103 protein-coding genes and 6 pseudogenes (1 of these 109 cut by a window edge) are annotated in these 113,113 nt (G+C 72.1%); 59 read left to right on the top strand and 50 right to left on the bottom strand.

The window, feature by feature from the left end; translation table 11 throughout:
• Positions 1-1,200, bottom strand: the 5' portion of a protein-coding gene (locus OO68_RS31140; RefSeq protein ID WP_033312519.1) for a carbon starvation CstA family protein. 954 nt of this gene lie to the left of the window's left edge; only the first 1,200 of its 2,154 coding nucleotides appear in the window; it begins with the start codon at positions 1,198-1,200; its stop codon lies off the left edge, out of view.
• A 227-nt stretch (positions 1,201-1,427) separates the two neighbouring features.
• Here OO68_RS31140 and OO68_RS31135 point away from each other — a divergent pair, with 227 nt between their 5' ends.
• The 3 genes from OO68_RS31135 to OO68_RS31125 are packed head-to-tail and all read left to right on the top strand — an operon-like array spanning position 1,428 to position 3,816.
• Entirely contained in the window at positions 1,428-2,969 is a 1,542-nt protein-coding gene (locus tag OO68_RS31135) for a sodium:solute symporter family protein (RefSeq protein ID WP_033312518.1), read from the top strand.
• A 14-nt stretch (positions 2,970-2,983) separates the two neighbouring features.
• Entirely contained in the window at positions 2,984-3,532 is a 549-nt protein-coding gene (locus tag OO68_RS31130; RefSeq protein ID WP_209442638.1) for a sigma-70 family RNA polymerase sigma factor, read from the top strand.
• On the top strand, positions 3,529-3,816 hold the full coding sequence (locus tag OO68_RS31125) for a hypothetical protein (RefSeq protein WP_033312516.1): 288 nt from the start codon (positions 3,529-3,531) through the stop codon (positions 3,814-3,816). The genes OO68_RS31130 and OO68_RS31125 overlap by 4 nt, the downstream gene beginning before the upstream one ends.
• Here OO68_RS31125 and OO68_RS31120 read toward each other — a convergent pair.
• Positions 3,798-4,418, bottom strand: a complete 621-nt coding sequence (locus OO68_RS31120; RefSeq protein ID WP_033312515.1) for a dihydrofolate reductase family protein — start codon at positions 4,416-4,418, stop codon at positions 3,798-3,800. The genes OO68_RS31125 and OO68_RS31120 overlap by 19 nt on opposite strands.
• A 131-nt stretch (positions 4,419-4,549) precedes the next feature.
• Between OO68_RS31120 and OO68_RS31115 the strand changes: the two genes are divergently transcribed.
• On the top strand, positions 4,550-5,203 hold the full coding sequence (locus OO68_RS31115; protein ID WP_033312514.1) for a maltokinase N-terminal cap-like domain-containing protein: 654 nt from the start codon (positions 4,550-4,552) through the stop codon (positions 5,201-5,203).
• A gap of 9 nt (positions 5,204-5,212) precedes the next feature.
• Here the strand turns inward: OO68_RS31115 and OO68_RS31110 are convergent, their stop codons facing one another.
• Complete coding sequence (locus OO68_RS31110; RefSeq protein ID WP_033312513.1) at positions 5,213-6,157, bottom strand: helix-turn-helix domain-containing protein; 945 nt, start codon at positions 6,155-6,157, stop codon at positions 5,213-5,215.
• A gap of 101 nt (positions 6,158-6,258) precedes the next feature.
• On the opposite strand from OO68_RS31110, the gene OO68_RS31105 reads away from it, so the two are divergent.
• The 3 genes from OO68_RS31105 to OO68_RS31095 all read left to right on the top strand — a co-directional run bounded on the left by OO68_RS31105 (position 6,259) and on the right by OO68_RS31095 (position 11,447).
• Positions 6,259-7,290, top strand: a complete 1,032-nt coding sequence (locus OO68_RS31105; RefSeq protein ID WP_033312512.1) for a saccharopine dehydrogenase family protein — start codon at positions 6,259-6,261, stop codon at positions 7,288-7,290.
• 176 nt (positions 7,291-7,466) lie between these two features.
• Positions 7,467-8,555, top strand: a complete 1,089-nt coding sequence (locus tag OO68_RS31100) for an ABC transporter substrate-binding protein (RefSeq protein WP_033312511.1) — start codon at positions 7,467-7,469, stop codon at positions 8,553-8,555.
• Between the two features lie 252 nt (positions 8,556-8,807).
• A complete protein-coding gene (locus OO68_RS31095; RefSeq protein ID WP_063739347.1) occupies positions 8,808-11,447 on the top strand; it encodes a SpoIIE family protein phosphatase in 2,640 nt (879 codons plus the stop codon).
• Between the two features lie 73 nt (positions 11,448-11,520).
• Here the strand turns inward: OO68_RS31095 and OO68_RS31090 are convergent, their stop codons facing one another.
• Together OO68_RS31090 and OO68_RS31085 are read right to left on the bottom strand one after the other, a co-directional pair.
• A complete protein-coding gene (locus tag OO68_RS31090) occupies positions 11,521-12,228 on the bottom strand; it encodes a GNAT family N-acetyltransferase (RefSeq protein WP_033312509.1) in 708 nt (235 codons plus the stop codon).
• A 140-nt stretch (positions 12,229-12,368) separates the two neighbouring features.
• On the bottom strand, positions 12,369-12,920 hold the full coding sequence (locus OO68_RS31085; protein ID WP_106974466.1) for a DinB family protein: 552 nt from the start codon (positions 12,918-12,920) through the stop codon (positions 12,369-12,371).
• 340 nt (positions 12,921-13,260) lie between these two features.
• Between OO68_RS31085 and OO68_RS31080 the strand changes: the two genes are divergently transcribed.
• The gene (locus tag OO68_RS31080) at positions 13,261-15,063 is read left to right on the top strand and encodes a rhamnogalacturonan lyase (RefSeq protein WP_106974468.1); all 1,803 of its coding nucleotides are present in this window, start codon (positions 13,261-13,263) and stop codon (positions 15,061-15,063) included.
• Between the two features lie 21 nt (positions 15,064-15,084).
• Here OO68_RS31080 and OO68_RS31075 read toward each other — a convergent pair whose 3' ends face one another.
• A complete protein-coding gene (locus OO68_RS31075) occupies positions 15,085-15,567 on the bottom strand; it encodes a MarR family winged helix-turn-helix transcriptional regulator (protein WP_033312507.1) in 483 nt (160 codons plus the stop codon).
• 162 nt (positions 15,568-15,729) lie between these two features.
• On the opposite strand from OO68_RS31075, the gene OO68_RS31070 reads away from it, so the two are divergent.
• The gene (locus tag OO68_RS31070) at positions 15,730-17,091 is read left to right on the top strand and encodes a pyridoxal phosphate-dependent decarboxylase family protein (RefSeq protein ID WP_033312506.1); all 1,362 of its coding nucleotides are present in this window, start codon (positions 15,730-15,732) and stop codon (positions 17,089-17,091) included.
• 36 nt (positions 17,092-17,127) lie between these two features.
• Here the strand turns inward: OO68_RS31070 and folE are convergent, their stop codons facing one another.
• Both folE and OO68_RS31060 read right to left on the bottom strand, forming a co-directional pair.
• Positions 17,128-17,784, bottom strand: a complete 657-nt coding sequence (gene folE / locus OO68_RS31065; protein WP_078625557.1) for a GTP cyclohydrolase I FolE — start codon at positions 17,782-17,784, stop codon at positions 17,128-17,130.
• 79 nt (positions 17,785-17,863) lie between these two features.
• Positions 17,864-18,412 (bottom strand): DUF2231 domain-containing protein, encoded by a 549-nt coding sequence (locus OO68_RS31060; RefSeq protein ID WP_033312534.1) that lies wholly within the window; start codon positions 18,410-18,412, stop codon positions 17,864-17,866.
• 120 nt (positions 18,413-18,532) lie between these two features.
• Between OO68_RS31060 and OO68_RS31055 the strand changes: the two genes are divergently transcribed.
• The 5 genes and pseudogenes from OO68_RS31055 to OO68_RS31040 all read left to right on the top strand — a co-directional run bounded on the left by OO68_RS31055 (position 18,533) and on the right by OO68_RS31040 (position 22,448).
• Positions 18,533-19,288, top strand: coding sequence for a helix-turn-helix transcriptional regulator (locus OO68_RS31055; protein WP_033312505.1), 756 nt, complete (start codon positions 18,533-18,535; stop codon positions 19,286-19,288).
• Between the two features lie 21 nt (positions 19,289-19,309).
• Positions 19,310-19,456: pseudogene (locus OO68_RS44505) on the top strand (aquaporin); the annotation flags it as partial.
• A gap of 126 nt (positions 19,457-19,582) precedes the next feature.
• On the top strand, positions 19,583-19,981 hold the full coding sequence (locus tag OO68_RS31050) for a cupin domain-containing protein (protein ID WP_033312504.1): 399 nt from the start codon (positions 19,583-19,585) through the stop codon (positions 19,979-19,981).
• Between the two features lie 246 nt (positions 19,982-20,227).
• Positions 20,228-21,604, top strand: a complete 1,377-nt coding sequence (locus OO68_RS31045; protein WP_033312503.1) for a glycoside hydrolase family 43 protein — start codon at positions 20,228-20,230, stop codon at positions 21,602-21,604.
• Positions 21,605-21,707: 103 nt separating this feature from the next.
• Positions 21,708-22,448, top strand: coding sequence for an SDR family NAD(P)-dependent oxidoreductase (locus tag OO68_RS31040; RefSeq protein WP_033312502.1), 741 nt, complete (start codon positions 21,708-21,710; stop codon positions 22,446-22,448).
• A gap of 16 nt (positions 22,449-22,464) precedes the next feature.
• Here the strand turns inward: OO68_RS31040 and OO68_RS31035 are convergent, their stop codons facing one another.
• The gene (locus tag OO68_RS31035; protein WP_245237229.1) at positions 22,465-23,997 is read right to left on the bottom strand and encodes a glycoside hydrolase family 43 protein; all 1,533 of its coding nucleotides are present in this window, start codon (positions 23,995-23,997) and stop codon (positions 22,465-22,467) included.
• A gap of 229 nt (positions 23,998-24,226) precedes the next feature.
• On the opposite strand from OO68_RS31035, the gene ppk2 reads away from it, so the two are divergent.
• Positions 24,227-25,183, top strand: a complete 957-nt coding sequence (ppk2, locus tag OO68_RS31030) for a polyphosphate kinase 2 (protein WP_209442636.1) — start codon at positions 24,227-24,229, stop codon at positions 25,181-25,183.
• A 46-nt stretch (positions 25,184-25,229) separates the two neighbouring features.
• Here the strand turns inward: ppk2 and OO68_RS31025 are convergent, their stop codons facing one another.
• On the bottom strand, positions 25,230-25,592 hold the full coding sequence (locus OO68_RS31025) for a hypothetical protein (protein ID WP_051814870.1): 363 nt from the start codon (positions 25,590-25,592) through the stop codon (positions 25,230-25,232).
• 12 nt (positions 25,593-25,604) lie between these two features.
• Entirely contained in the window at positions 25,605-26,036 is a 432-nt protein-coding gene (locus OO68_RS31020; protein WP_033312500.1) for an ATP-binding protein, read from the bottom strand.
• A gap of 548 nt (positions 26,037-26,584) precedes the next feature.
• On the opposite strand from OO68_RS31020, the gene OO68_RS31015 reads away from it, so the two are divergent.
• The 4 genes from OO68_RS31015 (at position 26,585) to OO68_RS31000 (ending at position 31,475) form a co-directional block, all read left to right on the top strand.
• Entirely contained in the window at positions 26,585-27,730 is a 1,146-nt protein-coding gene (locus tag OO68_RS31015; RefSeq protein ID WP_051814869.1) for a hypothetical protein, read from the top strand.
• A gap of 111 nt (positions 27,731-27,841) precedes the next feature.
• Entirely contained in the window at positions 27,842-28,378 is a 537-nt protein-coding gene (locus tag OO68_RS31010; RefSeq protein WP_033312499.1) for a (2Fe-2S)-binding protein, read from the top strand.
• Positions 28,375-29,379: an FAD binding domain-containing protein gene (locus OO68_RS31005; protein WP_033312498.1), complete on the top strand. Its 1,005-nt coding sequence runs from the start codon at positions 28,375-28,377 to the stop codon at positions 29,377-29,379. Before OO68_RS31010 ends, OO68_RS31005 begins: the two co-directional genes overlap by 4 nt.
• Positions 29,376-31,475 (top strand): xanthine dehydrogenase family protein molybdopterin-binding subunit, encoded by a 2,100-nt coding sequence (locus OO68_RS31000; RefSeq protein WP_033312497.1) that lies wholly within the window; start codon positions 29,376-29,378, stop codon positions 31,473-31,475. The genes OO68_RS31005 and OO68_RS31000 overlap by 4 nt, the downstream gene beginning before the upstream one ends.
• A 32-nt stretch (positions 31,476-31,507) precedes the next feature.
• Here OO68_RS31000 and OO68_RS44500 read toward each other — a convergent pair whose 3' ends face one another.
• On the bottom strand, positions 31,508-33,211 hold the full coding sequence (locus OO68_RS44500) for a hypothetical protein (RefSeq protein ID WP_078625556.1): 1,704 nt from the start codon (positions 33,209-33,211) through the stop codon (positions 31,508-31,510).
• A gap of 256 nt (positions 33,212-33,467) precedes the next feature.
• Between OO68_RS44500 and OO68_RS30990 the strand changes: the two genes are divergently transcribed.
• The 3 genes from OO68_RS30990 (at position 33,468) to tgmB (ending at position 35,101) form a co-directional block, all read left to right on the top strand.
• Positions 33,468-33,791 (top strand): YkvA family protein, encoded by a 324-nt coding sequence (locus tag OO68_RS30990; protein WP_033312496.1) that lies wholly within the window; start codon positions 33,468-33,470, stop codon positions 33,789-33,791.
• A 118-nt stretch (positions 33,792-33,909) separates the two neighbouring features.
• Positions 33,910-34,101 (top strand): putative ATP-grasp-modified RiPP, encoded by a 192-nt coding sequence (gene tgmA, locus OO68_RS30985; protein WP_033312495.1) that lies wholly within the window; start codon positions 33,910-33,912, stop codon positions 34,099-34,101.
• A 16-nt stretch (positions 34,102-34,117) separates the two neighbouring features.
• Positions 34,118-35,101 (top strand): ATP-grasp ribosomal peptide maturase, encoded by a 984-nt coding sequence (tgmB, locus tag OO68_RS30980; RefSeq protein ID WP_033312494.1) that lies wholly within the window; start codon positions 34,118-34,120, stop codon positions 35,099-35,101.
• A gap of 43 nt (positions 35,102-35,144) precedes the next feature.
• Here tgmB and OO68_RS30975 read toward each other — a convergent pair whose 3' ends face one another.
• Both OO68_RS30975 and OO68_RS30970 read right to left on the bottom strand, forming a co-directional pair.
• Positions 35,145-35,348, bottom strand: coding sequence for a hypothetical protein (locus OO68_RS30975; protein WP_033312493.1), 204 nt, complete (start codon positions 35,346-35,348; stop codon positions 35,145-35,147).
• A gap of 140 nt (positions 35,349-35,488) precedes the next feature.
• On the bottom strand, positions 35,489-35,938 hold the full coding sequence (locus OO68_RS30970; protein ID WP_033312492.1) for a DUF2269 family protein: 450 nt from the start codon (positions 35,936-35,938) through the stop codon (positions 35,489-35,491).
• Between the two features lie 184 nt (positions 35,939-36,122).
• On the opposite strand from OO68_RS30970, the gene OO68_RS30965 reads away from it, so the two are divergent.
• Positions 36,123-37,094 (top strand): GlxA family transcriptional regulator, encoded by a 972-nt coding sequence (locus tag OO68_RS30965; RefSeq protein WP_033312529.1) that lies wholly within the window; start codon positions 36,123-36,125, stop codon positions 37,092-37,094.
• Positions 37,095-37,143: 49 nt separating this feature from the next.
• On the opposite strand, the gene OO68_RS30960 is transcribed toward OO68_RS30965, so the two are convergent.
• The 3 genes from OO68_RS30960 to OO68_RS30950 form a co-directional block, all read right to left on the bottom strand.
• A complete protein-coding gene (locus OO68_RS30960; protein ID WP_033312491.1) occupies positions 37,144-37,395 on the bottom strand; it encodes a DUF5133 domain-containing protein in 252 nt (83 codons plus the stop codon).
• Positions 37,396-37,506: 111 nt separating this feature from the next.
• The gene (locus OO68_RS30955) at positions 37,507-39,276 is read right to left on the bottom strand and encodes an ABC transporter ATP-binding protein (protein WP_033312490.1); all 1,770 of its coding nucleotides are present in this window, start codon (positions 39,274-39,276) and stop codon (positions 37,507-37,509) included.
• Positions 39,277-39,383: 107 nt separating this feature from the next.
• A complete protein-coding gene (locus OO68_RS30950; RefSeq protein WP_033312489.1) occupies positions 39,384-40,241 on the bottom strand; it encodes an aldo/keto reductase in 858 nt (285 codons plus the stop codon).
• 255 nt (positions 40,242-40,496) lie between these two features.
• Here OO68_RS30950 and OO68_RS30945 point away from each other — a divergent pair, with 255 nt between their 5' ends.
• The 3 genes and pseudogenes from OO68_RS30945 to OO68_RS47210 form a co-directional block, all read left to right on the top strand.
• On the top strand, positions 40,497-42,071 hold the full coding sequence (locus OO68_RS30945; RefSeq protein WP_209442635.1) for an acyl-CoA carboxylase subunit beta: 1,575 nt from the start codon (positions 40,497-40,499) through the stop codon (positions 42,069-42,071).
• Positions 42,072-42,133: 62 nt separating this feature from the next.
• Positions 42,134-42,973, top strand: a pseudogene (locus OO68_RS30940) (AMP-binding protein); the annotation flags it as partial.
• A pseudogene (locus OO68_RS47210) lies at positions 42,962-43,402 on the top strand (cutinase family protein); the annotation flags it as partial. The pseudogenes OO68_RS30940 and OO68_RS47210, both read left to right, overlap by 12 nt.
• A gap of 74 nt (positions 43,403-43,476) precedes the next feature.
• Here the strand turns inward: OO68_RS47210 and OO68_RS42525 are convergent.
• Positions 43,477-45,199: pseudogene (locus OO68_RS42525) on the bottom strand (hypothetical protein); the annotation flags it as partial.
• Positions 45,200-45,387: 188 nt separating this feature from the next.
• Here OO68_RS42525 and OO68_RS30930 point away from each other — a divergent pair.
• Positions 45,388-45,600: a hypothetical protein gene (locus OO68_RS30930; protein ID WP_033312487.1), complete on the top strand. Its 213-nt coding sequence runs from the start codon at positions 45,388-45,390 to the stop codon at positions 45,598-45,600.
• A 280-nt stretch (positions 45,601-45,880) separates the two neighbouring features.
• On the opposite strand, the gene OO68_RS30925 is transcribed toward OO68_RS30930, so the two are convergent.
• Positions 45,881-46,732, bottom strand: coding sequence for an aldo/keto reductase (locus OO68_RS30925; RefSeq protein WP_033312486.1), 852 nt, complete (start codon positions 46,730-46,732; stop codon positions 45,881-45,883).
• A gap of 174 nt (positions 46,733-46,906) precedes the next feature.
• Between OO68_RS30925 and OO68_RS30920 the strand changes: the two genes are divergently transcribed.
• Positions 46,907-47,317, top strand: a complete 411-nt coding sequence (locus OO68_RS30920; protein ID WP_033312485.1) for a VOC family protein — start codon at positions 46,907-46,909, stop codon at positions 47,315-47,317.
• Between the two features lie 306 nt (positions 47,318-47,623).
• Entirely contained in the window at positions 47,624-48,628 is a 1,005-nt protein-coding gene (locus tag OO68_RS30915; RefSeq protein WP_033312484.1) for a sugar ABC transporter substrate-binding protein, read from the top strand.
• Positions 48,629-48,655: 27 nt separating this feature from the next.
• On the opposite strand, the gene OO68_RS30910 is transcribed toward OO68_RS30915, so the two are convergent.
• Entirely contained in the window at positions 48,656-49,663 is a 1,008-nt protein-coding gene (locus tag OO68_RS30910; protein WP_033312483.1) for a LacI family DNA-binding transcriptional regulator, read from the bottom strand.
• Between the two features lie 209 nt (positions 49,664-49,872).
• Here OO68_RS30910 and OO68_RS30905 point away from each other — a divergent pair, with 209 nt between their 5' ends.
• The 4 genes from OO68_RS30905 to OO68_RS30890 are packed head-to-tail and all read left to right on the top strand — an operon-like array spanning position 49,873 to position 54,180.
• Positions 49,873-50,823, top strand: coding sequence for a TIM barrel protein (locus tag OO68_RS30905; protein WP_033312482.1), 951 nt, complete (start codon positions 49,873-49,875; stop codon positions 50,821-50,823).
• Positions 50,824-50,833: 10 nt separating this feature from the next.
• A complete protein-coding gene (locus OO68_RS30900; RefSeq protein WP_033312481.1) occupies positions 50,834-52,273 on the top strand; it encodes a sugar porter family MFS transporter in 1,440 nt (479 codons plus the stop codon).
• A 21-nt stretch (positions 52,274-52,294) separates the two neighbouring features.
• Positions 52,295-53,314 (top strand): Gfo/Idh/MocA family oxidoreductase, encoded by a 1,020-nt coding sequence (locus OO68_RS30895; RefSeq protein WP_033312480.1) that lies wholly within the window; start codon positions 52,295-52,297, stop codon positions 53,312-53,314.
• A complete protein-coding gene (locus OO68_RS30890; RefSeq protein WP_033312479.1) occupies positions 53,311-54,180 on the top strand; it encodes a sugar phosphate isomerase/epimerase family protein in 870 nt (289 codons plus the stop codon). The genes OO68_RS30895 and OO68_RS30890 overlap by 4 nt, the downstream gene beginning before the upstream one ends.
• A gap of 19 nt (positions 54,181-54,199) precedes the next feature.
• Here OO68_RS30890 and helR read toward each other — a convergent pair whose 3' ends face one another.
• Complete coding sequence (gene helR / locus OO68_RS30885) at positions 54,200-56,359, bottom strand: RNA polymerase recycling motor ATPase HelR (protein ID WP_033312478.1); 2,160 nt, start codon at positions 56,357-56,359, stop codon at positions 54,200-54,202.
• A 191-nt stretch (positions 56,360-56,550) separates the two neighbouring features.
• Between helR and OO68_RS30880 the strand changes: the two genes are divergently transcribed.
• A complete protein-coding gene (locus OO68_RS30880) occupies positions 56,551-57,432 on the top strand; it encodes a Gfo/Idh/MocA family protein (RefSeq protein ID WP_033312477.1) in 882 nt (293 codons plus the stop codon).
• Positions 57,433-57,466: 34 nt separating this feature from the next.
• Here the strand turns inward: OO68_RS30880 and OO68_RS30875 are convergent, their stop codons facing one another.
• The gene (locus tag OO68_RS30875; protein ID WP_033312476.1) at positions 57,467-58,357 is read right to left on the bottom strand and encodes a GNAT family N-acetyltransferase; all 891 of its coding nucleotides are present in this window, start codon (positions 58,355-58,357) and stop codon (positions 57,467-57,469) included.
• Positions 58,358-58,679: 322 nt separating this feature from the next.
• On the opposite strand from OO68_RS30875, the gene OO68_RS30870 reads away from it, so the two are divergent.
• Positions 58,680-59,807 (top strand): PP2C family protein-serine/threonine phosphatase, encoded by a 1,128-nt coding sequence (locus OO68_RS30870; protein WP_245237227.1) that lies wholly within the window; start codon positions 58,680-58,682, stop codon positions 59,805-59,807.
• A 70-nt stretch (positions 59,808-59,877) separates the two neighbouring features.
• Here OO68_RS30870 and OO68_RS30865 read toward each other — a convergent pair whose 3' ends face one another.
• A complete protein-coding gene (locus tag OO68_RS30865) occupies positions 59,878-60,114 on the bottom strand; it encodes a chaplin (RefSeq protein ID WP_033312474.1) in 237 nt (78 codons plus the stop codon).
• Between the two features lie 207 nt (positions 60,115-60,321).
• Here OO68_RS30865 and OO68_RS30860 point away from each other — a divergent pair, with 207 nt between their 5' ends.
• Entirely contained in the window at positions 60,322-60,528 is a 207-nt protein-coding gene (locus OO68_RS30860) for a hypothetical protein (RefSeq protein ID WP_033312473.1), read from the top strand.
• Between the two features lie 102 nt (positions 60,529-60,630).
• On the opposite strand, the gene OO68_RS30855 is transcribed toward OO68_RS30860, so the two are convergent.
• Positions 60,631-61,122, bottom strand: coding sequence for a DUF5709 domain-containing protein (locus tag OO68_RS30855; protein WP_033312527.1), 492 nt, complete (start codon positions 61,120-61,122; stop codon positions 60,631-60,633).
• 402 nt (positions 61,123-61,524) lie between these two features.
• Here OO68_RS30855 and OO68_RS30850 point away from each other — a divergent pair, with 402 nt between their 5' ends.
• The 3 genes from OO68_RS30850 to OO68_RS30840 all read left to right on the top strand — a co-directional run bounded on the left by OO68_RS30850 (position 61,525) and on the right by OO68_RS30840 (position 64,269).
• The gene (locus OO68_RS30850) at positions 61,525-62,994 is read left to right on the top strand and encodes an APC family permease (RefSeq protein ID WP_033312472.1); all 1,470 of its coding nucleotides are present in this window, start codon (positions 61,525-61,527) and stop codon (positions 62,992-62,994) included.
• 11 nt (positions 62,995-63,005) lie between these two features.
• Positions 63,006-63,977, top strand: a complete 972-nt coding sequence (locus OO68_RS30845; protein ID WP_033312471.1) for a hypothetical protein — start codon at positions 63,006-63,008, stop codon at positions 63,975-63,977.
• A 97-nt stretch (positions 63,978-64,074) separates the two neighbouring features.
• Positions 64,075-64,269: a hypothetical protein gene (locus tag OO68_RS30840; protein ID WP_033312470.1), complete on the top strand. Its 195-nt coding sequence runs from the start codon at positions 64,075-64,077 to the stop codon at positions 64,267-64,269.
• Here the strand turns inward: OO68_RS30840 and nicT are convergent.
• From nicT to OO68_RS30815, 5 genes are all read right to left on the bottom strand, one after another.
• A complete protein-coding gene (gene nicT / locus OO68_RS30835; RefSeq protein WP_033312469.1) occupies positions 64,259-65,425 on the bottom strand; it encodes a Nickel transporter NicT in 1,167 nt (388 codons plus the stop codon). The two genes, OO68_RS30840 and nicT, sit on opposite strands and share 11 nt — an antisense overlap.
• A gap of 150 nt (positions 65,426-65,575) precedes the next feature.
• Entirely contained in the window at positions 65,576-66,424 is an 849-nt protein-coding gene (gene prcB / locus OO68_RS30830; protein WP_033312468.1) for a proteasome subunit beta, read from the bottom strand.
• Positions 66,425-66,499: 75 nt separating this feature from the next.
• Positions 66,500-67,978 carry a hypothetical protein gene (locus OO68_RS30825; RefSeq protein WP_033312467.1) on the bottom strand — a complete coding sequence of 493 codons (1,479 nt, stop codon included), beginning with the start codon at positions 67,976-67,978 and terminating at the stop codon, positions 66,500-66,502.
• 103 nt (positions 67,979-68,081) lie between these two features.
• Positions 68,082-70,436: a glycoside hydrolase family 65 protein gene (locus tag OO68_RS30820; protein ID WP_033312466.1), complete on the bottom strand. Its 2,355-nt coding sequence runs from the start codon at positions 70,434-70,436 to the stop codon at positions 68,082-68,084.
• A complete protein-coding gene (locus tag OO68_RS30815; protein ID WP_033312465.1) occupies positions 70,433-71,170 on the bottom strand; it encodes a beta-phosphoglucomutase family hydrolase in 738 nt (245 codons plus the stop codon). The genes OO68_RS30820 and OO68_RS30815 overlap by 4 nt, the downstream gene beginning before the upstream one ends.
• A gap of 119 nt (positions 71,171-71,289) precedes the next feature.
• Here OO68_RS30815 and OO68_RS30810 point away from each other — a divergent pair, with 119 nt between their 5' ends.
• Positions 71,290-71,925 (top strand): nucleoside/nucleotide kinase family protein, encoded by a 636-nt coding sequence (locus tag OO68_RS30810; protein WP_033312464.1) that lies wholly within the window; start codon positions 71,290-71,292, stop codon positions 71,923-71,925.
• Positions 71,926-71,955: 30 nt separating this feature from the next.
• Here the strand turns inward: OO68_RS30810 and OO68_RS30805 are convergent, their stop codons facing one another.
• The 5 genes from OO68_RS30805 to OO68_RS30785 form a co-directional block, all read right to left on the bottom strand.
• Entirely contained in the window at positions 71,956-73,662 is a 1,707-nt protein-coding gene (locus OO68_RS30805; RefSeq protein ID WP_033312463.1) for a hypothetical protein, read from the bottom strand.
• 2 nt (positions 73,663-73,664) lie between these two features.
• Positions 73,665-74,567 carry a carbohydrate ABC transporter permease gene (locus OO68_RS30800; protein ID WP_033312462.1) on the bottom strand — a complete coding sequence of 301 codons (903 nt, stop codon included), beginning with the start codon at positions 74,565-74,567 and terminating at the stop codon, positions 73,665-73,667.
• Positions 74,564-75,475 carry a carbohydrate ABC transporter permease gene (locus OO68_RS30795; protein ID WP_033312461.1) on the bottom strand — a complete coding sequence of 304 codons (912 nt, stop codon included), beginning with the start codon at positions 75,473-75,475 and terminating at the stop codon, positions 74,564-74,566. Before OO68_RS30795 ends, OO68_RS30800 begins: the two co-directional genes overlap by 4 nt.
• Positions 75,476-75,593: 118 nt before the next feature.
• A complete protein-coding gene (locus OO68_RS30790) occupies positions 75,594-76,922 on the bottom strand; it encodes an extracellular solute-binding protein (RefSeq protein ID WP_033312460.1) in 1,329 nt (442 codons plus the stop codon).
• 274 nt (positions 76,923-77,196) lie between these two features.
• Positions 77,197-78,330, bottom strand: a complete 1,134-nt coding sequence (locus OO68_RS30785; RefSeq protein WP_245237225.1) for an ROK family protein — start codon at positions 78,328-78,330, stop codon at positions 77,197-77,199.
• A gap of 292 nt (positions 78,331-78,622) precedes the next feature.
• Between OO68_RS30785 and OO68_RS30780 the strand changes: the two genes are divergently transcribed.
• The 3 genes from OO68_RS30780 (at position 78,623) to OO68_RS30770 (ending at position 83,274) form a co-directional block, all read left to right on the top strand.
• Positions 78,623-79,522 carry a BadF/BadG/BcrA/BcrD ATPase family protein gene (locus tag OO68_RS30780; protein WP_033312459.1) on the top strand — a complete coding sequence of 300 codons (900 nt, stop codon included), beginning with the start codon at positions 78,623-78,625 and terminating at the stop codon, positions 79,520-79,522.
• Positions 79,523-79,661: 139 nt separating this feature from the next.
• Complete coding sequence (locus tag OO68_RS30775) at positions 79,662-81,572, top strand: phosphatase PAP2 family protein (RefSeq protein WP_033312458.1); 1,911 nt, start codon at positions 79,662-79,664, stop codon at positions 81,570-81,572.
• 37 nt (positions 81,573-81,609) lie between these two features.
• A complete protein-coding gene (locus OO68_RS30770) occupies positions 81,610-83,274 on the top strand; it encodes a phospholipid carrier-dependent glycosyltransferase (protein ID WP_078625553.1) in 1,665 nt (554 codons plus the stop codon).
• Between the two features lie 63 nt (positions 83,275-83,337).
• Here the strand turns inward: OO68_RS30770 and OO68_RS30765 are convergent, their stop codons facing one another.
• Both OO68_RS30765 and OO68_RS46975 read right to left on the bottom strand, forming a co-directional pair.
• Positions 83,338-83,739 (bottom strand): DUF3662 domain-containing protein, encoded by a 402-nt coding sequence (locus OO68_RS30765; RefSeq protein ID WP_033312457.1) that lies wholly within the window; start codon positions 83,737-83,739, stop codon positions 83,338-83,340.
• Positions 83,740-83,807: 68 nt separating this feature from the next.
• Entirely contained in the window at positions 83,808-83,969 is a 162-nt protein-coding gene (locus tag OO68_RS46975) for a hypothetical protein (protein WP_167345929.1), read from the bottom strand.
• A 154-nt stretch (positions 83,970-84,123) separates the two neighbouring features.
• Between OO68_RS46975 and OO68_RS30760 the strand changes: the two genes are divergently transcribed.
• From OO68_RS30760 to OO68_RS30745, 4 genes are all read left to right on the top strand, one after another.
• Positions 84,124-85,041 carry a MurR/RpiR family transcriptional regulator gene (locus OO68_RS30760; protein WP_033312456.1) on the top strand — a complete coding sequence of 306 codons (918 nt, stop codon included), beginning with the start codon at positions 84,124-84,126 and terminating at the stop codon, positions 85,039-85,041.
• A gap of 259 nt (positions 85,042-85,300) precedes the next feature.
• Positions 85,301-85,681 carry a hypothetical protein gene (locus OO68_RS30755; protein WP_181361526.1) on the top strand — a complete coding sequence of 127 codons (381 nt, stop codon included), beginning with the start codon at positions 85,301-85,303 and terminating at the stop codon, positions 85,679-85,681.
• Positions 85,682-85,724: 43 nt separating this feature from the next.
• Entirely contained in the window at positions 85,725-86,291 is a 567-nt protein-coding gene (locus OO68_RS30750) for an antibiotic biosynthesis monooxygenase (protein ID WP_033312455.1), read from the top strand.
• Between the two features lie 107 nt (positions 86,292-86,398).
• Positions 86,399-88,795 carry a SpoIIE family protein phosphatase gene (locus tag OO68_RS30745; RefSeq protein ID WP_033312454.1) on the top strand — a complete coding sequence of 799 codons (2,397 nt, stop codon included), beginning with the start codon at positions 86,399-86,401 and terminating at the stop codon, positions 88,793-88,795.
• A 244-nt stretch (positions 88,796-89,039) separates the two neighbouring features.
• On the opposite strand, the gene OO68_RS30740 is transcribed toward OO68_RS30745, so the two are convergent.
• A complete protein-coding gene (locus OO68_RS30740) occupies positions 89,040-89,528 on the bottom strand; it encodes a flavin reductase family protein (RefSeq protein WP_033312453.1) in 489 nt (162 codons plus the stop codon).
• 9 nt (positions 89,529-89,537) lie between these two features.
• A complete protein-coding gene (locus OO68_RS30735) occupies positions 89,538-90,260 on the bottom strand; it encodes a peptidoglycan-binding domain-containing protein (protein WP_033312452.1) in 723 nt (240 codons plus the stop codon).
• Positions 90,261-90,481: 221 nt separating this feature from the next.
• Here OO68_RS30735 and OO68_RS30730 point away from each other — a divergent pair, with 221 nt between their 5' ends.
• Both OO68_RS30730 and OO68_RS30725 read left to right on the top strand, forming a co-directional pair.
• Positions 90,482-91,150, top strand: a complete 669-nt coding sequence (locus OO68_RS30730; protein ID WP_033312451.1) for a TetR family transcriptional regulator — start codon at positions 90,482-90,484, stop codon at positions 91,148-91,150.
• A gap of 151 nt (positions 91,151-91,301) precedes the next feature.
• On the top strand, positions 91,302-91,712 hold the full coding sequence (locus OO68_RS30725; protein WP_033312450.1) for a Zn-ribbon domain-containing OB-fold protein: 411 nt from the start codon (positions 91,302-91,304) through the stop codon (positions 91,710-91,712).
• A gap of 7 nt (positions 91,713-91,719) precedes the next feature.
• Here the strand turns inward: OO68_RS30725 and OO68_RS30720 are convergent, their stop codons facing one another.
• The 3 genes from OO68_RS30720 to OO68_RS30710 form a co-directional block, all read right to left on the bottom strand.
• Positions 91,720-93,057, bottom strand: a complete 1,338-nt coding sequence (locus OO68_RS30720; RefSeq protein WP_033312449.1) for a Gfo/Idh/MocA family protein — start codon at positions 93,055-93,057, stop codon at positions 91,720-91,722.
• Positions 93,058-93,121: 64 nt separating this feature from the next.
• The gene (locus tag OO68_RS30715) at positions 93,122-93,502 is read right to left on the bottom strand and encodes a PPOX class F420-dependent oxidoreductase (RefSeq protein ID WP_033312448.1); all 381 of its coding nucleotides are present in this window, start codon (positions 93,500-93,502) and stop codon (positions 93,122-93,124) included.
• Positions 93,503-93,532: 30 nt separating this feature from the next.
• A complete protein-coding gene (locus OO68_RS30710) occupies positions 93,533-94,711 on the bottom strand; it encodes a MalY/PatB family protein (RefSeq protein WP_033312447.1) in 1,179 nt (392 codons plus the stop codon).
• Positions 94,712-94,735: 24 nt separating this feature from the next.
• On the opposite strand from OO68_RS30710, the gene OO68_RS30705 reads away from it, so the two are divergent.
• Positions 94,736-95,725, top strand: a complete 990-nt coding sequence (locus OO68_RS30705; protein ID WP_033312446.1) for a hypothetical protein — start codon at positions 94,736-94,738, stop codon at positions 95,723-95,725.
• Between the two features lie 122 nt (positions 95,726-95,847).
• Positions 95,848-97,194: a S1 family peptidase gene (locus tag OO68_RS30700; protein WP_033312445.1), complete on the top strand. Its 1,347-nt coding sequence runs from the start codon at positions 95,848-95,850 to the stop codon at positions 97,192-97,194.
• Positions 97,195-97,226: 32 nt separating this feature from the next.
• Here the strand turns inward: OO68_RS30700 and OO68_RS47850 are convergent, their stop codons facing one another.
• The 3 genes from OO68_RS47850 to OO68_RS30685 all read right to left on the bottom strand — a co-directional run bounded on the left by OO68_RS47850 (position 97,227) and on the right by OO68_RS30685 (position 99,682).
• Positions 97,227-97,784 carry an EamA family transporter gene (locus OO68_RS47850; protein WP_245237224.1) on the bottom strand — a complete coding sequence of 186 codons (558 nt, stop codon included), beginning with the start codon at positions 97,782-97,784 and terminating at the stop codon, positions 97,227-97,229.
• A gap of 400 nt (positions 97,785-98,184) precedes the next feature.
• Positions 98,185-98,370: a hypothetical protein gene (locus OO68_RS30690; RefSeq protein ID WP_033312444.1), complete on the bottom strand. Its 186-nt coding sequence runs from the start codon at positions 98,368-98,370 to the stop codon at positions 98,185-98,187.
• Between the two features lie 151 nt (positions 98,371-98,521).
• Complete coding sequence (locus tag OO68_RS30685; protein WP_033312443.1) at positions 98,522-99,682, bottom strand: ROK family transcriptional regulator; 1,161 nt, start codon at positions 99,680-99,682, stop codon at positions 98,522-98,524.
• A 170-nt stretch (positions 99,683-99,852) separates the two neighbouring features.
• On the opposite strand from OO68_RS30685, the gene OO68_RS30680 reads away from it, so the two are divergent.
• From OO68_RS30680 to OO68_RS30665, 4 genes are read left to right on the top strand one after another with little or no spacing between them, the layout of a single operon-like run.
• Entirely contained in the window at positions 99,853-100,818 is a 966-nt protein-coding gene (locus OO68_RS30680; protein WP_033312442.1) for a carbohydrate ABC transporter permease, read from the top strand.
• Positions 100,819-100,836: 18 nt separating this feature from the next.
• Complete coding sequence (locus OO68_RS30675) at positions 100,837-101,754, top strand: carbohydrate ABC transporter permease (protein WP_033312441.1); 918 nt, start codon at positions 100,837-100,839, stop codon at positions 101,752-101,754.
• 10 nt (positions 101,755-101,764) lie between these two features.
• A complete protein-coding gene (locus OO68_RS30670; RefSeq protein WP_033312440.1) occupies positions 101,765-103,114 on the top strand; it encodes an ABC transporter substrate-binding protein in 1,350 nt (449 codons plus the stop codon).
• Positions 103,115-103,128: 14 nt separating this feature from the next.
• Positions 103,129-104,328, top strand: a complete 1,200-nt coding sequence (locus OO68_RS30665) for a Gfo/Idh/MocA family protein (RefSeq protein WP_033312523.1) — start codon at positions 103,129-103,131, stop codon at positions 104,326-104,328.
• 35 nt (positions 104,329-104,363) lie between these two features.
• On the opposite strand, the gene OO68_RS30660 is transcribed toward OO68_RS30665, so the two are convergent.
• The 4 genes from OO68_RS30660 to OO68_RS30645 all read right to left on the bottom strand — a co-directional run bounded on the left by OO68_RS30660 (position 104,364) and on the right by OO68_RS30645 (position 107,965).
• The gene (locus OO68_RS30660; protein WP_033312439.1) at positions 104,364-105,059 is read right to left on the bottom strand and encodes a L,D-transpeptidase family protein; all 696 of its coding nucleotides are present in this window, start codon (positions 105,057-105,059) and stop codon (positions 104,364-104,366) included.
• Between the two features lie 184 nt (positions 105,060-105,243).
• Positions 105,244-106,158 carry an SDR family oxidoreductase gene (locus OO68_RS30655; protein ID WP_033312438.1) on the bottom strand — a complete coding sequence of 305 codons (915 nt, stop codon included), beginning with the start codon at positions 106,156-106,158 and terminating at the stop codon, positions 105,244-105,246.
• 89 nt (positions 106,159-106,247) lie between these two features.
• Entirely contained in the window at positions 106,248-106,877 is a 630-nt protein-coding gene (locus OO68_RS30650; protein ID WP_033312437.1) for an MBL fold metallo-hydrolase, read from the bottom strand.
• Entirely contained in the window at positions 106,877-107,965 is a 1,089-nt protein-coding gene (locus OO68_RS30645; RefSeq protein ID WP_033312436.1) for an S-(hydroxymethyl)mycothiol dehydrogenase, read from the bottom strand. The genes OO68_RS30650 and OO68_RS30645 overlap by 1 nt, the downstream gene beginning before the upstream one ends.
• A 171-nt stretch (positions 107,966-108,136) precedes the next feature.
• Here OO68_RS30645 and OO68_RS30640 point away from each other — a divergent pair, with 171 nt between their 5' ends.
• From OO68_RS30640 to OO68_RS42515, 3 genes and pseudogenes are all read left to right on the top strand, one after another.
• The gene (locus tag OO68_RS30640) at positions 108,137-109,891 is read left to right on the top strand and encodes an ABC transporter ATP-binding protein (RefSeq protein WP_033312435.1); all 1,755 of its coding nucleotides are present in this window, start codon (positions 108,137-108,139) and stop codon (positions 109,889-109,891) included.
• 341 nt (positions 109,892-110,232) lie between these two features.
• On the top strand, positions 110,233-110,595 hold the full coding sequence (locus tag OO68_RS43510) for a nuclear transport factor 2 family protein (protein WP_033312434.1): 363 nt from the start codon (positions 110,233-110,235) through the stop codon (positions 110,593-110,595).
• A 64-nt stretch (positions 110,596-110,659) separates the two neighbouring features.
• A pseudogene (locus OO68_RS42515) lies at positions 110,660-111,243 on the top strand (bifunctional 5,10-methylenetetrahydrofolate dehydrogenase/5,10-methenyltetrahydrofolate cyclohydrolase); the annotation flags it as partial.
• On the opposite strand, the gene OO68_RS30625 reads toward OO68_RS42515, so the two are convergent.
• Both OO68_RS30625 and OO68_RS30620 read right to left on the bottom strand, forming a co-directional pair.
• Positions 111,244-112,287 carry a CU044_5270 family protein gene (locus OO68_RS30625; RefSeq protein ID WP_033312433.1) on the bottom strand — a complete coding sequence of 348 codons (1,044 nt, stop codon included), beginning with the start codon at positions 112,285-112,287 and terminating at the stop codon, positions 111,244-111,246.
• Positions 112,280-112,840 carry an RNA polymerase sigma factor gene (locus OO68_RS30620; protein ID WP_033312432.1) on the bottom strand — a complete coding sequence of 187 codons (561 nt, stop codon included), beginning with the start codon at positions 112,838-112,840 and terminating at the stop codon, positions 112,280-112,282. The genes OO68_RS30625 and OO68_RS30620 overlap by 8 nt, the downstream gene beginning before the upstream one ends.
• 48 nt (positions 112,841-112,888) lie before the next feature.
• Between OO68_RS30620 and OO68_RS47845 the strand changes: the two are divergent.
• Positions 112,889-113,113, top strand: a pseudogene (locus OO68_RS47845) (aa3-type cytochrome oxidase subunit I); the annotation flags it as partial.

Raw genomic sequence — 113,113 nt, 5'->3', positions numbered from 1 at the left:
CGCCGCGGCGATCAGCGCCATGATCGCGACGAACGACTCCATCAGCATCGCGCCGTAGCCGATCAGCCGGACCTGGGACTCCTTCTGGATCAGCTTCGGGGTCGTTCCGGAGGAGACCAGGGCGTGGAAGCCGGACAGCGCGCCGCAGGCGATGGTGATGAAGAGGAAGGGGAACAGCGCCCCGGCGAAGACCGGGCCCGTTCCCGAAGTCGCGAAGTCGCTCACCGCGTCGGCCCGGAGCACGGGCGCGGCCACGATCACGCCCACCGCGAGCAGGGCGATGGTGCCGATCTTCATGAAGGTGGAGAGGTAGTCGCGCGGCGCGAGCAGCATCCACACCGGCAGCACGGAGGCGACGAAGCCGTAGCCGATCAGGCAGAAGACCAGGGTGGTGGGGCTGAGGGTGAACGTGCCGGCGAGGGAGGAGTTCTGCACCCAGCCGCCGCCGACGATCGCCAGGAGCAGCAGCGCCACGCCGATGAGGCTGGTCTCGACGACCCGGCCCGGACGGACGCGGTGCATCCAGAAGCCCATGAAGAGGGCGATGGGGATGGTCATCGCGACGGAGAACGTGCCCCACGGGGAGTGGGCCAGGGCGTTCACGACCACCAGGGCCAGCACACCGAGCAGGATGATCATGATGGCGAACACCGCGACCAGGGCGGCCACCCCGCCCGCCCGGCCGATCTCGTCACGGGCCATCTGGCCCAGTGACGTGCCGTCCCGGCGCATCGACAGGAACAGCACCACCATGTCCTGCACCGCTCCGGCGAAGATCACCCCGGCGACGATCCACAGCGTGCCCGGGAGATAGCCCATCTGGGCCGCGAGAACCGGTCCCACCAGGGGCCCGGCGCCGGCGATCGCGGCGAAGTGGTGGCCGAGCAGCACCCGGCGATCGGTCGGCTGGAAGTCGACGCCGTCCTCAAGGCGCTCGGCGGGCGTGGCCCGGCGGTCGTCCGGCCGGAGCACCCGGCGGGCGATGAAGCGGGCGTAGAAGCGGTAGGCGATGGCGTAGGAGCCGAGCGCGGCGACCACCAGCCAGACCGCGGAGATCTTCTCGCCCCGGGCGAGCGCGAGGACGCCCCAGGCGACGGCTCCGAGCAGGGCGACGCCGGTCCACAGCAGGGCGGATCGGAGTGATATACGCGACTTTTCGGGCGCGGGCAGGCCGGATTCGGGCAGGGTGGACGCAGGCATGGCGGCTCCTCACCAGGGCGGTGCGGGGCACCTCGTGACCCGAGGTGCCCGGGGATCAGCGAAGCGGCGGCTCTCCCGCTCGCTGGGGGTCTGTGCAAGAGTTGCCCACCCCCCGGAACCGGTTGACAGCGAATTTCCAGAGGATTTTCCGCCGGTTCCGTGTCCTCCGATCCGGGCCGCCGCGCAACTCTTGCGCGAGGGATCAGGCACACCAAGGACGGTGACCCATGGCCGACGGCACCATGACCGCGACGTTCCTCGCCGTGATCGGCGGTGCGTCGCTGCTCGCCGTCACCGCGCGGCGCCTACGGCCCAGCGGCCGGCTGCCGTCCCTGGAGGGGTGGGCGCTGGCGGACCGCAGCCTGGGCCCGCTGTGGACCTGGTTCCTGCTGGGCGGCACGATCTTCACCGCGTACACCTTCACCGCCGTGCCGGGGCTGGCGTACGGCAACGGCGCCGCGGCGTTCTTCGCCGTGCCGTACACGGTGATCGTCTGCCCGCTCGCTTTCGTGCTGCTCGGCCGGCTGTGGACCGTGGCCCGGGCCCATGGATACATCACCGTCGCCGATTTCGTCCGCGGACGGTACGGGTCACCGCCGCTCGCCCTGGTGGTCGCGTTGACCGGGATCCTCGCGACCATGCCCTATCTGGCGCTCCAGCTGCTCGGTATACGCGCCGTGCTGACGGCCGGCGGGGTGTATCCGCGCGGTGCCGCCGGGGATCTGGTGATGGTGGCGCTGTTCGCGGGACTCGCCGTGGCGACGTACCGGCACGGGCTGCGGGCACCCACCGTGATCGCGGCGCTGAAGGCGGTGGCCGTCTTCGTGTCGCTCACCGCGGTCACCTGGCTGGTCCTGGAGCGGCTCGGCGGTCCGGGTGCCGTCTTCGACGGAGCGGCCCGGCGGCTCGGCGGCGACGCGCTGGCGCTGACCCCGGCCCAGCAGCCCGCCTATGCCACCCTCGCGCTCGGTTCGGCGCTCGCCCTGCTGATGTACCCGCATGTGCTGACGGCGGGGTTCGCCGCCGACGGGCCGCGCACCCTGCGCAAGGTCGCGGTGGCGCTGCCCGCCTGGACGGGACTGCTCGCGCTCTTCGGCGTCCTCGGCTTCGCGGCGCTCGCGGCCGGGGTACGGGCACCGGAGGGCGGGGCGGAGGCGGCGGTGCCGATGCTGGTCGACCGGCTGATGCCGGGGCCGCTGGCCGGGCTGGTGTTCGGCGCGATCACCGTCGGGGCGCTGGTCCCGGCGGCGGTGATGTCGATCGCGGCCGCCACCAGCTTCGTGCGCAACGTGTACGTCGAGTACGTGCATCCGACGGCCACCCCCAAACGGCAGGTCCGCATCGCCAAGGCCGTCTCGCTCATCGCGAAGGCCGGGGCGGTCGCGTTCGTCTTCGGGCTGCGCGACCAGGACGCCATCAACCTCCAGCTGCTCGGCGGGGTCTGGATCCTGCAGATCTTCCCCGCCGTCGCCGTCGGCCTGTACACCGGCCGGCTGCATCCCCGGGCGCTGCTCGCCGGGTGGGCGGCGGGCATGGTGGCCGGGACGTACCTGGTCGTCCGCGAGGGCTTCTCGTCCATCGTGGGCTTCGGTTCCGGGCCGCCGGCGATCTACGCCGGACTCGCCGCCCTGCTGCTCAACCTGATCGTCGCGGTGGCCGGCACGGCCGTACTCGAACGTCTCGGCGTCCCGCGCGGCGCCGACCTGACCGACCTGCCGTCCCGCCTGACCGTCAGGCGGCGTCCGGAGACGGGAGCGAACCAGCAGTGAGACACAGACACCCGATACCGGTGCCGGAGCCCGACGTCGAGGCGCTGTCGCCCGCGCCGGCCGACCCGGCGGAACGGGAGCGCGAGGCCGGACTCGCTGGGCTCTTCGAGCTGCACTACGCGTCGATGCTGCGCCTGGCTGTGCTGCTGGGCGCTGACGACCCGGAGAACGTGGTGGCCGAGGCGTACTACCAGATCTACCGGAAGTGGCGGCGCCTGAGGGACACCGAGGCGGCGGAGGCGTATCTGCGCTCCACGGTGTGCAATCTGACCCGCATGCGGATCCGGCACCTCCAGGTCGCCCGCAAACACGTGGAGAGTCCGCCGGAGGAGACCGTCGTGTCCGCCGAGAGCGCGGCGCTGCTCCGCGACGACCAGCGCGTCCTGATCGACGCGTTGCAGCAGTTGCCCGCCCGGCAGCGCGAGGCGCTGGTGCTGCGGCACTGGCTCGGGCTGAAGGAGGGCGAGATCGCCGCCGCGATGGGCATCTCCTCCGGTTCGGTGAAGACACACACGGCGCGCGGTCTGGCCGCGCTGACCCAGGCGATGGAGGCCCGGCGATGAACCACACCGATCCGGACCGCACGGAGCGGGAGCTGACCGAGGCCCTGGCCGCCCTGGCCGGCGGGGTGCGCGCCGCCCCTGACGCCTACCGCACGGCACGCGGCGAGTGGCTGCGCCGCGAACGCCGTCGCCGGCTCGTCCTCGCGGTGCTCGTCACCGTCGTGTTCGCGCTTGCCACACTGATCGGTTTGTGGGTGCTGAACGAGGCTTCGTCCGACCCGGGAGTGATTTTCTCGGGTCTTCCGAACGCAGGCCTCCCGGACGTTCAGGCCGGCACGCGGTAGGTCAGGTGCGTGATCCCGCTCGCCGCCCGCGAGGTCACCTGCTCCAGTCTCAGCGGAGGGACGCCCTCGAACAGCCGCGTGCCGGCGCCGAGCGTGAGGGGCGCGATGTGCAGCCGCAGCTCCTCGATCAGGCCGGCGGCGAGATACTGGTTGACGGTGGTCGCGCCGCCGAGCACGGTGACGCCGCCGTCCCCGGCCGCCTCGCGTGCCCGGGCCAGCGCTGTGCCGATGCCGTCGGTGACAAAGTGGTACGTGGTGCCGCCCGCCATCGGCTGCGGCTCGCGCGGGTGGTGGGTGAGTACGAACACCGGCGCGTGGAACGGCGGATCGCCACCCCACCAGCCGTTCCACGGCCGGTCCCACGCGCCGCGCACCGGCCCGAACATGTTGCGTCCCATGATGAACGCCCCGGCTGTGTTCAGCCGGTCGATCTCGGCCCGGTTCTCGTCGGGTGTGCGGAACATCCAGGCGTGCAGCTGTTCACCCGAGCCGTCACCGCCGTCGTCCCCGAACGGTCGCTCCTCCGTCTGGCCGAGCCCGGCCGAGTAGCCGTCGGCCGAGATCGTGATGTCGCACACCACCCTGCCCGTCGATGTGGTCATGACCGTCCTCCTCGTGGCGTTCCGGTGTCAGAACCTACGCGCACGAACTCCCGTCCCTGGGAACCCCGCACGCGCCGCGCGGATGCGAAAGTGTGATCGCCCGTACGACGCATCGGAAGGGAACCCTCGGCATGGCCGTCATCCACCACACCACCCTGAAGCCGACCAAACTGGAACTGCTCACCGCCTGGCTGCCGTCCCGTCCGTGGTATCGCGGCACGGGGGAACCTCAGCTGGCCAAGGCGGGCGGCTTCCGGCTCGACGATCCGCAGGGCGAGGTGGGGATCGAGTTCATGGTGGTCACCGACGCCTTCGGCCCTGAGCCGGTCGCGTACCTGGTGCCTCTGGCCTATCGCGGTGCCCCGCTCGAAGGGGCGGAGCACGCCCTCGTCGGCACGATGGAGCACGGGGTGCTGGGGCAGCGCTGGGCCTACGACGGCTGTCATGATCCCGTGCTGGTCGCCCGGTTGACGGCCCTGATCGAGGGGCGGGCGCAGGCCCAGGACCAGGACGTCAGCGACACCCCCGCTCAGGAGGTCGTCGTCTCCCGCACCGAAGAAGGTCTCCTCACGGACCTCACCGTCACCGACGACCGGGAAGGCACCGCGCTGACCACGCCGCAGGGCCCGGTCCTCCGCTTGCGCCGGGCCCTTGAGCCCGTTGCGGACGGCCTGTTCGTGCCTCCGCAGGGGGCGATCGGCCACGTCACCGGCTCCTGGGCGGCGCCGGACGGCACCCGTGCGCAAGGGGCGTTCGCCGTCCTGCACGGCGGCGGCCGGGCGTAGCTCCCGGGATCAGCGGGTCCGCGAGCGGAACGTCCTGCGGTACGTGTCCGGGGGCACGCCGACCGTGCGGTTGAAGTGGCGCCGCAGCGTCGTGGCGGTCCCCATGCCGGTGGCCGCCGCGATGGTGTCGACGCTGTCGTCGGTCTTCTCCAGCAGTTCCTGGGCGTGCCGGATGCGCTGGGTCAGCAGCCACTGCAGAGGGGTCGTGCCGGTCACCGCCCTGAAGTGCCGGCCCAGGTGACGGGAGCTCATTCCGGCCCGGCGGGCCAGGTCCTCCACGGTCAGCGGCTGGTCGAGCCGCTCGATGATCCAGGGGAACAGGGCGGCGAGCGGATGGTCGTCCCGCTCGGGCACCGGGGCGGCGACGAACTGGGCCTGGCCGCCTGCCCGGTGCGGGGGTACGACCAGGCGGCGGGCGACGGCGTTGGCGACCGACGAGCCCAGGTCGAGACGGACGAGGTGCAGGCACAGGTCCAGCGCGGCGGCCTTGCCGGCGGAGGTGAGCACCCTGCCGTTGTCCACGTACAGCACGTCCGGGTCGACCTCCACCAGGGGGTGACGGGCGGCCAGTTCATCGGTGTGCGCCCAGTGCGTGGTGGCGCGCAGCCCGTCGAGAAGCCCTGCCGCGGCCAGTACGAACGCGCCCGTGCACAGGGAGACGACCCGGGCGCCCGCCTCGTGGGCCTCGCGCACCGCGTCGACCAGGTCGGCGGGCGGGTCCTCGTCGACGTCAGCCCAGCCGGGGACGATCACGGTGCCGGCGTGGCAAAGCCGTTCGAGGCCGGCGTCGGGTTCCAGCCGGAAGCGGCCGATGTGCACGGCGGCCGGACCGCAGACGGTGAGGTCGTACCAGGGGCCTGTCACCCCGGCCGGGGCTGCGGCGAACACCTCGTGTGCCAGGGCCAGTTCGAAGTGCAGCATCCCGTCGGTGGCGGCCAGCGCGACAGTGGTCATGTCCGTAATTGTACGGGGCATGTCGTTCCGGACACTCACGGTCGGATGCTCACCGCCGTCAGGATGGCGGCAGTTGATCAGTCGAGCACAGGGGAGAGCTCATGGGACCGGGTCAGACGGTGACGGTGTTCGGCGCGTACGGGCACACCGGGCGGTTCGTGGTGGCGGAACTGGTGGAGCGCGGGTTCGTCCCGGTCCTCTCGGGCCGCGACGAGGTGAAGCTGAAGGCGCTGGCGGCGTCGTACCCCGGGCTGGAGATCAGACCGGCGGCGGTCGACGATCCGGACGCGCTCGACCGCGCGCTGGCCGGGGCGGCGGCGGTGGTCAACTGCGCCGGGCCGTTCGCCACGACGGCCGCCCCGGTGATCGAGGCGGCGCTGCGCGCCGGCGTCCCGTACGTCGACGTGGCGGCCGAGATCGAGGCGAACGCGGACACGTTCGCACACTTCGCGGACCGCGCCCGCGCCGCGGGAGCGGTGGTCGTCCCGGCGATGGCCTTCTTCGGCGGACTCGGTGACCTGCTGGCCACCGCGGCGATGGGCGACTGGACGGGGGCCGACGAGGCGCACGTGGCGTACGCGCTGAGCGGTTGGCAGCCCACGGACGGGACACGCGCCGCCGGCGCGGTCTCCCGGGAGCGGCGGGGCGGTGCACGCGTGGTGTACCGGAACGGGCGGCTGGACTACCGCCGGGACGAGACGACGACCCTCCAGTGGCCGTTCCCCGAGCCCGTGGGCTCCCGGGAGGTCATCGGGGAGTTCACGATGGCCGACGTCGTCACCATCCCCAGCCACCTGGCCGTCCCCGACGTGCGCACCTACATGACGGCCGAGGCCGCCCGGGACGTGTCGGCGCCCGGCACTCCGACGCCGACCGCGGTCGACGGGCACGGGCGGTCCGCGCAGACCTTCCTCGTCGACGTCGTCGTGCGCTCCGGCGGCGCCGAACGGCGCGCCGTGGCGCGAGGGCGGGACATCTACGCGGTCACGGCGCCGCTCGCGGTGGAGGCGGTGGCCCGCATCCTCTCCGGGCGCACCCGGGCGGTCGGTGTCGTCTCCGCCGGCGAGATCTTCGACGCGGCCGGCTTCCTCCGCTCCCTGTCCTCGCACCTCTTGGTGGAGCTGCGCCGGTGAGGAGGCCTTCGGGGGTGCGGCGGCCGTGCGGGTTCGGATGATCGCCCGGGCTCCCGCCCTCAGACTCTGTGAGGAAGGTACTTTTCCTGGTAAACACTGACCAAAGATGCACGAGGCAGCAGGCCGACCAGGAGACACCCTCCGTCACGGATCACCCCTAGGGCAGGAGGCAGCCGGTGGGAGACGTCGCACCGAGCCGCAGAGCCTTCCTGACCGGAGTCGGAGGGCTCGCCGCCGGTGCGGCCGCGGCCTCGGTCACGGGCTGTGAGACCCGTACCGAGCGGAGTGCCGCCGCGAGCAGCAGGGTGCTCGTCGTGCGGAACTTCGGCGGTTCCTACGGCGAGGCGAACCGGAAGGCCGTCTACGACCCGTTCACCCGGGAGACCGGCATCCGGATCCGGGTGGTGGACTTCGGGCACGAGCAGATGCTCGCCCAGATCAAGGAAGGCCGTCCACGGTTCGACGTCATGGACATCGACATGTCCAATCTGGTGCTCTTCGAGCACGAGGGCGCGTCCGAGCCACTGGACTACGGTCGGTTGAAGAACACCCGGAACGCCGGCATCGCCCAGTCGCTGCTCACCCCCAATGGCGTGGGCAAGAGCTACTGGGCCAGCGTCCTCGCCTACCGCACCGACATGTTCGGCGGGAGGAGGCCTCAGTCGTGGGCGGACTTCTGGAGCCTCCGGAGCTTCCCGGGCAGCCGCGCGCTGCAGGGCGAGGTGGACTATCCGGAACTGGAGTTCGCGCTGCTCGCGGACGGTGTGCCGCTCGACCGGCTCTACCCCCTCGACGTGGACCGCGCCTTCAAGGTCATGGACGAGATCCGGGGTTCCGTGCGGACGTTCTGGGAGTATGGCGCGGAGCCCGGTGAGCTGCTGTCCCGCGGCAGTGCCGTGGCCTCCAGCACCTGGGCGGGCCGGCTCCAGAGCCTGCTCGGGCGCGGGGTGCCCCTCGCCTACGAGTGGAACGGCGCCCGCAGGCAGAGCAACGGCTTCGGCATCCCCCAGGGCTCCGCGAACCCGGACGCCGCCTACCGGCTGATCGATTTCGCGCTGCGGCCCGAGGTGCAGGCCCACATGGCCCGGCTCTATCCCGACGGTCCCGTGGTGCCCGCCGCCTATGGGCACCTCACCGAGTCCACCGCCGTGCATCTGGCGAGCACTCCCGGCCATTTGCTGTCGGGCTTCGATCTGGACATCGACTGGTGGCTCGAGAACCGGGACTCCGTGACCAGGCGCTGGCAGGGGTGGGCTCGCACCTGACCGACTGAATGCAGCCATATGGCTGAATATGAACGTGCATGGTAGAGAGTCCGTATGCTCCGGCACCTCGGTCGACTCCTGGCCTTCCGCTCCTCCCCGGACAGCGGCGGGCGCTTCCGGTCGGCCTCACGACGGAGAGGGCGCCACGGCGGGCAGCAGGAGCCCGGCGTCCGGCCGCCGGGAGCGCGATGGCGGGCCCTGCCGAGGGTGCGCAGCGTCGCCGGGCAGGTGTTCCTGCTGCAATCGGTGATCATGGTGCTGTTCGCCGCCGCCGCGGGAGGAGCCCTCGTCGTGCAGGCGCGGGAGTCGAGCACGCAGGAGGCGCGTCAGCTCTCGAAGGGCGTCGCCCAGTCCTTCGCGCGGGCCCCGGGAACGCTGGCCGCCATGAAGTCCGGCGACCCCACCGAGCTGCTCCAGCCGCGCGCGGAGGACGCCCGGAAGAACACCGGCGTCGACTACGTGGTGACCTTCGATCCCCAGGGGTTTCGCTGGACCCACCCCGACCCGAAGCTGATCGGCAAGCACATCTACGCCGTGCGCGAGGGCGGCGCCGCCGACCGGCCGTTCACCAAGACCTTCGAGGGCAGCCTCGGTCTGGCCGTGGACACGACGGTTCCGGTCTACGACACCAACGGGATCACCATCGTCGGCTTCGTGTCCGTCGGGGTCACGGTGGCCAGCGTGGACGACGTGGTGATGGATCAGCTGCCCCAGCTACTGGGCTTCGCCGGTGGCGCGCTCGCGGTGGCCGCGGGCGGGACGGCCCTGGTCTCGTGGCGGCTGCGGCGCCAGACCCGTGGCCTGGATCCGTCCGAGATGACGCGCATGTACGAGCATCACGACGCGGTGCTGCACGCGGTGCGGGAGGGCGTGCTGATCATCGGGAGCGACGGCCGGCTGCTGCTCGCGAACGACGAGGCGCGGCGGCTGCTGGACCTGCCCGCGGATGCCGAGGAGCGCCGGGTGACAGATCTCGGCCTGGAGGCGGGCACCGCCGAGCTGCTGGGTTCGGGCCGGCCGGCCACCGACGTGGTGCACCTGGCCGGTGACCGGCTGCTGGCAGTCAACGTGCGGCCGGTCGACCCGGACGACCGCACGGCGGGCAGCGTGGCGACCCTGCGCGACACGACGGAGCTGCGCGCGCTGGCGGGCCGGGCGGAGGTGGCCCGGGAGCGGCTGGGGCTGCTGTACGAGGCGGGCGTGCGGATCGGAACGACGCTGGACGTGGTGCGTACCGCGCAGGAACTGGCCGAGGTGGCGGTTCCCCGGTTCGCCGACACCGCCACGGTCGACCTGCTGGATCCGATCCTGCGCGGCGCGGTGTCGGCCGGGCCCGGTCCGCAGATGCGCCGGGTGGCGGTGCACGGCGTCGACGGTGTCCGGTCCCTCTATCCGGTGGGTGAGCTGATCCGCTTCGTCCCCTCGTCGCCGGCGGCCGTCGGTGCCGAGCGCGGCCGTGCGGTCCTGGACGTCGACCTGACCGATCCGGGCGGCTGGATGAGCGCGCAGGACCCCGTTCGCGCGCGGCGCGTGCTGGACCTCGGTTTCCACTCCCTGATCACGGTGCCGCTCCAGGCCCGCGGTGTCGTGCTGGGCATGGCGAGCTTCTGGCGCTCCGCCGGCGCTCCCTTCGGCAGGGAGGACCTGGCCTTCGCCGAGGAACTGGCCGCCCGGGCCGCGGTCGCCGTCGACAACGCCCGCCGCTACACCCGCGAGCACACCCTGGCCGAGTCACTGCAGCGCAGCCTGCTGCCGGGCTCCCTGCCCGACCACTCGGCCGTCGAGGTCGCCCACCGCTATCTGCCCGCCCTGGAGGGCGTGGGCGGCGACTGGTTCGATGTGATCCCCCTGCCCGGTGCCCGGGTCGCCCTGGTCGTCGGCGACGTCGTGGGGCACGGCCTGCACGCCGCGGCCACGATGGGCCGGCTGCGTACCGCGGTGCACAACTTCTCCGCCCTCGACCTGCCCCCGGACGAGCTCCTCGGGCACCTGGACGAGCTGGTCGCGCGGATCGACAGCGACGAGACCGGGGAGCGGGACCACGAGGGCGTCGCTGGCGCCACCTGCCTCTACGCCGTCTACGATCCGGCGTCCGGGATGTGCTGCCTGTCCCGGTCCGGGCATCCGGAGCCGGCCCTGGTGCACCCCGACGGCACCGTGGAGTACCTGCGGGTCCCCGGTGCACCGCCGCTCGGCCTGGGCGGCGCCGAACCCTTCGAGACCGCCGAGGTCAGTCTCCCCGAGGGCTCGCGGCTGGTCTTCTACACGGACGGTCTGGTCGAGGACCGGGAGCGGGGCATCGACACCGGCCTGGAGGCGTTGCGCCACGCTCTGGCCGGCGCTCGCCGCTCTCCGGAGGAGACCTGCCAGGACGTCCTCGACGCGCTGCTTCCCGCCCGGTCGAGCGACGACATCGCCCTCCTCGTCGCCCGCACCCGGCTGCTGGACCCCTCCCGGGTGGCCGAGTGGGACGTGCCCGGCGATCCGGCGGTCGTGGCGGGCATCAGGGCGGAGGTCACCGGGCGGCTCAGGACCTGGGGACTGGAGGAGCTGGCTTTCACGACCGAGCTGATCGTCAGCGAGCTGGTCACCAACGCCATCCGCTACGGCATCGGACCGATCCGGCTGCGGGTGCTGCGCGACGGCGACAGCCTGATCTGCGAAGTCGCCGACGGCAGCAGCACCTCACCCCACCTGCGCAGGGCCGCGATCACCGACGAGGGCGGGCGGGGACTGTTCCTCGTCGCCAGGTTCGCCCGGCGGTGGGGTACCCGCTACATGGCCCGCGGCAAGGTGATCTGGACCGAGCAGTCCACCCGGAGTCCGGCGGTCGAACCCGAGGAGATGTCGGCCGACGCCCTGCTGGACCAGTGGGAGGACGCGGCCTGGTGAGGCAGGTCGTCACCTGCCGGTGCTGTACCCGCCCCTCCCCATGACGGAGGGCGGCGCCTGCCGGTCCGGTGCCTCAGGGCGTGCGGAAACCGCGGAACGTCACGTGCTTGCGCGTCTCGAAGCCGAGCCGTTCATAGAGCGCGAGCGCGCCGCTGTTCTCCTCGGCCACGTGCAGGAAGGGACGTTCTCCGCGCGCCAGGACGCGTGCGGCGATGGCGCGCAGCAAGCGGACGGCGTGCCCCCGGCCGCGTGCCTCGGGGGCGGTGCAGACGGCGCTGATCTCGGTCCATCCGGGAGGCCTCAGCCGCTCCCCCACCATCGCCACCAGCGTGCCGCCGTCGCGGATGCCGAGGTACGTGCCGAGTTCGTGCGTGCGGGGCCAGAACGGCCCCGGCCGGGTCCGCTCGATGAGGTCCAGCATCTCGGGCACGTTCTCCGCGCCGAGTTCGACGATGCCGGAGTCGGTCTCTGCCCCGGACGGATCCGGGCCGTCGTGGCCGGCCCAGATCATCTGCCGGCCTTCCAGGACGAAGACCGGCTCCCAGTCCGGCGGGGGAACGGCCGGGCAGCTGAACATGTCGGCGAACTCGCCCGGCCCCAGCAGCTTGGCCAGGTCGGCCCAAGCCTCCGCGTCCGGCTGGGCGGGCACCGCGGAGAAGGTCGCGACCCCGGGCGCGTAGGTGGCGGCGGCGCCGAGCCGGCGGGCGAGATGGGCGTGGTGGCCGCGGAGGGACGCGCCCACCGGGTCGTCGAGTGCGTCGGCGTCGCTGAGCCCCGTCATCGTGCTGCGCCTTCCCTGCCCTCGGTCGATGCCGGCCGGACAGGCGGCCGGCGGCGTCTTCGGATGCCGCCGGCCATGCTAGTGCGGTGACCACCGGGGCCGGCGGGCGGGGCGGGCCCGGTGCAGGGCCCGGTCCCGGCTCACAGGCCGATCGCTCCGTCGATGCGCTCGCGGAGCAGGTCGGCGTGGCCGTTGTGACGGGCGTACTCCTCGATCATGTGGAGGAGGACCCAGCGCAGCGACACCGTTCCGCGCCAGGAATCTTCGCCCTCGACGTCGAGACCGGGGGCCTCGCTGACGAACCGTTCGGCGAAGGCCACCTCGGCCCGCCACGCCTCCCATGCCGCCGCGACGCCCGTGGGGTCGTCCGCCGCTCCGTGGAAGTCCTCGTCGGGGTCGGCCGTCGAGGAGAAGAGGGCCGGCGCGTCCTGTCCGGCCAGGACCCGCCGGAACCAGCGGCGTTCCACATCGGCGAGGTGACGGACCAGGCCGAGCAGGGAGAGTGTGGACGGCGCGACGGACCGCAGGGCCAACTCCGGCCCCAGGTTGGAGCACTTGAGCAACAGCGTGGCCCGCTGGGCATGCAGGACGTCGACGAGCATCCGCCGTTCGTCACCGGTCGTCGGACCGGTGAACCGGGGACCGCTGTCGGTGCCGCCGAACAGTTCGGCCCTTCTGGTGGTTTCGGTCATGTCCGCCCTTCCGTCGCTTCGAACGCGCTGCACGTGGCCGTGCAGGGTCTGGACCACCTTGCCTCCCGGGGATGGACGCCGTCGACGCGCGACGGCGTCCATCCCCGGTCGCCCGGGAAAGCCACGGACCCCAACAGGCCCGAACAACAGACCGGACAGAATCCTTGACGAGGCATCAGCTCGTTCTTACGCTCCCACCTCATGGGAGCGTTCCCATACCCCCCACGCCCCGGAGGCCACCGTGACCCTTCCGTACCGGCGTCCCCGCACCGCGCCAGGCTCCTGGCGATCGCCCTTCCGGCCGGGCGGCCGCTTCGTCGGCTGCGTCTCAGCCGCCGCACTGGCCGTCTCCGCGCTCGTCGCACTGCCGCAGACCGCGAACGCGGCGACCGCCCGGCAGGTCGAGAAGCTCGACCGCGGGCTGACCAGCGTGCACACCGGCAGCGGAAACCTGGTGTCCTGGCGGTGGCTGGCGACCGACCCCGAGAACGTGTCGTTCAACGTCTACCGCGGCTCCACCAGACTCAATTCCTCCCCCGTCACCGCCTCGACGAACTACTTCGACGCGGGCGGCGCGGCCTCGGCCGACTACACGGTGCGCGCCGTGGTCAACGGCACCGAGCAGGCCGCGTCCGCGCCCGCGGTCCAGTTCCGCACGGGCTACAAGGACGTGCCGGTCTCCCCGCCCGCGGGCGGTACCGCTCCGGGCAACTCGGCCTACACCTACGAGGCCAACGACGCCTCCGTCGGCGACCTCGACGGTGACGGCGTCCTGGACCTGGTCCTCAAGTGGCAGCCCTCCAACGCCAAGGACAACTCCCAGTCCGGCTACACCGGCAACACCGTCGTCGACGGCATCAAGCTCGACGGCACCCGGCTGTGGCGCATCGACCTGGGCCGCAACATCCGTTCCGGAGCCCACTACACGCAGTTCCAGGTGTACGACTACGACGGCGACGGCAGGGCCGAGGTCGCCATGAAGACCGCCGACGGCACCCGCGACGGCACCGGCGCGGTCATCGGCAGCTCCTCCGCCGACCACCGCAACTCCAGCGGCTACGTCCTGTCCGGGCCCGAGTACCTGACGATGTTCAACGGCCAGACGGGCAAGGCGATGCAGAGCGTCGACTACGCCCCGGGCCGCGGCACCGTCTCCTCCTGGGGCGACACCTACGGCAACCGCGTCGACCGCTTCCTCGCCGGCACCGCCTACCTGGACGGGGCCCGGCCCTCCCTGATCATGGCGCGCGGCTACTACACCCGCACGGTGATAGCCGCCTGGGACTGGCGGGGCGGCGCCTTCCCCCGCCGCTGGACCTTCGACACCACCTCCTCCACCAACACCGGCAAGGGCTACGACGGCCAGGGCAACCACAGCCTGTCCGTCGCCGACGTCGACGCCGACGGCAGGGACGAGATCGTCTACGGCGCGATGACCGTGGACGACAACGGCAGCGGGCTGTGGACCACCCGGCTCGGCCACGGCGACGCCGGCCACGTCGGCGACCTCAACCCGGGCCGCGCGGGCCTGGAGTACTTCAAGGTCTCGGAGGACTCCAGCAAGCCCGGTTCCTGGATGGCCGACGCCCGGACCGGCCAGATCCTGTGGCAGACCGCGTCGGGCTCCGACAACGGCCGTGGCGTCGCCGCCGACGTCTACGCCGGCAGCGCGGGCGCGGAGGCGTGGTCCGCCGCCGACACCACCCTGCGCTCGGCCACCGGCGCCTCCCTGGGCCGGGAGCCCTCCAGCGTCAACTTCCTGTCCTGGTGGGACGGCGACCCCGTCCGCGAGCTCCTCGACGGCACCCGCATCGACAAGTACGGCACCTCCGGCGACACCCGGCTGCTGACCGGTTCCGGCGTCGCCTCCAACAACGGCACCAAGGCCACGCCGGTCCTGTCCGGCGACATCCTCGGCGACTGGCGCGAAGAGGTGATCTGGCGCACGAGTGACAACAAGGCGCTGCGCATCTACTCCACGCCGAACCAGACCGGCACGAAGATCACCACCCTGCTCCACGACACCCAGTACCGCACGGCGCTCGCCTGGCAGAACACCGCCTACAACCAGCCCCCGCACCCGGGCTTCTTCATCGGCGCCAACATGCCGACGGCGCCCCGTCCCACGGTCCACACGCCCTGACCCAGGGGCCCGTCCGCGCTGTCAGGTGTCGCGCAGCGCCTTGTCGATCTCCCCCAGCGCGTGGGTCAGTCGTGCGTAGTCGGCGCGGGCCACCGGCGCCACGAAGTACCGCTCGACGACCTGCGCGTGGACGGCGGCAGCCCGCAGGAACACCGCCCGACCGTGCTCGGTGGCCTCGACCAGGACGCTTCGGCGGTCTCCGGGAGCCGGCCCGCGCCGCACCAGGCCGGCTCCCTCCATGCGGTCGATCAGGCGGGTGATGCCGCTGCTGGTGAGGGTGAGGTCGTCGGCGAGCCGGCGCTGCGAGATCTCCTCGCCCGGGCGGCGGCACAGCCGGATGAGGACCTCGAACATCGTGTGGCTGACCTCGCACTCCCTGCGCAGGGCCGTGTCGATCCGCTGTTCCAGGCGGGTGGCGGCCTTGATCAGCAGCCCGAAGTCCTGCACGAGGCTGCTGCCGGCGGCGCGGGCCGCATCGTCGTTCTCTCGGTTCGCGGGGTTCACCCCGCCGACTTTACTGCCTCCTCACCTACTGCCTGTTCACCTATTACCTCTTCACCTACTGCCGTCTCAATTGCTGATCAATCAATTGCTGAGCAGTCAACGATTATCTAAGGTGGACACCCAGAGACCCATCACCCACCCCGTCGGCAGAGAGGGAGATCAGTGGACCTGCAGCACTGGCTCGGCCGGGCCAACGACGCGATACAGCAGTGGGCCGACACCTTCGGTCCCTACGAGCAGCACCCGTCCCTCCTCGTCGACGACGACCGCTTCGCCGTCGCCTTCGGAGAGCTCACCGGAAGGCTGAAGGAGAACTACCCCTTCTTCCATCCGCGCTACGCGGGGCAGATGCTCAAGCCCCCGCACCCGGCGGCGGTCGTCGGCTACCTCGCCACGATGCTGATCAACCCCAACAACCACGCCCTGGACGGCGGTCCGGCCACCGCCCGCATGGAGCGCGAGGCCGTCGCCCAGCTGGCCGCGATGTTCGGCTACGACACCCACCTCGGCCACCTCACCACCAGCGGCACGATCGCCAATCTCGAAGCCCTCTTCGTCGCCCGCGGGCTCCACCCCGGCCGCGGCGTCGCCTACAGCGCCGACGCGCACTACACCCATGGCCGCATGTGCCACGTCCTGGGCATGAAGGGGTACCCCATCCCGACCGACGACCGCGGCCGGATCAGCATCGACGCACTTGAGGACATCCTGCGGACGGGAGAGGTGGGCACGGTCGTGCTCACCACGGGCACCACCGGCCTTGGAGCCGTCGACCCGGTCCACTCCGCCCTCGCCCTCCGGGACCGTTACGGGGTCCGGCTCCATGTCGACGCGGCCTACGGCGGGTTCTTCACCCTGCTCGCCGGCGCCGACGGCCCGGAAGGACTCCCCGCGGAGCCCTGGCGGGCGATCGCCCGGTGCGACTCGATCGTCGTGGATCCGCACAAGCACGGACTCCAGCCCTACGGCTGCGGTGCCGTCCTCTTCCGCGACCCCGAGGTGGGCCGCTTCTACCTCCACGACTCGCCCTACACCTACTTCACCTCCAGCGAACTGCACCTCGGCGAGATCAGCCTGGAATGCTCCCGCGCCGGCGCCTCGGCCGCCGCCCTGTGGCTCACCTTCCAGGTCCTCCCACCCACCCCCGACGGGCTCGGCCGCGTCCTCGGCGCCGGCCGCCGGGCCGCCCTGCGCTGGGCCGACCTGATCACCGCCTCGGACGCCCTGGAGCTGTACCAGCGGCCCGAGTTGGACATCGTCGGCTACTTCCCCTCGGTGCAGCCCGCGACCCTCAGCGGTGTCGACGCGGCGTCAGCGCGCGTCCTGGCCGACGGCATGGCGGTAACCGATCCCGTGTTCCTGAGCACCCTCAAGGCCGACCGCGACGCCTTCACCGCACGCCACCCGGAGGTCACCGCCGACGCCGACGGCGCCCGCATCCTGCGCAGCGTCCTGATGAAGCCGGAGTCCGAGGACCACGTGCAGCGCCTGCACGACCGGGTCACGCGGCTCGCCCGGCCGTGATCCCCGGCCACGGCGGGCCCGGGCGCGGCTCCTCCGTCAGGAGGTCACACGCGTCAGGGCGAGGAACTCGCTGCGGGAGCGGGCGTCGGAGCGAAGGAGGCCGAGCAGGGTGGAGGTCAGGGTGTCGGAGCCGGTGGCCTGCACGCCGCGCAGCGTCATGCAGGAGTGCTCCGCCTCGATGACCACGCCGACACCCTTGGGTTCCAGATGCGCCTGAAGCCAGTCGGCGACCTGCTTGGTCAGGCGTTCCTGTACCTGCGGGCGGCAGGCGAAGTACTCGACGACGCGCGCCAGCTTGGACAGGCCCAGGATGCGGGCCCCGGGCAGGTAGCCGACGTGCGCGACACCGACCACCGGCAGCAGATGGTGCTCGCAGACGGTCCGGACGGGGATGCGCCGGGCGAGGACGAGTTCGTCGTAGCCCTCGTCGTTGGGGAAGGTGGTCAGGTCGAAGGGGCGCGGGCTGAAGAGCTCGGCGTAGGCGCGGGCCATCCGGCCGGGCGTGCCGCGCAGGCTCTCCGAGGCGGTGTCGATGCCGAGGGCGTCGAGGAAGCTGGCCGCCGCGGCCTCCGCGGCGGCCAGGTCGATCCCGTCGGATTCGTGGACCACCCGCAGGGCGGGCCGTGCGGGCGCTGTCGTCTCCTGGTCGAGGAGGTCGCTCCCGAGCGAGGTCTGGGCGGGGAATTCGGTCATGTCGGCAATCTCCGATGGCGAGGGCGGTGAGGAGGAGGACCGGGGCGCCCGCCCGGCCGGGCGGGTGCGCCGTACGGGGTCACACGGAGGGGCGGGAGCGGCTTGCGCCGCGACCGGGCCGGTATCCCTCGGCCTGGGTGTTCTCGTCGGCGACGCGGACGCCGTAGCGGTACGCGAGCTTGCCGCCCAGGTAGCCCGAGAGGCCCAGGACCGCCACGCTCACGGCGGACAGGACGAGTTGGCCGACGCCGACCCTGACGCCGTCGGTGTGGTGGCCGTAGCGCCACAGGAAGTTCACCACGTAGGCGCCGGTGACCAGGAGGTTCAGCGTCATGTGGACCAGGGCGGTGCGGAAGGCCGGGGTCACTCGGGGAAGGACGAGCAGGTCGAGGAATCCGGTGAGGGCCGCCAGCAGGGCACCGATCACCCCGACCGCGATCAGCCACTCCGAGGCCTGGGTCAGGAAGCCCGGGCTGCCGACGATGCGGGAGGCGATGTCGAACACCAGGCTGGTGACCCAGGCCCCGATCGGCACGGTCACCAGGATCGGGTGGAACGGATGACCGTACGGCCCGGCGAGCGGGGCGCTGACGGGGCGCTTCGCCTGAAGCTGTGGCTCTGTGACCATGAGAACCTCCAGGAGTTTCACCAATGAGTGTTTCCTTTATTCCACGCGGACGTCAAGTGGTGCAGAACGGAGCGCCGGAAGAGCTCTCGCTCCCATGGGGGTAGGAGTTACGGTTGTCCCGTGGCTTCCGACCCGCCCGCGCAGGCCGACCCGGCCGGCAGCGCCATCGACTCCGTCAGCGTCCTGAGCGAGGACTCACGCCGGCGCATGTTCACCTTCATCCGGCGGGCCCGGCGCGCCGTCACCCGCGACGAGGCCGCCGCCAGCGTCGGCATCTCCCGCAAACTCGCGGCCTTCCACCTCGACAAGCTGGTCGACGCGGGCCTGCTGCGCGCCCGCTACGAGACACCGGGCGGCACCCGCAAGGTCGGCAGGCAGCCGAAGGTGTACGAGCCCACCGACGCCCAGATCACGCTGAACATCCCCGACCGGCGCCACGAGCTCCTGGCGGAGTTGCTCCTGGACGCGGTGCTCACCGAGCGCGCCGGCGAGAACGCCACGCAGGCGGCGATGCGTGCCGCGCAGGAGCACGGCCGGCAGGTGGGCGAGGCCGCACGGCAGGAGACCCGCCCGGGCCGGCTGGGCCCCGAGCGCGGCCTGACCACCTGCGAGCGCCTGCTGGACCAGTACGGCTACGAGCCCGTGCGGGAGACCCCGACCCGGCTCCGGCTGCGCAACTGCCCCTTCCACCCACTGGCCGCGAAGGCTCCGGACCTGGTGTGCGGCATGAACCACGCGTTCCTCAGCGGCTACCTCGGCGGCCTCGAAGTCAACGGCGTCCGCGCGGTGCTGGCGCCGGAACCGGGGGAATGCTGCGTCCGGCTGGGCACGGGCGAGACCGAGGCCGCAGCGGACGAGACGCCCGGGGGCCAGTGAGGATCGCAGTCGTAGCGCTCGATCCCGATCGTCGGGCCCCTCGTGGGTGGTGTGATCGGCGTGCCGGTGTACGACCTGTTCATCGGGGACGTGCTGCACGCCCGCGCGCAGCAGGGCGAGGCACCGGAGCCCGGGCGGACGCGCCCCACCACGTCCGACGAGGAGTGACCGGGCACCGGCCGGAGCGAGGGCCGGTGCTAGATTCCTCGGGGCATCCGCCCGTGAGCGGTGCGGATCGCCTGCCGGACAGGTGAACCGGCCCAGGGCAGGCCCGAATCGGACGGTGGCAGGATCATGACGGACACGGAGGGGTTCCCCGGCGCGGGCGACGCTCCCGTTCCGCGGATCCTGGGCAACACCGAGTCGCTCGCGGCGACCGCCCCGGGATCGGCCGGCGCCCTGTGGCGCCTTGCCGAGCCCGGCCGCCAACTGGACGCCAACCTCATCCGCGTCCCGCCCCGCGGCTCCATCGGCACCCACGCCGAACCCGACCTCGACGTCCTTCTGCTCGTCGTCACCGGCGACGGCACGCTCGGCGCCGCGGACGGCCCGCACCCGGTGGAGCCCGGCAGCCTCGTCTGGCTGCCGCACGGCAGCGTCCGCAACGTGACCGCCGGCGAGAGCGGCCTGACGTACGTGACGGTCCACCGTCGCCGACCCGGGATGCAGATCCAGGGGCGCCCCCGCCCGTAACAGCCGTACAGGCAAGGGCACGAAGCGAGCGGTCGCCGGCCCTGCGTTCGCGGCAGGGCGAGCACGAGTATTGACGGTGGTGCTGCGGCGGCCCTACGGTCCCATCCGGCAACACGAACGTTGTTCGAAATTTCGATCAAGTGCGGTGAAGCGCAGCCCCCTCCCGGAGCCGGACAGGGGACCGGCCCTCCCCGACTCCGCCCGGCAGAGCGGCCGTCCGGCACCCTCGCCTCCTTGGAGACCACGATGAGCGCAAACCCCCACCTCTCCCGCCGCGGTTTCCTCGGCATGAGCGCCGCCGTGCCGCTCGCCCTGGCCCTCGGCAGCGGTACCGCGCACGCCGCCGACTCGGCGTACGCCATGGTCTACTTCACCGAGTCGACCAGACTCGGCGACGGCACCGACTACGGCCTGCACCTCGCCGTCAGCCCCGACGGGCTCAACTGGACGCCGCTCAACCAGAACAACCCCCTGGTCACCCCAACGGCGGGGGCGCTCGGGCTGCGGGACCCGTTCCTGATGCGCAAGCAGGACGGCACGTTCGTCGTGCTCGCCACCGACCTCAAGGGCACCGACTGGAACTACAACAGCCAGTACATCCACGTCTGGGACTCGGCCGACCTGCGCACCTTCACCGGCTACCGGCGACTGAAGCTGCACGACATGGCCACCCACAGCTGGGCGCCCGAGGCGTTCTGGGACGCGGGCCGGCGGCAGTACGCCGTGATCTACTCCTCGGTCAACTCCAGCGGCCACAACGTGATCATGGTCAACTACACGACCGACTTCGTAACCGCCTCCGCCCCGCAGGTGTTCTTCGACCCCGGCTACGACGTCATCGACGGTGACATGGCCGTCGGCGTGAACGGCTACAACTACCTCTACTTCAAGAAGAATCAGACGCTGGTGGCCGCCAGATCCACCACCCTGAACCCGGGCAGCTTCACCGAGTTCGGCACCGGCGTGGCGCACGGCGGCACCGAGGCGCCGACCGTGGTGAAGTCGCTGACCTCCGGCACCTGGTGGCTGTGGGGCGACACCTATACGCCCAACGGCGTGTTCTACGCCTGGCAGTCCACGAACCTCGCCTCCGGCACCTGGACGGCCCTCGACCAGCGGACGTACACGCAGCCGGTCAACTCCAAGCACTGCGGCATCGCGACGATCACCACGGCCGAGTACGACAACCTGCTCGCGAAGTGGGGCGCGCCGGCCTGGAACCGGCTCAAGTCGTACAACTACCCGTCCCGCTACGTCCGCCACGCCGACTACCTGGGCCGGATCGACGAGTACCCGATCGAGCCGTACAAGGACTCGCTGTGGACCCTGGTCCCGGGGCTCGCCGACAGCTCCGGGGTTTCCTTCCGGTCCGTCAGCCACCCCACCCGTTACCTTCGGCACTACAACTACGCCCTGCGCCTCGACGTCGACGACAACACGCCGACGTTCGCCGCGGACGCGACCTTCCACCGCACGGCGGGCCTGGCGGACGCCACCTGGTCCTCGTTCCGGTCGCACAACAACCCGACCCGCTACCTCCGCCACGCCGACTACGCTCTGCGCATCGACCCGGTCTCCACGACGACCGGCCGGCAGGACGCGACGTTCCGCGTCGGCTACTGAGAGCCGGCGGTCGGCGGCCACGTCGGGTGCCCGGGCCCAACAGCCGTGTGATCCGGTGCGTGTCTCCTCGCGGGGCATGCATCCGGCCGAAGGAGGCAGTCTCATGCGAGGAGCACGGAGCCGGATCCTGGTGACCGGGTCCGCGGACGGGCTGGGGCGGGCCGCGGCCCGGGCGCTGCTGGTCGCGGGCCACGACGTGGTGGTGCACGCCCGGAACCAGGAACGGGCGGCGGCGCTCGGCCGGTTCGCCGACCGCGGAGCCCAGATCGTGGTGGGCGACTTCGCCGAGCGTGACGCCGTGCTGCGCATCGCCGAGGAACTGAACGCATCGCCGCCGCTCGACGCCGTCATCCACAATGCCGGGGTGTGGAGCGGACGGGCCGTCATGCCCGTCAACATCATCGCGCCCTATCTGCTGACCGCCCTGCTGCGCGGGCCGCGCCGGCTGGTGTACCTGAGCAGCAACTCGCACCTCGGCGGGGACCCGTCGTCGCTGGACAGGGCCGACTGGCGGGGCGGGAGCCCCGGGTCGTACGCCGACAGCAAGCTCTTCGTGACGACCCTGGCGACCGCGGTCGCCCGGCTGCGCCCCGGAGTGCTGAGCAACGCCGTGGACCCCGGCTGGGTGCCGACGAGGATGGGCGGGCCGAACGCGCCGGACGACCTGGAGCTCGGCCACCAGACGCAGGAGTGGCTGGCGTCGAGCGACGCCCCGGAGGCCCTGACCGCCGGCGGGTACTGGTACCACGGCCGGCGGTTGCAGCCGCATCGCGCCGTTCACGACGAGGCGTTCCAGGACCGCCTCGTGCGGGCCCTGGCCGAGGAGACGGGCACCGCCCTCTGAGCGGCCGGGCCCGTCCTCAGTCCGCGGAGCCCGTCCGGTCCGGCTCGTCGGGGCCGGCCGGCTCGTAGTCGAACCAGTCGAAGTGGACGGTGCCCGCGGCGGCGTACACGCCGATGACGCGGCCGGTGAAGCCGCCGGCGACCTCGGTGGACAGGTACCGGCCGTCGAGCGCGGCGAGTGCGGTGAAGGCGCCCTGCGGGTCCTCGATGCCGAGGGAGACGGTGTCCGGCCCCTGGCGCGCGTCACTGACCTGGCCGGTGACCGCCGTCTCGATCCTCAGCACCACCGGGCCGGCACCCGTCGCACGGGACGCCACCTGCGAGCGGAACGGGCCGACGCGCGTCAGGACGCGCACCTCGCCCGGCGTCACCTCGATCTCGTAGTGGTGCTCCTCGTCGAAACGGACGGCCAGGCCTCCGCGTCCCTCCGCCGGGTCCACCAGAACCCGCGCGCGGCACGACACGTGCTGCTGGCGGCGGCCCACGAAGGTGACCTCGGGGTCGTCGAGCGACCCGCCCGCCGCGCGGAGGCTCAGCCAGCCGGCCCGTTCCTTCGTGGTGCAGTTCTCCGCGGGCCGGGAGCGCAACGAGACCCAGGCCGGGGCGAGTTCACCGGAGTCGAAGTCGTCGCGGACCGGCGGGGCCGCGGGCTCCCGCAGCGGCCAGGGGGGCGGGGCCAGGACGGTGGAGAGCTCGCCGACGACCGGCCAGTCCTCGGACCAGGTCACCGGCACCAGGAAGGTCTCGCGGCCCAGTACATGCCAGCCGGGCGTGCCGCCGTGCGGCCGGACGCCGAGCAGGACCATCCACCAGGAGCCGTCCGGTCCCTCCACCAGGTCGGCGTGGCCGGTGTTCTGGATCGGGTGGTCGGTGCCCCGGTGGGTGAGGACCGGGTTGGCGGGGCAGGGCTCGAAGGGGCCCTGCGGGGTGCGGCCGCGGGCGATCGAGACGCCGTGGCACCGCTCGGTGCCGCCCTCGGCGATGAGCAGGTACCAGTAGTCGCCGATGTGGTACAGGTGCGGTGCTTCGGGTGCCTTGGCGCCGGGGGCCCCGGACCAGAGGGGCTGCCGTTCGCCGAACGTCTCCCCGGTGTGGGGATCGATGCGGATCTGCCCGACTCCGGCGGTGGTGCACCAGCAGGTGCCGTCGTCGTCCCAGGCGAGGTCGGGGTCGATGCCGTGCACGCCGGGCAGCGGGATCGGGTCGGACCAGGGCCCGGCCGGGTCGGTGGTCGTGAACAGCAGGTTCCCGTCGCCGCTCACGTTCGTGACGATCAGCCAGAAGCGCCCGTCGTGGTGGCGCAGGGTCGGGGCGTAAATGCCCCCGGAGGAGGGTGTGGCGGGCGGCAGGCGCAGCTGGCCCGGCCGGTCGAGCGCGTTGCCGATCTGGGTCCAGTGCACCAGGTCCCGGCTGTGGAATATCGGTACGCCGGGGAAGTACTCGAAGCTGGAGCACGCTAGGTAGTAGTCCTCGCCGGCCCGGCAGATGCTCGGATCCGGATGGAAGCCGGGGATCACGGGGTTGGTGACGGGGGAGCTGGTGCGGGGCATGCTCGACACCCTCATCGGGTCCTTTCGCCGGAAACTGGTCTTCCTCAAGGGCCGTGCGTCAGCGCAGTCGGGTCGTCACGCGTACGAGCGGGACGGCGACCGGTAGGAGGCTACGCCGTCCACGACGGCGCGGCACCGGCGTCCGGCCCCGAGCTCACATGGGACCGGCCAGGCGGGGCACACGTGAGACCGTTGACCTGCGGGTGCGAGCCGAACGGGGAGTCGAGTGATGAGCGCCGAAGACGCGGACAAGCTGCTGGACGGGCTGACCGTCGACGCCAGCAGAAGAGAGCAGCCGATCGTCCTGGACGGGGACGGGCGCCCCATCCGGACGTGGCGGGAGAACTACCCCTACGACCGCAAGGTGAGCCGCAAGGAGTACGAGCGGACCAAGCGCATCCTGCAGATAGAGCTGCTCAAGCTCCAGCGGTGGGTCAAGGACACCGGTGCCCGCGTGGTCGTCGTGTGCGAGGGGCGTGACGCGGCGGGCAAGGGCGGCACGATCCAGCGGCTCACCGAACGGCTCAACCCGCGCGGCGCCCGCGTGGTCGCCCTGGACAAGCCCACCGAGCGCGAGCTGGGCCAGTGGTACTTCCAGCGGTACATCGCGCATCTGCCGACGGCCGGGGAGATCGTCTTCTTCGACCGCTCCTGGTACAACCGGGCCGGCGTGGAACGGGTGATGGGCTACTGCTCCAAGGACGAGTACGAGCGGTTCCTCGGCCAGTGCCCGGACTTCGAAAGGATGCTGGTGGACGACGGCGTCCTGCTGGTGAAGTTCTGGTTCTCCGTGTCGCGCTCCGAGCAGCGCACGCGCTTCGCGATCCGGCAGGTCGACCCGGTGCGCCAGTGGAAGCTCTCCCCCACCGATCTGGCCTCCCTGGACCTCTGGGACGACTACACCGAGGCGAAGGTGGACATGTTCCGGGCCACCGACACCGCCCACGCCCCCTGGACCGTCGTCAAGAGCAACGACAAGCGGCGCGCCCGGCTGGAGACCATGCGCAGTCTGCTGTCGCGCGTGGACTACGCCAGCAAGGACCGGCAGGCGGTCGGCACACCCGATCCCCTCATCGTCGGCGCCGCGGACACCCTGCTGGAACCGGGCGAGGAGGACACGGCGCTGTCGCCGACGCCGCTGTCCCCCGGCGTCCACGGGCCCGGCACGCACCCCGAGAACGACTGACCCTCCCGGGCCCCCTGCCGCAGGTGCGAGGGGGCCCGGGCCGGTGTCATCTCCGGGCTGCCGCGCGGGTTTCCGTGCGGTGGTCGTAGTACGCCCAGACGCTCACCGCGGCCACGGCGGTGAGCGCGACCGTCAGGACCCGCACGGCGCCACCGGTCAGGTAGGCGACGAGGCCGGTGAGCCCCGCTCCGGACAGCATGATCAGTCGGCTGACGAAGCGGTTCTCGGGCGGCTGGGGGTCCTCCCGGTCCTTGAGGTCGTGCAGGGCGTCATGGGCCGGGTGCGCGGAGCCGCGCCGGGCACGGGCGCGGTACGCCAGTGCGTAGCTGATCAGTGCGTACAGCGCGACAGCGCCCAAGACCCAGAGCCAGAGGAAGGGGTCGTCACTCGACCCTCGTGCCAGGTACACGACGCTTCTCCTTCAGGAGCGGGGCTCACCGGCAACGGGGTCGGGGTCGGGGTCGGCGGGACGGAAGCATGCCGTCACCGTCTTGCCGTGCCGCTGGCACCTCATCCCCCACTCGTCGGCGAGCTTGCGCACGATCGCCACCCCGCGGCCGGAGACCTCGCCCGGCTCCGGCTCGCGCGGGCGCGGCAGCGTCGGGTCCTCGTCGTGGACGCTGACATGAAGGCAGTCGCCGTCCCACGTCAGAACGAGGTGCGCGTCGCTGTGCGCGTGGATGTGCGCGTTGGTGATCAGTTCCGACACCGCCAGCACGATGGCGTCCACCGTGTCCGGCTCGGCAGCGGCCCAGGGCAGGGATTCAAGACGCCTGCGTGTCCACTCCCGTCCTGCGCGTACGCCTTCGGACATCCGGAACGAATGCGCCCAGCCCATAGCCTTCACCGACACTCCCCCGGTCCCCTCTCCTCCGTCCACACCATCCCGTGCACGGGCCGTGTACCCGGCCCCCGCCTGGTCAGGCCTGAGGAGCACCGCACGGCTGAACCGACCGAGCAGGACCCGCCCCGATGCGGATGGTGGGCAGGCCCTGCTCGTGCGCACCATTGTCGGGACCGGGCGGCGGACGGGCCACGCGTGAGGCCGCCCGGTGCGCGCGCGGCGCGCACACCCCGCGCGCATGGCGCACATCCCGTGCACCCGGCACCACTCCGGAGCGCCGCCGGGTGCCGGATCGCGCTGCCCGGGGCCGGACCGCGCTGCGCGGTGCCCCATCGCGCCGGACGGTCGCCCCACCCGGCCGCCCTCGCGTCACATGGCCCGGGCCGGCACGGGTAGGCGGTGGGCACGACGGCACACGCCGCGGCCGGCCCGGGAGGTGAAGGCTCGTGGACACGTACCCCACCGGCGCCCGGACCCGGGTGCGACCCCGGGTAGCACCCGGCGGCCTGCGGCGACGATACTGGCAGACGCACGTACCCCCGCTCACAGATGGACCCATGCAGACCTCCCTCACCGTCCGCTCCATGACCCCCGCCACGGTGTGGCCGGCCCGCGGCCGCCACGCCCCGGGTGACGCGGAAGACGTTCTCCGGCGCTCGCTGCAACAGCGCAAGGACAGTCAGGCCATCGACGACTTTCTGGAGTTGCCCGAAGACGAGACCGGGCCGGCGGAGCGGGTCTTCGAGGCCCGCTGGCGGGTCGGCGACGACGTGACCGTGCGCGCCCGGCTGAGCCTGAAACCCGGCGCGGGCGAAGGCGCCGGGCAGGAGTGGATGCTGGTCGCCGAGGCCGAGCAGCCGTGGGACCACGCGTGGCCCTCCCCCACCGGCCTGTTCTGGCCGCAGGAGCCGGACACCGCATGGGACGAGGACGCCGCCACGCGCCTGGTCCCGGGTGAGATCAACCAGCTGCCGAAGGACGACAAGGAGATCCGCCGCCTGCTGAGGAACGCGGTGCGCGGCGGATGGCACATCCACGTCGTCGTCCACGAGGCGATGAGCACCGACGACCGCGGGCGCAGGCCGCTCGCGCAGTGGCTGCCGCCGGGCCTGCGGCACCGTGTGGTGGAGCATCACGCCGCCCCGCAGCAGCTGCGCGGCCTGAACTGGGCGCTGCGGGACTCCGGCGTACAGGTGCCGCGCGGCGGTGCGGTGGTGCTGCCGGGCGTCCCCGCGCCGGAGGGCTACGAGGCCCAGGACTTCTCCGTGCGCGCGGTGTTCCTCGACGGTTCGGAGCCGGCCGACCTCGTCGACGCGGTGACACGGTTCGCCGCGCTCCCCAGGCCCCTGCCCGACGGCGCCGAGGACGCCCTCACCGCGCTGCGCGAGAACTGGCACCTGCTGACGCTCCAGGAGGAGCTGGAGCGCCAGCGCGGTCTGGTGGCCATGTACGCCGAGGCGCTGGAGGCCATGACGAAGTCCCGTGACCTGTACCGGGAGGCGGCCGAAAGCGCCCACGAGGCCCTGGCGGCCTACCAGGAGTCCGCCGAGACCGCTCCCGCCAGACCCCGGCCGGCCGATCCGCCGGCCGTCTCCCCGCTCCAGCAGCTCACACGCACGTTCGAACGCTTCAAGGTCAAGCGTCCCGCGACCGCGCCCACCGAAGAAGGGACCACCGCCCAGCGCGTGACGTCGGAGCAGTAGGGGCGCGGGGCAGGAGAAGCATCCTCCTCGTGGGGCGCACGTGTCAGTCGCGCCCTCCTGGATACGCGGTCCGTACGGCATCACGGCCCGCCCGGGAAGGTCCTCCACGACATGGGCAACCTCCAGCACCGCTCGCAGACCACACTCCGCGTCAACGGCAAACCCCACACACTCACCGTCGACCACCGCCGGGTCCTGCTGGACCTCCTGCGGGAGGATCTCGACCTCACGGGCGCCAAGAAGGGCTGTGACCACGGCCAGTGCGGAGCCTGCACGGTCCTGGTCGACGGGCGGCGCGTCAACAGCTGTCTGCTGTTCGCGGTCGCCCTCGACGGCTGCGAGGTCACCACCGTCGAGGGCCTCTCCGGCGACGGCGGCGGGGAGGAACCGCATCCCCTGCAACGGGCCTTCCTGGAACGCGACGCGTTCCAGTGCGGCTACTGCACCCCTGGCCAGATCTGCTCCGCGGCCGGTGTGCTCGCCGAGGCGGCGGCCGGTCACCCCTCGCACGTCACCGACCCGGCGGCGCCCTCGGGCGAGCCGGTGCCGCTGGACCGGGAGGAGATCCGGGAACGGCTGAGCGGCAACCTGTGCCGGTGCGGCGCGTATCCGCGGATCGCCGAGGCCGTCGAGGACGTGATCCCGTGAGGGAGTTCGCCTACGTCCGCGCCGGCAGCGTCGAGGAGGCGACCTCCGCGTACGCCTCCCACACCGGAGCGCGTTACCTCGGGGGCGGCACCAACCTCGTCGACCTGATGAAGCTCGGCGTCGAAGCCCCGGCCGCGCTGATCGACGTCACCCGGCTCCCCCTGGACACGGTCGAGGAACTGCCCGGCGGCGCGCTGCGCGTCGGGGCGATGGTCCGCAACAGCGACCTCGCCGCCCACCCTCTGGTCCGCGACCGGTATCCGGCGCTGTCGCAGGCGGTGCTCGCCGGTGCCTCCGGGCAGTTGCGCAACGCGGCGACGACCGGCGGCAACCTGCTCCAGCGCACCCGGTGCCCGTACTTCCAGGACGTGTCGAAGCCGTGCAACAAACGCGAGCCGGGCAGCGGCTGCGGAGCGCGGGACGGCGTCCACCGCGACCACGCGGTGCTCGGGCACTCCGCGCACTGCATCGCCACCCATCCGTCGGACATGGCCGTGGCACTCTCCGCTCTCGGCGGTCGGGTCGAACTGGCCGGACCCGAGGGGGCCCGGAGTGTCGCGGCGGCGGACTTCCACCGGCTGCCCGGGGACCGGCCCGAGCAGGACACCGAGATCCGTCCCGGCGAACTGGTCACCGGCGTGGTCCTCCCGGCTGCCACGGCCGGGCTGCCGTCGGCGTACCGCAAGGCCCGCGACCGGGCCTCGTACGCCTTCGCCCTCGCGTCCGTCGCGGTCGTGCTGCGCCTGGAGGACGGTGTGGTCGGGCACGCGGGGCTCGCCTTCGGGGCGCTGGCGCACCGGCCCTGGCGCGCACAGCGGGCGGAGGAGGCGCTGCTGGGCGCGGCTCCCACCCGGGCCGCGTTCGAGCACGCCGTCGATCTCGAGCTGGCCGCCGCGCAGCCGCTGCGGGACAACGCCTACAAGGTCCCGCTCGCCCGCAACCTCGCCGTGGACGTGCTGTCCCGGCTCACGGACACCGCGTTCACCGGGAGGGCCTCATGACCGGCAGTGTGGGCGCCCCCGCCGAGCGCCGGGAGGGACGCGAGAAGGTCAGCGGCACCGCCCGCTACGCCGGCGAGTTCCCCTCCCCCGGCCGGGCCCAGGCATGGCCCGTCCCGGCGGGGGTGGCCCGGGGCCGGGTGACCGCTGTCGACACGGCGGCCGCCCTGGCCGTGCCCGGAGTCCTCGCCGTCCTCACCCACGAGAACGCACCGCGGCTCGCGGAGCCGGACGATCCCACGCTCGCCCTGCTGCAGGACGCGCGCGTTCCGCACCGCGGCTGGTTCGTGGCCCTGGTGGTGGCCGAGACCCTGGAGGCGGCCCGCGCCGGTGCCGCCGCCGTCCGCGTCGCCTACGCCACCGAAGAGCACGACGTGACCCTCACGGGCTCGCATCCGGGTGTGTACGTGCCCGAGGAGGCCAACGGCGGTCATCCGGCCGTCCGTGAACAGGGCGACCCCGATGGGGCGTTCGATGCCTCGGCGGCCCGGGTGGACGTCGCGTACCGGGTGCCGCCGCTGCACAACCACCCCATGGAGCCGCACACCAGCACCGCACGGTGGGAGGACGGCCGGCTCAGCGTGCACACCTCCAGCCAGGGCACCGGTGCCGTGCGGGCGGTGCTCGCCGGGCTGTTCGGTCTGCCCGAGGAGCGGATCGTCGTCACCGCCGAGCACGTCGGCGGCGGCTTCGGGTCCAAGGGCACGCCGCGCCCGGACGTCGTGCTCGCGGCCATGGCGGCACGCGAGACGGGGCGGCCGGTGACGGTCGCCCTGCCGCGCCGCTACCTGCCCGCCGTCGTCGGGCACCGCGCGCCGACCCTGCACCGGCTGCGGCTCGGGGCCGGTGCGGACGGGCGTCTCGCGTCCCTGACGCACGAGGTCACCACGCACACCTCCCGCATCAAGGAGTTCGTGGAGCAGGCCGCGGTGCCCGCACGGGTGATGTACGCCGCGCCCCACAACCGTACGGTGCACCGGGTCGCCGCACTGGACGTGCCGTCCCCGTCGTGGATGAGGGCGCCGGGCGAGGCGCCGGGCATGTACGCGCTGGAGTCCGCCCTGGACGAACTCGCCACCGAACTCGGCATGGACCCGGTCGAGTTGCGCGTCCGCAACGAACCGGACGTCGAGCCCGACAGCGGCAGGCCGTTCAGCAGCAGGCATCTCGTCGAGTGTCTGCGCGAGGGCGCCCGGCGCTTCGGCTGGGCCGGGCGCGATCCCCGCCCGGGCGTCCGCCGGGAAGGCCCCCTGCTGCTGGGGACGGGTGTGGCGGCGGCGACGTATCCCGTCATGGTGGGGCCCTCCACGGCGACGGCGCGCGCCCTGCCGGACGGTTCGTTCCTGGTGCGGATCAACGCCACCGACATCGGGACGGGCGCCCGGACGGTGCTCGCGCAGGTCGGTGCCGACGCCCTCGGGGTGCCGCTGGAGCGGGTGCGGATCGAGGTCGGCAGCACGGAGCTGCCGTCGGCGCCGCTGGCCGGCGGCTCGTCCGGGACCGCTTCCTGGGGCTGGGCGGTGCACGACGCCTGTGCCGGACTGGCCCGGCGGCTGGCCGGGCACGCGGGGCCGCTGCCCGGGCAGGGTCTCGACCACCGCGCCGACACGACGGGAGCGGCGGACGCCGAGAGCGACTTCGCGCGGCACGCCTTCGGGGCGCATTTCGCCGAGGTCGCCGTGGACACGGTCACCGGAGAGGTCCGCGTCGGCCGGCTCCTCGGGGTGTACGCGGCCGGCCGCATCCTCAACGCCCGTACGGCGCGCTCGCAGTTCGTCGGCGGCATGACGATGGGGCTGGGCATGGCCCTGACCGAGGGCAGCACCATGGACGCCGCGTTCGGCGACTTCACCGAGTCGGATCTGGCGTCGTACCACGTGCCCGTGCACGCCGATGTCGCCGGGATCGAAGCGCACTGGCTGGACGAGGAGGATTCCCGTCTCAACCCCATGGGCAGCAAGGGGATCGGGGAGATCGGCATCGTCGGGACGGCAGCGGCGATCGGCAACGCGGTGCACCACGCCACGGGCGTCCGACTCCGTGAACTCCCGCTCACTCCGGACCGGGTGCTGACCGGGCTGCTCGACCGACGGACCTGAACAGGGCCGCCGGCCGGAGCCCGGCCGAGGTCTCACTCCGTCATGCCGCCCGCCCCGGACGCGGGCGCCGCGGCCCACTGCCGGGCGGCGATGGGCGCCAGCACCCGGAAGACCAGCGCGACGAGGGACAGCAGTGCCGCGCATCCGGCGACCGAGGCGGCCAGCCACGGCGGGGCGAGCGCCAGGTCGACGGCCCGGGACAGGGACGCCGACGGGAAGGAACTCCCGTACGCCTGGGCGCCGGCCAGCACCGTGGGCACCAGGACCGCCCCGGCCATCACCAGCGCCACCGGGCGCAGCGCCAGCAGCAGGGCCAGCACCGTGCACAGCACCGACAGGCCGAGGGCGAACGCGTGCAGCCGCAGGGACGCGTCGCCGCGTTGCAGCGGGAAGTGGACCACCGCGCACACCGCGAGGGCCAGGGCGGCGAGCCAGCCCGACCAGGACACGGACCGGGCCAACCGGTCCGCGGCACGCTCCCGGTCCGGCGGTGCGTCGTCCACGGGGCGGTGCGTCTCGCGGTCCGTGTCGGGGCGTGCCGTGCGGCGCTTGCCCGGGCTGCGGGGCGCCCCGGGCTCACCGGTCTGCCCCTCGGGGCGCGACGTCCCGTTCGGGCGGCGGCCGTTGCGGTCCAGCCGTTCCAGGCCCAGGCGGTCGATCAGCTCGACCAGTTCCCCGACGGAACGGCCGGTGGCGGCCGCTCGGAGTGCCTCCTCGCGGACGTGGGGCTCCTGCGGCTCCTTGTGCAGCAGGGTCACCAGCCGGGTCACCTCCTCCACCGGCCGGTGGGCGGCCGCGGCCCGGATCGCCTCGTCGGCGCAGTCGGCTTCGCGCGGGCGCTTCGTCAGCAAGGCGATCAGCCGGGACACGTCCTCCACGGACCGGCTCACCCCGGCGGTGCGGAGCGCGTCGACCCTGGCCTGCGTGTGGTCGGGCGACTCCTCCAGCGAGACGATGAGGTCGACGACCTCCTCCAGCGGCCGGTCGGCCACGGCCGCGTGCACCAGGTCGCTGACGGCGTCGCCGTACGGCGCGCCGGAGGCCGGTCCTGTGCCGGGCCGGAGCTCCACCGGGTTGTCGTCGAGCGACCGGATGACGAACGGCCGCGCCGGCTGGTCGGTGTCGCCCACGCCGTCACCCGGCCCGGCGGGGGGACCGGTCTCGTCCGGGCCGGCGGTGTCCGCCTGGACGGGCGGGACGTGCTCCTCCGGCTCCGTCCGGTCCGTCACGGGCGGAGCAGGCCGCGCCTCCGCGGGGTCCCGCCAGTCGTCGGCGGGCGGCGGGGGCGGCGCCGCGGGCCGGTCCGGGACGGGGACGGCGGCCGGGTCCGCGTCACCCGCCACGGGGACGGCGGGCGGCGCGGGCGCCCGGTCCTGGCCGACGTCCGGGGACCGGGCGGCCGACGGGTCCGTCTCGTCCGGGCCAGGGACGACGGGCGGGGCGGCGGTCCGGTCCGGCTCGGGGGCCGGCTGCCGTGTTCCCGCCCCGGCCGCCGGGTGGGAGCCGAGGGCGACGGGCTCGGCGGCCGCCGGGCCGGCCTGGTGGGATGCGGCGGCGGGCTGCGGGTACCCCGTCCGGTAGGTGTCGTACGGGCCGGCGGCGGGCTGCGCGCTCGTCTGCTCCACCTGGTGCGTGCCGGTGGCGACGGTCGTCTCGGCGGACGGCTGGGCGGACCCGTTCGGCTCGTTGGGTATGGCAGGTTCGTTCGAGCGGGGTGATGAAGAGCAGGTGGTCATACTCGCCTCCGTGGGAAGAGTGCGGCCGCTCCTGCGCCCCCCGTCGTGTGACGAGCGACGTTACGCAGACCATTACTAGGGGCCACCGTCACCCCGTGCCACTCGGGTGAGCCGCCGGGATGACCACCGCACGGGAAAATCCGCCGACTCGCCGACATGTCGGGCCCCGGCCGCAATACAGCCGCCGGAAACGGGAATCCACATAGGGGGTCTTCGGGAGGTCCCGTGTCACGGCATGCCAGGAGGAGGGCAACCCGTGGATACGACCACAAAGGTGATCGTTCTGGCCGCGGCTCTCGCGGCCGTCGTCCTCGTCTTCGCCGTCGTCGTCCTCGTGCGGCTGGTACGGACCCGGCGCGAGTTGAAGCGCGCGGGGCTCCCCACGGGCCCGCGCTGGGTCTTCTGGGGCGCGGTGCTCTATCTGGTGCTGCCCACCGACCTGGTGCCCGATCCGGTGTACCTGGACGACATCGGTGTCCTGCTGCTCGCTCTGCGCACTGTCCGCGGCTCCCTCGGCGAACGGGAGCGCAGTACGGCACCCCGGCCGGACCGGCAACCGGCAAATAACTACGGAAAGTAAGGAAACCAACCACCCGTTCGATTCGTATAAGTCTCTGGAAGCCGAAACAGGCCGGCGGACCGGGCGGCCACGCCCCGGGGCACCGCCTGCTCGGCGCAGTACCGACGAGGGAGAGACGATGCAACCGTTCGCGCTCAACTACGCGCGCCCGGCAGTGGAGTTGGAAGCTGCCATTCCGTACGTGTACGACGCCGGACTGCAGTTGAACGTGCTCCGTGACGGACGGGTCGCGGCCTCCGACTTCGCCCTGTTGAGAGAGTTCGGCACCACGACGTCCACCGCCGGCTCCAAGACGCATTTCGACGACTGACCACGGGCCGCCGAAGATGACCGTACTGATCCTCACCTGTGAGGAGGACGTCACCGCGGACATGGTCGTCGTGCATCTCAACGCGACGGGGGTTCCGGTGGTCCGGGTCGATCCCGCGGACCTGACCGGTGGTGTCGCGTTGTCGGGGGAATTCGTGCACGGCCGGTTCCGCGGCCATCTGTCCGCCGGGGGGCGGCTGGTGAGCATCGGGGGGCTCCGGTCCGTGTGGGTACGCCGGCCCGGCGTCCCGGCCGCGCGGGCGGCCCAGCCGTCCGCATGGCTGACCGAGGAGGCCGCGCAGGCGCTCTACGGCATGCTGCGAGGCTCGGACGCGCGCTGGATGAACCATCCCGACGCGGCGCGCCGGGCCCGGCACAAGCCGTGGCAGCTGCGCCTGGCCCAGAGATGCGGCCTGCCGGTGCCCGCGACGCTGATCACAACCTTCCCGCGCGCCGCCCGCGAGTTCGCCGAGCGTTACCCGGAGCTGGTGGTCAAACCGGTGTCGGGCGCGCATCCGCAGGACCCGCCCCGGGCGGTGCCGACCAGCCGGGTCGCGCCGGAGACGGACTTCTCCGCCGTCGCGTTCGGGCCGACGCTGCTGCAGCGGCGGATCACCAAGCGGGCCGACATCCGGCTCACCGTCGTGGGTGAGCGGATGCTGGCTGCCCGCAAGGCGGCCGCCGAGGACGCGGACCCGGACGAGGTGGACGTGCGGTTCGCCGCGCCCGGCTCGCCGTGGCGTCCCGTCGATGTGCCGTCCTGCATCGCGCCGGGGGTCCTGTCCTATCTGCGTGAGGCGGAACTGGCCTACGGGGCTTTCGACTTCGTGGAGGACTCCGACGGGACCTGGTGGTTCCTGGAGTGCAACCAGTCGGGGCAGTTCGGGTTCGTCGAGGTGGAGACGGCTCAGCCGATCGCCCGGACCATCGCCGAGTGGCTGGCCCGGCCCGTTCCGGTCCAGCCGTTGCACGTCAACGGAGCGAACACGACGCTGCGTTGAGCACCGGGCCCGGCGCAGACCGGGCCCGGGCCCGCAGCCCGGATCACTGCGGTCGCGGGCCGGGGAGCATGCCGGAGCGCTGCCAGCCGGCTCCCGGGGAGTGCGGACGGTCGTAGCCGAGGGACTGTGAGGGCCGCATGACCAGCTCCAGTTCCCTGCTCACCCGTTCGGCCTCGCGGCGCACCTGTGCGGGTACGTCACCGCGCTCCGCGATGAGTCGGTCGTAGATGGGGGAATCCTGGAACACCCGTCAACGTGCCTTTCTGCTCGTCGGCCCCGTGCGGGGGCGAGACTGCGAGTGTAGGCGGCACGGTGTCCCGGAGTGTGAATTCCTTGGGATGACTTGACGCAGACCGGACATCCGTGACAGGCGATCGCGGGACTTTTTCAGGCTCCCGTGGTGGACCCCGGCCGGACGATCATCAGGACGGTGACCGTGGCCCACAGCAGGTTGAACACACCGGTGAACATGGCCAGTCGGGCGGTGCTCCGCCGGTCGACGCCCTGTTCGTCCCTCAGTTGGCCGAGGAGTTCCTCCTGGCGGGGCAGGACGAAGGCGATCAGGATTCCGGCGGCCGCGGCGGTGAGGGCGATGGAGGTGACGAGCCATCCGCTGCCGAGGACACCCATCGCGGCCGCGGTGGCGAACCCGAGGAGGGGGACCGTGAGTCCGACCTTGGCGTAGACGCGGCAGATGCGGTGCAGGAGCGCCGCCGTTCCGGCACCGGCGGGAGCCGCCTGCCGCACGGCGGGCGGGAACATGCTGGCCGCGACGGTCACGGGACCGACGGCGACGATGGCGGCCAGGACATGGAGGGACAGCAGGATCTTGGTCACCGGGGCTCTTTCCGTGAATGCGGTCGACGCGCCCACGCTAGGACGCCTCCGGGTGATCCCCCACGGGCTGGAACGACAGCTTCCAACGGATTCTCGCCAACTCGTCCGACCTGCGCTTGCGCTTGCGGAGCTGCCGCGAACCCCACGTCACAGGACCGGCGGGAAGCCGCCTAGGGTGACGGTCATGCACTCGGTGGCGATCCTGGTCCTCGACGGAGTCGTGCCCTTCGACATGGCGGCTCCCCAGCAGACGTTCGCCTGGACCCACCTGCCGGACGGGCGGCCGGCCTACCGGGTCCGGCTGTGCGCCGAGACGCCCGAGGTGCGCGCGGACGGCGGCTTCACCCTGCGGATCGAGCGGGGTCTTGAGGCGCTGGCGGAGGCGGACACCGTCATCGTGCCCGGCTGCTCCCCCGACGCGGCGCCGCCGTCCGCCCGGGTGCTGGCGGCCCTGCGGGAGGCGGCCGAGGCGGGGACCCGGATCGCGTCGGTGTGCGTGGGAGCCTTCGTGCTGGCGGAGGCCGGGCTGCTGGACGGGCTGCGCGCCACCACGCACTGGGTGGCCGCCGGGGAACTGGCCCGGCGCTTCCCGCGGGTCGAGGTGGAGCCGGACGTGCTGTACGTCGACAACGGGCAGATCCTCACCTCGGCCGGTGCGGCCGCCGCGCTGGACCTGTGCCTGCACATGATCCGGCGGGATCTGGGGTCGGCCGTCGCCGCGAACATCGCCCGCATGTCGGTCATGCCGCTGGAACGGGAGGGCGGACAGGCCCAGTTCATCGTGCACGAGCATCCGCCCGTGCCCCGGGGGTCCGCGCTCGAACCGGTGCTGGAGTGGATCGAGGACCATCTCGCGCACGAGGTGACGCTGGGCATGCTGGCGGCGCGGGCGGGGATGAGCGAGCGGACCTTCAGCCGCCGCTTCCGCGAGCAGACCGGCACCACACCGCTGCAGTGGCTGCTGCGGGCGCGGGTGCGGCGCGCCCAGTACCTGCTGGAGAACTCCGACCACCCCGTCGAGCGGATCGCACGCCAGGCGGGCTTCGGCTCGCCGACCGCGTTCCGGGAGCGGTTCCGCAAGGTGGTGGGCACCACGCCGTACGCCTACCGCACGGCGTTCCACGGGCGCACGAACGCCTCGGCGGCCCCTTCCTAGGAGCCGCCGAGGCGTGCCGCCCGGTCCGCGCCGGGCCTTTCGTCAGCGGTCAGCCGACCAGCGTCAGGCCGTTCTCCCCGTCCGCGTCGGCGGCGTGCTGCCGGCCCTCGGTGAGCAGCAGGACATCCGCCTTGGCGATGGCGTCACTGATGTCGGACGTCCCCATCATCACGCACAGCGTGTAGCTGACGTCCTCCAGCTCGCGTGCCGCCTTCGGCACGTGCCTCTCCGACTGAGCGATCCTCAGCGACGCGTAGCGCGTCAGCAACTCCCTGACGATCTTCCGGTCCGGTACAAGCACGTAGCGCCCCTCTCTGTGTTTTCGCTGCGTATGCCCGAACCACGCGGAAACATTCACACGATTTTCTCACCTGTAGCGGATTTGACGAGAACTGATCGGTTGCGACCGGTATTAGGTGAGCTGGCCCCTGTGCAGAGCGGTGTATGCCCCGCCCTTGCGCAGCAGCTCCTCGTGCGTGCCGATCTCCTCGATGCGGCCGTCGCCCATCACCACGATCCGGTCGGCGCCCTGGACGGTGGACAGCCGGTGCGCGACGACGAACGTGGTGCGCCCGTGCAGCAGCCGGGCCAGCGCCTGCTGGACGAGGGCCTCCGAACGGGTGTCGAGCGCCGAGGTCGCCTCGTCCAGGACCAGCACCCGGGGGTCGCGGATCAGGGCCCGGGCGATGGCGAGGCGCTGCCGCTGCCCGCCGGACAGCCGGGCGCCGTGCTCGCCGACCAGGGTGTCGAGGCCCCGTGGCAGGCGGTCGACGAACTCCAGGGCGTTGGCGTCGCGCAGGGCCGCCCGGACCGTCTCCTCGTCAGCGTCGTCCATGCCGTAGGCGACGTTCTCGCGGATCGTGCCGTCGAAGAGGACCGACTCCTGCGGCACCACCGACAGGAAGCGGCGGTAGGTGCGCAGGTCGAGGGTGTTCATGTCGGTGCCGTCGAGCAGCAGCCGTCCCGAGGTGGGGCGGATGAAGCCGATGACGAGGTTCAGGACGGTGGACTTGCCGGCGCCGGACGCGCCGACGAGGGCGACGGTCTCGCCCGCGGCGACGTCGAGGGTGAAGTCCCGTACCGCCGGGCGCCCGCCGGTCTCGTAGACGTGGTCGACCTGCTCGAAGGTGACGGCCCCGCGCAGGGCCGTGAGCTCGGACTTGCCTTCGTTGTCCTCCAGTTCCGGGACCTGGAGGACCTCGCCCACCGAGCGGACGGACTCCAGACCCTTGGTGATGACCGGGGCGAGCCCTGCCAACGTTGTCGTGGAGTTGGTGAGGGTGGTCAGGAAGGCGCTGAGCATCACGACGTCTCCGGCGGTGACGCCCCAGACGCCGTGGTAGGAGAGCAGGGCCGCGCCGGCCAGGACCAGGACGCCGACGACGTTGAGCACCACCCAGGCCAGCGAGCCGAACCGGCCGTTGACCAGGTCGAGGCGGAGTCCGGAGTGGAGCAGCCGGTCCAGGGTGCCGTTCATGCGGCGCAGCGCTTTGCCCTCCAGGCCGTGGGCACGGGTGACCGGGATGAGCCGGGTCATCTCCGTCACGCGGGACGACAGCGTCTCCACCTCGTGGCGGAAGTGCTCGTTGTGCGTGCGCAGGCGCGCCCGCAGCCGGGCGATGAGGAGCGCCGCGGCGGGCACGACGACCAGGAAGACGGGGAGGAACTCGGGGGTGCGGACGGCGATGATGACCAGTCCGCCGATGAGTACGGTGGTCGCGCCCAGTCCGATCTCGGCGGTCTGCTGGACCATCTGCTCGACCGTCTCCACGTCGCGCACGACCTTGGCCTGGAGGACACCGGCGCTGACGCGGGAGTGGTAGCCGATGGACAGCTGCTGCATGCGGGTGCACAGGTCCGAGCGCAGGGCGGTCCCCATGCGGCGGACGCTGCCGTAGAGGAGGCGGACGTACAGCACGTGCAGCGGGTAGTTGATCAGCAGGATGAACAGGATGAGGCCGGTGCTGGCCCACAGGCGGCTGATCGGCTGGTGCTGGACGACGGTGTCGATGATGGACGCGGTGATCAGCGGCAGCAGCCAGATGGGGCTGTGCTTGACGGTGAAGACGGCCGCGGCCGCGAGCAGCCGCCGCCGGTCCGCGCGGAAGAGGTAGGCGAGGGTGCGGATCGGGTGCTCGCCCCGGTAGCAGTGGTCGAGCGGTCTTTCCCACGACGATGCCATCGGCGGTGGTCCTCCCCGGTTGCCGGTGCGTGTGGTGCGCGTACGTGCTCGTCGGCAGCAGGAGACCCGGGGACGGCACGCGGCCGTCCCCGGGTCTCCTGGGCTGGTCAGGCGGCGTCCAGCTCCGCCAGCTCCTCGGCGGTCAGGGTCAGGTCGCCGGCGGCGAGCGAGTCGCGGATGGTCTCGGGCCGGCTCGCACCGGGGATCGGGACGACCACCGGCGACTTGGCGAGCATCCAGGCCAGGCACACGCGCTGCGGGCTCACGCCGCGTGCCTCGGCGATCCGGGCGAAGGGGGCGTGGCCCGAACCCAGTTCACCGGCCTTCGAAATCCCGCCGAGGGGACTCCAGGGCAGGAACGCGATGCCGAGTTCGTCGCACAGGCGCAGTTCCGGCTCGCTGGAGCGGAAGGTCGGCGAGAACTGGTTCTGCACGGAGACCAGGCGCCCGCCGAGGATCTCCTGGGCCTGCCGGATCTGCTCCGGGTTCGCGTTGGAGATGCCGGCCATGCGGATCTTGCCCTCGTCGAGCAGGTCCCGGATCGCGCCGACGGACTCGGCGTAGGGGACGCGCGGGTCGGGGCGGTGGAACTGGTAGAGGCCGATGGCCTCGACGCCCAGCCGGCGCAGGGACTCCTCGCAGGCCGCCTTGAGGTGGCGGGGGCTGCCGTCGAGCGTCCAGCTGCCGTCGCCGGGGCGCAGGTGGCCGCCCTTGGTGGCGACCAGGACGTCACCACCGCGGCCGTGGGAGGCGAGGGCCTTGGCGATCAGGGTTTCGTTGTGACCGACCTCGTCGGCGTCGCGGTGGTAGGCGTCCGCGGTGTCGATCAGGGTCACACCGGCGTCGAGCGCGGCGTGGATGGTGGCGAGGGAGCGTTCCTCGTCCGGTCGTCCTTCGATGGACATGGGCATCGCGCCCAGGCCGATCGCGCTGACCTCGACGTCACCGATGCGGCGGCTGTGCATGGGTTCGTGACCTCTTCCGGCTGTCGGGCGATGGTGCACTCCAGCCTGGACGCCGCGCGGCCGGGGGTCCAATAGAAGAAGGAGAACGCATTCAGCACCCGGGCCGCTGAATCGCGGCCCCGGCCCCCCGAAGCACCCTTGTCACACCTGGATGAAAGCCGGCGCCGGAAGACTCAACTCCCCCAAACAGAACGGCGATCCGCCCGGCACTCCCCCGCCTCGCTGCCATATTCGAGAGCCACTTCGGAGGTGGTTGTGAGCACAGAGGTGACAGCATCCGGTCCGGGGGAGACGGCGCCGCACGCGCCCGGGGGCACCGCGGAGCGCGTCGCCGGCCTGGAGCACCGCCGGGAGCGGGCGGTGGCCCCGGGCGGGCCGCGCAGACGCGGGGAGTTCTCGGCCCGGGAGCGGATCGAGCGGCTCGTGGACAAGGACTCCTTCACCGAGACCGGTCTGTTCGTCCGGGCCCGGCCCGCGGGGCACGACCCCCGGCGCCCGTACGGCGACGGCGTGGTCACCGGGTACGGCACGGTCGACGGGCGCCCGGTCTGCGTGTTCGCGCAGGACTCCACCGTGTTCGGCGGCAGCATGGGCGAGGCCTTCGGCGAGAAGACCGTCGCCCTGATGGAGCTGGCCCTGAAGACGGGCTGCCCGGTGATCGGCCTGAACGACTCCGGCGGGGCCCGCATCCAGGAGGGTGTCGCCGCGCTCGCCCTCTACGCCGAGCTGGTCCGGCGCAACGTCAAGGCGTCCGGGGTGATCCCGCAGATCTCGGTCGTCCTCGGCCCGTGCGCGGGCGGTGCGGCGTACTCGCCGGCGATCACCGACTTCACGGTGATGGTGGACGGCGCCTCGCACATGTTCGTCACCGGTCCCGACGTCATCGAGACGGTCACGGGTGAGCGCACCACCGCCGAGGAGCTGGGCGGCGCCCGCACCAGCAACACCGTCAACGGCAATGCCCACTTCCTGGCCGCCGACGAGGAGGACGCCCTCGACACCGTGCGCGACCTCCTCTCCTACCTGCCGGCCAACAACCTGGAACGGCCACCGGAGTACGCCCCGGGGAGCGCCGCGCCCGGTGCCGGGCTCGACGCGGTCGTCCCGGACCGGCTCGGCGAGGCCTACGACATGCGGGAGATCCTGCGCGCGGTCGTCGATGACGGTGAACTGCTGCCGGTGCAGGAGCTGTTCGCGCCGAACATCATCTGCGCCCTGGCCCGGATCGAGGGCCGTTCGGTGGGCGTCGTCGCCAACCAGCCGCTGCACGCCGCCGGGGTCCTCGACATCGACGCGTCCGAGAAGGCCGCGCGGTTCGTGCGGTTCTGCGACGCGTTCGGCATCCCGCTGCTGACCTTCGCCGACGTGCCCGGTTATCTGTCCGGGGTACGGCAGGAGCAGGCCGGGATCATCCGGCGGGGCGCGAAACTGCTGTACGCCTACGCCGAGGCCACCGTCCCCAAGGTCACGGTCGTGGTGCGCAAGGCGTACGGCGGCGGATACGCGGTGATGGGCTCCAAGCACCTCGGCGCGGACGTCAACCTCGCCTGGCCCACCGCCCGGATCGCCGTCATGGGCGCCGAGGGGGCCGTGGGCGTCCTGCACCGGCGCGAACTCGCCGCGTCCGACGACCCGGAGGCCCTGCGCGCCGACCTCCTCGCCGCGTACGAGCGCATCCACGGCACCCCGTATCTCGCCGCCGAGCGCGGCTGTGTCGACGCCGTCATCGCGCCGCGCGAGACACGAGAGCAGGTCTGCCGCGCCCTGCGCGCACTGCGCGGCAAACGCGCCCCGATGCCGGAACGCCGGCACGGCAACATCCCCCTCTGACCATCCCCTCCCCCTGCCTTCGTGACCCCCAGGCCGATCCGCGCCGTGAGGAGCCCCGCCTGATGGACAGCGGCCGCCCCCCGCTCGTGCCCGCGTGCCCCACCCTGCCGGAGTACGTACGGCACTGGGCCGAGACCACCCCCGATCGCCGGGCGTTCACCTTCGTCGAGCACCCGGCACAGCACTCGCGGGGCGTCCACCGCACCCTGACCTGGCGCCGTCTGGACGTGCGGGTGCGGGCGCTCGCCGCACGCCTCGCGGACGAGACGGACCCCGGGGACCGGGTCGCGCTGCTGTGCCCGCAGGGCACGGAGTACGTGACCGCCTTCCTCGCGGCCCTGGCCGCCGGGCTGGTCGCCGTGCCCCTGTACACCCCGGGCCTGTCCGGGCACGCCGACCGGCTCGCGGGCGTCCTGGCCGACGCGCGTCCGTCGGTGGTGGTGACCACGAGCCGGACGCGGGACGAGGTGCGGGACTTCCTCGGGACCGGCGGGCCGCGGATCGTCGTCGCGGACGAGGTGCCCGACGACGAGGGCCGGGGCCGCGAGCCGGTCGCCCCGGACCCCGGGACGACCGCCTACCTCCAGTACACGTCCGGTTCGACCCGCGCCCCGGCGGGTGTGGAGATCAGCCACGGCAATGTCGTCGCCAACGCCCTCCAGGCCCTGTCCGCCTACGGCCTCCACACGCGCCCGATGACCAGTGTGGGCTGGCTGCCGCTCTACCACGACATGGGACTGGTGCTCAGCGTCGCGGCCCCGGTGGCACGCGGGGCGCTGTCGGTGCTGATGGACCCGGCGGCGTTCCTGCACGAGCCGGTGCGCTGGCTGCGGCTGCTCGCCGCGCATCCCGACGCCGTGAGCGCCGCCCCCAACTTCGCCTACGACTATAGCTTTTCGAGCTACAAGGTGAACTACCCCGCCGGCCTCTCCCCCACGTCCGCGGCCCGGGGAAATCTGGATCTGGTGAACCATGTGAAGAGCCAGGCCGCCGCCTGTCCAGGGCAGAAGTTCGTTCTCGTCGGCTATTCGCAGGGCGCGAACGTCGTCGACAACTCGATCGGCATCAGCAGCGCCGGGGCGGTCGTCGGCAGTCCCATCGTGGCCACGCTGCCGGCGGCGGTGGAGCCGAAGGTCGCCGCGGTGCTGCTGTTCGGCAACCCGATCCGGGCGCTCGGCAAGAGCGTCACCGGCACGTACCAGAGCCGCACGCTCGACCTCTGCGCCCAGGGCGACCCCGTCTGCGAGAACGGCGGCGGTGACGTCGGCGCGCACCTGAGCTACCGGGACGACGCGGAGGAGGCGGCCACGTTCGCCGCCGGCAGGCTCTGAGCCCGCGTCACACGAAGGGGCCCGGGAGGAGAACCTCCCGGGCCCCGGGCGTGCGTGCGTCCGGTCCAGGGCTGACGTGGTGACCGTGCGAAGTCGGCGAGGGCGGTGGAGACGGGCTCCGGCCGGCCGTTCTTCTGCACCGGCGCGGCGGTCAGGACGTCGAGGTGCTGGTAGCCGTCGGCGACCACGGGGTGCAGCTCGGCCGGGACCCGGCCGGCCAGCAGGCCCTCCCCGGCGAGCACGGTGAGCACCGGGTTGGCCTTGAGCCCCTCGGGGTGCACGACGAGCTTCTTCACCTGCGGGGACGTGGCCAGCTGGATGTCCGTGACCAGCTTCGTGGGGAAGTACTGCTCGGTGAAGTCCAACGGCTGCTCGGCCAGACTGCGGGCCAACTGCCGTATGTCGGTGACTTCTTCGCCGGCGCGGGTGAACGGGGTGCCGTCGGCAGAGCGGTAGCCGGGGTCGTCCGGGTCGCCGACGCGGTCGTAGGTGCGCCAGGTGTAGAGCGGGCCCCGCGGCCGGTCGGGGATGGCCTTGTACGCCGTACCGTACGGGCCGGCCTGCTCATCACCGCCGTTGGCGACGGGGAAGCTCTTGTCGGCGATCGGTCCGCCGTCGAAGAAGCCCACGCTGGTCTGCAGGAACGCCAGCGGCACGGAGTTGTCGTCCAGCAGGGCCCCGAGCACGGCCCCGTTGGTGAGCCGGAAGTCCCTCACCGAGGGCTTGCCGCTGAGGAAGGCGGCGGTGTCCTTGGCGAACAGGAAACGGTTGGTGGCCTCGATGTTGAGGTTGGAGGGCAGGTAGCGGGGCAGGTCGGCCTCGCCCTCCAGGTCGTCGAGGGCACCGAGTCCGGCGATGCCGAGCAGGGTCATGGTCTCGGGGTTGAGCAGCACCGGCGCGGACAGGGTGCGCGGCAGCACCCCGCTGTCCAGCCCGGCCTGCACGACGCCGTAACCCAGGCCGATGTCGGGCAGGTTGGTGTCGCCCGGGATGCTGCCGCTGAGGTCCGCCAGGGAGGTGGAGACGGTCGTGTCGAGGGCGAGGTAGCCGGCGCACTGGTTGTAGCCGGCGTCCTGCGTCGTGGCGCGGTTGCCGTCGAAGTCGGCCGCGGCGAAGTACCCGGTGATCACACCGCCCAGCGAGTGCCCGCCGCACAGCACCTTCTGCTTGCGCTGCGCCGGGGAGGGCAACTCGGCGGTCAGCAGGTCGTACTGGTCGCGTACGGTCTGCTCGATCCCGAGCTTCGCCATCCAGCCCAGCTGCGCGTTGCCGGTGTAGCCGGCGAAGGTGCGGCCGGCGACCTGCTTGCCGCGGTAGTAGTAGTAGTAGTAGTCGACCGCGGTGTGCTGGTCGCCGGAGGCGATGCCGGTGCGGTCCTCCAGGCAGTTGGAGCGCCGGTCCAGCGCCCAGAACTCGATGTGATGCCCCTGCTCGGCGGCGCGCGTGACGGTGTTGCGGGCGACGCTGTCGAACGCCCCGGCGCCTTCCAGGATCCCGGGCTGGGCGATGAGGATCCGGACGGCGTCGGCCGACGCGGCCGGCCCCGGCGGCGGAGCGGTAGCGCAGGTACGACAGCCAGTCGCAGGGGGCCGGGCGGGGCCCCGCCGATTCCGGCAGCGGCACCTTCACCCGCACCATCGTCTCCGTCACTCCGGTCACCGGCGACGTCGACCTCACCGGCGTCTCGGTGCGCGCCCCGTCGGCGTGAGCGCCCGGGGCGGCGGCCGTGAGCGTTCCGGCGCTCAGCAGCACCGCCAGCACGGCACCGCGCCACTTCCCTCTGTGCGTACGGTTCATGTCCATGCCACGGACGCTAGGGTGCTGGTGCGGCCGCTCTCAGGGAGTGCTGATGAGAACTCAGCTTCCGGATCGCGCGTTGTCACCGGGGCACAGCGCGCCCGGCGCCGGCACGGGGAGAACGGGTCCGTACCGCTTCTGGACGCCACCGAGCTGCGAACCGGCCGTTTCGGGAGCATGGTGGGGCTATGGACGGTCAACCCCCTGTGGTCGTGCAGCCGCCCGCGACGGACGGCGGACGGCTGGTGACCATCCACGGCGAGCGCATGGGCGTCGCCTACAGCCTCTTCGACGTGCTGGACCTGCTGCACCGCGAGGGCCTGCCCACCACGGACACGGCCGTCGACGACACCGAGCTGATCGAGTGGCAGGGCGGCGGCCCGTACGACTGGAACAACTAGGGGCTGTCCGCACCGACGGCACGAGTCCGGCTCCGGACCTGTTCGACGCCAAGCAGCTCACAGACGACTCTCGGCCAGCCGCTGGTGCCCACATGGCGCAGGGCCGCCTTGACCCCGGCGTTCCCGGCTGATGCGACCATCACGCAACGAGCGGGGCCCACCTGCTGCCCTGCTCCGGTGTCAGCTCGGAGCTGAGGGGTGGGCATGGGAACGATCATTGCGCTGTTGAGGGCCCTACTCATGCCCTTGCGGAGCCAGTGACCGGCCGGACACTGCCCCTTCAGCCTGTCGCGGCCCGTGCGGCCCCGGCGAGCCGGTCGAGGCGGGTCCGCTGGGCCGACGTCAGCTCCAGGCCTGCCGCTGCGACGTTCTCCTCCAGATGCTCGGTCCGGGCCGTACCCGGGATCGGGATGACGACCGGTGCACGGTCGAGGAGCCAGGCGAGGGAGACCTGCGTGGGCGTGGCCCCGAGCTCGGCCGCCACGGCGGCGATCTCTTCCTCGGTGCCCGTCTTCCCCCAGGCGACGGGCCGCCACGGCAGGAAGGCGATACCGGCCGCCGCACAGGCGTCGAGCACCGGCTCGTGCTCCCGGTCGAGCAGGTTGTAGCGGTTCTGCACGCTCACGACGTCGACCAGCCCCTTGGCCTGCTCCAGCTCCTCGACGGTGACCTCCGACAGCCCGATCCGGCCGACCAGGCCCTCGGTCTGGAGCTCGCGCAGAGTGCCGAGCTGGTCGGCGAGTGGCGTGTCGGGGTCGATGCGGTGCAGCTGGAGCAGTTCGATGCGCTCGGTCCGCAGCCGGCGCAGGGCCTGCCGGACCTGGTCGCGCAGGATCTCCGGCCGTCCGTCGAGCTTCCAGTCGCCACCGGGGCCGGTGCGCGCGACACCGACCTTGGTGGTGATCAGCAAGCCCTCCGGGTAGGGGTGCAGGGCCTCGGCCAGGAGCTCCTCATTGGCACCGCCGCCGTACAGATGCGCCGTGTCGATCAGGGTCACGCCCAGCTCCACGGCGCGCCGGGCCACCGCGAGGGCGTTCTCCCGGCCGGGGCCGGGCTCGGTGGGCAGATGCATGGCTCCGAAGCCGAGCCGGTGTACGTCCAGATCCCCGCCGATGCGGAATGTCGATGACATGGGCCGCCGTCTCCCCCTCTGCTCAAAAGGCCACGTTAACAGCGCAGTTGAGCGACGGTCCCGATGTTGGCGGACCCTCGTCCCGCACAGAGCGGGGGCCACTCGACGAGCCGACACCAGGCCCTGGCGATACGCTGCGCGAAAATGACTTTTATCCCCTTCTGGGAGGTTCTCATGGCCTCGCGCCTCAACCCGTACCTCACCTTCAACGGCGACGCCCGGCAGGCGATGGAGTTCTACAAGGAGGTCTTCGGCGGCACCCTCGACCTCAACAGCTACGGAGAGTTCGGGCAGGCGGACGCCCCGAACGCCGACAAGATCATGCACGGCATGCTGGAGACCACCGGCGGCTTCACCCTGATGGGCGCCGACAACCCGCCGGGCATGGAGTCCGAGCAGGGCGGCTCCTACTCCGTGAGCCTCAGCGGCGACGACGACGCCGAGCTGCGCGGCTACTGGGAGAAGCTGTCCGAGGGCGGCTCGGTGTCCGTGCCGCTGGAGAAGCAGATGTGGGGTGACGTGTTCGGCATGTGCACGGACCGCTTCGGCGTCCCGTGGATGGTCAACATCAGCACGGAGACCTGAGCAGCCGGGCAGGACGGCCCGGCCGTCCGCCCGAGGCCGCCCGTACGCACCGCCTTGGCCGGTGTGTACGGGCGGCCGCCTTTTGTTGGTACGTCCTGACAAAGCTGTTGACATCCCCCCGCGGCGCCCGCATAGTACCTGCCACTAGAGCGCGCTAGTGGCGCGCTCCAGTCACCGAGAACGCAGGGGTCCGCACTCCGGACCACCGCATCACCCATGACCGCCGCCGCCCCGGGCGCCCACCCACCGCCCGTCTCCCGGACCGGGCGCGGCCCCCTCGTCCCAGCACAGTGAGGTGCACCCGACATGCGCAGACACCACAGAGCCGCCGCCCTGACCACCGCCGCCGCCGTCGGCGCCCTGCTCGCCGCGGGCTGCTCCAGCGGCTCCGGCGGGAAGAAGTCCGAGGCCGGCGGCACCGACGCCGCGGCGGGCAAGGCCACCACCCCGCGGATGACCGTCGCCCTGGTCACCCACGCGGCGCCGGGCGACACCTTCTGGGACCTGATCCGCAAGGGCGCCCAGGCCGCCGCCGCGAAGGACAACATCAAGCTCGTCTACTCCAGTGACCCCGTCGCCGGGAACCAGGCCAACCTCGTGCAGAACGCCATCGACCAGAAGGTCAACGGCATCGCCCTCACCGCCGCCAAGCCCGACGCGATGAAGGGCGTGGTGGCGAAGGCCAAGGCGGCCGGCATCCCCGTCGTCGGCTTCAACTCCGGCCTGGACGACTGGAAGGAGCTCGGCATGCTCGAGTACTTCGGCCAGGACGAGAACATCGCGGGGCAGGCGTTCGGCGAGCGGCTCAACCAAGCCGGCGCCAAGCACGCCGTCTGCGTCATCCAGGAGCAGGGCCAGGTCGCTCTGGAGGCCCGCTGCGCCGGACTGAAGAAGGGCTTCAAGGGCACGACGGAGAATCTGTACGTCAACGGCACGGACATGCCGTCGGTGAAATCGACGCTGACCGCCAAACTCCAGAAGGACTCCTCCATCGACCAGGTCGTCACGCTCGGCGCCCCGATCGCCCTCACCGCCGTGCAGTCGGTGAAGGACGCGGGCAGCGAGGCGAAGGTCGCGACGTTCGACCTCAACAAGGACCTCGTCGGGGCCATTCAGGGCGGCAGCATCGAGTTCGCCGTCGACCAGCAGCCCTACCTCCAGGGTTACCTGGCGGTGGACGCACTGTGGCTGTACAAGACCAACGGCAACGTCAGCGGCGGCGGCACGGCTCCCGTGCTCACCGGACCGGCCTTCGTCACGAAGGACAACGTCGACAGCGTCGCGAAGTTCGCCGCGAAGGGCACGCGCTGACGGAACCGGGCGGCGGGGCCACCCGCGTCAGGCCGGACCCGGGCCTTCCGGGACCGGCCCGGTCGTCCCCCGCACCACCAGCTTGGGGTCCAGCACCGCCTCCCGCGGCTCCCGCTCCCGCTCCTCCAGCCGCTCCACGGCGAAACGGACGGCGTGCTCGGCCATCAGGAGGGCGTCCTGGCGGACGGTCGTCAGGCCGATGGGCATCAGGTGGGAGAGGTGGCTGTCGTCGTAGCCCACGACGGACAGATCGCGCGGGACCTCCACGCCCGCCCGGGTCAGCGCCATCAGCAGACCCATCGCACAGCGGTCGTTGCCGGCGAGGACGGCCGTCGGCAGCAACCGTCCGCCGTCCCGCTCGGCCAGGAGCAGGCGGCCGGTCTCGATACCGGACTCCTCGGTGTGGTGGCCGGGGATCACCCGCGCCTGGGCCTGAAGCCCGTGGCGGCGCATGGCGGCCCGGTAGGCGCGCCGGCGCTCCGCCGAGCCGGGGCCGCGTCCGCCGTCGATGTGCACGATCCGGCGGTGCCCCAGCTCCACCAGGTGGTCCATGGCCTGGCGGACGCCCTTGCCCTCGGCCGAGTGCACGAAGTCGACCCGGGCCCGGGGCACCCGGCGGCTGACCGAGACGGCGACGGTGCGCCGGCCGAGTTCGTCCAGGAAGGCGGGTTCGGCGTCCGGGCCGAGCAGGATCACCGCCTCGCAGCGGTGACTGAGCAGCGCCTCGACCGCCTTGGCCTCGCTGCGGCCGTGGGTCGCCCCGGAGAGCAGCACGTCGTAGCCGAGGCGTTCGGCCTCGGGGTAGATGCCGGTGATGAGGTCCGTGTGGAAGGTCTGCTGCACGGTGAACATGACGCCGAGCGTGCGGCTGCGGCCACGGGCCAGCAGCCGGGCCGCGCTGTCGGGCCGGTAGCCGATCTCGTCGGCCACGCGCAGGACCCGCTCCCGGGTCTCCTGGCTGGCTCCGGCCTGGTTGCGGAAGATGATCGAGACGAGCGCGCGGGAGACGCCCGCCTTCTCGGCGACGTCCGCCATCGTGGGCCGCTGCCTGCCCGATGCATCCACCTGTGAACCCACCCTCCGACGCCGCACACCATACGGGGTGTCCCGCACGCGTACGGGATCCTGCCATCTCCCGGCGACCAGCTATTGACATGACATTTGCACAGGGGTCATCGTACTCGAACTAGAGCGCGCTAGTAGCGCGCGACAGCGAGCGGAAACGCAGCGCGAAGGACACCACCATGGCAACGGCGCCTCCCTCTCTCCGTACCACCGTCGGCAACCTGTGCCTCGGGTCCGCCCCCGACTCCTGGGGCGTCTGGTTCCCCGAGGACGAACAGCAGGTGCCGTACACCCGCTTCCTCGACGAACTGGTCCTGGCCGGCTACGAGTGGCTGGAGCTCGGCCCGTACGGCTATCTGCCCACCGACCCGCAGCGCCTCAAGGGCGAGTTGGACGCCCGGGGACTCAAGGTCTCCGGCGGCACCGCCTTCGGCGCGCTGCACCGGCCCGAGGCATGGGACGAGATGCTCGCCCACGTCCGGCGGGTCGCGGCGCTGACCGCCGCCGCGGGGGCGCACCACCTGGTCTTCATCCCACCGATGTACCGGGACGAGAAGACGGGCGCGTTCACCGAGTCGCCCGAGCTGACGGCCGGGCAGTGGGCCGGGTTCGGCCGGGCCGCCGACCGGCTGGGCAGGCTGCTGCTGGAGGAGTACGACGTCCGGCTGGTCGTCCATCCGCACGCCGACAGCCACATCCGGACGCAAGCGGAGATCGAGCGGCTGCTGAACGAGTCCGACGGCCGCTACACCAACCTGTGCCTGGACACCGGGCACGTGGCGTACGGCGGCGGGGACAACCTCGATCTGATCCGCCGGTTCGGTGAGCGGGTCGGCTACGTCCACATCAAGCAGATGGACCCGGAGATCCTCGCTCAGGTCGCCGCCGAGGACCTGTCGTTCGGTGAGGCCGTGCGGCGCGGGGTGTGCGTGTCACCGCCCGCCGGGGTTCCGAAGCCGGCCGACGTGGTCGTGGAACTCGCCCGGCTGGACGCCGAGTTGTTCGTGATCGTCGAGCAGGACCTGTACCCGTGCGCTCCCGGGGTGCCGCTGCCCATCGCGGTCAGCACCCGTGAACACCTGGCCGGCTGCGGTCTGTCGGGTACCCGGCGCCCGAACATCGACAGGTAAGGAGCTGCGCATGGACGTCAGGGACGACGCGACACCGGCCCCCACCCCCGCCTCCGCCACCGGCGCCACGGACGGGACGCCGCCGGAGGTCTCCCGGCGGCTGCGGATCATCACGATCATCGCCACCTTCGGCGGTCTGCTCTTCGGCTACGACACGGGCGTCATCAACGGTGCCCTGCCCTACATGACCGAGGACCTCGGCCTGACCCCGGTCACCGAGGGCATGGTCACCAGCTCGCTGCTGCTGGGTGCCGCGCTGGGCGCGGTGACCGGCGGCCGGCTGTCGGACGCGCGCGGCAGGCGGCGCGCCATCCTGCTGCTGGCCGTGCTGTTCTTCGCCGGCGCGCTCGGCTGCACGCTCGCGCCGACGACCGAGGTGATGATCGCGGCGCGGTTCGTGCTCGGTCTCGCGGTCGGCGGCGCCTCGGTGACGGTGCCGGTGTACCTCGCGGAGGTGTCCCCCGCCGAGCGGCGCGGTGCCCTGGTCACCCGCAACGAACTGATGATCGTCAGCGGTCAGCTGCTGGCGTTCACGTCCAACGCGATCATCGCGCAGGTCGGCGGCGAGTCCGGCGGTGTGTGGCGGTGGATGCTGGTCATCGCGACGCTGCCCGCCGTGGTGCTGTGGTTCGGCATGCTGGTGATGCCCGAGAGCCCGCGCTGGCTGGCGTCGCAGAGCCGTTTCGGCGAGGCCCTCGACGTCCTCCGGCAGGTGCGCTCCCGTGCCCGGGCCGAGGCCGAGCTGAAGGAGGTCTCCGCGCTCGCCGTGCAGGACGAGCAGGCGAAGCTCGGCGGCTGGCAGGACATCAGGAGCACACCCTGGTTGCGCAAGCTGATGTTCGTCGGCTTCGGTATCGCGATCGTGCAGCAGATCACCGGCGTCAACACGATCATGTACTACGGCACGCAGATCCTGACCGACGCCGGTTTCGCCGCCGACAGCGCGCTCACCGCGAACATCGCCAACGGTGTGATCTCGGTGCTGGCCACCTTCGTCGGCATCTGGCTGCTGGGACGGGTCCCACGCCGCCCGATGCTGATGACGGGTCAGGTCGGCACGACGGCCGCCCTGTTGCTGATCGGGGTCTTCTCGCTGGTACTGCCCTCCGGTGACCCGCGGGCGTTCGCGGTGCTCGCGATGACGGTCACGTTCCTCGCCTTCCAGCAGGGCGCGATCTCGCCGGTGACGTGGCTGATGCTGTCGGAGATCTTCCCGATGCGGATGCGCGGCTTCGGCATGGGCGTGGCGGCGGTGGTGCTGTGGCTGACCAACTTCGTCATCGGTCTCGTCTTCCCCTCCCTGGTCTCCGGGATCGGGATCTCCAACACGTTCTTCCTGTTCGTGGCGGCGGGCGTGCTGTCCCTCGCCTTCGTGAAGCGGTACGTCCCCGAGACCAAGGGCCGCACGCTCGAAAGCCTCGAGGCGGAGCTCCGGGCGCGCTTTTCCTGACCACCTTCCAAGGAGTTCAGCATGACCGTAGGTGTAGGCGTCATCGGCGCCGGAATGATCGGCCAGGACCACATCCGGCGGCTCACCGGGGTCGTCACCGGTGCCGCTGTCACGGCCGTGGCCGACGTGGACGCCGAGCGCGCCGCGGAAGCGGCGGCCCGGGCCGGTGCCGTCGCGCTGCCCACCGGCGCGGACCTGGTCGCCTCCCCCGACGTGGACGCCGTCCTCGTCACCTCCTGGGGACCCACCCACGCCGAGCACGTCCTGAACGCGATATCCGCCGGCAAGCCGGTGTTCTGCGAAAAGCCGCTGGCCACGACCGCCGAGGACTGCCTGCGGATCGTCGAGGCGGAACGGGCACACGGCCGCCGGCTGGTGCAGGTCGGCTTCATGCGCCGCTTCGACGCCGGCTACCGGCAGATGAAGGAGGTGCTGTCGACCGGTTCGCTCGGGGCTCCGCTGATCGTGCACTGCGCGCACCGCAACCCCACCGTGCCGGAGTCGTACCACTCCGCCATGGCCGCCCAGGACACGGCCGTGCACGAGATCGACGTGCTGCGCTGGCTGCTCGACGACGAGATCGTCTCCGCCCAGGTGGTCACCCCGCGCGCCACGAGCAGGCGGTTCGCGCATGTGAAGGACCCCCAGATCATGATCTTCGAGACGGCCTCGGGCGTCCGGATCGACCTGGAGGTCTTCGTCAACTGCCAGTACGGCTACGACATCCAGTGCGAGGTCGTCGGCGAGGACGGCCTGGTCCGGCTGCCCGACCCGGCCGCGGTCGGGATCCGCACGGCCGCCCGGCACGGCACGAGTGTGCTCCAGGACTGGAAGGAGCGGTTCGCGGAGGCCTTCGACACCGAGTTCCGCGAGTGGGTCGCCTCCGTGGCGGCCGGCACCGAGCCCACCGGCCCGTCCTCCTGGGACGGTTACGCCGCCACCGTCATCACCGATGCAGCCGTCCGGTCCCTGGAGGCCGGCGGCGAGACCGTCACCACCGACATGAAGCCCCGCCCCGCGTTCTACGGAGACACCGCGTGAAGATCGCCCTCGACCCGTACATGTTCCGCTCCCTGCCGATCGACGAGATGGTGCGCACGGTCGCCGAACTCGGCTACGAGTACATCGAGTTGTCGCCGCGCGCGGACTTCATGCCGTTCTTCCTGCACCCGCGTGCGGACGACGCGCGGGTGCGGGAACTGAAGCAGTCGCTGCGGACGCACGGCGTGCGCCTGTCCTCGGTGCTGCCGCTGTACAACTGGTCCTCGCCGGACGAGACCGAGCGGCAGGCGGCCGTCCGCTACTGGAAGCGGATGATCGAGATCACCGCGGACCTCGAATGCCCGCTGATGAACTCGGAGTTCAACGGCCGCCCGGAGCGCGCCGCCGAGAGCGAGGCCGCGTTCTGGCGTTCGCTGGAGGAGTTGCTGCCGCTGTTCGAACGCGAAGGCATCGCTCTGAACCTGGAGGCCCACCCGGACGACTTCTGCGAGGAGAACACCCCGGCCGTCGATCTCGTCCGCGCGATCGACAAGCCGTGGGTGAACTACCTGTACTGCGCGCCGCACACCTTCCACCTCTCGGGCCCCTCGGAGACCGGCGCGGACATCGCGCGGATGATGCGCTACGCCGGTGACAAGCTCCGGCACGTGCACATCGCGGACTCCTTCAACCACAAGGGCTCCAGCGGCCTGCGCTACATCCTCAACCCGCCGGGCACCCCGGCCCGGATCCACCAGCACCTGGACATCGGCCAGGGCGAGGTCGACTGGGACGCCTTCTTCGGCACCCTGCGCGAGCTGGGCTTCGACGGGGTCGCCACGGCCTGTGTGTTCGCCTGGGAGGAGCGGGCCCGGGAGTCGTCGGCGTTCATGCTGGACCGCATCCGCAAGGAGCTGGTCGCCTAGCTGGCCCCGGTCCGGCGCGTCAGGAGCTCGTGAGGATCACGAGCTCCTGCGTGGCCCGGGTCATCGCCACGTAGTGGTCGACGGCGCCCTCGACGCCCTCGCCGAAGTTCTCCGGGTCGACGAGCACCACCAGGTCGAACTCCAGCCCCTTCGACAGCTCCGGGGTCAGCGACCGGACGCGGGGCGAGGCGGGCCGGAACGCGGGATCGCCGATCACACACGCGATCCCGTCGGCGTGTCCGGCCAGCCAGGTATCGAGGACCGAGGTGAGCTCCGCGGCGGACCCGTGGCGGACGGGGACGCCGCTGCTGCGGATCGACGTCGGCACGTTGGCGTCCGGCAGAGCGGCCCGGATGACCGGCTCGGCCTCCGCCATGATCTCGGCGGGCGTGCGGTAGTTGATGCTCAGCGAGGCCATCTCGACCCGGTCCAGACCGACCCGCTCCAGGCGTTCCCGCCACGACTCGGTGAACCCGTGCCGGGCCTGGGCGCGGTCCCCGACGATGGTGAAGCTCCGGGACGGGCAGCGCAGCAGCAGCATCTGCCATTCCGCGTCGGTCAGTTCCTGCGCCTCGTCCACGACGATGTGCACGAACGGCCCGGCGAGCCGGTCCGGGCCGGCGGTGGGCAGGGCGCTCTCGTCGACGAGGGAGTTGCGCATGTCCTGCCCGTGCAGCATGACCAGCACGCCCTCACCGTCGTCGTAGGTGTGGGCCGCCAGCAGGTCGTCGATGACGTCGGCCATGCGGTCCTGCTGTGCGGCGACGGCGGCCTCCTGCCTGCGCCTGCGCCGTGAGGCCTCCGGGTCGCCGAGCCGCTGGCGGGCCGCGTCCAGCAGCGGCAGGTCGGACACGGTCCAGGCCTGGGCCTCCTCGCGTTGCAGGGTGCGCACCTCGTCGCGGCTGAGCCAGGGCGCACACATCCTCAGGTAAGCGGGGACGGACCAGAGATCCCCGACGAGGTCGGTCGCCTCCAGCAGCGGCCAGGCGCGGTTGAAGGCCGTGAGCAGCTCCCGGTCCCGTGCCAGCGCCTTGCGGAGCAGCTCGTCCGGGGCATCGCCGTCGTGCTTGTCCACAAGGATCGCGAGCAGTTCCTCCCAGACCTGGTCGCGTGCCTCGTTGTGCGGCGTACCGGGTTCCGCCGCCTCGAACGCCACGGCCCAGTCCCCGGCGCTCAGCCGGATGTCGGACCAGTGGGTCGTGACCGTCATCGCCTCGGCGGGCGGCTCCTCGTAGAAGCGGACGGCCTTCTCGACCGCCCGCACCATGTCCGCCGACGACTTCAGACGGGCCGCCTCCGGGTCGGTCTCCTCCCCCGCCCTGACCCCCTCGTCGACGAGATCCCGCAGGATGCAGGTCTGCACGCCCTCCTCGCCGAGGCTGGGCAGGACGTCGGAGACGTAGGACAGGTAGGGCCGGTGCGGGCCGACGAAGAGCACGCCGCCGCTGCGGTGCTGCCCGAGGCGCGGGTCGGAGTAGAGGAGGTAGGCGGAGCGGTGCAGGGCGACGACGGTCTTGCCGGTGCCCGGGCCGCCGTCGACGACCAGGGCGCCTCGGGACCCGGCGCGGATGATGGCGTCCTGGTCCGCCTGGATGGTGCCGAGCACGTCCCGCATGCGGGGCGAGCGGTTGGTGCCGAGGCTGGCGATGAAGGCGGACTGGTCGTCGAGCGCGGCGTGCCCGTCGAATCCGTCGGGGGTGAACACCTCGTCCCAGTAGTCTACGATCCGGCCGTCGGTCCAGCGGTACCTGCGGCGGCTCGCCAGGCCCATCGGGTTGGCGTGGGTGGCTCCGAAGAACGGCTCGGCGGCGGGGGAACGCCAGTCGACCAGCAGCCGGTGCCCCTCGCTGTCCGTCAGGCCGAGCCGTCCGACGTACACGGGGTCGGAGCCGTCGGCGGCGACCATGTGCCCGAGGCACAGGTCCAGTCCGAAGCGGCGCAGGGCGCGCAGCCGTGCGGTGAGCCGGTGGATCTCGGCGTCCCGGTCCATCGCCTGCCTGCCCTTGCCGCCGGGTGCCCTGCGCTCGGCGGCAAGGCGGTCGGAGAGTTCGGCGATGTTCTGCGCGAGGCAGTCGGCGATGGCGGCGAAGTGCTGTTCGTCCCCGGCGATCGACGCCGGGGCGGCCTTGTGCGCGAGGCGGTCGGGAAGATCGAACGCGCTCGTGGTCGCAGGGGTCACGTCATGCTCCCGTTTCCGCAGGTCCTGGGCTTAGGCCGGACAGTTTGCGGGAAGCGGGGGGCCTTGCCGCAAGTCCCCCCGTGGGCTATAACTTGAGACAGGCGAGGAGAACACTCCTCGCCTTTGTCGTTGCCCGCAGCCCGTTTCCGTGTGGCACGCTCTTCGTCCTGGCAGCGTGGAGAGGCGGCGGCATGCGCATAGGACTGCTCGGCACCGGACCCTGGGCACAGATGGCCCACGCACCCGCGTTGAGCGGGCACGAGAAGCTCGACTTCGCCGGGGTGTGGGGCCGCCGCCCGGAAGCCGCGAAGGAACTGGCGGAGCGGCACGGCGTCCGCGCCTACGACGATGTCGACGAACTGTTCGCGGACGTGGACGCCGTGGCCGTGGCGCTGCCGCCCGAGGTGCAGGCCTCCCTCGCGGTCCGGGCGGCGCGGGCCGGGTGCCATCTGCTGCTCGACAAGCCGCTCGCGCCGACGGTGGAGCAGGCGCGGGCCGTGGTCGCGGCCGCCGGGGAGGCCGGGGTCGCCTCGGTGGTGTTCTTCACGACCCGCTTCCAGCCCGGCCCGGCGGCGTGGATCGCCGAGCAGGCCGCGGTGCCGGGCTGGTTCACGGGGCGCGCCGAATGGCTCGGGGCGGTGTTCACGAGCGAGAGCCCGTTCGCGACGCCGTGGCGGCGGGAGAAGGGCGCCCTGTGGGACGTCGGCCCGCACGCACTGTCCGTGCTGCTGCCGGTCCTCGGCGACGTGCGGCGCGTGACGGCGGCGGTGTACGGGCCGGGCGACACGACGCATGTCGTCCTCGACCACGTGGATGGGGCGTCCAGCACCCTCACCCTGAGCCTGACGGCGCCGCCCGCCGCGGCCGGCGCCGGCGTGGAGCTGCGCGGGGAGGCGGGGGTCGCGGCGCTGCCGGACGGATCCGACGGGGCGGTGCCCGCGTTGGCGCGGGCCGCGGACGCGCTGCTCGACGCCGCCCGGACCGGCCGCCCGCACGCCTGTGACGCGGCGTTCGGCCTGCGGGTGACGGAGATCCTCGCGGCGGCCCAGGACCTGCTCGACGGCAAATCCTGAGCCGCCCGCCCGGGGCGGTTCGCCGGCGGGCCGGTTACCGCTCCGGGTCGAAGTTGAGCCGCTCCTTCACCACCGGGAAGCCGGCCTTGGCGAAGTTCGCCGCCATCGGGAAGTTGCCCCGGTCCGTGGCCGCGGCGACGAACTCCGCCCCCTGCTCGACCAGGAAGTGCGTGCACTCGGCCACGAGGTCGTAGGCGTAGCCGTGGCCCCGCTGGTCGGGCAGGACGCCGATGAAGCCGATGCAGGGACCCGACGGATTGTGGGCCGGGATGTGGATGCCGGCCAGGTCGCCCTGCGGGGTGTACGCCACCTGCCACCACTCGCGCGGCGACGGGCACCAGTGGAAGAAGTCGAGTTCCTCCTGGGCCGCCCGGTCGAGTCCGCCCTGCTCGATGGCCTTGAGCGCGTGGGCGTCCAGGGTGACGGAGTGGATGCGGCGCAGGGCGTCGAAGAACACCGCGTCGTCCGGCTCTGCGCGGAACTCAAGACGCCCGGGCCGCTCGGGCAGGCCGCCGCCGGGGGTCCAGCGGTACAGGAGGCGTTCGACGAGGAGCTCGTAGCCGGCCTTGCGGGCGGCGGTGACGCGGGTGTCGGCGGCGGTGCGCAGGGCCGGGTCGTCGCGCCAGCCGGCCGGCAGGTTCAGTTCCAGTTCGACCTGCCAGGGGGCGGAGCGCAGGAGTGCGGCGCCCGCTTCCTCCTCGCCTTCGGCCACGTCGAACCAGTTGACGTTGATGGGCTCGGAGTCGTCGGGGCCGCCCCACCAGGCGCCGCGGGCGACGACACGGCCGTCGCGCAGGGCCACCCGCTTCCAGTCGGGGCGGTGGCGGGTCAGCCGGTGGCCCTCACGGGCACCGAGCGGGTCGGGCAGGGTGTCGAAGAGTTCGGCGTCGCTCGTGTCGAGCGCGCGGATGACCACATCGGTCATGGGGTGTCCTCCGGGACGCATGCTGCTGAGAGCGCTCCCGGTCGGTCAGTAGAGGCACGCCTGCTGGGCGGGGAGGGAGCGCGGAAACGGTGTGAACTGCACGGCTCGTCCTCCTTCCGCTGGTCTCGGGGCGTGGCGCGCCACACGCTACGTGATCTCCGGCGGGCCGTCCATCGGTTTTCCGGAGCGGTCAACAGCCCCTTGGAAACGGCGCGTTCGGGGGCCCGGCCGAGGCCGACGTCCTTCCGGCCGGGGCCCGCGGCCGCCCCCGGCGCGCGGGGCCCGGCGTGCGGCTGCCGGTCGGGCGTAGCAGCGTGGTGGTGTGAGCAGTGTGCGCGGCCGGCTGGCGCGGCGGGACCCGGACCGGCGGGGCTGGCTGCGCGGCGCACCGCCGCCCGGCTGGGCCCGGGTGCTGCCGTCGGCGCTGCTGGCGGGGGTGTGCGCGGCGGAGCTGATCAGCCCGGAGCCGCTCGACATCGGCTTCCTGCTGGGCGCCATCCCGCCGCTGGCCGTGCTGGCGCACGGCCCGGTGGCGACGGCGGTGCTCGGTGCGCTGGTGGTGGTCGTGCTGACCGTGCCCGTCTTCAACCTCGATGACCCCGGCAGTACGGATCTTCTGACCGTGTGCTTCGTGTCGGTGCTGAGCGTGCTGTTGTCCTATGTCCGCAGCAGGCGGGACGCCCAGCTGGTCACCGAGCGGACCGTGGCGGAGGCGGCGCAGCGGGCCGTCGTGCCGCCGCTGCCTCAGCGGGTGGGGGCGGTGCGGTGCGCGGGGCTGTACCGGGCCGCGCAGCGCGGGACGCTGGTCGGCGGCGACTTCTTCGACGTACGGGCGGGCCCCTACGGCGTACGGGCCGTGATGGGTGATGTGCAGGGGCACGGGCTGTCGGCCGTGGCCACGGTCGCGGCGCTGCTGGGGGCGTTCCGGGAGGCGGTGCTGGACCAGCCGGACCCGGAGGCGGTGGCCGCCCGGCTCGACCGGAGGCTGGCGGTGGACTCGGCGGGCGACCCGCACGCCGAGCTGTTCGCGACGGCGGTCCTGCTCGACTTCTCCGCCGACGCCCGGGTCGTGCGGATCGTGGCGTGCGGGCAGGCCGGGCCGCTGCTGCTGCGGGACGGGCGGGCCGTCGAGCTGGACGTCGAGCCGTGCACACCGCTCGGTCTCGGTCTCGCCGAGGCCGCTCCGCCCCGGGTCGTCTCGGTGCCGCTGCGGGCCGGGGACCGGCTCTTCCTCGCCTCCGACGGGGTGACCGAGGCCAGGGACGCGAGCGGGGCCTTCTACCCTCTGGTGGAACGGCTGCCCGGCCTGGCCGCCGATGACCCGGTCGTGCTGGCCGAGCGGGTCTGGGCCGACCTCGTGCGGCACTGCCCGGACGTCCAGGACGACGTCACGATGCTGGTGCTCGCACCGCGTCCGCGGGAAGGGACCGACGGGGCGTGCGGGGCCTGACAACGGCGGCCGGCGGCGGGGCCGCGATGCGGCGCGGGCCGCCGCCGGCGGAGCCGTCACGACCGGTACGTCAGTCCTTGATCGTGCACTTGTTGCCGATCGCCGGGTTGAACGCCCCGATCACGTTGACCGAATTGCCGCAGATGTTGGCGTTGATGTCGATCGGGATCTGGACGACGTTGCCGGAGAGGACGCCGGGGCTGCCGGTGGCTATACCGACGGGGCCGTCGTTCGCACTCGCCGTACCGGCGAAGGCGAGCAGGGCGGCGCATGCCAGACCGGCTGCGGCAGTCACACGCGTACGCATGGAAAAGCTCCTGTCAGTCGCAGGGACACGTGATTCCACCGTCACCCGGGGGGAGACCCCGCGACATCCATGGTCGTCCGAACGGGGTGCCCAGGCCGGGACCGCGCTCTCCGGATGCAGGCCGCGCTCCCGGGGGGAATGGTGATATCGGACCCGTTTTTCAGCACCGGGGCCGCCCCGGCGATCCGGACCCTAGGAGCAGAGAACATGTCGACGTCAGAGCCCGCCGCATCCCGGCCGTCCGAGGACCGCGCCACCCCGGACCGCCTGCTCCACGCCCGCACCGGCACCGAGGTGTCACCGGAGGACCTCGTCCTCGCCTCGGGCAAGGACATCACCCCGCGCAACATCGAGTGGGCCAAGCGCAAGCTGGCGGCCGAGGGCCCGGCCGCACTGGAGAAGCTCCTGCCCTAGCCGCACCTTCGGCAGGCACACGGAAGGCCACCGGCCCGGCGCGGCTGCGCTCGGGTCCGGTGGCCTTCCGTGTGCCTGCGTGGGCTCACGCCGGCGGGCGGGTCACACCCTGCCGTCGTCCTCGGGAAGGGCGCTGTCGTCCTCGACGACGTGCATGGCGGCCTCTTCCGCGCCCGCCGCTCCGCCGTCGATGCCGACGTCCGTCGCGACGGTCTCCTTCGTGGTGTCGGCGTGGGTGCCCTCATCCGGGGCGACCAGCCGGCCGGCGCGGGCGGTGCCCGCCTCGGGGTCGACCGGTTCGCCGTCGCTGTCCGGGGTGTCGCCGACCCCGTCCCCGGCGGGCTCGGCGGACACGTCGGGGACCTCCTGGGCCAGTCGTTCGTCGAGGGTCTCGCCCTCGTGCTGCTCAGCGGCGGTGGTGCCGCGCTTGGTGACGCCGAGGGGCTTCTCCGGCGGGGAGTAGCCCTCGTCGAGGGTGTCGTCGTACGTCCGCTCGTCGACGGCGTCCTGCAGGTCCAGCGGCGCGGCGTCCTCCTGCTCCTCGTTGGTCCCGGTGGGCTGGTACGCGTCGTCCGCCATCGGTTCGGAGCGCATCGGTTCCGTGCCCATCACTCCTGCCTTCCTGTCGCGCTGCTCGACTCGTTCGTCTCTCCTGTCCGTTCCGCGTTTCCCGTTACGCGGGCTTCAACCTCGGCGGATGCGCCCCGGCCGGAGGGGAGAGCGAACGTCCCGCCGGCCAACAGGAGTTAAAACCCCGGGCTGAACCGGACATTACCCACGAGTCAATCTTGAAAGATCAAGGAGCGGGACTATCATCACTCGCACACACACTGTGACCGGCTGCCGACGCGGCGGCAGCACGGTATCCACGACTTCTTCATCGCTCCCGGGCCCGAGGTCATCCTCCTCCGTCCGGCGGCGAGCTCCACCCCACCCCCCAACTCCCCGGGACGGCCTGCCCGCCTCCGGTCGTGCACAAGTGAAAGCAGCGCATCCATGAGCTACAGCAGGGGCAGAGGGCTGCAGGCCAATGTCCTCAGCACGTTCGACACCGTGGTGATGGCGGTCGCCGGCAGCGCCCCGGCGTATTCGCTGGCCGCGACCACCGCCGTCCTGGTCGGCGCGGTGGGGCTGGCCAGTCCGGCCGCCCTGCTGTACTGCGCGATACCCATGCTGGGCATCGCGCTGGCGTTCAGCTACCTCGGCCGGATCGACGTCAACGCGGGTGCCAGCTACTCGTGGGTGGGGCGCACCCTCCATCCCTTCCTGGGCTTCATCAGCGGCTGGGCGCTGGTGATCTCGGCGACGATCTTCATGGTGGCCGGTTCGCTGCCCGCCGGGTCGATGACGCTCGCGCTCTTCGACGAGAAGCTGGCCGAGAACACCGCGCTGTCCACGGTGGTCGGCGCGGTCTGGTTCCTCATCATGCTGCTGGTGGTGCTGGGCGGCGCCCGGCTCACGGTCCGGGCGCAGCTGATCATGTCGGGTGTCGAGCTGGCCATTCTGGCGCTGTTCGCGGTGCTCGCCTTCTTCCACACCGGCAACGCCCGTGCCTTCGACTGGTCCTGGCTCGGCTTCTCCCACTTCGACGGCATGGCGGGCTTCGCGTCGGGCGCGCTCATCGCCGCGTTCTACTACTGGGGCTGGGACGTCACCAGCAACCTCAGCGAGGAGACCCGCAACAGCCGCCGTACGACGGGGCTCGCGGGCCTGATCGGGGTGGGCATCGTCTTCCTGCTGTTCGAGGTGTTCACCATCGCGGTGAACGTGATCCTGTCCTCGAAGCAGATCGAGGAGAACGACGCGAACGTGCTGGCGGTGCTCGGCGAGGAGATCTGGCCGGGCTGGGGCGGCAAGCTGCTGATCGTGGCCGTGATGCTGTCCACCATCGCCACGCTGGAGACGACGCTGATCCAGGTCACGCGCTCGCTGTTCGCGATGGGCCGGGACCGTACGATGCCGGCGGCGCTGGGCCGGGTGCACCGCCGGTGGAACACCCCCTGGGTGGCGATCGTGGTGGTCGGGGCGGTGGCGCTGGCGATGTTCATCGCCTCCAACGCCCTGGGCTCGGTGGGTGACATCCTCTCCGACGCCATCTCGGCGATCGGCCTGCAGATCGCGGTCTACTACGGGCTCGCCGGCCTCGCGGTGGTCGTGGCCTACCGGAAGATGCTGCTGAAGTCCCCGGCCAACTTCCTCTTCGGCGGCCTGTGGCCGCTGTGCGGCGCCCTGTTCATGTTCTGGGTGTTCGTGGAGTCGCTGGGCGAGCTGAGCAGCGCCGCGATCACGATCGGCATCGGCGGCCTCGCGGTCGGGCTGGTCCCCATGCTCTGGTACTGGCGGCAGGGCAGCGACTACTACCGGCCCGCGAAGCTGGACGCCTCGCGGGCGGTCGAGACGGACTACGTCCCCGACGAACAGGACGCGCACGCCCGCGTCCACGAGGGTCTCTCCACCGACTTCTGAGGGAGACTCCGATGGTGCTGGGCAGTCTCAGACGTGGTTTCACTCCCGACTTCGACCCCGACTGCGGGGACGCCGACCTCACCTCCGCCCGCCAGGACGTCGTGATCGGCCGCTGGCAGGGGCTGCGTGACCTACTGGGCGCGACCGGCCGCGACTGGGCGGCGCGGGGGCACCGGATCCGGCGGCTCGCGCAGGTGTGCGCGGGCAGTTCGACGGTGGAGTCCTGGCTCTCGGCGGACGCCCACAGCGCCGACGCGCTGGTGCTGCGGGCGGCGACGGAGACGGCCCGCACCTTCAACGTGGCCATCGCGGCGGGGCGGGGCGTGCCGATCGACCAGCACCGTGTGGACGCCGCGGTGCTGGCCTGCCTGACGGCCGCGGAGGCGTACCCGGAGGATCCGACGCCGTGGGTGTCGCTGATCTCGGTGGCCCGCCTGTACCCGTCGGGGGTGCGCCGGCAGGAACTGGGGCGCTGGTGGGACGAGTTGCACGGGCGCGATCCGTACAGCGTCGAGGGGCACCTGCAGGTGCTGCACTACTACTCGGCGCGCTGGCACGGCACGCACGGCCTGATGTACGACTTCGCCCGGGACGCGGCGGGGGTGGCGCCGCCCGGCTGTCCGCTGCCGGTGCTGGTGCAGTACGCCCGGGTCGAGGAGTACCGCTTCGCCCTGGACGCGGCACAGGGCAGGCACTCCGCCGTGGGGCTCTCGCAGCACTGGAGCCACGACGGTGCCGCGAGCGACCTGCGGCGGACCTGGCAGCGCTGGGTCATGAGCCGGACGGAGGTCGGGATCGCGCCCGCCGAGCTCCGCGACTTCAGCTACCTGGCCCACGCGGCCTGTTCCGCCGGCGCCAAGGACATCGCGGGCGTCCTGCTGGGCATGCTGGGGCCCCGCGCGACCCGCACCCCGTGGTCGTACACGGGCGATGCGGAGAAGCAGATCGTCAAGTGGCGCAAGGAGCTGCGGCTGGGGGCGTAAGCGGCGGGGAAGGCTGCGTCGGCCCGCGGGTACGCGGGCACCGGTGGCTGCCGATCAGGGAGACGGCCGGCTGTAGTCTCCCCGCCGGGAGGGTGTGATGGCTGAAGACGGCTGGTACGAGCACGGCGACGTGGCCCGGGAGGCAGCGCGCGGGCGTCGGGTCGCCCGGCTCGGGCTGTCCGTGGTGACGGGGCTGTTCGGGACGGTCGTGATCGCGGGTGCCGTCCTCGTCCTCGTCCTCGCTTCCGTGGCGGCCCTCGCCCTCGCCTGCGCCATGGCGGTCATGGACTGACGCCGCGCTCCGGCCCGGCCAGGCCCCCCGACCACTTCTCCTCGATGCGCCCGACCCTCCACACCACCAGCGCCACCACCCAGGTGGCGAAGAACAGGGCGACGACGACATAGCCGAGGACGTTGAGGTCGAGGCCGGAGATCCCGTCCCAGAAGGGACCGTGCAGGCCGAGTCGTTCGGCGATGAGGCCGAGGAGTTCGACCGTTCCGATGAGGAGGGCCACGGCGACGGACAGGCCGGTGATGGTGAGGTTGTAGTAGACCTTGCGGACCGGCTTGGAGAAGGCCCAGCCGTAGGCGAAGTTCATGAACGAGCCGTCGACCGTGTCGAGGAGACACATGCCCGCGGCGAACAGGACGGGCAGGCACAGGATCGCGTACCAGGGCAACCCGGAGGCGGCGCCGGAGCCGGCCAGGACGAGCAGGGCGATCTCGGTGGCGGTGTCGAAGCCGAGGCCGAACAGCAGGCCCAGCGGGTACATGTGCCAGGGCTTGGAGACGGACTTCGTGACCCGGCCCAGGAGGCGGTTCATGAAGCCGCGGTTGTCCAGCTGTTCCTCCAGGGCGGCCTCGTCGTAGCGGCCCGAGCGCATGGCGCGGAACACCTTCCAGATGCCGGCCAGGATGACGAGGTTGACGCCCGCGATGAGGTAGAGGAACGTCCCGGAGACGGCCGTCCCGATCAGGCCGGTGACGTCGTGCAGCGCGGAGCCGTCGTCGCGGACGGGCCCGGCCAGGGTCTTCACGCCGAGGGTGAGCAGGAAGGCCAGGGCGAAGACGACGCTGGAGTGGCCGAGGGAGAACCAGAAGCCGACCGACAGCGGCCGCTGCCCCTGCCCCTGCCCCATCAGCTTGCGCGTGGTGTTGTCGATGGCGGCGATGTGGTCGGCGTCGAAGGCGTGCCGCATGCCGAGGGTGTACGCGGTGACGCCGATGCCGACGCCGAAGGTCTGTGCGCCGATGGCGTGGTGCTCCGGGGCGACGATCGCGACGAGGGTGAACCAGCCGATCACGTGCAGGGCCAGGATGAAGGCCGCCATCCCCCCGGCCCCGGTCCACTCCTGCCGCGTCATGGAACTGCGGACGCGGTGCCAGGCCGTGCGCTGGGCGGGGGCCGGGGCGGGGAGGGGCGGAGTGGACTCGGGGGCGGCCGTCATCGGGGGAAGGTCTCTCTGTCGGATGAACGGCTGCGGCGGACAGCCTTGCGCCATCCTCCAGTACCTGCAAGTCATGTGCAGTAAAGCCGGCGACAGGTCTTGTCCATGGAACCGAAAACTCCGCCTGCGGGCCGTCCTACCCGCCGGGTGTCACACCCCGGCGTTCGGTCCGTCCGGCCGGGTGTGCCGCTGCTCGACCATCTCACGGCTGAGCTCCGCCGTCTCCTCCTCGGCCAGCCGCTCGAAACCGTCCTCGGTGATGACGGAGACGATCGGGTAGATGCGGCGGGTGAGGTCGGGGCCGCCCGTCGCGGAATCGTCGTCCGCCGCGTCGTACAGCGCATGCAGGGCGGCCAGGGCCGCCTCGCGGCGCGACATGCCCGGCCGGTACAGCTTCTTCAACGCGCCCCGCGCGTACGGCGATCCGGAGCCCTCGGCGTGGAAGCCGGACTTCTCGTAGCGGCCGCCGACGACGTCGAAGGAGAAGATGCGGCCCCGTGCGCCCTCGGGAGCCGCGGGGTCGTAGCCGGCCAGCAGCGGGACGACGGCGAGGCCCTGCATGGCCTGGCCCAGGTTGTTCCGGATCATCGTGGCCAGCCGGGTGGCCTTCGCGGCGAGGGTCATGGGGATGCCCTCGATCTTCTCGAAGTGCGCCAGCTCGACCTGGTACAGCTTCACCATGTCCACCGCGAGCCCGACGGTGCCCGCGAAGGCGACCGCGCAGTGGTCGTCGGCGGGGTGCACCTTCTCCAGGTCGCGCTGGGCGATCAGGTTGCCCATCGTCGCCCGCCGGTCGCCCGCGATCAGCACGCCGTCCCGGTAGGTGAGGGCCAGCACGGTCGTGCCGTGCGGGACGCCCTCGGCCCGGACGCCGTCCGGCAGGACGCGCCGGGTGCTCAGCAGCTCGGGGCGGTGGGCCGCCAGGAAGTCCGTGAACGACGAGGACCCCGGAGTGAAGAACTCCTCCCCCAGCCTGCCCTCGTGGTCGCTCGCCGTCATGCCGTTCCCCCCTCGATCGTGACCGTCAACCGACTCCTACCTGAGCCGGACGGGCGGGAAACGTCACCTGAGGCGTCAGGGGCCCGGTGCGACACGGACGTCCAGGCCAGAGATCCGGTGGACGGGCCAGGAGCGGGCGTAGCGGGGCGGGGTGCCGCCGGCCGGGGCGAGGTGGGCGACCGGGAGGCGGTCCGCGGTGCGCAGGATGCCGGCCACGGTGATGTTCTCGTTGTTCCCGGACGTCGCCCCCGAGGAGCAGCCGGCGTAGTAGCCGACGGGGATGGCCTCGTGACCGGTGAGCAGACAGGGCGGGCGGACGCCGAGGCGGTGCAGGGCGTCGGCGGTGCGGTCCCAGTCGCGGCGGCTGTCGATGTTGCGGGACACGGCGCCGTGCAGCACGGCGAGTTGCGCCGCGAGGTGCCCGGCCAGGCAGAGCGCGACGACCGCGGCGGCCACCGGGCGCCAGGTCCCGCGCCGGGTTTTGACCAGGTGCCACAGGGCGTCGGCGACCGGGATCGCGAGCAGCGCGTAGGCCGGCTGGAGGAAGCGCGGCGCCGCGTAGCCGATCATGAAGAGGTAGGGCAGCGCGGCCGTGGCGGCGCAGGCCAGCGGGACCAGGGTCCGTCCCGCGCGCCCGGCCCGGACCGCGACGGCCAGCCCGAGGCCGGCCAGGACGGGCAGGGCGAACCACCAGAGGGTGACCAGGGGGGTGGGCATCGGTCCGGTGCACGGGCGGCACAGGGCGCGTCCGCCCAGACTGCGCAACTGGTCGTCGACGGCGATCTGCCAGCCCAGGCCGCCCTGGATCCGGGAGGCCTCCGCCAGCCGCTCCCCCAGCCCGCCGAAGCCGGCGTAGGCCTCGATGACCCACGGCACGGCACCGGCCGCGAGGCCTGCCACGAGCACGAGCAGGAGTCGCGCGTGGCGGCGCACCAGGGCGAGGACCAGCAGCGGCACGGCCACGTAGGCGGCGTCGGTGGGACGCATCCACGCCATGAGCGCGGCACCCGCCGCGAGGCCCGACAGGACCCGTGGGGAGGAACGCTCCGCCCGGGCCCGCAGGAAGCAGCCGACGCTGATCAGGGCTCCGATCGCGACCCAGTAGTTGGGCATGGCCTGCGGGCCGTAGAAGAGGGTCACCCACAGAGACGCGAAGAGGGCCCCGCCGACGACCAGGACGCGGGTCGGGAACAGGCCCCGCCAGCAGCGCAGGGCCAGGTAGAGCGCGATGCCGGACAGCAGGGCGAGGTAGACGCGCAGCAGCGGGACGGACGACGACCAGGACGCGACGGGTGCGACCAGCAGCGGGACGCCGCGGGAGCGGGGGGCGCTGAAGAAGGCCGCCGGGTGGTGCGAGGTGACCTGGCTGACGTAGACGATCTCGTCCCAGCCGAGGCCCAGGACGGGCCGCACGAGGGCGAGCTGCGCCAGGGTGAAGACGACGGCGAGCGCGGCGAGCGGCCGGCTGCCGCGCGCCCCCGAAGCGGCGCGCGGCCCGGTGGGCTGTTCGCGTCTTCGCCTCCCGACGAGGATGGCGTTGGCGCCCACAGGCATGTTCCGCCCCTAACCCTGATGATCGGAAAACACGATCAAGCTAACCCGCAGGGCGGTGGAATGCAGGGCGGTACTCGGCCAACCGCCTGACGGGGAGTGGCGGTCAGCGGGCGTTGGGGGCGCGGTGCGGGGGCTGGCTCGGGGCGGGGCGGTGGGTCAGCTCGGGGATGGGCAGGGAGACGGGGGCGTCCTCGCCGACCGTCAGTTCGATGCCGTGGTGCCGGATGGTCAGTGGCGTGCCGGAGGTCAGGGTGTACGTGGCCCGGTCGGCGGTCAGTTCCACGCGCAGGCACCGGCCGAGGAAGCCCATCCTGAAGGCGAGCCGGCTGTACCGCTCGGGCAGGCGGGGCGCGAACCGCAGGGCGCCGTCGCTGCACCGCATGCCGCCGAACCCGGCGACCAGCGCCATCCAGGTGCCGGCCAGCGAGGCGATGTGCAGTCCGTCGCGGGTGTTGTGCTCCAGGTCCCCGAGGTCCATCAGCGCCGCCTCGGCCGTGTAGTCGGCGGCCAGGTCGAGATGGCCGGACCGGGCGGCCATGACGGCCTGGACGCAGGCGGACAGGGAGGAGTCGCGGACGGTCAGCGGCTCGTAGTAGGCGAAGTTGCGGGCGATCTGCTCCTCGTCGAAGAACTCCTCGAAGAACGCCCCGCAGGTGTACATGGCCAGCACCAGGTCCGCCTGCTTGATGACCTGCTTGCGGTACAGGTCGAAGTAGGGGAAGTGGAGCATCAGCGGGTACTGGTCCGGGCCGGTGCGGGCGAAGTCCCAGCGCTGGTAGCGGGTGAAGCCGGCGTGCTGCTCGTGCACGCCGAGTTCCTCGTTGTAGGGGACGTTCATGGCCTCGGCCGCGTCCCGCCAGGCGGCCATCTCCTCCTCGTCGGCACCCAGCCGCGCCGCCTCGTCGGGGTGGCGTTTGCAGGCGTCGGCGGCGGCCAGCAGGTTCGCCCGGGCCATCAGGTTGGTGTACGTGTTGTCGTCGGCGATGGCGCTGTACTCGTCCGGTCCGGTGACGCCGTCGATGTGGAAGGTGCCGCGGTCGTCGTGGTGGCCGAGGGAGCGCCACAGGCGGGCGGTCTCCACCAGCAGCTCCACGCCGACCTCGCGTTCGAAGGTCTCGTCGCCGGTGACGGCCACGTACCGCACGACGGCGTCGGCGATGTCGGCGCCCACGTGGAACGCCGCCGTCCCGGCGGGCCAGTAGGCCGAGCCCTCCGAGCCCTCGATGGTGCGCCAGGGGAACGCGGCGCCGCGCAGGCCGAGTTGGGCGGCGCGCTCGCGGGCGGCGGGCAGGGTGTCGAGGCGCCAGCGCAGGGCCTCGGCGGCGGACTTCGGCGCGGTGTAGGTGAGCAGGGGCAGCACGAACGCCTCGGTGTCCCAGAAGGCGTGGCCGTCGTAGCCGGAGCCGGTGAGTCCCTTGGCGGGGATGGCGCGCTGTTCGGCGCGAGCGCCGGCCTGGAGGACGTGGAAGAGGGCGAAGCGGACGGCCTGCTGGATCTCTTCGTCGCCGTCGATCTCGACGTCGGCCCGCGCCCAGAAGTCGTCGAGGTAGGCCCGCTGGTCCTCCAGGAGCCCCTGCCAGCCGCTGTGTCCGGCCGCCGCCAGGGCCGCCTCGACCTGGTCGCTCATCGCGGGCCGGGAGCGGACGCCGGACCAGCCGTGCGCGACCAGCTTCTCCACGCGCAGCCGCTCGCCCGGTTCCAGGACGGAGGTGATGGTCAGCCGGGCCACGTCCACGTTGGACTCGCTGCTCGTGGTGGTCCGTTCGGGGCCGGTGACGGTGTGGTCGGCGGCCACGGCGACCCGCAGGCCGCTGCGGCGGGTGCGGTGGACCAGGCGCAGCCGGCTGCCCTCGGCGAGGTCCTCCTCCGGCTCCAGCGGCGACTTCAGCGCCTTGGCGGCGCGCGGGTCGCCGTCCGGCTCGGGCAGGCTCTCGTTGGCGACGAGTTCGGACTGGACGACCACCCGGGTGCGGCTGTCGACGGGCTCCACCTCGTACGCCACGGCGGCTATCGCGCGCTGGGTGAGGGACACCAGCCGCGTGGAGCGCACCCGGACGGTCGAGCCGGCCGGGGAGGTCCATTCGCAGACCCGTTCCAGGACGCCCCGCCGCAGGTCGAGGATCCGCTCATGGGTGACGAGCCGCCCATAACGCAGGTCGAACGGCTCGTCGTCGACGAGCAGCCGCAGGACCTTGCCGTTGGTGACGTTGATGGAGGTCTGGCCGGACTCCGGGTAGCCGTAGCCGGCCTCGGCGTAGGGCAGCGGGTGCAGTTCGTGGACGCCGTTGAGGTAGGAGCCGGGCAGGCCGTGCGGCTCGCCCTCGTCGAGGTTGCCGCGCCAGCCGACATGGCCGTTGGACAGGGCGAAGACGGACTCGCTCTGCGCCAGGACGTCGAGGTTGAGTTCCGTCTCGCGCACGGTCCAGGGCTCGACGTTGAACGCTCGCTGGGTGATCACTCGGTCTCCCCCAGTTCGGCGAGGTCCTTCACCACGATGTCGGCGCCGTGCCGGTACAGCGCGTCGGTCTGCCCGACCCGGTCGACCCCCACGACGTAGCCGAAACGGCCCGCGCGGCCCGCGTCCATACCGGCCAGGGCGTCCTCGAAGACGGCCGCTTCGGCCGGCTCGACGCCGAGGTCCTCGGCGGCGGCGAGGAACGTGTCGGGGTGCGGCTTGCCGGGCAGCTTGCGCTCGGCGGCGACCACGCCGTCGATGCGGACGTCGAAGAAGTGCTCGGCGCCGATCGAGCGGAGCACGTCACGGCAGTTGGCGCTGGAGGAGACGATCGCGGTGCTGAGTCCGTGGGCCCGGACCGCCTCCAGATAGCGCAGTGTTCCGTCGTAGGCCTCGACGCCGTCGGTGCGGATCTTCTCCAGGACCAGCTCGTTCTTGCGGTTGCCCAGTCCGTGCACGGTCTCGGCGCCGGGCGGGTCGTCCGGGGCGCCGTCGGGCAGGTCGACGCCGCGGGAGGCGAGGAAGGTGCGCACTCCGTCGGCGCGTGGTCGCCCGTCGACGTACTCGTCGTAGTCCGCCGCCTCGAACGGCCGGAAGTCCGCGCCGTCGCGCTCGCGCAGGAAGGCGTCGAACATCTCCTTCCAGGCGGCCGCGTGCACGACGGCCGTCTTGGTGACGACGCCGTCGAGGTCGAAGAGACAGGCGTGGATGTGTGCGGGAAGACCGAGCTGCGTCATAGGGGACCCGTTCCCCGCCCGGCGACCTTCCAGTGAGTGGCGCACGCCACACGCAGGGGGGTGCGCGGGGGTGCGGAGCTCACGGCGCCCCGGCCCCCACCGGGTGACAGACTTTCCCTGTGCCGCTCACCTTCGACGACCTCCTCCACCGTGCCCGGGCCCTTCCTCAGGGCGGCCGGCGCGCGATCCTCGGTATCGCGGGCAGTCCCGGCGCCGGCAAGTCGACGCTCGCCGAGCGCCTGGTGCGGGAGTTGAACGACGCCGGTGACCCCTGGGTCGCCCACGTCCCCATGGACGGCTTCCATCTCGCCGACGCCGAACTGGAGCGCCTCGGCCTGCGGAGCCGCAAGGGCGCGCCCGAGACGTTCGACGCGGCCGGGTACGCGGCCCTGCTGCGGCGGCTGCGCGACGAGCCGGGGGACGTCGTGTACGCCCCGGGCTTCGAGCGCGTCCTGGAGCAGCCGGTCGCGGGCGCGATCCCGGTGCACCCGACGGCCCGTCTGGTCGTCACCGAGGGCAACTACCTCCTCCTGACCACCGGAGCCTGGCCCCGCGTCCGCCCCCTCCTCGACGAGGTGTGGTTCTGCGACCTGCCCGAGCGGGAGCGTGTCCGCCGGCTGGTCGCCCGTCACGAGCGGTTCGGCAAGACGCACGAGGAGGCGGTGGCCTGGGTCGCCCGCTCGGACGAGCGCAACGCCGAGCTGGTCGCGGCGACCCGGGGACGGGCGGACCTGGTGGTGCCGGGCGGGGTATGACCGGCCGACCCCGGGTCAGGTCCGCTTCCCTCAGGACCGGCGGGCGCGCAGTGCGACGGTGAGTGTCTGCGGGCCGTGTCCCCCGATGTAGACGCGGTTCCCGGTCGTCGCGTCGGTGCCGCCCACCACGGTGTAGTCCTGCCCCGGGTCGTACCGCAGCACATCGCTCCGGTCCGGCCCGGCCAGGGGTTCGCCCGCCTCGACGACGGCCTCGACGCGGATCTCGTCGCCCCCGGCCCGGTAGGTCATCGGCCCGGCCGCCAGGCACCAGCGTCCGTCGCCGACGGGGACGGCGCCCTCCGGCTCGCCCCCCGGGCGGAAGGTCAGTTCGAGGGCCCAGGGCACCCGTGGTCCGCTGATGTCGATGCGCAGGTCGGCACCGTCCTCCCGCAGGTCCACCTCGATACGGGTGGTGTGGGAGACCTCGTCCCGAGGCCGGTCCGAGAAGGCCATCGCGGCCGAGAAGCGCCCCTCGTCCGCGAGCCGGTAGACGCCGTCGTCCCGCCGCCGGTCCGTCGGCAGCGGCTGGTAGTAGGCGGCCGTGAGGGTTTCGGTGAGCCGGTACCGGTGGGCGGCGGACCGCTGCATCTCGGCGGCACGGAACGGGCCCAGGTCGAAGAATCCCCGGGAGAGCCGGACCGCGTCGAGGACCGCGTCACCGGCGAACAGACGCAGGAAGGTGGGATTGCACGCGAGGCCCGAGCGGATGCGCCGGTGCTCGGGCACGTCGGAGCCGCCGTACACCACCGTGTGCGCGGTGGCCGAGGCGCGGGCGGCCAGACGCGCGGTGGTGAGGTACCGGTCACGCGGAAGGGGCTCCGCGTCCGGTGCCGGCAGGACGCGGGTCAGGTCCGGGGCGAGGAGGGCCTCGGCGAGCAGGTCGGGGTCGTCGATGCCGCCGGCGGCCGCCAGCCGCGCCGCCCGGCTGAAGTCGCCCCGGCCGGTGCGGATCGCGAGCAGCCGGTAGTGCGGCAGGTAGGGCGCCAGCGGGAACGGGCGGTTCTGGTCCTGCCGGCGCGAGTGGACGGTCTCCACCGTGCCGTCCGGCCGGATGAGGTCCAGGGTCGTGGCGAGATTGCGTTCGACGGCGTCCAGCAGGTCGGCGCGGCCGAGGACGTCGGCCAGCAGCAGCAGCGAAGGGTTGGACACGTGGGCCGCGTAGTTGGCGCTGCGTTCCGAGTACAGGCCCTCCGCGTCGATGTCGACGCCCTCGGCGAGCCACTCCTCGATGCGGTCGAGCAGCCGGTCGTCGGGGAACGACCGGTGCAGCCGGGCCAGCGCGGCGCACAGCTCCCAGCGGTGGTTCGGGGTGTGCACCCCGCCGGTCAGGAGACTGCCGGAGGCGGCACGGGCGATCTCGGCGAGCGTGGCCGTGACGTCGCGCAGTTCCGGCCCCGCGCCGGCGGCGAGGACGTGCGCGTCGCACACGTCGTTGACGGTGAATCCGGAGTCCGGCGGTGACTGCACGTTGTCGCCGCCGGCGAACAGGCCGGTGTCCGTCTGCGCGGCGCGCAGGGCGCGGAGCTGGGTCGTCGCGGCGGCGAGAGCCTGCCCGCTGCCGTGCAGGGCCGAGTCCGGGGACCGGTACGCGGCGATCAGGGTCTTCACCCGGCGTGCCAGCGCGCGGTGGGGCACACCGGCGGGTTCCTCGTCGGGGGCGGCCGCCAGCGGGGCGGCCGGCCGGTCGGCGGCGCGGGCCGCCGCGCGGACGAACTCGTGGTCGAGCGGGGTGCTCACGGTCAGTCCTTCAGTCCGGCGTTGATGTCGGCGTTCATGACGTACCGCTGGAAGACCAGGAAGACCACGATCAGCGGGACCATGGAGATGACCGAACCGCCCAGCAGCACCGACCAGTTGATGTTCTGCGCCCCGACGAGGCTCTGGATGCCGATCTGCACGGTGAACTTCTCGGGGTCGTTGAGCATCAGCAGCGGCCAGATGTAGTCGTTCCACCGCCACTGGAAGGAGAGGATGGCGAGCGTCAGCATGATGGGCCGGGAGATCGGCACCATGATCCTCAGGAAGATCGACAGCTCGCGCGCGCCGTCGATGCGGGCGGCCTCGATGAGCTCGTCGGGGACCGTCAGGAAGAACTGGCGGAACATGAAGCATCCGGTGGCGGTGAGCAAAGCCGGGAGGATGATGCCGGCGAGCGAGTTGTAGAGGCCGAGGTCGCGGACCACCAGGAAGAGCGGGGCGAGCATGACCTCGCCGGGCAGCATCGTGGTGGCCAGGATGCCGACGAAGAAGGCCTTGAGCCACTTGTTGTCGTACTTGGCCAGCGCGTAGCCGGTACAGCAGCTGACTCCCACTGTGAGGATCGTCGCGATCACACACACGATGGCGGTGTTGATGAAGTACTGGGAGAAGTTGGCGCTGTCCCACGCCGCCTCGTAACCCGACACGGTGGGGTTCGTCGGGAACAGCGTCAGCGGGAGGGAGAACAGGTCTCCGGCCGGCTTGAAGGAGCTGAGGACGAACCACAGCACCGGCACGCCGTAGAGGGCCGCCAGGACCCACAGGAGTGTCGTCGCGGGGATCGCGCGCCGGAGCCCGCCACTGGCCGCGCTGCCGGACCGCTTCCTGGGCACAGCCCGTCCGGGCGTGGAGTCGGCCTTGCGCGGCGTGTCTGTGGTTGTCATCGGTTCTCCACCCGCCGGTTGACGATCAGCTGGACGATCGCGACGGCCATCAGGATGAGCATGAGCACGAACGACGCGGCGCTCGCGTAGCCGATCTGGCCCGATTTGAAGCCGGTCTGGTAGATGTACTGGACCAGCAGGTTGTTCGATGTTCCGGGTCCGCCGTTGTTGAGGGAGGCGAACAGCGGGTATTCCTTCATCGCGTGGATCGTGTTGAGCAGGATGACGATGAAGGACGTCGGCGCGATGCTCGGCAGCGTGATGCTCATGAACTGGCGCCATGGTCCGGCGCCGTCGAGCGCGGCCGCCTCGTAGTACGACGTCGGTACGTTCTTGATCGCCGCGATGAACAGCAGCATGGAGAAGCCCGTCCAGGCCCAGGATGCCGCCACCACCACGACCAGCAGCGACAGGTCCGCGTTCGACTGCCACGGAACGGCGCTTCCGCCGGCCTTCTCGATGAGGTAGTTGACCAGTCCGAAGTTCTCCCCGAACAGCCACCGCCACAGGACACCCACGACGATGGGCGACAGAAGCCACGGGATGAAGAAGAAGATGCGGGCGACCGACACACCCTTGGCGTGCTTGCTCACCAGCACGTTGGCGATGAGCAGCGAGAACACGAAGTTCAGCGGCACGAAGAGGACGGTGTACAGCAGCGTCCGGGTCGTCGCGTCGTAGAAGGTGGAGTCCCCGAACAGTTTGCTGTAGTTGTCCAGTCCGACGAACTGGAACGCGCCTACGCCCGTGTAGTTCGTGAAGGAGTAGACGAGCCCGATCACCGCCGGCCACATGAAGAACAGCGCGAACAGCACGACGTTGGCCGCGATGAGGACGAGCGGCGCGACGGTGTACTTGCTGCGTCTCCTGGGCGGGCTCACGGTCACGTCCGAGGCGCGTTTTGTCATCTTCCTGACTCCGTGCTGGTGGAATGGATTGCTGTGGGCTCACGCCGTGAACCCGGCATCACGTGGGCGCCCGGGGCCGGGCGGCGGGGCCGGGACACCGCCGCCCGGGCCCGTCGGCCTACGATCCCCCGCCGACCTGCTGGTTGTAGCCGGCCACGATGTTGTCCAGCGCCTTGTCGGGCGACTGCTGGCCGTTGATCGCCTTGCCGAGTTCCGTCTTGGTCGGGTCCTCGGTGAGGCTCTTGCCCTTCAGCACCCACTTCGTCTGCGCGCCGTTGAAGTAGCCGGAGATCGGGGCGTAGAGCGGGATCGACTCGTTGTACAGCTTGAACGCCGCCTGCGCCGCCTCGGACTTGAAGGGGTACTTCGGGTTCAGGCCGGTCTCGACCGGCAGGAAGCCCGAGGCCTCGCACAGCACGCGGTAGTTGTCCGGCTCGTAGATCCAGGACAGGAACTTCTGCGCGGCGGTGGCGGCGTCACCGTTGTTGTTGAAGCCGACCATCATGCCGCCGCTGTTGACGTCGCTGGCCTGCACCGGCTGGGCGGGAGTCGGGACGCTGGCCCAGTCGAACTTCTTGATGCTCTCGGAGAAGGCGGCGACCTGCCACACGCCGGACCAGTAGGCGACCACGTCACCGCTCTGGAACATGGCGGACGGGTCGGCACCGCTGGTCCACACCGACTTCGGCATGGTCTTGTTGTCGTTCCATCCGACGAAGGTGTTCACGGCCTTCTTGGTGGCCGCGTCCACGGAGAACTTGCCGGAGGAGTCCGCGTGGACGTACTTGCCGCCCATCTCGTACACCATGGCCCGCAGCCGGGACGGCGACTGGTCGAAGGTCAGGGAGTACTTGGCGCCGGTCTTCTCGCGGACCTTGTTCGCCGCCTTGATGAACTCGGTCCAGGTCCAGGTCTTCTCCGGCGAGGTGGGGAAGGAGACACCGGCCTTCTTGAACAGGGTCTTGTTGATGAACATGCCGGACGCGGTGACGTCCGAGGGGATGGACAGCACCTTCCCGGACGAGTCCTTCGCGACGAAGTTGGCGTTGATCTTGTTGCTCTTCTTGTTGGCGATGGAGCTCAGGTCGATCAGCTTGTTCGCCCAGATCGGGTCCAGTGCCGGCACGGCCGCCACGTCGGGCAGCGAGTTCGCCTGCGCGGCGTTGTGCAGCTTCGTCGGGTAACCGTCGTAGGGGATGTTGACGAGCTTGACGGTGACGCCGGCTTCCTTCTTGTACTGCGCCACCATCTTCTTCCAGCCCGCGTCCTGCCCGGGAACCGTGGAGATCCAGAACGTCAGCGACTTGGACGTCCCGCCCGAGTCCCCACCCGAGCCGCAGGCGGAGAGCAGAAGGGCACCTGCCGTGGCCACGGCAGCGAGGGGAACCACGCGGCGTATGCCGCCGCGGCCGAGTCGGCGGGAGCGCCGCACACCCACACTGATCATCTTCGATCCCTTTTCGTCGTAGCGGAGGAAGCACGGGGCCGGCCGAGGCGGCACTGGTGCATTGTGAAGGAGATGTCGCTTTCCGGGGGCACGGCCTCGCCCGGCCGCGTCGCCTTGACGGGTGGTGTCCCCGGCCATGACGGCCGGCGTCGCACAAGCTCGCCCTCGTGCGGCTGCCGTACTTCGCGTACGGGCGGGAGGCTCACCCGGAGTCGGCGTCCCGGCCGACTTAGAAAGCGCTTGTCCGGACATTGGCAGATCGAGTCGGAGGCCGTCAATCCTTCGCCCTCGCGGACTCGGTCACGGTTTGGACTCCTCGGGAGACCGCCAGCCGGGCGGCGCCCACGACGGTGCCGAGATCGCCGACCGTGCTGCTGACGACTTCGGTGGGCCAGCTCAGCCGGGCGAGCTCGGCCCTCACACCCCGCAGGAGCTGCGGGTACGCGCCGGTGCTGCCCCCCAGCACGACCAGCCCCGGGTCCAGGACCGCGGTCACGGCGGCGGCGAGCCGGCCCACGTCCACGGCGTGGCGGTCGACGACGGCGCGGGCGGCGGTACGGCCCTGTGCGGCGAGGGCGAAGAGCTGCTCGGCGGTGTCGGGGCACGGCCCGTCGGTGTCCGGCCAGGCCTCGGCCGCGCGCCGCAGCAGGGAGCGCGCGCCGATGTACTCCTCCAGGGCCTCGTGGCGGGGCTCACGGCCGTCGTCCCACGGGTAGGGCAGCCGGGCCAGCTCACCGGCCGCGCCGTTCGCTCCGCTGAGCACCTGGCCGCCGACGACGATGCCGAGGCCGATACCGACGCCGATGCGCAGGTAGCCGAAGGTGTTCCGGCCCCGGGCGGCACCCTCGTGCAGCTCGGCCAGGGCGGCGCAGTTGACGTTGTTCTCCAGGTGGACGGGGACGCCCGGTGGCAGCGCGACGGCCACGGCGTCGAAGACGGGGCCCGCCTTGGCGGTCGCCGGACGCATGCCGGCGCCCTCCTTGCGCGGCGCGGTGACGTCACCGACGGCGACGACGATGGTCCGCAGCGGGGCGTCGGCGGGCAGCGCGTCGAGCGCCTCGCGCACGACGTCGGCGGCGCCCGCCCGGGAGCCGGTGGCCTCGGCGAGCAGCGTGCCGTCCAGGGCGCAGCCGCGGACCCGGGTGAGGGCGGGGCCGAGGTCGACGGCGAGCACGGCCCCCGCGGCCGGCCCGAGACGGTAGACCGCGGCGTTGCGTCCGGTGCCGCTGGAGGCCGTGCCGGAGTGGGCGGCAAGCCGGACGCCCTCCAGTTCGGCGACGGCGGCGGACACCGTCGGCTTCGACAGGCCCGCGAGACTCGCGAGCTGCGGCCGGGTCGCGCGGCCGGCCCCGGCCAGTACGGCGAACACCGCGCCCGCGCTCTCGGTCAGGCGGGGGGCTCTTGCCACGTCAGGTTCCAACAGTTCCCCCACACGGGTAACGGGCCGCGCTCCCGGGCCGACCGTCCCGGATCGTCTCGGGTCGTCTCGGATGGTCTCGGGTCGTCTCCACGGGACGCGGCGAAGGCATTCCTCTTGACGCACTGTACTTCGTTAGTTAACTTCCTAACGAAGTTCACGGTACTCGCCTGCCGTGCTCCGCCAGAAGCCCGTCCCGGGGCTTCCCTAGTCCTTCAACTGCCCGCCCCTCAGGCACGGTTCGCCCACCGTCGCAGCACAGCGCAACGACGAAAGGGGTTCCGTGCAGGACATCGCGACGCTCGTGGTCGGTATCGACGTGGGCGGCACCAAGACGCATCTCCGCGCGCTCGCGGGCGAGGCCCTCGTGGCCGACCACATCCGTGCGAGCGGCGGCTGGCGGCCGCACGACCCGGTGGCAGCCGCCGGGTGGCTGGCCGCGCTGGTCGCCGACGCGCTTCCGGCAGGTGCCCGTCCGTCCGCGGTGGCCGTCGGCGGGCACGCCTGCGAGACCCCCCGCCAGTGCGCCCAGATCCGCGCCGCGCTCCAGCTGCACTTCGACGCGCCCGCGCTGGTGGTGGGCGACGCCCAGCTCCTCGTCCCCGCGGCCGGTCTGGACAAGGGTGTCGGCCTGGTCGCCGGCACCGGTTCGGTGGCCGTGGGGCGGCTGCCCGACGGCACCGCCGTCCAGGTGGGCGGCTGGGGCGCGGTCCTCGGCGACGAGGGCGGCGCCGCCGGGCTCGTCCGGGAGGCGGCCCGGGCCGCGTGGGCCGCCCACGACCGCGGGGAGCGGCCCGACGCGCTCGCGCTCGGGCTCATCGCCGCGCTCGACGTGCCCGAGGTCCCCGCGCTGGGCGCGGCTTTGGAAAGGGCGACGGACGTTTCCGCCGAGTGGGGCCGGCACGCCCCCGTCGTCTTCGCGGCGGCCGCCGACGGCTCCGCGCTCGCCCGGACCGTGATCGACGAGGCGGGCTGGGCGCTTGCCGCGCTGGTCACCCGGCTCGCCGACCGCGGGGTGGCGGTCGACGACGTGGTCGTGGCGGGCGGCACCGTGCTGTCCCAGCCGGAGCTGTTCGACGCGTTCACCGTCGCCCTGGCCGAGACGCTGCCCACGGCCCGCGCCAGACCCCTTCGCGTACCACCGGTCGAGGGCGCGGTGGCGCTGGCGCGGTCGCTGCGGTGAGCCGGGCCGTGCGTTCATCCGTGGGACACCTCCCGGCCGCCGAACCCTCTTCGACGGGACACGGCTCGGCCTTCGAATCAGGCAAGATCGCACGACTTTCCCCGGTCACATCTCCGAAGAACTGAAGAGAGGCACACCCATGCCGTCATCCGCCGGGCACCACTCCCCCACCCTGAACCGGAGGGGCTTCCTCAGAACTTCCCTGGGCGGCTCGGCCGCGCTGGTCGCCGCGCCGACCCTCGTCGGGTGGCTGGGTGCCGCGGACGCCAAGGCCGCCACCGCTCCCGCCGCGTTCGTCGACGACTACAAGACGAACGTCCTGGCGAACCAGACCCCCGAGACCAACGCGGTCGTCCGGGCTCTCGGGGGCTTCGCCCAGGTGTGGAAGACCGGCACCTGGAACACCGGCATCCCGCTCATGCCGGACGTGCTGCGCTCCAACGTGCGTTACTGCGAGCGGATCACCGCCGACCGCACCGAGGCGGAGGCCAAGGAAGCCTTCGTCATTGACCGCCAGCACCAGAGCTACTCCATGATCGGCGGCCTCGGCCCGCTCGCCGCGCTCTACAAGACGGGCGCCAAGGCGGTCACTTCGATCACCAGCGCCCCGGACGGCACCCCATCGGCCAAGATCAGCGATGCCGTGCCCGCCGACGCCCCGGCCGGCTCCGCACTGGGCGCGGGCTCGTACGACTCCGAACTCGGCCTCGTGGCCCGGCTGGTGGACACCTTGCGCGGCAACTGGGCCTCCAGCAACCCGGCCAAGTTCGCCTACCAGTACCCGCGCCCGTGGCGGATGAACGAGGAAAGCGAGGTCGTCGACACCGGCGAGACGGACGAGTTCGGCTTCCCGGTGTACGAGTCGAAGGTCGTCGTCGCCCCGCAGCTGCTGCGCCAGCGTGGCGACAAGCCCGCCGAGGACGGCGGTTTCCCCAGTGGCCACACCAATGCCCTGCACCTGGCGTCGCTGGCGTACGCGTACGCGGTTCCCGAGCGTTTCCAGGAGCTGGTGACGCGTGCCCTGGAGCTGGCCCACACCCGCATCGTGGCGGGCATGCACTCCCCCGTCGACGTGATCGGCGGACGGATCATGGCCACCGCGCTGGCCGCTGCCACCCTGGCCGACCCGGCGAACGCGGAGCTCAAGGCGGCGGCCCGCGCCCAGGCCCTCGCCTACTTCACGCAGCGCACCGGCACCACGGCGGACACGCTGTACGACTACGCCCACCCGGGCGCCGGGGACGCCTACGCCGACCGTGCCGCCAACGCCCGCTCGGTCGCCCACCGGTTGACGTACGTCCTGCCGCGCCGGGGCCGCAAGGACCCGCTCACCGTGCCGAAGGGCGCGGAGGTACTGCTGGAGACGCGCCTTCCGTACCTGAGCGCGGCCCAGCGGCGCGAGGTGCTGCGGACGACGGCGCTGCCCTCCGGCTATGTCCTGCTGGACGGCTTCGAGCAGTGGGGCCGGCTGAACCTGTTCGCCGCGGCGGACGGTTACGGCGCGTTCGACCGGGACGTCACCGTGACGCTGGACGCGGCGGCCGGCGGCTTCCACGCGGCCGACAGCTGGCGCAACGACATCGAGGGCGACGGCGGTCTGACCAAGCGTGGCTCGGGCACGCTCACCCTGACGGGCCACAACCGCTATCACGGCGGGACCGTCGTCGAGGACGGCGTGCTGGTCGCCGGGGCGCCGAACGCGCTGGGCGAGGGCGACGTCCGGGTCACCGGCGGCACGCTGCGCGCGGACAAGGTGCTGCGGGTGCGCGGCTCGTACGTCCAGGACGGCGAGTCGGCGCTGGAGCTGCTGCTCCGCAGGAACCACGGCCCCGCCCTCACGGTGAGCCGGCGGGTCCTGCTCGGCCGGGGCAGCGTGCTGTCGCTGCGGCTCGACTCGGAGCGGCCGCCGGTCGCCGGGACGACCCTTCCCGTCCTGTCCGCCGCACAGCTGCGCGGCCGGTTCGACCGGGTCGAGCTGGACTCCGAGACGCTGCTGGCCGTCCCCGTCCACACGGCCGGCGGTCTGTCGGTGCGACTCGTGCGGAGGTAGCGCTTTCCACGGCGGGGGCTGATGCACAGTTGGGTCCATGAGGGCCCTCCGGATCGCTCCCGCCGTTCCCCGGCCGGTGCCGCTCCCGCCCCCGGTACCGGCGGAGGGCGCGCACCGGCCCGGCAGGCGGTGGCCGGTGCCGCTGATCGTGGCCGTACTGCTCGCGCAGATGGCCTTCGCGATGCTCACGACCGCCGTGCGGCAGACCCCGACGATCGACGAACCGGTGTACGTGGGCGCGGCCGCCCAGTACGTGCACGAGCACCGGTTGCGGCACAACCCCGAGCATCCGCCGCTCGGCAAACTGCTCATCGGCGTGGGGGTCGCCCTGGCGGATCCGCACCTCGACCCGGCCTTCGCCGGGGACCAGGGGCGGTCGGGCCGGCATCTGCTGTACGAGGCGGGCAACGATCCCTGGCGGCTGATGATCCTGGCCCGCCTGCCGGTGATCGCGCTGACCCTGTCGTTCGGGCTGGTGGTGTTCGCCTTCGCCCGTGAACTGGCCGGGCCGCTCGCGGGGTTGGCCGCCCTCGCGCTGTACTGCTTCTCCCCCGACGTCATCGCCCACGGCTCGCTCGCCACGCTCGACGTACCGGCCGCCGGGTTCGTGCTGACCTCGGCGTGGCTGGTGTGGCGGGCCCGCCGGAGACCGCGGCTGTACGCGCCGCTCGCGGGAGTGGCGCTGGGCGCCGCGCTGGCCACGAAGATGAGCATGCTGCCCGCTGTGCCGGTGCTGGTGGCGCTGACCGCGGTGTCCGTGCGGCGGTCGTCCGGCGGCAGTCGGCTCCGGGCCGTTGCGGCGGCCGGTGGGATGGCCCTGGTCGCCGTCGCCGTCGTGTGGGTCACGTATCTGATGGTCGATCCGCGGCTGCGCTGGGCTCCGGAGCAGCAGGTACCGGTGGTGCGCGGACTGCGGGGGCTGCTGGTGGAACTGATGCCGTTCCCGGAGGCCTACCGGGACGGGATGCGGGTGCAGTTCGGGCTGGAGAACCGGCCCTGGCAGGGGTTTTTGTTCGGGCGGCTGTACGACGGCTCGCTCTGGTACTACCTGCCGGCCGCGCTGCTGGTGAAGACCCCGCTGGGGATGCTCGTGCTGTGGGTCGCGGGTGCCGCGGCCCTCGTCGCGGTCCGGCGGCTGCGGCCTGCCGCGCCCTGGGTGCTGGCCGTTCCCCTGGTGCTGCTGGCTGCGGTCATGCAGGGGGCGCGGGACTTGGGGACGCGCTACGCCGTGTTCCTGCCGCTGTTCCTCGCGGTGGCGGCGGGGTGCGTGCTCGCGGTGCGGCGGCGGTGGGTCCGCGTGGGGCTGGCCGTACTGGTGGCGTTCGCCGCCGTCAGTTCGGTGCGGGCGTATCCCTACTATCTGCCGTACTCCAATGAGGCGTTCGGGGGGCCGGGCAGGACCCGGGAGTGGCTGCACGACTCGAACGTCGACTGGGGGCAGGACCTCGGGCGGCTCGCGGACCGGCTCCGCGAGCGGTATCCGGGCGAGCGGGTGTGGCTCGTGTACAAGGGCAGTGGTGTGCCGTCCTTCTACGGCATCCAGGCCCAAGATCCCCGGCGGGTGCCGGTCCGTGAGGTGCGGGGACTGCTGGCCGTGTCGGACTCGGCGGCTGCGAAGGCCACGGGGCGGCTGGCCGAACTGATCGGCGGCAGCCGCCCCGTGGACGACGTCGGGCACTCGATCACGCTGTACCGCCGTTGAGTGCGGTCGCGCGTGAGTGCGGTCGCGCGCGTACGTCAGTGCATCGCGTGAGTGCGTCGCGTGTCAGTGGGTCGCGTAGAAGAACCCGTCCGCGCTCACGTGCTCCATGACCCGGCCGGCCACCCGGTAGCGGCCGTTGGGCACGTCGGGAGCCCTCGCCACATGGACCGCAAGCGGGCCGGCGAACTCGTAGCCGCGGCGTTCCGCGTGGCGGCACAGGCTGTCGGTGAGGGCCTGGCCCACGTCGGTGCCGGTGCGGGTCAGATGGTCGTGCACGTCGTCGGACAGTTCCACGTCGTAGGCGTTGGGGACCATGATGCGGCCCTCACGGCACACGACGGCGTTGTCGTCGCATGCGCGCCGCAGGGCGTCGAGGACCTCGACGGGCTCCCTGTCGAGGAGCCGCGCCCACAGCGCGTCCAGGCGGTTCTCCAGTGTCTGTTCCAGCGCACTCAGCGCGCCCATGCCGTCTCACCTGCCGGAAGCGTCGTCGATTCGATCGGGGTGCCGTGGGTCTCCTGGAAGGACACCGCCTATCGGTCGTCGTAGTCGTCGGGGCGCACCTCGGCCTCTTCCAGGGCCTCGCGCATCGTGCGGCCGGTCGCGCCGGGCGGCCGGGAGCTGTGGTCGTCCTGGTGTTCCAGCAGTTCGTCCGTGGTCTCCGTCTTGGGACGGTTCTCCTCGGGGACGGTCATGTCGGCGGCTCCTCTCGGGGGTCGTGTGCGGCGGCGGGTTCCCGCCCGGCGTACGGGTAACCCCCGGCCGGGCAGCTCATGCTGCCCGAAGAAGCCCTGGTCACCATGTGCGTGAGCTATGTTGAACGTCCTGGGAGACGAAGGAGGCGCACCGGTGCCATCGCCGCAGCAGGCACGCGCACAGGCATCCGCGATCACCTCGGGGAAGGCCGCCCCCGAAGCGGAGGTCTCCCCGTCCGCCCAGCTCAGGGCGCTCTTCGACCGTCCCCGGCTGTCCCCGGGGCAGCGGCGCATCGCGCAGTACCTGATCGAGCACATCACCGAGGCGGCGTTCCTCTCGATCACTGATCTGGCGGACCGGGCCGGGGTCAGCCAGCCCTCGGTGACGCGGTTCGCCTCGGCGGTCGGCTTCAGCGGTTACCCGGCGCTGCGGGAGAAGCTCCAGTCGATCGCGCTGGGCACCCTCGCCGTCGGCCCGGCCGAGGAGGTGCGGGGCAACGAACTGCAGGCGGCGGTCGACGCCGAGATCGAGAACCTGGAGAACCTGCGGCGCGACCTGGCCGACCCGGGCGTGGTCATCGACGTCGGCCGCAAGCTCTCCTCCTCCACCCCCCTGACCGTCCTCGGGCTGCGCATCTCCGTCTCCCTCGCCGAGTACTTCGCCTACGCCGCCCGCCGGATCCATCCGGACGTACGGCTCGTGACGCGGGGCGGCAGCGTCGCCTACGACGCGCTGCTGCAGTCGCGTGAGGCGGGTGGTACGTGGGTGCTGGCGTTCTCCCTGCCCCGGCACGCCCAGGAGACGCTGACCGCCGTGCGGGTCGCGCGGGGCGCCGGGCTCAAGGTCGCGCTGATCACCGATCTGGCGCTCGGGCCGCTGGCGGACGAGGCGGACGTCGTCTTCGCCCTCGGGACCGGGTCGCGGCTGGTCTTCGACTCCTACGCGGCGCCGGGCGTGATGTGCTCGGCGCTGCTCCAGGCCATGACGGACGCGGACCCGGAGCGGACGCAGGCGCGCCTTGAGGAGTACGAGCAGCTCGCCGACCAGCACCAGTTCTTCCTCAGGGACTGAGCGGCACGCGGTGGACACCACATGGGGACCATCCACAACAAAGCACGCATGAATGTTTTCATGCTTCTTGCAAACCGGATGGCATATATAAATACTGCTCACGGATCGCGACCCGGCAGTTCCGGATCCGTTCCGCACCCGTGGAGCCGGGTCCTACCCACTCCGGCGTCCCGGGTGTTCGTGGCGGCCCCGGTCATCCCCTAGGCCGGGGCCGCCCCGACCCGTCGTCCACCCTCACGACGCCGCACACCCGGAAGCGATGATCATGCACCTGACCACCACGCGCATCAGCCCCGACTGGCCCTGCCAGGTCAAGACCCCCGGGAGCTACGACTGGGAGCGTTCGGCGGCCAAGTGGCTGCGCGAACTGGTGCCCTCGCGCTACGCCGGATACCCCGTGTTCGTCCGCCACCCCGTCCTCCTGGCCCGGCACGCCCAGATCCAGGTCCAGAACGAGATCCGGGTCGCCCGCACCGCCCTGCAGACCGCCCGCGCCGACCTGCCCGGGCTCGGCCTGCACGAGGGGGTCATCGAGCACACCATCAAGCTGTACGCGGCCGAGGTCATGCAGCTCCAGCACATCGCGCGCAGCGTCCGGGCGGTGACCCAGGCCCTGGTGGAGGCGAACCGCCAGCCGTGAGCCACCGGGCATGACCGGCGCCGCGCGTGGCACCCGTGGGGGAATGAGCACCACCACAGCCCGGCGCGGCGAGCCGGTGACCACTGTTCTGACCTGGCAGGTGCGCCCCGGCCGGGAGCAGCGGTTCGAGGAGTGGACGCACGGCATCACCCGCTGCGCCAGACAGTTCCCCGGCAACGAGGGCGTCTCCTGGCTGACGCCCGAGGACGGCCACCGCTACCACGCGGTCCTGCGCTGGTCCGATCAGCACCGGCTCGCCGCCTGGCTGGAGTCCGAGGAGCGCGCGCGCTGGCACCGGCGCATCGAGGACATCGCCACCGAGGTCAGCAGCGAGCGCCAGTCGACGACCGGGATGGAGACCTGGTTCAGCCTCCCGGGCACCACGGTCCAGGCCCCGCCCCGGTGGAAGATGGTCCTCACCACCTTCCTCGGCGCCTACCCCTTCACCCTGCTCGTCCAGTGGCTGGTGACGCCCCACACCGCCGCCTGGCCGCTGCCCCTGCGGGCGGCCGTCTTCCCGCTGGTGCTGCTGCCCGTGCTGACGTACCTGGTGATGCCGCGGCTGAGCCGGCTCCTGCGGTTGTGGCTGTACCCGCGCGACGGCCGCTGACCACTGCCCGGCGAGGCCCGAGTGACGGATGGGGCGCCGGGGCCGGGCGATCAGTCCGTGCGCACAAGCCGCTCTTCGAATCGGGCCGGGTGTGCCATGCTCAACGCGTGACGAGCGAGCCCGTGACGCCGGCGCAGTCCGGTGCCGCACCGGATCTGGTCGAACTGACCAAGATCGTCGCCCGGCAGCGCGCCGAGCTGGACCGGCTGCGCGACCAGGCGGCCACGGCTGCTGTCGTGGAACGGGCCAAGGGCGCGGTCATGTCACTGACCGGTTGCCCCGCGGACGCCGCGGGCGAACTGCTGCTCCAGCGGGCCAAGGCCGCCCGTCACACCCTGCTGGAGGAGTGCTGGATCACCCTGGGCACCCTCGCGCCCGCCCCGCCCGCCCCGGGCAGGGCGGGCGAATCCCCCGGCGCCGGGGCACACCCTTCCGGGGAGGCGGCCCTGGAGCAGTCGGACGCGCCGGACGACGTCACCGCCGCCCTGGCCCGCCTCGGCCAGGCCCTCGTTCGGGTGATGACACCGCACGACCTCGCCCGGTGCCTGCTGGAGCATCTCGGCCCCGACATGGGAGCCGAAGCGGTCCTGATCTACGCACGCAGGCCCGACGGCGGGCTCGGTCTGATCGGGCACGCCGGCATCGAGGACCGGCTGGCGGCCCAGTGGGGCCAGGTGCCGCCGCTGAGCGGCATGGCGGCGCTGGACGCACTGCGGGCGGGTGAGCCGCGCTGGCTGGAGGACTTCGCAGCGGACGAACGGCGGTACCTGCTCATCGGCGACCCTCCCCACCTGTGGCGCTCACGTGCCTGGCTGCCCGTGGTCGCCGCGGGCCCGGCCGAGGTCTGCATCGGCGTGCTGCGCGGCCGGGCAGGCGTGTTCACCCCGCGCGACCGGGCCCACCTGCGGGGCGCCACCAGCCTGTGCGCCGGCCGGCTGCGCACCTTCGACCCCCCGCCCGAGCGCGACGCCGACGCCACCACCGACGCGGTGCAGGCGCTGTTCGAGGCGCTGCCTGTCGCGGCGATGCTGCTCACCCCGCTGCGGGCCGCGACGGGCGAGACCGAGGACTTCCGGGTGGAGGCCGCGACCGCGCAGGTGGGTGATCTGCTGGGCCGGACCGGTGAGGAACCGGCCGGGCGGCGGCTGCTGGAACTGCGGCCGGCCCTGGCGGCCGAGCCGCTGTGGCAGGGCTGTCTGCAGGTGCTGGCCACCGGGAAGGCCTACCAGGGCGAGCCGTTCGCGCACGAGGAGGTCCTGGCGGGCGTCGCCGAACTGTCCGTGTACACGGCGCGGGTGGCCCCGCTGGGCGACGCCCTCGTCGTCTCCTGGATCAGGCACGGCTCCTCCGACCGGCAGGAGCAGCGGCTGGCGGACCTCCAGCGGCTGGGCAATCTCGGCTGGGCGAACTGGAACCTGGCCACCCGGGAGGCGTCCTGGTCGACCCAGGTGTTCTCCCTCGTCGGCCGGGACCCGGCACACGGCCCGGTGCCTCTGCCCGAGGTGCCGGAGCTCGCGCTGCCCGAGGACACGCCCGCGCTGACGCGTGCCATCGGTGAACTCGTCCACGGCGGGCGGCCGTTCGACGTACCGTTCCGGATCCGGACGAGCGGCGGCATCCGGCACCTGCGGCTGGTGGCCGAGGCGGTGGCCGACCGGCACGGGACGCCCGTCGAGGTGCACGGCTTCGTGCAGGACATGACCGCCCGGCGGCGGGCCGAGCTGGCCCTGGTCGAGAGCGAGCGGGCGATCCTGACCCAGCACGACGTGCTGCAGGCCGAGCGGACCCTGGCCTCCCGGCTCCAGCACGCTCTGCTGCCGATGTCCAACCGGCCCGTGCACCTGGCCGGGCTGCGCGTCGAGGTCGCCTACCTTCCGGCCCAGTCGGGTGTGCACGTCGGCGGTGACTGGTTCAGTGCCATCGAACTGCCCGAGGGGGACGCGCTGCTGGTGGTCGGCGATGTCGCCGGGCACGGCGTCGACGCGGTGGCCACGATGGCCCAGCTCAGGTTCACCGCGAAGGGCATGGTCATCACGGGCTCGTCGCTGACCGGCGCGCTCGCCCGGCTGAACACCCTGCTGCTGCACTCACGCGACTCCCACGCGACCGCCACGATGGTGCTGGCCCGCTACGAGCCGCGCCGCCGGCGCCTGGTGTGGGCCCAGGCGGGACACCCCCCGCCGCTGCTGCTGCGGGACGGCGAGGCGCGGTATCTGTTCAGGCCGCACGGCATGCTGCTCGGGGCGACCGCCACGCCGGTCTACCAGGAGGCGGAGTGCCGACTCGACCCGGGCGACCGGCTCATCCTGTACACCGACGGCCTCGTGGAGCACCCCCCGGACAGCATCGACCGGGGTCTGGAGCAGCTCGCCGAGGCGGTGGCGGCTCCGCACGGTGACGGGCCCGCCTCGCTGGGGCCGTTGCTCGCGCGGATGCTGCCGGACGAGCGGCGGGACGACGTGTGCGTGGTGGACGTCCGGGTGCCCGGGGTTCGGGACGGGTAGGGGTCGCCGCTCTCACGAGTCGCCGCGGTGACGCCAGTACCACCACAGGCCCACGAGCAGGGCCAGCAGGAACAGGGTGGGCAGCACCAGGCCGGGAATGCGGGAGCCGTTCATGGGCGTGGCCTTCGGTTCGCAGCGGTTCGGGCGCCTCGTGCGTCGCCCCTGCCCAGGATGACGCCGGTTTGCCCCGCCGTTGTGCCGCTTTCCCCAGCCCTTGCCCGGCGTTCGACTGGAGAGGGTGACGTCAGTCGACCGGGTGGCCCGGGTCGATGGTGAGGGCGTCGGAAAGCCGCAGCAGCGGCCCGTCGTGCGCCTCGTGTCCGCCCCACTCGACCGGGTCGAGGACGAAGCCGATGTGGTCGCCGCCGCCCGCACGGGTCAGGATCCGGCCGACGAACCAGGCGGGCGCGTCCTCCAGGACGAGGGCGCCGCCGTACGCCTCCCGCAGACGGACGTCCTGGAACTTGTCCGTGGTGTCACCGGTGTGCCCGCCGAACAGCTCGGCGAGGCCGTACTGTTCGCGGCCGAGCAGGTGCACGGCGAGGACGTCCGCGTTCCGGGCCACCCGGAAGGTGTGGTTGAGCTCGGACAGCCACACCACGAACCGCACGGGCCGCAGCGAGCACTGCGAGGCGAACCCGACCAGGCATCCCGCCCGTTCACCGCCCGCGGCGGCGGTGACCACGTACATCTCGGGGTTCAGCCGGTCGACGAACTCGTCCATGCCGGCCATCGTCACACATCAGCTCACCCCCGCCGGGGTGCGGGACTCCAGTGCGGCCCGGGTGTCGTTGCCGTACACGCCGGTCTCGTCGCCGCGGATGCCGTACCAGAGCTGGAAGCGGGCGACCGCCGCGGTGAGGGTGGGGTCGTAGCGGCCGCTGGTGGAGCCGTCCCGGTAGACGTCCGGGATGCGCAGGAGGCGTTGCTGGAGTTCGGTCACCTCGGGGCCGCTGGCTCCCTCGCGCAGCGTGCCGGCGCCGTCGGGGTCCACGGGTGCGGGGGCGGCCGGGCCGGACGGGGTGGGCGTGGGGTCGGAGGTGGAGGGGGCGGCCCGGGGCGGGCCCGGCGCGGGCGCGGCGGTGTCGTCCTTGTGCTCGCCGCGCAGCAGGAGCGCACCGCCGAAGCCGATCACCGCGGCGGCCAGGAGGGCCACCGCGACGGCGGCGCGGCGCAGCCGGGCCCCAGGGGGGACGGCGCGGGTGGAGCGGCGGGTGGTCGCGCGGGACACGGGAGGGAGCTCCTGCGTCAGGGCCTCGGAGCCGGTCGGCGGCCCGGGCAGTGCGACGGACTCGTAGCCGCCGGGGTCGCGGCCGGAATCCTGCCGGCCCGGGTCGCGGCCGGTCTCCCGCTGGAACTCCCGCATCAGTTCCGCGAGCGCGTCGGTGCGGCGGGGCCGCAGGACGCGGATGGGTTCGAGGGCCGGGCCGTCGTGCGGCGGCCGGGGCTCGGACGGTGTCGACACGCTGTACTCCTTCGTCCGGGCCGGGGGCGCCCGTCTTCGGGGATCGTCCTGCCGCTAGATACGCGGCCTGCGCGTCCGGGGTTCAGCGACCGGCCGGGCCCGGTCGGCAGAGCACTCAGTACCTCGGGTGGTGTGCACTGAGTGCCACGCCTGATCTTCCGGGTGCTACGTTCGCGCCCATGAGCTCCGAGAAGGACGAGGCCGGTACCGGAAAACCACCCATGCGGGACGCCCTGGTGGCTGCGGCCTTCCGGCTGTTCCTGGAGCGGGGGTACGAGCAGACCACCGTCGACGACATCGTGGCGCTCGCCGGTGTCGGACGGCGCTCGTTCTTCCGGTACTTCCCTTCCAAGGAGGACGTGGTCTTCCCGGACCACGAGCGGTGTCTGGCCGACATGACGGCCTTCCTGGCGGACGGCTCCGACGACGACGAACCCGTGGGGCGGGTCTGCGACGCGGCACGGCTCGTGCTGCGCATGTACGCCGAGAACCCGACGTTCTCGGTGCAGCGCTACCGTCTCACCAGGCAGGTGCCGGGGCTGCGCGCCTACGAGCTGTCGGTCGTGTGGCGCTACGAGCGGGCCCTCGCCGAGTACCTGCGACGGCGCTTCGCCGCCCGCCGGGAGGGCATCCTGCAGGCCGACGTGATCGCGGCGGCGGTGGTGGCGGCGCACAACAACGCGCTGCGGTCCTGGCTGCGTTCGGACGGGCGGGGCGAGGCGAGCACCGCGGTCGACCACGCGCTGGCCTACGTGCAGTCGGCGTTCGGGGCCGTGCCGGTGCCGCCGGTGGCGGAGCGGCCGGAGGACGTGGTGGTCGTCGTGGCGCGGCGCGGGGCGCCGCTGTGGCGGGTGGTGCAGGAGATCGAGGCGACGCTGGGGCGGGGCTGAGCGCCCTCATATTGAGGGTACGGAGTGCCTTTACGAGTGGCACTGAGTGCCATACTCTGTGCTGCGTGCACGGTGGCACGGCGAACCGCGCACACGTGTGCGCGGGTGATCGCGTGCGCGGATTCCGGCCGAGTGCAGGGAGTTGACCAGCGTGTACCACTCAGGGAGCGTCGCTCAGCAGGCAGCCGGCTCCGCGACGGGTCTGCTCGACCCGAGGGGCCAGAACCAAGAGGCCATCCTCTTCCAGCGCTGCACCTGGTGCGGCACCGCCATGTATCACCGGCTGCTGTGTCCGGTCTGCCGGGGCAGCGAACTGCGCACCGAGCGCGCCGAGGGCACGGGCACCGTCCGCCATTCCACGGTGGTGCACCGCAACACCCCCGCGGCGCGCAACGTGTCGCAGATAGAGATGTCCGAGGGGTTCGTGGTGCGCGGCCGGGTGATGGGTCCGCCGATCGGCATCCACAGCGGGGACCGGGTGCGGCTGTCCACGGCCAAGGACCCGGTACGGGGCGAGCCGGTCTTCCAGCTCCTGGACGAGCCGTACCGGGCCTGGAGCTGACGCCCCCTCAGCCCGCGATCAGCTCGTCGGTGCGCACGGGCCGTCCCGTCTCGAAGCTCCGGTTCGCCGCCAGTCCCACCAGGAGGGCGAGCGCCCCGTCGCGTTCGGTGGCCGTGGCACGGGCCGCGGCACCGGTGTCCGCCGGGCGGGCGGGGCCGACGGGCCCGAACAGCGCGTCGAGCATGCGCGGATCACCGCCGCCGTGGGCCTCGTGGGCGACCGCGAGCGACACGTCCTGCGGTGGCTGCCACAGCGGGCGCAGGGTGAGACGGGCGCCGCCCGCGTGCTCGGGCGCCGTGTCGCCGTGCACCGCGCCCACCGCCGAGGTGATCCGGCTCAGCGGCGGCTGCCAGCGGCTCTCCTCCACCTCCAGCTCCAGCCGGCCCGCGCTGCCGTTGAACATCACCCGGTAGCCCTCCCAAGGGGAGTAGGCGGTCAGGTGGTACGTCATCGTCGCGCCGCGCGCGTAGCGCACCAGGACGGACATGTCGTCCTCGATGGTGACCGGCCCGTCGAAGACGTTGCGGTCGCGCAGGTAGCCGTCGTCGCGTTCGGCGTCCAGGTAGAGGGCGCGCAGGGTGTCGTCGGCCGCGAGGTCCAGGGCGAAGGGGTCGCCGGCGGCCGGCTCGGCGCCGTGGGCGCGGTCGTAGTCCCGGCGCAGTCCGTGCCGCTCCCCCGCCTCGCGGCCGTAGAAGCCGAGCCGCCCGTAGCCGAAGGCTTCCCGGGGCTCGTCGGCGAGCCACCAGTTCACCAGGTCGAAGTGGTGCGAGGACTTGTGCACCATCAGGCCGCCGCTGTGCCGCTTCTCGCGGTGCCAGCGGCGGAAGTAGTCGGCGCCGTGCCGTACGTCGAGCAGCCACTCGAAGTGGACCGACAGCACCTCGCCGATCGCGCCGTCGGCGAGCAGTTCGCGGACTGTCTCGTGCACGGGGTTGAAGCGGTAGTTGAAGGCGACCGTCAGGGAGTTGCCGGTGGCGCGGACGGTGTCGAGGATGCGGGCGCAGCGCCCGGCGTCGACGGTCATCGGCTTCTCGGTGACGACCCGGCAGCCCGCCTTCAGAGCGGGGACGATGTAGCGGTCGTGCTCGGCGTCGACGGTGGTGACGACGACCTCGTCGATGCCCTCCTCGGCGAGCAGGTCGGTGAACCGGCCGGGCTCCCACGCGGTGGCGGCCGGTGCGCCGGTCTCGGCCAGCAGCCGGTTGTGGAAGGCCATCCGGGTCGGGCTGGGGTCGCACAGCGCGGCCACGACATGGCCGGGGCGTTCGGCGAGACCGCGGGTGAACAGCTGGGCCCGGTGGCCGGTGCCGACGACGGCTGCGCGCAGGACGGGAGTTCGGCTCATGGCAGGTGCCCTTTCCCGCGGACGGGGCCCCCACTCCCCCACGGCCGAAAGCGCTTGCCCGACCTCAGAGGGTGATGCGGATGCCCACCGTGCCGTCCACGCCCCGGCGCAGCCGGCTGCCCAGCAGGGTCAGCCGGCCCGTCAAGCCGTACTTGCGGCCGACCAGCTGCCGGTAGCGGTCGGTGGTGGCCGCGTCGCAGACCTCCGCCGTCGCGGGCACCTGCTCGCCGGTGGGGTTGCCGCGCAGGTCGCAGGGGCCGACCAGCACGTCGGCGCGGTTGCGGATCCGCTTCACCTTCCAGGAGTCGGCGGCCGTCCACACACCGAGCGCCTCCCCGTCGCGTACCACCCAGACCGGGGTGGCGACCGGCGTGCCGTTCCTGCGGTAGCTGGTGACCAGCAGGTATTTGCCCGCGCCGAGTGCGTCCAGCGTCCTGTCGTGCATGGCGGGAAGTGTATGAGCGTGCCCGCGGGTTCAGCGCAGCGCCGTCGCCATCCTGCGCACCGCCTCCGTGAGCACCTCCTGTGAGGCCGCCAGATTGAGACGGGCATGGCCGGTGCCGCCGGTGCCGAAGGGAAGGCCGGAGCTGAGGGCGACGCGGCCGCGGTGCAGGAAGACGTCGGCCGGGTCGTCGCCGAGCCCGAGGGCGCGGCAGTCGAGCCAGGCCAGGTAGGTGGCGTCGCCGGGCCGGAAGCGGATCGCGGGCAGGTGTTCGGCCAGCAGGTCCGCGAGCAGCCGCCGGTTGTCGTCGAGGCCCGTCAGCAGGGCGTCCAGCCAGGTGACGCCGTCGCGCAGGGCGGCGGTGTGGGCGATGACGGCGACGTGGCTGGGGCCGTGCCCCACCTCTTCCGGCATGCGGTCCAGGTCGGCGGCGGCCCCGGGCCCGGCGACCGCGAGGGCGGCCTTGAGCCCGGGCAGGTTCCAGCCCTTGGAGGCCGACATCAGGGACAGGCCGCGCTCGGCGCCCGGCACGCTCAGATACGGCACGAAGCCGGCGCCGCCGAGCACGAGCGGGGCGTGGATCTCGTCGGCGACGACGCGCACGCCGTACCGCTCGGCGAGGCGGGCGACGGCGGACAGTTCCTCTTCCGTGTGCACGGTGCCGGTCGGATTGTGGGGGTTGCACAGCAGATAGGCGGCTCGCCTCCCGCCCGCCACAGCCTGCCGGAAGGACGACTCCAGGACGTCCGGGTCGATGCGCCCGTCCGCCCCGAGCGGGGCTTCGGCCACCCGCCGGTCCATGTGCTCCACGAACATGTAGAACGGCGGGTACACGGGCGGGTTCACTACCACCGTGTCACCGGGTCCTGTGACCAGTTTGAGCATCTCGACGACACCCAGCATGACGTCGGGCACGATCGCGGTGCGCTCCACGGCGAGCCCCTCCCAGCCCCAGCGCTTCCCGGCGAAGGCGGCCAGGGCCTCCGCGTAGGCGGTGCCGGCCGGGTAGCCCGTGTCGCCGAGGTGGAGCGCGTCGGTGACGGCGCGCACCACGGGCTCGGCGAGCGGCACGTCCATCTCGGCCACCCACAGCGGCAGCACGTCTTCCGGGTAGGTGCGCCACTTCATGCTGGTGCGCTGCCGCAGGCGGTCGAGAGGGAGGGCTTGCAGGGGATTCGGTTCACCGGACGACTCGTGCGGGATCCTGGTCATGGACACACGATAGGGGGCTGTGCGGTGAGCGGGAATCGTGCGGACGGCGAGCGCGGCGGGGCGGTGGGCGCGTCGCTGGAGATCGCCTGCGACGAGTCGGGGTCGGACGGTGAGAACCTCACCGGCGGCAACACGGACGTGTTCGCGCACGCCGGGGTGTCGCTGTCCATGGCGTCGGCCGAGGCGGCAGTGCGGGAGATCCGGGACCGGATCCGGTCGCCGGCCGAGGAGTACAAGGCGAACCACCTGCTGCGGGAGAAGCACCGCGCGGTGCTGGAGTGGCTCCTCGCGCCGGAAGGCCCGATCCACGGGCGGGCGCGGGTGCACCTCATGGAGAAGACGTACTTCGTGGTGGACCGGACCCTCGGCCTGCTGCTGGACGACGCGGCCGAGGCGGCCGTCCTGTTCCGCGCGGGGCACCCGGTCTTCGGGCAGGACGGCTGGCGGGCGTTCCTGGAGGCGGCCAACCAGTTGCTGCGGGTCCGCCACGACGGAGATCCGGTCGACGCCTTCTACGGCACCGTCGACACCCTGCGCCGGGCGCATCCGGGTACGGACGCGGCACGGATCCTGGAGCGGCTCGCCGTGACCCGGCCCCGCGCGGTGGCCTACCGGGACGGGTTCCTGGCCGGGCCGCCCCTGGTACCGCTGCTCAACCCGCTGCTGCCGGCGATCGTGCGGACGGCCGTGCTCTGGAGCGGGAGCGGGCGGCCGGTCCGCCTGGTGCACGACCGGCAGAACATGCTGACGCCGGAGCGGATCGCGTGGATCGAGGACACGGCCCGGCGGGCCGGGATCGGCCTGGCGGGGCTGCGGCTCGTCGTGGCGCGTGACGACGCGCGGGTGCAGGTGGCGGACTTCCTCGCCGGGATCGCCCGCAAGATCGCGTCCGACGAGCTGAACGGCCGCGGGGACCCGGCGCTCACCGCCCTGCTCAGGCCCTACGTCGATCCGGACTCGGTGTGGGGCGACGCGCGCAGCGGGGCCCTGCTCGCGGCCCCGGTCACGGGCTGACGCCGAAGAGATCACCGGTGCGCTGAACACGGCACGGCTCCGCCCCGTATGGATGAAGGGCACTCAACTCAAGGAGGGCCCTGCGGTGTTCGCATCGTGATGTTCTGGTTCGGGAGCCATGCATGAGGCACGCACGACGACGGGTCGTCCGGCGAGTGACACGGCTGGCGGCCGTCGGCGGACTCCTCCTCGGAGGAGCGATGGTCACCACCGCAGTGGCGAGCGAGCCGTCGGCCCCGGTCATCGGCGTCCCGTTCACCGCGCCGCCGGCGACGGGCGAGGGCACCGACCTCGTGACGCAACTCGGGAACGCGCGCACGGCGGGCAGCTGGATCGACTCCGCCGGGCGGCCGGTCGTCGCCGTGACGGACGAGAAGGCGGCCGCCGAGGTGAAGCGCGCCGGCGCGCAGGCCAAGATGGTCCGCCACAGCATGAGCGACCTCAAGTCCGCCGCGGCAACGCTGCGTTCGGCCCCCCGGGTGGCCGGCACGTCGTGGGCCCTGGACTACAAGAGCAACCAGGTCGTGGTGCGCGGTGACAGCACCGTCTCCGCCTCCGACTGGTCCCGGATGACCGAGGTCGCCGAGGGCATCGGCTCCCTCGTGCGGATGGAGCGCACGGAGGGCACGTTCACGACCCGGCTCAACGGCGCGCAGCCCATCCTGTCGACCGCCGGGCGCTGTTCGGCGGGGTTCAACGTGACCGACGGGAAGAGCGACTTCATCCTCACGGCGGGGCACTGCGGGCCCGACGGCTCGGTCTGGTTCGCCGACGACCGGGGCCGGCAGCAGGTCGGCACGTCACTCCGGGGGAGCTTCCCCGGCGACGACTACTCCCTGGTGAAGTACGACGGCGGCCGTGCGGGCAAGGGCGCGGACGTGGTGGCGGTCGGCGACGGCAAGGGCGTGCGGATCACGGGCGTCGCCGACGCGGAGGTCGGGCAGAAGATCTTCCGCAGCGGCAGCACCAGCGGACTGCGCCAGGGAGAGGTGACGGCGCTCAACGCGACGGTCAACTACCCCGAGGGCACGGTCACCGGCCTCATCGAGACGAACGTGTGCGCCGAACCCGGCGACAGCGGAGGCCCGATGTTCGCCGACGGCATCGCGATCGGCCTGACCTCGGGCGGCAGCGGGGACTGCAAGGCGGGCGGCACGACGTTCTTCCAGCCGGTGACGAAGGCGCTGACCGAGCTCGGCGTCAAGCTCATCGTCGCGAAGTCGTCCGGTGGCACGGGCGCCGCACCCGCGCCGTCGGCCTCGCCGGGTGCTGCCTCGCCCGGTTCGTCGGCGCCGATCACGGGCACGGACGTGTCGACGCTGCTGAGCCGTCTCACCGACCCGCGCAATGTGGGCCCCGGCATGCTCGTCATCGCGGGCAGCCTCGTGGCACTGGTGGCGACCCGGTGGATCCGCGCGGAGCAGGACCGCAAGGCGTACCGGCAGTACTACTCGGCCACTTGGGGATGACAGGGGTGGCCGGCGGTCGCGGGACGGGCCGGTCAGCCCAGAGTGAGGAGCACGGTCGCGATGCCCGCTCCCAGCAGCCCCAGCGCCTGACGGCGGCTGATCCGCTCGTGCAGCAGGGCGAGGCCCAGCACCACGGGGAGGGCCGGGTACAGGGAGGCCAGGACCACGGCGACGGCCAGCAACTGCCGCTGGGCGGCGAGCAGATACAGCACGAGGCCGAGGGCCGCACCGGCCCCGATGAGAACGGCCTGGACGCAGCGGACCGGCGGCAGCGTCAGCCGGCGGGCGTGCCGCGCGGCGTCGGGCACCAGGACGAGGACCGCGGCGACCCGGCCCGCGGCGACGGGCCACAGCCCGCTTCCGGGCCCGGCCTGGCCGAGGGCGAGGTACTGCACGGTGACGCCGAGACTTGCGACCAGTCCGTCCGCCGTACCCTTCCCGGCACCGGCCCTGCCGCCGGCGACGAACCACAGCGCGGGCACCGTGACGGCGATACCCAGCCAGGCGACCGCGCCCGGACGGTCGCCGAGGACGAGCACCCCGCACAGCACCGACAGCGCGACACCGGTGACGGCGCTCACCGGCACCACGACGCTCTCCCCCAAGCTCTCGGCTTCGCTCGAGCAGGGAGGTGCCCCCATCCCCTCTGCTCAGCCCGCGGTTGAGGAACCACATGGCCGTGCCGCTCCCGACGCCGGACAGCGCTCTCCAGAGCAGGTCGGCGGAGTGGACGGCGCCGGCGGGCAGAGGAGTGCGGCGGCGCAGGCGAGCAGCAGCCCGCCCAGCTGTCCGAGGAAGGTGACGGCGCTGTGATGCACGCGCCGGGACAGCAGACCGCCGGCGATGGGGGCACACCCTGCTCGAGCGAAGCCGAGAGCTTGGGGGACGACGATGCCGTAGACGACGGCCGAGGAAAGTGCGAGAAGGGCACCCATTGGATCAGGGGTGCCCTTCGACGAGGGTCCGATGCGCGGCGGGCCGGGACGGAGGTCAGGCCGCGGGCGCCGACTGCGGGGCCGCGGAGGCCCACTCCAGGACGAGCCGCTGGTACTCCTCGCGCTGCTCGACGCTCAGTGTCCCGCCCGACCGGCGCCACAGCGCGCGGATCTCCTCGTTGACTTCGTCAGCCGATCGCTCGGATGATGTTTCAACGGTGGTGGACATGCTGTGAAGCATACGTCGCCGGACGTGAAGGCGATGTGAGTAATCACGAGCTAAACGGTCATTTCGGACAGTGTTACTGATCACGTCCATCTCCCGGTAAACGTGAGGCTGTTCACATCAGCCGCCTGTGAGTACCTTTCGGCACCGCGAAGTTCGCCGTCGTTCAGGCTTCGGCCGACCCCAGCACCAGCACCTTGATGGCCAACACGGCCGCGCCGCGGGCCCAGTCGTGGAAGTCGGACACCTTCGTCTCCAGACCGACCGGGGCGGCCAGCGGGTGCCGGTGCTCACGGATCGTCTCCTCGACCGTCTTCCCGGCCACGTCCATCAGCCCGACCCCCTCCCCCGCGAGCAGGATCTTCTGCGGCATCACGAAGTTGGAGATCTGCGCGACGAGCGTCCCCAGGGCGCGGGCGGCCTCGTCGACGACCCGGGCGGGCATCGGCTCCCCCGCGGCGGCCAGGGCGAGGATCTCGTCGTAGGTGGGGTCGCCGCCGGTGGCGGCCCGGACCTGGTAGCGGATGCTGGGGATGGTCAGCAGCGAAACGGCGCTGCCGCGCCTGCCGTCCGGGGTGAGCGGCCCATGGGAGTCGACGATCCAGTGCCGGCCGAAGCCGCGGTCCTCCTCCGCGAAAGGTACCCGCCTGCCGCCCAGTACGAGCCCGTAGCCGAGGCCGGCGCCGATGGTGAGGACGACGAAGCGCTCCAGGCCGCGTCCGGCACCGAACCAGGTCTCGGCCTCGACGAGGGCGGCGACGTCGTTCTCGACGACCACCGGCAGCCCGGTGCGCTGCTCGACCAGGTCGGCCAGGGGGACGTCCCGCCACAGCAGGAAGGGGGATTCGCCGACCACGGCACGGTCCTGGACGAATCCGCCGACCCCGATGCCGATCCCGGCGAGGCGGGGATGGCCCGCGCCCAGTTCGGCGGCCATCTCGGCCAGCACATCGGCCACTTCGGCGGGGTCGTGGGTGGTGAGCGGACGGTCGTGGCGGGCGACGATGTGGCTGCGCAGAGTGGTGACGACCCCGTAGACCATGTCCTCGGTGATCTTGAATCCGAGGAAGAAGCCCGAGTCGGCGACGACGTCCAGCGGCTGCGAGGGGCGGCCCTGGCGCGACTCCGCGGGCGCATCGGCTTCGGGCACCTCGACGAGCAGCCCCGACTCGATCAGCGGCTTGGTGAGCCGGGTGAGGCTGCCGGCCGACAGACCCAGCCTGCGGGCGAGTTCGGTGCGCGAGAGCGGGCCGTGGACGAGCACTTCGATGGCCACGGAGCGCTCCCCCGCGCTCAGCGGCAGCCAGCCGGCGGTGCCTTCGGTCATGAAGGTCCGACTCCCCTCTCTCATTTTTTTTACACCGAAACCAACATGACCACTCTACGTGGATGTCGGTTCCTGCGAAACGATGTTTGCAGGCCCCTTGACGCCGTAATTGTTTCGCATCAAAAGTAAGTCCCGCCAGAGGACGAGCCGCCGCAGCGAGGGAGTCTCCGATGACCATCGCCTCCAGCAGTCCTCCTTCACGTCTGCCCACGGGCGGCGCGGCGGAGGCCAGCAGTACGACCGGGACGCGACAGGGGGTGTCCGGCGAGGACCGGGGGGACGGCCGGCTGGCCGCGCTCTTCATCGCGCCGGCCCTGCTCGGCTTCCTGGTCTTCCTGCTCTGGCCGACACTGCGGGGCATCTACCTGAGCTTCACCCGCTTCAACCTGCTGACGCCGGCGGAGTGGGTGGGCCTGGACAACTACGTCCGCATGGTCAACGACCCCATCTTCTGGGACTCCCTGTGGGTCACCGTCGAGTACGTCGTCATCAACATCGGCGTCCAGACGGTCGCGGCGCTGACCATCGCCGTCCTGCTCCAGCGGCTGACGCAGTCGGCGATGCTGCGCGGCATCGTGCTCACGCCGTACCTGATGTCGAACGTCGTGGCCGGTCTGGTCTGGCTGTGGCTCCTCGACACCCAGCTCGGCATCGGCAACGAGATCATCAGCGGCCTCGGCGTGGACCGCATCCCGTTCCTCGCCGACGAGACCTGGGCGATCCCGACGATCGCGCTCATCAACGTGTGGCGGCACGTGGGCTACACCGCCCTGCTGCTGTTCGCCGGCCTCCAGGCCATCCCGAACGACATGTACGAGGCGGCCCGGGTGGACGGCGCGAGCGAGTGGCGGATGTTCTGGCGGATCACCATGCCGCTGCTGCGGCCGGTGCTCGCGGTCGTGCTGATCATGACGGTGATCGGGTCCTTCCAGGTGTTCGACACCGTCGCCGTGACGACCGCGGGCGGTCCGGCCAACGCGACCAACGTCCTGCAGTACTACATCTACGGCTCGGCGTTCGGCCGCTTCCAGTTCGGCTACGCCTCGGCCATGTCGGTCGCCCTGCTGATCGTGCTGAGCGCGATCACCGTCCTCCAGTACCGGCTCACCCGGGCCGGCCGGACCGACCTCGGCTGACGGAAGGGAGACACCGCCATGGCTGCCGTGACGACAACGACACCGACGACCCTGCGACAGCGCAGGTTCCCCTTCGGGCGGGCCGCCGCCTGGACCGTGATGGGGCTGATCGTCCTCATCACCCTGCTGCCGTTCTACTGGATCCTGCGCACCGCGCTCTCCACCAACGCGGGCCTGAGCGCCGACCCCACCAACCCCCTGCCCGTGGACCTCACCACCAGCGGCTTCGAACGGGCGCTGGGCCTGCAGTCGGCCGAGGAGGCCGTCGCACAGGGCGGCGCGGGCGGCGGGCTGGACTTCTGGCGCTACCTGCTCAACTCGGTGCTGGTCTCGACCCTGATCACCGGGTGCCAGATCTTCTTCTCGGCGATGGCCGCGTACGCCTTCTCGCGGCTGCGCTGGCGGGGCCGGGACAAGGTCTTCGGGCTGTTCCTCGCCGGGATGATGGTGCCCGCCATCTTCACGCTGCTGCCGAATTTCGTGCTGATCAAGCAGCTGCACCTGATCGACACGCTCCTCGGCATCGCGCTGCCCACCATGTTCATGACGCCGTTCGCGGTGTTCTTCCTGCGGCAGTTCTTCATGAACATCCCCAAGGAGGTCGAGGAGGCCGCGCTGCTCGACGGCGCCGGAAAGATCAAGATCTTCTTCCGGGTGGTCCTGCCGATGGCGTCCACGCCGATCATCACGCTGGCCGTGCTGACGTACATCACCTCCTGGAACGACTACTTCTGGCCGCTGATGGTCTCCTACAGCGACAGCTCGCGCGTGCTGACCGTGGCGCTGGCGGTCTTCCGGGCGCAGACCCCGCAGACCGGCGTCGACTGGTCCGGGCTCATGGCCGCGACGCTGATCGCCGCGCTGCCGATGCTGGTGCTGTTCGCCTGCTTCGCCCGCCGCATCGTCAGCTCCATCGGCTTCACCGGGATCAAGTAAGGGGACTGTGATGCGAATTCGACTTCGTCCGCTCGTCGCGGTGACCGGAGCGCTGGCGCTGTCCCTGGTCGGCGGATGCGCGCAGGGAGGTGCCGCAGGCTCGTCCGCGAACACCGTCACGTACTGGCTGTGGGACGCCAACCAGCTGCCCGCCTACCAGGCCTGCGCCAAGGGGTTCGAGAAGGAGAACCCCGGACTGAAGGTGAAGATCACGCAGTTGGGGTGGAGCGACTACTGGACCAAGCTCACCGCCGGGTTCATCGCGGGCACCCAGCCGGACGTGTTCACCGACCACATCCAGAACTTCGGCCAGTTCGCCGACCTGAAGGTCCTCGAACCGCTCGACGACCTCGGCATCGAGGACTCCGACTACCAACCGGGCCTCGCCGCCAACTGGATCGGCCAGGACGGCCACCGCTACGGCGCCCCGAAGGACTGGGACACGGTCGCGCTGTTCTACAACTCCAAGATGACCCGGGCGGCCGGGCTCACTCCCGAGCAGCTGAACGACCTCTCCTGGAACCCGCGGGACGGCGGCACCTTCGAGAAGGCCATCGCCCACCTCACCGTCGACAGGAACGGCAATCGGGGCGACGAGCCGGGCTTCGACAAGAACAACGTCAAGGTCTACGGCATGGCTTCGGGCGGCGGCGGCTTCGGCGACGGCCAGACCCAGTGGAGCAACTTCGCCGCCTCCGCCGGCTGGAGCTACCTCGACAAGCCGCGCTGGGGCACGAAGTACCAGTACGACAGCAAGACCTTCCAGTCCGTCATCCAGTGGTACTTCGGGCTGGCGAAGAAGGGCTACATGCCGCCCCTGTCCGACTACAACGTCCAGTCCAACCAGGCGAACACCCAGGTGGCGGCGGGCAAGGCGGCCACCGCGTTCGACGGGGCCTGGATGATCTCCACCTACGCCGGCTTCAAGGGCAAGGACATCAAGACCGCCCTGACGCCGGTCGGCCCGACCGGCAAGCGTGCCACGATGATGAACGGCCTCGCCGACTCGATCACCCAGGCCTCCAAGAACAAGGCGGGCGCCCGCAAGTGGGTGGCCTATCTGGCCTCGGACCGGTGCCAGACCGTCGTCGGCAGGTCCGGCGTGGTCTTCCCCGCCACCCCGGCCGGGACGGAGGCGGCCGTCGCCGCGTACCGGGAGAAGGGCATCGACGTCTCGGCGTTCACCGAACCCGTGGCCGACAAGAAGCACTCCCGGACCTTCTCGTACCCGATCGCCAGCTACTCGGCGGACATGACGGCGCTCATGGCCCCTGCAATGGAGGACATCTACGGCAACGGCAAACCCGTGAGCAGCCTCGATCAGACCAACGACCAGATCAACCTCATCCTCTCCCAGTGAAGGGCACGCGCTCCATGACGTTCTCCATCGGCATCGTCGGCGCCGGGCAGTTCTCGGGCCAGTTCGCCACCCTGTTCCAGGCCCACCCCGGCGTCGGCGACGTCTACGTCACCGACCTGCTGCCCGAGAGGGCCGCCCGACTCGCCTCCGCCCAGGGGCTGGCCGGCACCTTCCCGTCCTACCAGGCCATGCTGGAGTCGGAGGACGTCGACGCCGTCGCGATCTTCACCCAGCGCTGGACCCACGGGCCGCTGGTGCTCCAGGGCCTGAACGCGGGCAAGCACGTGTACTCCGCCGTCCCCATGGCGATCAGCACGGAGGAGATCGCGGCGATCATCGACGCGGTCAAGGCCACCGGGCTGACCTACATGATGGGCGAGACCAGCGAGTACAACCCGGCCACGGTCCACGCCCGCAACCAGATCGCCGAGGGCGCCTTCGGGCGGCTCTTCTACGCCGAGGGCGACTACGTCCACGACATGGACCTGGGGTTCTACGAGGCCTATCAGTACAGCGGCGGCGAGAACTGGAAGGCGACCGCGAGCTACCCCCCGCTGCTGTACCCGACGCACGCGGTCGGCGGGGTGCTGGGCGCCTGGAAGACGCACGCGGTGAGCGTGTCGGCGATCGGTGTCGTGGACGACCGGGGCGACGGCGTCTTCGACAAGGACGTCAGCCAGTTCGGCAACGACGTCTCCAACGCCACCGCGCTGTTCGAGGTGGCGGGCGGCGGCTCGTTCCGTACGAACGAGTTCCGGCGGGTCGGCTACCCCTCGCACATACGGGAGTCGCGCTTCCGCTTCTTCGGTACCGAGGCGAGCATGGAGCAGCTCGCCACGGTCGCCCTGTGGCAGGACAAGCAAGGGGTGAAGGACATCAGCGAAATGCTGGAGCCCAAGCCCACCATGGCGCCCGACGACCCCTCGCTCCAGCACATCGCGCCGGAGCTGCGGGCCGCCTTCACCTCGGGGTCGGCGCCCGTGCACGACCGGGCGCGACTGCCGCGGGAGTTCGACAGTCTGCACAACGGCCACGAGGGCAGCCACCACTTCCTGGTGGACGACTTCGTGACCGCCGTCAACGAACGCACCCTGCCGTCCGTGAACGCCTGGGTGGCCGCGCGCTACACCCTGCCGGGCATCATCGCGCACGAGTCGGCACGGCAGGGCGGGGTCAGGCTGGAGATCCCGGACTTCGGGGACGCGCCCCAGTAGGGGACACCGCCGGACGCGAGCCGGGTGCCCTGGAATCAGGTGCCCGGCTTGCGGCCGTAGACGAAGACGTCGTCGCCCTTCTTCAGCAGCGACCAGTACTTCTTGGCGTCGGTCTTGGTCATGTTGACGCAGCCGCGCGAGCCCGGCGGGTTCCACATGCTGACGTTCGCCTGGTGGAAGGCCTGGCCGCCGTCGAAGAACTGGGCGTAGGGCATCGGCACGTCGTAGATGGACGAGACGTGGTCGATGTTGCGCCAGTAGATCTTCTTCAGGCCGGTGCGGGTCTCGTCGCCGTTACGGCCGGTGCGGACCGGGACGGGTCCGTAGACGAGCTCCTTGCCGTCCTGGATCCAGCTCAACTGGAGCGTCAGGTTCACACAGGCGATGCGGCCCTTGTTCACCGGACACTTGCCGTCCTTGTTGGGGTTCGACCCGACGGCCTTCTGCTTCTGCATCAGGTCCATCACACCCCAGGTGACGGAGCCGGCGTAGCCGATGTTCGGCGAGATGCCGTGTTTGGTCTGGAAGGCCTGGATGGCCTTGCAGTCGGCGGCGGACTGCTTGCCGTCGACCGGACGGCCGAGGAACTTCTCGACCTTCTTCTGGTACGGGCCGGCCTGCGTGGTGCAGCTCGCGGCCTGCGCCGGTGCGGCGCCGAGTGCGAGCGTGAGCGGTGCCACCAGACCGGTGATCCCCAGTGCGACGGCGCTCCGTCTGCGTACGTCCCCCATGGCTGGTCATGCCCTTTCGCGAAAGCGGGTCTGCGATGTCTGCCAGCTAGACGGACGGAGAACGGTTCCGGTTGTGCGGTCGGGCGCGCTGGGACCGAACAGTGACATACCCCACCGGCACGGAGTGGACATATCCATGCACGGTGGGGGATAACGGAGACCAGGTTTACGGCTCGTCCGTGTGTCAGCGGTAGCCGGTCGTGTCCGCCGGCTTGCCTGCGTCCTGGACCTCCACCAGGTAACGCCAGGCGTCCGGGCGGCTGCCGTCGAGGTCGGTGAAGCCGTACACCCGGGCGAGTCCGCCGCTGGACAGCGACTGCCCGTTCCAGCGCGCCACGTCCGCGTCGGCGGCCAGTGCGGCCACGGCCCGGCCCACGTAGTGCGGGGTTTCCGAGATGGCGAAGTGCGGGACGCGTTCCAGGGCGTCGCGCCAGTTCTCCTCGCTCACCCCGAAGCCGTCCAGCATGATCTCCGAGCGCAGCCAGCCCGGGGTGAGGGCGACGGCGGTGGCGCCACGCGGGCCGAGTTCGTGACCGAGGGCGAAGGCCATGCGCAGCACGGAGGCCTTGGCGAGGTCGTAGAAGAAGCTGTTGCGGTAGTTCTCGGCGTTGTAGTCGGCGGTGCCGTCGGTGACCTCGACGACCAGGCCGCCGGGGTTGCGCAGCAGCAGGGTCAAGGCGTGGTGGCTGGTGACGGCGTGCGTCTCGACGGCGAGCCTCAGCAGGCGCAGGCCGTTGTCGAGGTCGTGCTCCCAGAGGGGAGCGTCCCACTCGAAGAGCTTCTCGCCGCCCCAGATGTCGTTGACGAGGACGTCGAGACGGCCCTGTTCGTCCGCGATCCGGTCCACGAGTGCCTTGACCTGCGCCCGGTCGAGGTGGTCGGTGGGGACGGCGATGCCCCGGCCTCCGGCGGCGGTGACCAGGTCGGCGGTGTCCTCGATGGTCTCGGGCCGGTCGTACTCCGAGCGGCGGGCGCGGGTGGTGCGGCCGGTGACGTAGACCGTGGCGCCGGCCGCGCCGAGTTCGACGGCGATCCCCCGTCCGGCGCCCCGGGTCGCACCGGCGACCAGTGCGACCTTGCCCTGCAACGGAGCTGACATGTCCGACCTCCAGTGACGTGGCTGCTTGTCGCCCTCAGGGTCCCGGGTAAGCCGGACATCTTCTGTCGCCTTTTACCGGCGAGTCGCGATCAATGACCCCGGGCGATCCATTCCTCCAGGTGCGGCGCCTCCGCGCCGATGGTCGTGGAGTCTCCGTGGCCGGTGCGGACCGTCGTCCCGGACGGCAGGGTGAGCAGCCGGTCGCGGATCGAGTCGATGATCGTCGGGAAGTGCGAGAAGGAGCGGCCGGTGGCCCCGGGGCCGCCCTGGAAGAGGGTGTCGCCGGTGAAGACGGTGCCGAGGCCCGGGTCGTAGAGGCAGACCGCGCCGGGCGCGTGCCCGGGGGTGTGCAGGACGCGCAGGTCGGCGCCGCCGGCCTCGATCGTCTGGCCGTCGACCAGCCAGGCGTCCGGCTCGCGGTCCGGGTGGGTCTGCTTCCACAGCGGCAGGTCGTCGTGGTGCAGCCAGATGGTGGCGCCGGTGCGCTCGGCGAGGGCGGGGGCGGCGTCGATGTGGTCGTTGTGGGCGTGCGTGCACACGATGGCAGTGAGCCGGCGGTCCCCTACGGCTGCGGCGATGGCGTCGGCGTCGTGGGCGGCGTCGATGACGATCGCCTCGTGGTCGTCGCCGACGATCCACACGTTGTTGTCGACGTCCCAGGTGCCGCCGTCGAGGCTGAACTGCCCGGAGGTGACGAGGTGTTCGATGCGGGTCGTCATCACAGCACCACCACCGAGCGCAGCACGTCGCCGTGGTGCATCCGCTCGAACGCCTTCTCCACCTCGTCGAGCTGGATCGTCTCCGTGACGAACGCGCCGAGGTCCAGACGACCTTGCAGATGCAGGTCGATCAGCATGGGGAAGTCACGGGAGGGCAGGCAGTCGCCGTACCAGCTCGACTTCAGCGCTCCGCCGCGGCCGAAGACGTCGAGCAGCGGCAGGTCGAGCTTCATCTCGGGGGTGGGAACGCCGACGAGGACGACCGTGCCGGCGAGGTCGCGGGCGTAGAAGGCCTGCTTGTACGTCTCGGGGCGGCCGACGGCCTCGATGACGACGTCGGCGCCGAAGCCGCCGGTCAGCTCACGGATCGTCTCGACCGGGTCGCTCGCGCGCGAGTTGACGGTGTGGGTGGCGCCCATGGAGCGGGCGGTCTCCAGCTTGCGGTCGTCGATGTCGACGGCGATGATCGTCGCCGCTCCGGCCAGCTGCGATCCGGCGATGGCCGCGTCGCCGACCCCGCCGCAGCCGATGACGGCGACCGAGTCGCCCCGGCCGACGTTCCCGGTGTTGATCGCGGCGCCGATGCCGGCCATCACACCGCAGCCCAGCAGCCCGGCCACCTGCGGGGCCACCCGCGGGTCGACCTTGGTGCACTGGCCGGCCGCGACCAGCGTCTTCTCGGCGAAGGCGCCGATGCCGAGGGCCGGGGAGAGCTCCTGGCCGGTCGAGGCGAGGGTCATCTTCTGCTGCGCGTTGTGGGTGTCGAAGCAGTACCAGGGCCGCCCGCGCAGACAGGCCCGGCATTTCCCGCACACCGCACGCCAGTTGAGGATCACGAAGTCACCGGGCTCGACGTCGGTGACGCCGGCGCCGACCGCCTCGACCACGCCGGCGGCCTCGTGGCCGAGCAGGAACGGGAACTCGTCGTTGATGCCGCCCTGCTTGTAGTGCAGGTCGGTGTGGCACACCCCGCAGGCCTGCACCCGCACCACCGCCTCGCCCGGGCCGGGGTCGGGCACCAGGACCGTCTCGATCCGCACCGGCTCGTCCTTGCCGGGGGCGATCACGCCGCGTACTTCCTGGGCCATGGTGCTGACTCCTTCGTCGGCCGGGGTCCGTTCTCCTCCGACCCTACGCGCGACTGATCGGCAGGGGACGCGGATCGGCCACCCTCCTCGGCCGGGAAAGGGCGGAAAGGGCAGGCCGGGCGGGCCGGCGGCGACGTAGCCTGAACGCTCCGCCGACGCCGAGGGAGCGCCGTGAGCATCGCAGAGACAGATACCGTCATACCCGCGTGGCGGCAGCTCCTCGGATACGTACGGCCCCACCGCTGGTCCCTGCTGGCCGGCGCGCTGCTGTCGCTGGTCACCGGGGCGACCGGGCTGCTGCTGCCGCTGGTGGCGCGGGAGCTGATCGACGACCTCTCGCACGATCGGGCCATCACTGGCGCCCTGTTGGCGATGTCGGCCCTGGTCGTGGCCAACGCGGCGGTGGGTGCGCTGGGTTCGTACGTGCTGACCCGCACCGCCGAGTCGGTGGTGCTCGGCGCGCGGCGGTCCCTGTCCTCGTATCTGCTGCGGCTGCGGATCCCGGCCGTGGACCGCAGCGAACCCGGCGACCTGATGGCCCGCATCACCTCCGACACGACCCTGCTGCGCGCGGTCACCACCGACTCGCTGGTCGGCCTGGGCACGGGCGGGCTGACGCTCGTCGCCACGGTGGTGATGATGGGCGTGGTGGACTCCGTGCTGCTGGGCGTCACCCTGGCCGTGATCCTGGGCGCCGGCGTGGTTCTCGGGGTGATCGTGCCGCGCATCAACAAGGCGAGCCGGCAGGCGCAGGACGCGGTGGGTGTCATGGGTGCCTCGCTGGAGCGGATCCTCGGCGCCCTGCGTACGGTGAAGGCGTCCGGCGCGGAGCACCGTGAGGAGCGGACGCTGCACGAGGCGGCGCAGGAGTCGTGGCGGCAGAGCGTGCGGGCCGCCAAGTGGTCGGCGGCCGCGGGCAACACCGCGGGGCTGTCCATGCAGGTCGCCTTCATCACGGTGCTCGCCGTGGGCGGCGCACGGGTCGCGACCGGCGCGATCGACGTGGGCACGCTGGTCGCATTCCTGCTGTTCGTCTTCTACCTGATGTCGCCGATACAGCAGGTCGTCGGCGCCGTCACCCAGTACCAGACGGGCGCCGCGGCCCTCACCCGCATCGAGGAGGCCCTGCGCCTGCCCGCCGAACCGGCCGCCGAGGCCGCCCCGCTGCCCTCCCCCGGCGCCGAGCCCGCCGCCCTCGCCTTCGACGACGTCCGCTTCCGCTACGCCGACGACCTGCCCCATGTCCACCACGGAGTGACCTTCACCGTGCCTGCGCAGGGCATGACGGCGTTCGTCGGCCCGTCCGGCGCGGGCAAGACCACCGTCTTCTCCTTGATCGAGCGGTTCTACGACCCGGAGTCCGGGGTGATCACGCTGGACGGGCGGGACCTGAACGACTGGGAGCTGCCCCGGCTGCGCGCCGCGATCGGCTACGTGGAGCAGGACGCGCCGGTCCTGTCGGGCTCCCTGCGGGACAACCTGCTGCTGGGCAACCCGGAGGCGGACGAGGAGGCTCTCGCGCGGGTGCTCAAGACGACCCGCCTCGACGGTCTGGTGGCCCGGCTGCCCGGCGGACTCGACACGCTGGTCGGGCACCGCGGCACCAAGCTGTCCGGCGGTGAGCGCCAGCGCGTCGCCATCGCCCGCGCGCTGCTGCGCCGGCCCCGGCTGCTGCTGCTCGACGAGGCGACCTCGCAGCTGGACGCGGTGAACGAGGCGGCGCTGCGCGACACCGTCGCGGACGTGGCCCGTACGACCACGGTCCTCGTCGTGGCGCACCGGCTGTCGACGGTGACGACGGCCGACCGGATCGTGGTGATGGACGCGGGCCGGGTGCGGGCCGTCGGCACGCACCGCGAACTCGTGACGGCCGATCCGCTCTACGCGGAGCTGGCGGCGACGCAGTTCCTGGCCGCCGCGGACTGAGCCGGGCATGCGTGAGGACCGCCCGGTTCCGGGCGGCCCTCGGCGTGCGCCGCGGTCAGCGGACGTTCTGCTCGCTACCGCGTGGGCCGCGTTCGCCATCGGTGCGGCGAGGCCGGTGACACCGGCGGCGAGTCCAACGGCGGCGACGAAACGTCGTGTTGAGATCATGCCTGTCGTAAGGCGCACGGGTCCCCGGCGGACCCGGGCGGGCGGCATCGCTCACCCGTCAGGCCCAGTGTTCCGGTTGCGCTTGCCGAGCCCGCCAGGCGGGAGGACGCTCGACAGGAGAGGCCTTTCGCGGCCCGCGTCCGGCGGGTCGCGGCCCTTCGAAGGAGGTCATCATGGGAACCGCGGCAGACCCCGCCTTCGACCGGGACACCCTGCGCCAAGGCGTGGAAGGGGATCCGGACATCCTGCTCTCCCTGTACGCCGACGACGCGGAGCTGCGCATCGTGGACCGCACGACCCAGCCCAGCCACCCCAAGGTTCTGCACGGCCGGGAGGAGATCGGCCGGATGCTGGAGGACGTCTACAGCCGCGACATGTCGCACAAGCTGGAGCGGTGCGTCATCCAGGGTGACGAGGCCGCCTACAGCGAGAGCTGCCAGTACGCGGACGGGGTGCGCGTCCTGTCCGAGTCCATGATCGGGCTGCGCGACGGCAAGATCGCCGAGCAGACGCTGGTCCAGGCCTGGGACGAGTAGCAGGAGCGTCACCGGGCTCCGTTAGGGTGAGGCCGGGCCGTGACCGGCGCTGAGGTGGAGCACCTCCGCCGATCCGGGGGTGCACGGCATCCTGCTCCAGCACCCGGTGGGCGACCACGTCGACGAACGGGCCGCGTTCGAGGCGATAGCGCCGGGGAAGGACGTCGACGGCGTCACCTTCGCCTCCTTCGCGACCATGAGCTTCGGGCTGCCCGGTTTCGTGTCGTGCACGCCCGGCGGGATCATGCGGCTGCTCGACGCGTACGGCGTCGACCCGGCGGGCAAGCGGGCCGTGGTCGTGGGCCGCAGCGCGATCCTCGCATGCTGCTGCTCGCCCGGGACGCGACGGTCACTTACTGCCACTCGCGTACGCAGGACCTGTCGGCGGCCGTGCGCGAGGCCGACATCGTGGTGGCCGCGGTGGGCCGGCCCCGCATCGTCCGCGGCCAGGACATCAAGCCCGGTGCCGTGGTGATCGACGCCGGGTACAACCTTGGGAACGTCGGTGACGTCGACTTCGGCTCCGCCGTGGAGCGGGCCTCGCTGATCACACCGGTGCCGGGCGGGGTCGGGCCGATGACCATCGCCACGCTGCTGGAGCAGACCGTGGAGGCCGCCGCACGGCAACTCGGTGTCGCCGGGGTGTGATCAGCGCATCCAGGCGCTGTACGACATGACGTCGCCCTCCTCGACGCCGAACGCGGGCTCCGGTGCGGTGAGGGTGCTCTCCAGTCCGAGGACGGCGCCGGTGGCCGGGTCCATGATCAGCATGCGGCGGACACCGCCGGTGTCGTTCACGTAGGCCTGGCCGCGCCGCCCCAGCCGGTCGGTCACCCGGCCGACCGGCCGCAGTCCCTCGGCGCCGGCCAGGAGCCGGGCGAGCGCCGCGCTCTCCCGTGCGCCGAGGGTCCAGTGGTCGAGCAGCGTGGCCATGGCGTCGAGCAGCTCGGGCGTGGTCAGCGGGGTGTCGGTGTACTGAGCCTCCATCAGGTAGACGCGCAGCCGGGCCGGGTCCCGGGGCGGGGGCGACTTGGGCGGGGCGTCGCTCCAGCTCGGCGGGTAGGTCCGGTCGAGGAGGACGTGGCCGTCGTCGACGAGGTGCGGTTCGCCGCCCGCGTCCGAGAGGACCGGGCGGCCCGGGTGCCTGGGGTCCGTGGCCACGACGAGTTCGGTGTGGCTGTCGTCGGCCCGCCAGCGCACGATGCGCTCTTCGGGCAGGGTGATCGGGGGCTTGTCGTCGGACATGCCCAGACTCCAGGACTGCACGTGCGTGCCTTTGCGCAGGCGGGGCGCGTCAGAGGTCTCAGCCACGGCTGCCGCCCGCTCGGCCATGTGGCGCAGGGACACGGGCGTGGAGCCGGTCTCGACCACCAGCGGTCGGGGCGCGGCGACCGCGGGCGGGGTGCTCGGGCCGCTCAGCACAAGGGTGAGGGTCAGGGCGGCGACGACGCCGGTGGCGACCACACCCCAGGCCAGGCGGAGCCGGCGGGGCCCCGGGAGCAGCAGGTCCCGCAGGCGGCCGGGGAGCAGACCTGGTCGGCCTCCCGGGCGAGCGGGGAGCCCGTTCCCCGGGTCGCGCAGCAGTTGTTCGAGCCGGCGTTCGGCGTTGTGGTCCAGGGGGCCGTCGCCGAAGTGGGGGCCGTCGGGCGGCGCGGGGTCGGCGCCGCGCAGCAGTTCGAGTTCGTCAGCCATGGCCGTGTTCCTTCGGGGCGGTCATGCAGGAGTGCTCGGCGATCGGGGGTCCGGGACGCATTCGGTCGATCTCGGCTCTGAGGCGGCGCCGGGCCCGGTGCAGCCGCATGGACGCGGCTCGGTTGCCGCAGCCGAGGACGACGGCGACCTCGTCGATACCGAGCTGCTCCCAGGCCGTCAGCCGCAGCACCTCCTGGTCGGCGGCGGAGAGCCGGGCGAGTGCCTCGTGCACCCAGCCGCCGGGCGTGTCGGCGTCGGGGCCCGCCGCGATGTGCCGGCCGTGCGCGGTGTCGTCGTTGCCGAGCCGGTCGACGAGCCGGCGGCGGCGTCCGTGGCCGCGTACCGCGTTGGCCAGGCAGTTGCGTGCCACGCCGTACAGCCAGGGCAGCGCGGCGGCCGGGAGGTCGGCCCGGCGCCGCCAGGCCACCGTGAACACCTCCGCCACCACTTCCTCCACGTCGCCGGCCCGCCCGTCCAGCCGCCGGGCGACATAACGGGTGACCGCCCAGTAGTGCTCGCGGTAGGCAGCGGCGAAGATCTCGTCGTTGCTCATGTCCCGTTCCTGTCCGGCACTTTCTGGATCGTCACACCCGGTTTGGTGATGCTCGTCGCGTCGGTGCAGTGTGACTCGCGGGCGGGGCGCGGACACAGGCGGGGCATGAGGCACCTCAAGTGGCTGACGACCACTGATCACAAGACGATCGGGACGCTGTACCTGGTCACGTCGTTCGCGTTCTTCGTCATCGGCGGCGTGATGGCGCTGCTCATGCGCGCCGAGCTCGCCCGGCCCGGTCTGCAGATCATGTCGAACGAGCAGTTCAACCAG

The sequence above is a fragment of the Streptomyces iakyrus genome, from assembly GCF_000717055.1.
GTDB lineage: Bacteria > Actinomycetota > Actinomycetes > Streptomycetales > Streptomycetaceae > Streptomyces > Streptomyces iakyrus.
Note: the sequence above shows the minus strand (reverse complement) of the source record. Positions and strands in the feature narration are given on the sequence as shown.

Coding starts and splice junctions, on each gene's coding strand:
- OO68_RS31135 (WP_033312518.1), top strand. CDS start 1,428: ATGGCCGACGGCACCATGACCGCGACGTTCCTCGCCGTGATCGGCGGT.
- OO68_RS31125 (WP_033312516.1), top strand. CDS start 3,529: ATGAACCACACCGATCCGGACCGCACGGAGCGGGAGCTGACCGAGGCC.
- OO68_RS31120 (WP_033312515.1), bottom strand. CDS start 4,418: ATGACCACATCGACGGGCAGGGTGGTGTGCGACATCACGATCTCGGCC.
- OO68_RS31115 (WP_033312514.1), top strand. CDS start 4,550: ATGGCCGTCATCCACCACACCACCCTGAAGCCGACCAAACTGGAACTG.
- OO68_RS31110 (WP_033312513.1), bottom strand. CDS start 6,157: ATGACCACTGTCGCGCTGGCCGCCACCGACGGGATGCTGCACTTCGAA.
- OO68_RS31105 (WP_033312512.1), top strand. CDS start 6,259: ATGGGACCGGGTCAGACGGTGACGGTGTTCGGCGCGTACGGGCACACC.
- OO68_RS31095 (WP_063739347.1), top strand. CDS start 8,808: ATGGTGCTGTTCGCCGCCGCCGCGGGAGGAGCCCTCGTCGTGCAGGCG.
- OO68_RS31090 (WP_033312509.1), bottom strand. CDS start 12,228: ATGACGGGGCTCAGCGACGCCGACGCACTCGACGACCCGGTGGGCGCG.
- OO68_RS31085 (WP_106974466.1), bottom strand. CDS start 12,920: ATGACCGAAACCACCAGAAGGGCCGAACTGTTCGGCGGCACCGACAGC.
- folE (WP_078625557.1), bottom strand. CDS start 17,784: ATGACCGAATTCCCCGCCCAGACCTCGCTCGGGAGCGACCTCCTCGAC.
- OO68_RS31060 (WP_033312534.1), bottom strand. CDS start 18,412: ATGGTCACAGAGCCACAGCTTCAGGCGAAGCGCCCCGTCAGCGCCCCG.
- OO68_RS31050 (WP_033312504.1), top strand. CDS start 19,583: ATGACGGACACGGAGGGGTTCCCCGGCGCGGGCGACGCTCCCGTTCCG.
- OO68_RS31045 (WP_033312503.1), top strand. CDS start 20,228: ATGAGCGCAAACCCCCACCTCTCCCGCCGCGGTTTCCTCGGCATGAGC.
- OO68_RS31040 (WP_033312502.1), top strand. CDS start 21,708: ATGCGAGGAGCACGGAGCCGGATCCTGGTGACCGGGTCCGCGGACGGG.
- OO68_RS31035 (WP_245237229.1), bottom strand. CDS start 23,997: ATGCCCCGCACCAGCTCCCCCGTCACCAACCCCGTGATCCCCGGCTTC.
- ppk2 (WP_209442636.1), top strand. CDS start 24,227: ATGAGCGCCGAAGACGCGGACAAGCTGCTGGACGGGCTGACCGTCGAC.
- OO68_RS31015 (WP_051814869.1), top strand. CDS start 26,585: ATGCAGACCTCCCTCACCGTCCGCTCCATGACCCCCGCCACGGTGTGG.
- OO68_RS31010 (WP_033312499.1), top strand. CDS start 27,842: ATGGGCAACCTCCAGCACCGCTCGCAGACCACACTCCGCGTCAACGGC.
- OO68_RS31000 (WP_033312497.1), top strand. CDS start 29,376: ATGACCGGCAGTGTGGGCGCCCCCGCCGAGCGCCGGGAGGGACGCGAG.
- OO68_RS44500 (WP_078625556.1), bottom strand. CDS start 33,211: ATGACCACCTGCTCTTCATCACCCCGCTCGAACGAACCTGCCATACCC.
- tgmA (WP_033312495.1), top strand. CDS start 33,910: ATGCAACCGTTCGCGCTCAACTACGCGCGCCCGGCAGTGGAGTTGGAA.
- tgmB (WP_033312494.1), top strand. CDS start 34,118: ATGACCGTACTGATCCTCACCTGTGAGGAGGACGTCACCGCGGACATG.
- OO68_RS30965 (WP_033312529.1), top strand. CDS start 36,123: ATGCACTCGGTGGCGATCCTGGTCCTCGACGGAGTCGTGCCCTTCGAC.
- OO68_RS30955 (WP_033312490.1), bottom strand. CDS start 39,276: ATGGCATCGTCGTGGGAAAGACCGCTCGACCACTGCTACCGGGGCGAG.
- OO68_RS30950 (WP_033312489.1), bottom strand. CDS start 40,241: ATGCACAGCCGCCGCATCGGTGACGTCGAGGTCAGCGCGATCGGCCTG.
- OO68_RS30930 (WP_033312487.1), top strand. CDS start 45,388: ATGGACGGTCAACCCCCTGTGGTCGTGCAGCCGCCCGCGACGGACGGC.
- OO68_RS30925 (WP_033312486.1), bottom strand. CDS start 46,732: ATGTCATCGACATTCCGCATCGGCGGGGATCTGGACGTACACCGGCTC.
- OO68_RS30920 (WP_033312485.1), top strand. CDS start 46,907: ATGGCCTCGCGCCTCAACCCGTACCTCACCTTCAACGGCGACGCCCGG.
- OO68_RS30915 (WP_033312484.1), top strand. CDS start 47,624: ATGCGCAGACACCACAGAGCCGCCGCCCTGACCACCGCCGCCGCCGTC.
- OO68_RS30910 (WP_033312483.1), bottom strand. CDS start 49,663: ATGGCGGACGTCGCCGAGAAGGCGGGCGTCTCCCGCGCGCTCGTCTCG.
- OO68_RS30905 (WP_033312482.1), top strand. CDS start 49,873: ATGGCAACGGCGCCTCCCTCTCTCCGTACCACCGTCGGCAACCTGTGC.
- OO68_RS30900 (WP_033312481.1), top strand. CDS start 50,834: ATGGACGTCAGGGACGACGCGACACCGGCCCCCACCCCCGCCTCCGCC.
- OO68_RS30895 (WP_033312480.1), top strand. CDS start 52,295: ATGACCGTAGGTGTAGGCGTCATCGGCGCCGGAATGATCGGCCAGGAC.
- OO68_RS30880 (WP_033312477.1), top strand. CDS start 56,551: ATGCGCATAGGACTGCTCGGCACCGGACCCTGGGCACAGATGGCCCAC.
- OO68_RS30875 (WP_033312476.1), bottom strand. CDS start 58,357: ATGACCGATGTGGTCATCCGCGCGCTCGACACGAGCGACGCCGAACTC.
- OO68_RS30865 (WP_033312474.1), bottom strand. CDS start 60,114: ATGCGTACGCGTGTGACTGCCGCAGCCGGTCTGGCATGCGCCGCCCTG.
- OO68_RS30860 (WP_033312473.1), top strand. CDS start 60,322: ATGTCGACGTCAGAGCCCGCCGCATCCCGGCCGTCCGAGGACCGCGCC.
- OO68_RS30855 (WP_033312527.1), bottom strand. CDS start 61,122: ATGCGCTCCGAACCGATGGCGGACGACGCGTACCAGCCCACCGGGACC.
- OO68_RS30850 (WP_033312472.1), top strand. CDS start 61,525: ATGAGCTACAGCAGGGGCAGAGGGCTGCAGGCCAATGTCCTCAGCACG.
- OO68_RS30845 (WP_033312471.1), top strand. CDS start 63,006: ATGGTGCTGGGCAGTCTCAGACGTGGTTTCACTCCCGACTTCGACCCC.
- OO68_RS30840 (WP_033312470.1), top strand. CDS start 64,075: ATGGCTGAAGACGGCTGGTACGAGCACGGCGACGTGGCCCGGGAGGCA.
- nicT (WP_033312469.1), bottom strand. CDS start 65,425: ATGACGGCCGCCCCCGAGTCCACTCCGCCCCTCCCCGCCCCGGCCCCC.
- prcB (WP_033312468.1), bottom strand. CDS start 66,424: ATGACGGCGAGCGACCACGAGGGCAGGCTGGGGGAGGAGTTCTTCACT.
- OO68_RS30825 (WP_033312467.1), bottom strand. CDS start 67,978: ATGCCTGTGGGCGCCAACGCCATCCTCGTCGGGAGGCGAAGACGCGAA.
- OO68_RS30815 (WP_033312465.1), bottom strand. CDS start 71,170: ATGACGCAGCTCGGTCTTCCCGCACACATCCACGCCTGTCTCTTCGAC.
- OO68_RS30800 (WP_033312462.1), bottom strand. CDS start 74,567: ATGACAACCACAGACACGCCGCGCAAGGCCGACTCCACGCCCGGACGG.
- OO68_RS30795 (WP_033312461.1), bottom strand. CDS start 75,475: ATGACAAAACGCGCCTCGGACGTGACCGTGAGCCCGCCCAGGAGACGC.
- OO68_RS30790 (WP_033312460.1), bottom strand. CDS start 76,922: ATGATCAGTGTGGGTGTGCGGCGCTCCCGCCGACTCGGCCGCGGCGGC.
- OO68_RS30775 (WP_033312458.1), top strand. CDS start 79,662: ATGCCGTCATCCGCCGGGCACCACTCCCCCACCCTGAACCGGAGGGGC.
- OO68_RS30770 (WP_078625553.1), top strand. CDS start 81,610: ATGAGGGCCCTCCGGATCGCTCCCGCCGTTCCCCGGCCGGTGCCGCTC.
- OO68_RS30765 (WP_033312457.1), bottom strand. CDS start 83,739: ATGGGCGCGCTGAGTGCGCTGGAACAGACACTGGAGAACCGCCTGGAC.
- OO68_RS46975 (WP_167345929.1), bottom strand. CDS start 83,969: ATGACCGTCCCCGAGGAGAACCGTCCCAAGACGGAGACCACGGACGAA.
- OO68_RS30755 (WP_181361526.1), top strand. CDS start 85,301: ATGATCATGCACCTGACCACCACGCGCATCAGCCCCGACTGGCCCTGC.
- OO68_RS30750 (WP_033312455.1), top strand. CDS start 85,725: ATGAGCACCACCACAGCCCGGCGCGGCGAGCCGGTGACCACTGTTCTG.
- OO68_RS30740 (WP_033312453.1), bottom strand. CDS start 89,528: ATGGCCGGCATGGACGAGTTCGTCGACCGGCTGAACCCCGAGATGTAC.
- OO68_RS30730 (WP_033312451.1), top strand. CDS start 90,482: ATGCGGGACGCCCTGGTGGCTGCGGCCTTCCGGCTGTTCCTGGAGCGG.
- OO68_RS30720 (WP_033312449.1), bottom strand. CDS start 93,057: ATGAGCCGAACTCCCGTCCTGCGCGCAGCCGTCGTCGGCACCGGCCAC.
- OO68_RS30715 (WP_033312448.1), bottom strand. CDS start 93,502: ATGCACGACAGGACGCTGGACGCACTCGGCGCGGGCAAATACCTGCTG.
- OO68_RS30710 (WP_033312447.1), bottom strand. CDS start 94,711: ATGACCAGGATCCCGCACGAGTCGTCCGGTGAACCGAATCCCCTGCAA.
- OO68_RS30700 (WP_033312445.1), top strand. CDS start 95,848: ATGAGGCACGCACGACGACGGGTCGTCCGGCGAGTGACACGGCTGGCG.
- OO68_RS30690 (WP_033312444.1), bottom strand. CDS start 98,370: ATGCTTCACAGCATGTCCACCACCGTTGAAACATCATCCGAGCGATCG.
- OO68_RS30685 (WP_033312443.1), bottom strand. CDS start 99,682: ATGACCGAAGGCACCGCCGGCTGGCTGCCGCTGAGCGCGGGGGAGCGC.
- OO68_RS30680 (WP_033312442.1), top strand. CDS start 99,853: ATGACCATCGCCTCCAGCAGTCCTCCTTCACGTCTGCCCACGGGCGGC.
- OO68_RS30675 (WP_033312441.1), top strand. CDS start 100,837: ATGGCTGCCGTGACGACAACGACACCGACGACCCTGCGACAGCGCAGG.
- OO68_RS30670 (WP_033312440.1), top strand. CDS start 101,765: ATGCGAATTCGACTTCGTCCGCTCGTCGCGGTGACCGGAGCGCTGGCG.
- OO68_RS30665 (WP_033312523.1), top strand. CDS start 103,129: ATGACGTTCTCCATCGGCATCGTCGGCGCCGGGCAGTTCTCGGGCCAG.
- OO68_RS30660 (WP_033312439.1), bottom strand. CDS start 105,059: ATGGGGGACGTACGCAGACGGAGCGCCGTCGCACTGGGGATCACCGGT.
- OO68_RS30655 (WP_033312438.1), bottom strand. CDS start 106,158: ATGTCAGCTCCGTTGCAGGGCAAGGTCGCACTGGTCGCCGGTGCGACC.
- OO68_RS30650 (WP_033312437.1), bottom strand. CDS start 106,877: ATGACGACCCGCATCGAACACCTCGTCACCTCCGGGCAGTTCAGCCTC.
- OO68_RS30645 (WP_033312436.1), bottom strand. CDS start 107,965: ATGGCCCAGGAAGTACGCGGCGTGATCGCCCCCGGCAAGGACGAGCCG.
- OO68_RS43510 (WP_033312434.1), top strand. CDS start 110,233: ATGGGAACCGCGGCAGACCCCGCCTTCGACCGGGACACCCTGCGCCAA.
- OO68_RS30625 (WP_033312433.1), bottom strand. CDS start 112,287: ATGGCTGACGAACTCGAACTGCTGCGCGGCGCCGACCCCGCGCCGCCC.
- OO68_RS30620 (WP_033312432.1), bottom strand. CDS start 112,840: ATGAGCAACGACGAGATCTTCGCCGCTGCCTACCGCGAGCACTACTGG.